Origin of the sequence: Shinella sp. WSC3-e, assembly GCF_945994535.1 — a bacterium.
Classification (GTDB): domain Bacteria; phylum Pseudomonadota; class Alphaproteobacteria; order Rhizobiales; family Rhizobiaceae; genus Shinella; species Shinella yambaruensis.
This window is the reverse complement of sequence record NZ_OZ000530.1, coordinates 3,995,933-4,105,243: the sequence shown is the minus strand read 5'-3', so window position 1 is coordinate 4,105,243 and position 109,311 is coordinate 3,995,933. Positions and strand designations below refer to the sequence as shown.

The 109,311-nt window shown below is 64.9% G+C and carries 114 protein-coding genes, 2 tRNA genes and 2 pseudogenes (2 of these 118 only partly in view); 46 read left to right on the top strand and 72 right to left on the bottom strand.

The genetic code is table 11. From position 1 onward, the window contains the following. Both AABF56_RS20110 and pyrC read left to right on the top strand, forming a co-directional pair. A protein-coding gene (locus AABF56_RS20110) for a nucleoside triphosphate hydrolase (RefSeq protein WP_272807293.1) crosses the window boundary here: on the top strand, positions 1-406 show its 3' portion. Its footprint begins 218 nt before the window's first position; 406 of the gene's 624 nt are visible here — the last part of the coding sequence; the start codon falls outside the window, past its left edge; its stop codon occupies positions 404-406. 124 nt (positions 407-530) lie between these two features. Next, positions 531-1,571 carry a dihydroorotase gene (gene pyrC / locus AABF56_RS20105; protein WP_272807292.1) on the top strand — a complete coding sequence of 347 codons (1,041 nt, stop codon included), beginning with the start codon at positions 531-533 and terminating at the stop codon, positions 1,569-1,571. A gap of 58 nt (positions 1,572-1,629) precedes the next feature. Here pyrC and AABF56_RS20100 read toward each other — a convergent pair whose 3' ends face one another. Next, positions 1,630-2,391, bottom strand: coding sequence for a Crp/Fnr family transcriptional regulator (locus tag AABF56_RS20100; protein ID WP_244770325.1), 762 nt, complete (start codon positions 2,389-2,391; stop codon positions 1,630-1,632). A gap of 188 nt (positions 2,392-2,579) precedes the next feature. Here AABF56_RS20100 and AABF56_RS20095 point away from each other — a divergent pair, with 188 nt between their 5' ends. Then, positions 2,580-2,978 carry a hypothetical protein gene (locus tag AABF56_RS20095; protein ID WP_272807291.1) on the top strand — a complete coding sequence of 133 codons (399 nt, stop codon included), beginning with the start codon at positions 2,580-2,582 and terminating at the stop codon, positions 2,976-2,978. Here the strand turns inward: AABF56_RS20095 and AABF56_RS20090 are convergent. Continuing rightward, a complete protein-coding gene (locus AABF56_RS20090) occupies positions 2,969-3,418 on the bottom strand; it encodes a DoxX family protein (protein WP_272807290.1) in 450 nt (149 codons plus the stop codon). The two genes, AABF56_RS20095 and AABF56_RS20090, sit on opposite strands and share 10 nt — an antisense overlap. Before the next feature lie 178 nt (positions 3,419-3,596). Here AABF56_RS20090 and AABF56_RS20085 point away from each other — a divergent pair, with 178 nt between their 5' ends. Further along, on the top strand, positions 3,597-3,899 hold the full coding sequence (locus tag AABF56_RS20085; protein WP_244770328.1) for a SelT/SelW/SelH family protein: 303 nt from the start codon (positions 3,597-3,599) through the stop codon (positions 3,897-3,899). A 40-nt stretch (positions 3,900-3,939) separates the two neighbouring features. Here AABF56_RS20085 and AABF56_RS20080 read toward each other — a convergent pair whose 3' ends face one another. Beyond that, the gene (locus AABF56_RS20080; RefSeq protein WP_244770329.1) at positions 3,940-4,317 is read right to left on the bottom strand and encodes a BA14K family protein; all 378 of its coding nucleotides are present in this window, start codon (positions 4,315-4,317) and stop codon (positions 3,940-3,942) included. Between the two features lie 126 nt (positions 4,318-4,443). On the opposite strand from AABF56_RS20080, the gene AABF56_RS20075 reads away from it, so the two are divergent. The 8 genes from AABF56_RS20075 to cas7c all read left to right on the top strand — a co-directional run bounded on the left by AABF56_RS20075 (position 4,444) and on the right by cas7c (position 12,772). Next, complete coding sequence (locus AABF56_RS20075; protein WP_272807289.1) at positions 4,444-5,874, top strand: phosphomannomutase; 1,431 nt, start codon at positions 4,444-4,446, stop codon at positions 5,872-5,874. A 136-nt stretch (positions 5,875-6,010) separates the two neighbouring features. Beyond that, positions 6,011-6,095 (top strand) — tRNA-Leu (locus AABF56_RS20070). A gap of 164 nt (positions 6,096-6,259) precedes the next feature. Further along, complete coding sequence (locus tag AABF56_RS20065; protein ID WP_272807288.1) at positions 6,260-6,847, top strand: tyrosine-type recombinase/integrase; 588 nt, start codon at positions 6,260-6,262, stop codon at positions 6,845-6,847. Between the two features lie 48 nt (positions 6,848-6,895). Beyond that, a complete protein-coding gene (locus tag AABF56_RS20060; RefSeq protein ID WP_272807287.1) occupies positions 6,896-7,060 on the top strand; it encodes a hypothetical protein in 165 nt (54 codons plus the stop codon). 36 nt (positions 7,061-7,096) lie between these two features. Beyond that, a complete protein-coding gene (gene cas3, locus AABF56_RS20055) occupies positions 7,097-9,337 on the top strand; it encodes a CRISPR-associated helicase Cas3' (protein ID WP_272807286.1) in 2,241 nt (746 codons plus the stop codon). A gap of 59 nt (positions 9,338-9,396) precedes the next feature. Then, positions 9,397-10,065, top strand: coding sequence for a type I-C CRISPR-associated protein Cas5c (gene cas5c / locus AABF56_RS20050; RefSeq protein ID WP_272807285.1), 669 nt, complete (start codon positions 9,397-9,399; stop codon positions 10,063-10,065). After that, the gene (gene cas8c, locus AABF56_RS20045; RefSeq protein ID WP_272807542.1) at positions 10,062-11,825 is read left to right on the top strand and encodes a type I-C CRISPR-associated protein Cas8c/Csd1; all 1,764 of its coding nucleotides are present in this window, start codon (positions 10,062-10,064) and stop codon (positions 11,823-11,825) included. Before cas5c ends, cas8c begins: the two co-directional genes overlap by 4 nt. Beyond that, complete coding sequence (gene cas7c / locus AABF56_RS20040; RefSeq protein ID WP_272807284.1) at positions 11,822-12,772, top strand: type I-C CRISPR-associated protein Cas7/Csd2; 951 nt, start codon at positions 11,822-11,824, stop codon at positions 12,770-12,772. The genes cas8c and cas7c overlap by 4 nt, the downstream gene beginning before the upstream one ends. Positions 12,773-13,075: 303 nt before the next feature. On the opposite strand, the gene AABF56_RS20035 is transcribed toward cas7c, so the two are convergent. Together AABF56_RS20035 and AABF56_RS20030 are read right to left on the bottom strand one after the other, a co-directional pair. Then, on the bottom strand, positions 13,076-14,113 hold the full coding sequence (locus AABF56_RS20035; RefSeq protein ID WP_272807283.1) for an aldo/keto reductase: 1,038 nt from the start codon (positions 14,111-14,113) through the stop codon (positions 13,076-13,078). Between the two features lie 11 nt (positions 14,114-14,124). Next, positions 14,125-14,396, bottom strand: a pseudogene (locus AABF56_RS20030) (MFS transporter); the annotation flags it as partial. Between the two features lie 103 nt (positions 14,397-14,499). Between AABF56_RS20030 and AABF56_RS20025 the strand changes: the two are divergent. Both AABF56_RS20025 and AABF56_RS20020 read left to right on the top strand, forming a co-directional pair. Further along, entirely contained in the window at positions 14,500-14,982 is a 483-nt protein-coding gene (locus tag AABF56_RS20025; protein WP_272807282.1) for a GNAT family N-acetyltransferase, read from the top strand. Between the two features lie 3 nt (positions 14,983-14,985). Continuing rightward, a complete protein-coding gene (locus AABF56_RS20020; protein ID WP_272807281.1) occupies positions 14,986-15,891 on the top strand; it encodes a LysR family transcriptional regulator in 906 nt (301 codons plus the stop codon). A gap of 9 nt (positions 15,892-15,900) precedes the next feature. Here the strand turns inward: AABF56_RS20020 and AABF56_RS20015 are convergent, their stop codons facing one another. From AABF56_RS20015 to AABF56_RS20005, 3 genes are all read right to left on the bottom strand, one after another. Further along, a complete protein-coding gene (locus tag AABF56_RS20015) occupies positions 15,901-16,374 on the bottom strand; it encodes a VOC family protein (RefSeq protein WP_272807541.1) in 474 nt (157 codons plus the stop codon). Positions 16,375-16,418: 44 nt separating this feature from the next. Further along, entirely contained in the window at positions 16,419-16,862 is a 444-nt protein-coding gene (locus AABF56_RS20010; RefSeq protein ID WP_272807280.1) for an SRPBCC family protein, read from the bottom strand. 163 nt (positions 16,863-17,025) lie between these two features. Further along, on the bottom strand, positions 17,026-18,177 hold the full coding sequence (locus tag AABF56_RS20005) for a DJ-1/PfpI family protein (protein ID WP_272807279.1): 1,152 nt from the start codon (positions 18,175-18,177) through the stop codon (positions 17,026-17,028). A 123-nt stretch (positions 18,178-18,300) separates the two neighbouring features. On the opposite strand from AABF56_RS20005, the gene AABF56_RS20000 reads away from it, so the two are divergent. From AABF56_RS20000 to gdhA, 3 genes are all read left to right on the top strand, one after another. Further along, a complete protein-coding gene (locus AABF56_RS20000) occupies positions 18,301-19,272 on the top strand; it encodes a GlxA family transcriptional regulator (RefSeq protein ID WP_272807278.1) in 972 nt (323 codons plus the stop codon). A gap of 402 nt (positions 19,273-19,674) precedes the next feature. Then, positions 19,675-20,826: an HPP family protein gene (locus AABF56_RS19995; protein ID WP_272807540.1), complete on the top strand. Its 1,152-nt coding sequence runs from the start codon at positions 19,675-19,677 to the stop codon at positions 20,824-20,826. A gap of 89 nt (positions 20,827-20,915) precedes the next feature. After that, positions 20,916-22,271 carry an NADP-specific glutamate dehydrogenase gene (gdhA, locus tag AABF56_RS19990; protein WP_272807277.1) on the top strand — a complete coding sequence of 452 codons (1,356 nt, stop codon included), beginning with the start codon at positions 20,916-20,918 and terminating at the stop codon, positions 22,269-22,271. 17 nt (positions 22,272-22,288) lie between these two features. On the opposite strand, the gene AABF56_RS19985 is transcribed toward gdhA, so the two are convergent. Together AABF56_RS19985 and rnk are read right to left on the bottom strand one after the other, a co-directional pair. After that, positions 22,289-22,819 (bottom strand): hypothetical protein, encoded by a 531-nt coding sequence (locus tag AABF56_RS19985; RefSeq protein WP_272807276.1) that lies wholly within the window; start codon positions 22,817-22,819, stop codon positions 22,289-22,291. A gap of 155 nt (positions 22,820-22,974) precedes the next feature. Beyond that, positions 22,975-23,400 (bottom strand): nucleoside diphosphate kinase regulator, encoded by a 426-nt coding sequence (gene rnk / locus AABF56_RS19980; protein ID WP_244770344.1) that lies wholly within the window; start codon positions 23,398-23,400, stop codon positions 22,975-22,977. 361 nt (positions 23,401-23,761) lie between these two features. Here rnk and AABF56_RS19975 point away from each other — a divergent pair, with 361 nt between their 5' ends. The 4 genes from AABF56_RS19975 (at position 23,762) to AABF56_RS19960 (ending at position 26,773) form a co-directional block, all read left to right on the top strand. Next, the gene (locus tag AABF56_RS19975) at positions 23,762-24,397 is read left to right on the top strand and encodes a carbonic anhydrase (protein WP_272807275.1); all 636 of its coding nucleotides are present in this window, start codon (positions 23,762-23,764) and stop codon (positions 24,395-24,397) included. Beyond that, positions 24,369-24,716 (top strand): DUF488 domain-containing protein, encoded by a 348-nt coding sequence (locus AABF56_RS19970; protein ID WP_272807274.1) that lies wholly within the window; start codon positions 24,369-24,371, stop codon positions 24,714-24,716. The genes AABF56_RS19975 and AABF56_RS19970 overlap by 29 nt, the downstream gene beginning before the upstream one ends. 119 nt (positions 24,717-24,835) lie before the next feature. Beyond that, the gene (gene metB / locus AABF56_RS19965; protein WP_272807273.1) at positions 24,836-26,002 is read left to right on the top strand and encodes a cystathionine gamma-synthase; all 1,167 of its coding nucleotides are present in this window, start codon (positions 24,836-24,838) and stop codon (positions 26,000-26,002) included. Between the two features lie 57 nt (positions 26,003-26,059). Further along, entirely contained in the window at positions 26,060-26,773 is a 714-nt protein-coding gene (locus tag AABF56_RS19960) for a 5-formyltetrahydrofolate cyclo-ligase (RefSeq protein ID WP_244770456.1), read from the top strand. On the opposite strand, the gene AABF56_RS19955 is transcribed toward AABF56_RS19960, so the two are convergent. The 3 genes from AABF56_RS19955 to AABF56_RS19945 all read right to left on the bottom strand — a co-directional run bounded on the left by AABF56_RS19955 (position 26,737) and on the right by AABF56_RS19945 (position 29,929). Continuing rightward, positions 26,737-28,014, bottom strand: a complete 1,278-nt coding sequence (locus AABF56_RS19955; protein WP_272807272.1) for a CynX/NimT family MFS transporter — start codon at positions 28,012-28,014, stop codon at positions 26,737-26,739. The genes AABF56_RS19960 and AABF56_RS19955 overlap by 37 nt on opposite strands. Continuing rightward, on the bottom strand, positions 28,011-28,688 hold the full coding sequence (locus tag AABF56_RS19950) for a FadR/GntR family transcriptional regulator (protein WP_272807271.1): 678 nt from the start codon (positions 28,686-28,688) through the stop codon (positions 28,011-28,013). The genes AABF56_RS19955 and AABF56_RS19950 overlap by 4 nt, the downstream gene beginning before the upstream one ends. Positions 28,689-28,897: 209 nt before the next feature. Then, entirely contained in the window at positions 28,898-29,929 is a 1,032-nt protein-coding gene (locus AABF56_RS19945) for a trans-3-hydroxy-L-proline dehydratase (RefSeq protein ID WP_272807270.1), read from the bottom strand. A 192-nt stretch (positions 29,930-30,121) separates the two neighbouring features. Here AABF56_RS19945 and AABF56_RS19940 point away from each other — a divergent pair, with 192 nt between their 5' ends. Beyond that, complete coding sequence (locus AABF56_RS19940) at positions 30,122-30,787, top strand: GntR family transcriptional regulator (protein ID WP_272807269.1); 666 nt, start codon at positions 30,122-30,124, stop codon at positions 30,785-30,787. Between the two features lie 107 nt (positions 30,788-30,894). On the opposite strand, the gene AABF56_RS19935 is transcribed toward AABF56_RS19940, so the two are convergent. Continuing rightward, positions 30,895-32,925, bottom strand: coding sequence for a HAMP domain-containing methyl-accepting chemotaxis protein (locus AABF56_RS19935; protein ID WP_272807268.1), 2,031 nt, complete (start codon positions 32,923-32,925; stop codon positions 30,895-30,897). Positions 32,926-33,080: 155 nt separating this feature from the next. Here AABF56_RS19935 and AABF56_RS19930 point away from each other — a divergent pair, with 155 nt between their 5' ends. Beyond that, positions 33,081-33,806 carry a sulfate transporter family protein gene (locus AABF56_RS19930; RefSeq protein WP_272807267.1) on the top strand — a complete coding sequence of 242 codons (726 nt, stop codon included), beginning with the start codon at positions 33,081-33,083 and terminating at the stop codon, positions 33,804-33,806. On the opposite strand, the gene AABF56_RS19925 is transcribed toward AABF56_RS19930, so the two are convergent. Continuing rightward, positions 33,789-34,214: a VOC family protein gene (locus AABF56_RS19925; RefSeq protein WP_272807266.1), complete on the bottom strand. Its 426-nt coding sequence runs from the start codon at positions 34,212-34,214 to the stop codon at positions 33,789-33,791. The genes AABF56_RS19930 and AABF56_RS19925 overlap by 18 nt on opposite strands. Before the next feature lie 138 nt (positions 34,215-34,352). On the opposite strand from AABF56_RS19925, the gene AABF56_RS19920 reads away from it, so the two are divergent. Further along, complete coding sequence (locus tag AABF56_RS19920; protein ID WP_272807265.1) at positions 34,353-34,928, top strand: TetR/AcrR family transcriptional regulator; 576 nt, start codon at positions 34,353-34,355, stop codon at positions 34,926-34,928. On the opposite strand, the gene nth is transcribed toward AABF56_RS19920, so the two are convergent. Beyond that, positions 34,918-35,673 carry an endonuclease III gene (gene nth, locus AABF56_RS19915; protein WP_244770355.1) on the bottom strand — a complete coding sequence of 252 codons (756 nt, stop codon included), beginning with the start codon at positions 35,671-35,673 and terminating at the stop codon, positions 34,918-34,920. The genes AABF56_RS19920 and nth overlap by 11 nt on opposite strands. A gap of 75 nt (positions 35,674-35,748) precedes the next feature. Between nth and AABF56_RS19910 the strand changes: the two genes are divergently transcribed. Both AABF56_RS19910 and AABF56_RS19905 read left to right on the top strand, forming a co-directional pair. Further along, entirely contained in the window at positions 35,749-36,249 is a 501-nt protein-coding gene (locus AABF56_RS19910; protein ID WP_272807264.1) for a DUF2244 domain-containing protein, read from the top strand. Positions 36,250-36,373: 124 nt separating this feature from the next. After that, positions 36,374-37,246: a bifunctional helix-turn-helix domain-containing protein/methylated-DNA--[protein]-cysteine S-methyltransferase gene (locus AABF56_RS19905; protein WP_272807263.1), complete on the top strand. Its 873-nt coding sequence runs from the start codon at positions 36,374-36,376 to the stop codon at positions 37,244-37,246. Between the two features lie 232 nt (positions 37,247-37,478). On the opposite strand, the gene AABF56_RS19900 is transcribed toward AABF56_RS19905, so the two are convergent. The 6 genes from AABF56_RS19900 to mepA form a co-directional block, all read right to left on the bottom strand. Continuing rightward, complete coding sequence (locus AABF56_RS19900; RefSeq protein ID WP_133035461.1) at positions 37,479-38,114, bottom strand: 2,3-bisphosphoglycerate-dependent phosphoglycerate mutase; 636 nt, start codon at positions 38,112-38,114, stop codon at positions 37,479-37,481. Positions 38,115-38,192: 78 nt separating this feature from the next. Then, entirely contained in the window at positions 38,193-39,011 is an 819-nt protein-coding gene (dapB, locus tag AABF56_RS19895; protein ID WP_272807262.1) for a 4-hydroxy-tetrahydrodipicolinate reductase, read from the bottom strand. A gap of 79 nt (positions 39,012-39,090) precedes the next feature. Continuing rightward, positions 39,091-40,887 carry an ABC transporter ATP-binding protein gene (locus tag AABF56_RS19890; protein WP_272807261.1) on the bottom strand — a complete coding sequence of 599 codons (1,797 nt, stop codon included), beginning with the start codon at positions 40,885-40,887 and terminating at the stop codon, positions 39,091-39,093. Positions 40,888-41,007: 120 nt separating this feature from the next. Beyond that, a complete protein-coding gene (locus tag AABF56_RS19885; protein WP_272807260.1) occupies positions 41,008-42,033 on the bottom strand; it encodes a glucokinase in 1,026 nt (341 codons plus the stop codon). Between the two features lie 50 nt (positions 42,034-42,083). Then, entirely contained in the window at positions 42,084-42,464 is a 381-nt protein-coding gene (locus AABF56_RS19880; RefSeq protein ID WP_244770361.1) for a methylglyoxal synthase, read from the bottom strand. Positions 42,465-42,720: 256 nt separating this feature from the next. Further along, complete coding sequence (mepA, locus tag AABF56_RS19875; RefSeq protein ID WP_288084558.1) at positions 42,721-43,776, bottom strand: penicillin-insensitive murein endopeptidase; 1,056 nt, start codon at positions 43,774-43,776, stop codon at positions 42,721-42,723. 197 nt (positions 43,777-43,973) lie between these two features. On the opposite strand from mepA, the gene AABF56_RS19870 reads away from it, so the two are divergent. The 5 genes from AABF56_RS19870 to AABF56_RS19850 all read left to right on the top strand — a co-directional run bounded on the left by AABF56_RS19870 (position 43,974) and on the right by AABF56_RS19850 (position 50,856). Next, positions 43,974-45,824 carry an extracellular solute-binding protein gene (locus tag AABF56_RS19870; protein WP_272807258.1) on the top strand — a complete coding sequence of 617 codons (1,851 nt, stop codon included), beginning with the start codon at positions 43,974-43,976 and terminating at the stop codon, positions 45,822-45,824. A 152-nt stretch (positions 45,825-45,976) separates the two neighbouring features. Continuing rightward, on the top strand, positions 45,977-47,056 hold the full coding sequence (locus AABF56_RS19865) for a microcin C ABC transporter permease YejB (RefSeq protein WP_133035466.1): 1,080 nt from the start codon (positions 45,977-45,979) through the stop codon (positions 47,054-47,056). Beyond that, positions 47,056-48,195, top strand: coding sequence for an ABC transporter permease (locus tag AABF56_RS19860; RefSeq protein WP_272807257.1), 1,140 nt, complete (start codon positions 47,056-47,058; stop codon positions 48,193-48,195). Before AABF56_RS19865 ends, AABF56_RS19860 begins: the two co-directional genes overlap by 1 nt. Beyond that, positions 48,192-49,826 carry an ABC transporter ATP-binding protein gene (locus AABF56_RS19855; RefSeq protein ID WP_272807256.1) on the top strand — a complete coding sequence of 545 codons (1,635 nt, stop codon included), beginning with the start codon at positions 48,192-48,194 and terminating at the stop codon, positions 49,824-49,826. Before AABF56_RS19860 ends, AABF56_RS19855 begins: the two co-directional genes overlap by 4 nt. A 70-nt stretch (positions 49,827-49,896) precedes the next feature. After that, entirely contained in the window at positions 49,897-50,856 is a 960-nt protein-coding gene (locus tag AABF56_RS19850; protein ID WP_272807255.1) for a 2-hydroxyacid dehydrogenase, read from the top strand. A 37-nt stretch (positions 50,857-50,893) separates the two neighbouring features. Here the strand turns inward: AABF56_RS19850 and AABF56_RS19845 are convergent, their stop codons facing one another. From AABF56_RS19845 to AABF56_RS19835, 3 genes are all read right to left on the bottom strand, one after another. Then, positions 50,894-51,760 (bottom strand): C40 family peptidase, encoded by an 867-nt coding sequence (locus AABF56_RS19845; RefSeq protein ID WP_272807254.1) that lies wholly within the window; start codon positions 51,758-51,760, stop codon positions 50,894-50,896. Between the two features lie 35 nt (positions 51,761-51,795). After that, a complete protein-coding gene (locus AABF56_RS19840; RefSeq protein ID WP_244770368.1) occupies positions 51,796-52,146 on the bottom strand; it encodes a MarR family transcriptional regulator in 351 nt (116 codons plus the stop codon). Between the two features lie 68 nt (positions 52,147-52,214). Next, positions 52,215-53,606, bottom strand: a complete 1,392-nt coding sequence (locus tag AABF56_RS19835) for a leucyl aminopeptidase family protein (RefSeq protein ID WP_272807253.1) — start codon at positions 53,604-53,606, stop codon at positions 52,215-52,217. Between the two features lie 213 nt (positions 53,607-53,819). Here AABF56_RS19835 and AABF56_RS19830 point away from each other — a divergent pair, with 213 nt between their 5' ends. Next, on the top strand, positions 53,820-54,557 hold the full coding sequence (locus tag AABF56_RS19830; RefSeq protein WP_272807539.1) for a tetratricopeptide repeat protein: 738 nt from the start codon (positions 53,820-53,822) through the stop codon (positions 54,555-54,557). 134 nt (positions 54,558-54,691) lie between these two features. On the opposite strand, the gene AABF56_RS19825 is transcribed toward AABF56_RS19830, so the two are convergent. The 9 genes from AABF56_RS19825 to AABF56_RS19785 all read right to left on the bottom strand — a co-directional run bounded on the left by AABF56_RS19825 (position 54,692) and on the right by AABF56_RS19785 (position 63,654). Beyond that, positions 54,692-55,675, bottom strand: coding sequence for a type II secretion system F family protein (locus AABF56_RS19825; protein WP_244770371.1), 984 nt, complete (start codon positions 55,673-55,675; stop codon positions 54,692-54,694). A gap of 11 nt (positions 55,676-55,686) precedes the next feature. Continuing rightward, entirely contained in the window at positions 55,687-56,697 is a 1,011-nt protein-coding gene (locus AABF56_RS19820; RefSeq protein ID WP_244770372.1) for a type II secretion system F family protein, read from the bottom strand. 9 nt (positions 56,698-56,706) lie between these two features. Beyond that, the gene (locus AABF56_RS19815; protein ID WP_272807252.1) at positions 56,707-58,185 is read right to left on the bottom strand and encodes a CpaF family protein; all 1,479 of its coding nucleotides are present in this window, start codon (positions 58,183-58,185) and stop codon (positions 56,707-56,709) included. Between the two features lie 36 nt (positions 58,186-58,221). Continuing rightward, a complete protein-coding gene (locus AABF56_RS19810; RefSeq protein ID WP_272807251.1) occupies positions 58,222-59,505 on the bottom strand; it encodes an AAA family ATPase in 1,284 nt (427 codons plus the stop codon). Positions 59,506-59,567: 62 nt separating this feature from the next. Beyond that, positions 59,568-60,236 (bottom strand): CpaD family pilus assembly protein, encoded by a 669-nt coding sequence (locus tag AABF56_RS19805; protein ID WP_272807250.1) that lies wholly within the window; start codon positions 60,234-60,236, stop codon positions 59,568-59,570. A 59-nt stretch (positions 60,237-60,295) separates the two neighbouring features. After that, on the bottom strand, positions 60,296-61,843 hold the full coding sequence (locus AABF56_RS19800) for a type II and III secretion system protein family protein (protein WP_272807249.1): 1,548 nt from the start codon (positions 61,841-61,843) through the stop codon (positions 60,296-60,298). 13 nt (positions 61,844-61,856) lie between these two features. After that, the gene (cpaB, locus tag AABF56_RS19795) at positions 61,857-62,663 is read right to left on the bottom strand and encodes a Flp pilus assembly protein CpaB (RefSeq protein WP_244770377.1); all 807 of its coding nucleotides are present in this window, start codon (positions 62,661-62,663) and stop codon (positions 61,857-61,859) included. A gap of 190 nt (positions 62,664-62,853) precedes the next feature. Continuing rightward, positions 62,854-63,357: an A24 family peptidase gene (locus AABF56_RS19790; protein WP_244770378.1), complete on the bottom strand. Its 504-nt coding sequence runs from the start codon at positions 63,355-63,357 to the stop codon at positions 62,854-62,856. A 117-nt stretch (positions 63,358-63,474) separates the two neighbouring features. Further along, a complete protein-coding gene (locus tag AABF56_RS19785) occupies positions 63,475-63,654 on the bottom strand; it encodes a Flp family type IVb pilin (protein WP_244770379.1) in 180 nt (59 codons plus the stop codon). 366 nt (positions 63,655-64,020) lie between these two features. Here AABF56_RS19785 and AABF56_RS19780 point away from each other — a divergent pair, with 366 nt between their 5' ends. From AABF56_RS19780 to AABF56_RS19750, 7 genes are all read left to right on the top strand, one after another. Next, positions 64,021-64,389, top strand: a complete 369-nt coding sequence (locus AABF56_RS19780; protein ID WP_317633324.1) for a pilus assembly protein N-terminal domain-containing protein — start codon at positions 64,021-64,023, stop codon at positions 64,387-64,389. A 124-nt stretch (positions 64,390-64,513) separates the two neighbouring features. Further along, positions 64,514-65,116: a TadE/TadG family type IV pilus assembly protein gene (locus AABF56_RS19775; protein ID WP_244770380.1), complete on the top strand. Its 603-nt coding sequence runs from the start codon at positions 64,514-64,516 to the stop codon at positions 65,114-65,116. Next, the gene (locus AABF56_RS19770) at positions 65,116-65,727 is read left to right on the top strand and encodes a TadE/TadG family type IV pilus assembly protein (protein WP_272807538.1); all 612 of its coding nucleotides are present in this window, start codon (positions 65,116-65,118) and stop codon (positions 65,725-65,727) included. The genes AABF56_RS19775 and AABF56_RS19770 overlap by 1 nt, the downstream gene beginning before the upstream one ends. Positions 65,728-65,825: 98 nt before the next feature. Further along, positions 65,826-67,055: a phosphopentomutase gene (locus AABF56_RS19765; RefSeq protein ID WP_272807248.1), complete on the top strand. Its 1,230-nt coding sequence runs from the start codon at positions 65,826-65,828 to the stop codon at positions 67,053-67,055. An 8-nt stretch (positions 67,056-67,063) separates the two neighbouring features. After that, on the top strand, positions 67,064-68,020 hold the full coding sequence (locus AABF56_RS19760; RefSeq protein WP_443021166.1) for an adenosine deaminase: 957 nt from the start codon (positions 67,064-67,066) through the stop codon (positions 68,018-68,020). A gap of 105 nt (positions 68,021-68,125) precedes the next feature. After that, on the top strand, positions 68,126-68,755 hold the full coding sequence (gene upp, locus AABF56_RS19755; protein WP_064332141.1) for a uracil phosphoribosyltransferase: 630 nt from the start codon (positions 68,126-68,128) through the stop codon (positions 68,753-68,755). Positions 68,756-69,005: 250 nt separating this feature from the next. Beyond that, positions 69,006-69,542, top strand: coding sequence for a TIGR02281 family clan AA aspartic protease (locus tag AABF56_RS19750; RefSeq protein ID WP_272807246.1), 537 nt, complete (start codon positions 69,006-69,008; stop codon positions 69,540-69,542). On the opposite strand, the gene deoA is transcribed toward AABF56_RS19750, so the two are convergent. The 7 genes from deoA to AABF56_RS19715 are packed head-to-tail and all read right to left on the bottom strand — an operon-like array spanning position 69,532 to position 76,459. Next, positions 69,532-70,845, bottom strand: a complete 1,314-nt coding sequence (deoA, locus tag AABF56_RS19745) for a thymidine phosphorylase (RefSeq protein ID WP_272807245.1) — start codon at positions 70,843-70,845, stop codon at positions 69,532-69,534. The genes AABF56_RS19750 and deoA overlap by 11 nt on opposite strands. A gap of 1 nt (position 70,846) precedes the next feature. After that, positions 70,847-71,620 (bottom strand): deoxyribose-phosphate aldolase, encoded by a 774-nt coding sequence (gene deoC / locus AABF56_RS19740; RefSeq protein ID WP_272807244.1) that lies wholly within the window; start codon positions 71,618-71,620, stop codon positions 70,847-70,849. After that, positions 71,613-72,425, bottom strand: a complete 813-nt coding sequence (locus AABF56_RS19735) for a purine-nucleoside phosphorylase (protein WP_272807243.1) — start codon at positions 72,423-72,425, stop codon at positions 71,613-71,615. Before AABF56_RS19735 ends, deoC begins: the two co-directional genes overlap by 8 nt. Then, complete coding sequence (locus tag AABF56_RS19730; protein WP_272807242.1) at positions 72,422-72,814, bottom strand: cytidine deaminase; 393 nt, start codon at positions 72,812-72,814, stop codon at positions 72,422-72,424. The genes AABF56_RS19735 and AABF56_RS19730 overlap by 4 nt, the downstream gene beginning before the upstream one ends. A 2-nt stretch (positions 72,815-72,816) precedes the next feature. After that, positions 72,817-73,788: an ABC transporter permease gene (locus tag AABF56_RS19725; RefSeq protein WP_244770390.1), complete on the bottom strand. Its 972-nt coding sequence runs from the start codon at positions 73,786-73,788 to the stop codon at positions 72,817-72,819. Between the two features lie 5 nt (positions 73,789-73,793). Continuing rightward, positions 73,794-74,927, bottom strand: a complete 1,134-nt coding sequence (locus tag AABF56_RS19720) for an ABC transporter permease (protein WP_064332134.1) — start codon at positions 74,925-74,927, stop codon at positions 73,794-73,796. Continuing rightward, positions 74,924-76,459, bottom strand: a complete 1,536-nt coding sequence (locus AABF56_RS19715) for an ABC transporter ATP-binding protein (RefSeq protein WP_272807241.1) — start codon at positions 76,457-76,459, stop codon at positions 74,924-74,926. The genes AABF56_RS19720 and AABF56_RS19715 overlap by 4 nt, the downstream gene beginning before the upstream one ends. 161 nt (positions 76,460-76,620) lie before the next feature. Between AABF56_RS19715 and AABF56_RS19710 the strand changes: the two genes are divergently transcribed. After that, positions 76,621-76,845: a SlyX family protein gene (locus tag AABF56_RS19710; RefSeq protein ID WP_244770457.1), complete on the top strand. Its 225-nt coding sequence runs from the start codon at positions 76,621-76,623 to the stop codon at positions 76,843-76,845. A gap of 105 nt (positions 76,846-76,950) precedes the next feature. On the opposite strand, the gene AABF56_RS19705 is transcribed toward AABF56_RS19710, so the two are convergent. The 3 genes from AABF56_RS19705 to AABF56_RS19695 form a co-directional block, all read right to left on the bottom strand. Next, a complete protein-coding gene (locus AABF56_RS19705; protein ID WP_244770393.1) occupies positions 76,951-77,943 on the bottom strand; it encodes a BMP family lipoprotein in 993 nt (330 codons plus the stop codon). 217 nt (positions 77,944-78,160) lie between these two features. Next, entirely contained in the window at positions 78,161-78,811 is a 651-nt protein-coding gene (gene msrA / locus AABF56_RS19700) for a peptide-methionine (S)-S-oxide reductase MsrA (protein WP_244770394.1), read from the bottom strand. A gap of 82 nt (positions 78,812-78,893) precedes the next feature. Next, entirely contained in the window at positions 78,894-79,214 is a 321-nt protein-coding gene (locus AABF56_RS19695; RefSeq protein WP_244770395.1) for a hypothetical protein, read from the bottom strand. Positions 79,215-79,448: 234 nt separating this feature from the next. Between AABF56_RS19695 and AABF56_RS19690 the strand changes: the two genes are divergently transcribed. Then, positions 79,449-79,538, top strand: a tRNA-Ser gene (locus tag AABF56_RS19690). Between the two features lie 342 nt (positions 79,539-79,880). On the opposite strand, the gene AABF56_RS19685 is transcribed toward AABF56_RS19690, so the two are convergent. Continuing rightward, positions 79,881-80,936: a hypothetical protein gene (locus tag AABF56_RS19685; RefSeq protein ID WP_272807240.1), complete on the bottom strand. Its 1,056-nt coding sequence runs from the start codon at positions 80,934-80,936 to the stop codon at positions 79,881-79,883. A 124-nt stretch (positions 80,937-81,060) separates the two neighbouring features. Between AABF56_RS19685 and AABF56_RS37790 the strand changes: the two genes are divergently transcribed. The 4 genes from AABF56_RS37790 (at position 81,061) to AABF56_RS19670 (ending at position 82,821) form a co-directional block, all read left to right on the top strand. Further along, on the top strand, positions 81,061-81,234 hold the full coding sequence (locus AABF56_RS37790) for a ribbon-helix-helix domain-containing protein (protein WP_443021138.1): 174 nt from the start codon (positions 81,061-81,063) through the stop codon (positions 81,232-81,234). Positions 81,235-81,478: 244 nt separating this feature from the next. Further along, positions 81,479-81,883 carry a hypothetical protein gene (locus tag AABF56_RS19680; protein ID WP_272807239.1) on the top strand — a complete coding sequence of 135 codons (405 nt, stop codon included), beginning with the start codon at positions 81,479-81,481 and terminating at the stop codon, positions 81,881-81,883. Between the two features lie 76 nt (positions 81,884-81,959). Further along, positions 81,960-82,145: a hypothetical protein gene (locus AABF56_RS19675; protein WP_272807238.1), complete on the top strand. Its 186-nt coding sequence runs from the start codon at positions 81,960-81,962 to the stop codon at positions 82,143-82,145. 58 nt (positions 82,146-82,203) lie between these two features. Continuing rightward, positions 82,204-82,821 carry a hypothetical protein gene (locus AABF56_RS19670; protein WP_272807237.1) on the top strand — a complete coding sequence of 206 codons (618 nt, stop codon included), beginning with the start codon at positions 82,204-82,206 and terminating at the stop codon, positions 82,819-82,821. Between the two features lie 45 nt (positions 82,822-82,866). Here the strand turns inward: AABF56_RS19670 and AABF56_RS19665 are convergent, their stop codons facing one another. The 22 genes from AABF56_RS19665 to AABF56_RS19560 all read right to left on the bottom strand — a co-directional run bounded on the left by AABF56_RS19665 (position 82,867) and on the right by AABF56_RS19560 (position 103,465). Continuing rightward, on the bottom strand, positions 82,867-83,307 hold the full coding sequence (locus AABF56_RS19665) for a hypothetical protein (protein ID WP_272807236.1): 441 nt from the start codon (positions 83,305-83,307) through the stop codon (positions 82,867-82,869). Positions 83,308-83,449: 142 nt separating this feature from the next. After that, positions 83,450-84,319: a baseplate hub protein gene (locus AABF56_RS19660; protein ID WP_272807235.1), complete on the bottom strand. Its 870-nt coding sequence runs from the start codon at positions 84,317-84,319 to the stop codon at positions 83,450-83,452. 32 nt (positions 84,320-84,351) lie between these two features. Next, positions 84,352-86,586 (bottom strand): hypothetical protein, encoded by a 2,235-nt coding sequence (locus tag AABF56_RS19655; protein WP_272807234.1) that lies wholly within the window; start codon positions 86,584-86,586, stop codon positions 84,352-84,354. A 17-nt stretch (positions 86,587-86,603) separates the two neighbouring features. Further along, the gene (locus AABF56_RS19650) at positions 86,604-87,656 is read right to left on the bottom strand and encodes a glycine-rich domain-containing protein (RefSeq protein WP_272807233.1); all 1,053 of its coding nucleotides are present in this window, start codon (positions 87,654-87,656) and stop codon (positions 86,604-86,606) included. A gap of 346 nt (positions 87,657-88,002) precedes the next feature. Then, entirely contained in the window at positions 88,003-88,701 is a 699-nt protein-coding gene (locus tag AABF56_RS19645) for a hypothetical protein (RefSeq protein WP_272807232.1), read from the bottom strand. Between the two features lie 87 nt (positions 88,702-88,788). Further along, positions 88,789-89,409 (bottom strand): hypothetical protein, encoded by a 621-nt coding sequence (locus AABF56_RS19640; RefSeq protein ID WP_272807231.1) that lies wholly within the window; start codon positions 89,407-89,409, stop codon positions 88,789-88,791. Between the two features lie 11 nt (positions 89,410-89,420). Then, entirely contained in the window at positions 89,421-90,917 is a 1,497-nt protein-coding gene (locus tag AABF56_RS19635; RefSeq protein WP_272807230.1) for a hypothetical protein, read from the bottom strand. Then, positions 90,914-91,201: a hypothetical protein gene (locus tag AABF56_RS19630; protein ID WP_272807229.1), complete on the bottom strand. Its 288-nt coding sequence runs from the start codon at positions 91,199-91,201 to the stop codon at positions 90,914-90,916. The genes AABF56_RS19635 and AABF56_RS19630 overlap by 4 nt, the downstream gene beginning before the upstream one ends. After that, positions 91,201-91,590 carry a hypothetical protein gene (locus AABF56_RS19625; protein WP_272807228.1) on the bottom strand — a complete coding sequence of 130 codons (390 nt, stop codon included), beginning with the start codon at positions 91,588-91,590 and terminating at the stop codon, positions 91,201-91,203. Before AABF56_RS19625 ends, AABF56_RS19630 begins: the two co-directional genes overlap by 1 nt. A 441-nt stretch (positions 91,591-92,031) precedes the next feature. Continuing rightward, positions 92,032-92,211, bottom strand: coding sequence for a hypothetical protein (locus AABF56_RS19620; protein ID WP_272807227.1), 180 nt, complete (start codon positions 92,209-92,211; stop codon positions 92,032-92,034). After that, the gene (locus AABF56_RS19615; RefSeq protein ID WP_272807226.1) at positions 92,208-92,957 is read right to left on the bottom strand and encodes a hypothetical protein; all 750 of its coding nucleotides are present in this window, start codon (positions 92,955-92,957) and stop codon (positions 92,208-92,210) included. The genes AABF56_RS19620 and AABF56_RS19615 overlap by 4 nt, the downstream gene beginning before the upstream one ends. Continuing rightward, entirely contained in the window at positions 92,954-93,157 is a 204-nt protein-coding gene (locus AABF56_RS19610) for a hypothetical protein (RefSeq protein ID WP_272807225.1), read from the bottom strand. The genes AABF56_RS19615 and AABF56_RS19610 overlap by 4 nt, the downstream gene beginning before the upstream one ends. After that, positions 93,154-93,363 carry a hypothetical protein gene (locus AABF56_RS19605; protein WP_272807224.1) on the bottom strand — a complete coding sequence of 70 codons (210 nt, stop codon included), beginning with the start codon at positions 93,361-93,363 and terminating at the stop codon, positions 93,154-93,156. Before AABF56_RS19605 ends, AABF56_RS19610 begins: the two co-directional genes overlap by 4 nt. Before the next feature lie 125 nt (positions 93,364-93,488). Further along, the gene (locus AABF56_RS19600) at positions 93,489-94,160 is read right to left on the bottom strand and encodes a hypothetical protein (RefSeq protein WP_272807223.1); all 672 of its coding nucleotides are present in this window, start codon (positions 94,158-94,160) and stop codon (positions 93,489-93,491) included. After that, the gene (locus AABF56_RS19595; RefSeq protein ID WP_272807222.1) at positions 94,160-95,428 is read right to left on the bottom strand and encodes a tyrosine-type recombinase/integrase; all 1,269 of its coding nucleotides are present in this window, start codon (positions 95,426-95,428) and stop codon (positions 94,160-94,162) included. The genes AABF56_RS19600 and AABF56_RS19595 overlap by 1 nt, the downstream gene beginning before the upstream one ends. A 276-nt stretch (positions 95,429-95,704) precedes the next feature. Beyond that, positions 95,705-97,387, bottom strand: coding sequence for a cis-3-hydroxy-L-proline dehydratase (gene lhpI / locus AABF56_RS19590; RefSeq protein WP_272807221.1), 1,683 nt, complete (start codon positions 97,385-97,387; stop codon positions 95,705-95,707). Between the two features lie 205 nt (positions 97,388-97,592). Beyond that, positions 97,593-98,843 (bottom strand): NAD(P)/FAD-dependent oxidoreductase, encoded by a 1,251-nt coding sequence (locus AABF56_RS19585; protein WP_272807220.1) that lies wholly within the window; start codon positions 98,841-98,843, stop codon positions 97,593-97,595. A 7-nt stretch (positions 98,844-98,850) separates the two neighbouring features. Next, positions 98,851-99,573, bottom strand: coding sequence for an amino acid ABC transporter ATP-binding protein (locus tag AABF56_RS19580; protein ID WP_272807219.1), 723 nt, complete (start codon positions 99,571-99,573; stop codon positions 98,851-98,853). After that, on the bottom strand, positions 99,566-100,216 hold the full coding sequence (locus AABF56_RS19575; RefSeq protein WP_272807218.1) for an amino acid ABC transporter permease: 651 nt from the start codon (positions 100,214-100,216) through the stop codon (positions 99,566-99,568). Before AABF56_RS19575 ends, AABF56_RS19580 begins: the two co-directional genes overlap by 8 nt. A 12-nt stretch (positions 100,217-100,228) precedes the next feature. Next, entirely contained in the window at positions 100,229-100,894 is a 666-nt protein-coding gene (locus tag AABF56_RS19570) for an amino acid ABC transporter permease (protein ID WP_272807217.1), read from the bottom strand. Positions 100,895-100,959: 65 nt separating this feature from the next. After that, positions 100,960-101,769: an ABC transporter substrate-binding protein gene (locus AABF56_RS19565; RefSeq protein ID WP_064332107.1), complete on the bottom strand. Its 810-nt coding sequence runs from the start codon at positions 101,767-101,769 to the stop codon at positions 100,960-100,962. Positions 101,770-101,947: 178 nt separating this feature from the next. Further along, entirely contained in the window at positions 101,948-103,465 is a 1,518-nt protein-coding gene (locus tag AABF56_RS19560; RefSeq protein WP_272807216.1) for an aldehyde dehydrogenase (NADP(+)), read from the bottom strand. Between the two features lie 149 nt (positions 103,466-103,614). On the opposite strand from AABF56_RS19560, the gene AABF56_RS19555 reads away from it, so the two are divergent. Further along, on the top strand, positions 103,615-104,652 hold the full coding sequence (locus tag AABF56_RS19555; RefSeq protein WP_272807215.1) for an Ldh family oxidoreductase: 1,038 nt from the start codon (positions 103,615-103,617) through the stop codon (positions 104,650-104,652). A 131-nt stretch (positions 104,653-104,783) separates the two neighbouring features. On the opposite strand, the pseudogene AABF56_RS19550 reads toward AABF56_RS19555, so the two are convergent. The 5 genes and pseudogenes from AABF56_RS19550 to epmA form a co-directional block, all read right to left on the bottom strand. Continuing rightward, positions 104,784-105,964: pseudogene (locus AABF56_RS19550) on the bottom strand (IS481 family transposase); the annotation flags it as partial. Between the two features lie 223 nt (positions 105,965-106,187). Beyond that, positions 106,188-107,150 carry a dihydrodipicolinate synthase family protein gene (locus tag AABF56_RS19545; protein ID WP_272807214.1) on the bottom strand — a complete coding sequence of 321 codons (963 nt, stop codon included), beginning with the start codon at positions 107,148-107,150 and terminating at the stop codon, positions 106,188-106,190. A 122-nt stretch (positions 107,151-107,272) separates the two neighbouring features. Continuing rightward, positions 107,273-107,977, bottom strand: coding sequence for a GntR family transcriptional regulator (locus tag AABF56_RS19540; protein ID WP_244770404.1), 705 nt, complete (start codon positions 107,975-107,977; stop codon positions 107,273-107,275). 229 nt (positions 107,978-108,206) lie between these two features. Further along, positions 108,207-109,268 (bottom strand): lysine-2,3-aminomutase-like protein, encoded by a 1,062-nt coding sequence (locus tag AABF56_RS19535; RefSeq protein WP_272807213.1) that lies wholly within the window; start codon positions 109,266-109,268, stop codon positions 108,207-108,209. Further along, on the bottom strand, positions 109,265-109,311 hold the end of the coding sequence (epmA, locus tag AABF56_RS19530) for an EF-P lysine aminoacylase EpmA (protein ID WP_272807212.1). 1,009 nt of this gene lie beyond the right edge of the window; the window shows 47 of its 1,056 coding nt (coding positions 1,010-1,056); the start codon falls outside the window, past its right edge — the gene reads right to left on this strand; it ends in the stop codon at positions 109,265-109,267. Before epmA ends, AABF56_RS19535 begins: the two co-directional genes overlap by 4 nt.

Below are 109,311 nucleotides of genomic sequence, written 5' to 3'. Positions count from 1 at the left end.
GCGCAAGGGGGCGCCGGAATCCTTAGACGGCCGCGGTTTCATCGATATCGTCACGGCGCTGAAACGCGCCGAGGGCGAAGTCCTCGTGCCGGTCTTCGACCGGTCGCGCGAGCTGGCGATTAACGCCGCCCGCGCGATCCCCGGGGAAACCCGTTTCATCCTCGCCGAAGGCAATTACCTGCTCTTCAAGGATGCGCCGTGGGACAGGCTGGACGGCCTCTTCGACTTCACCATCTTCGTCGGCCCACCCTACAAGGTCCTGGAAGAGCGGCTTCGCCAGCGCTGGATGCGCTACGCGCTGCCGGAGGACCAGATCCACTGGAAGCTCTACGGCAACGACCTGCCGAACGGAAGGCGCATCCTGGAGAACTCCCGCCCCGCCGACCTCTCCATCGACATGTTCTGAAACGATTGTCGTTCCGCCCCGCGGATGCTATCGCAGCCGCCAGAGCAATTTTCGCAAGGATGCCTGAACGTCTTGCGTGCGGGATTGCCGCATTGCCGCAAAGCCAAGGGCGGGAGCGACACCGATGACCACAGAACTCACCATCCGCCGGCCGGACGACTGGCACCTGCACCTGCGCGACGGCGCCATGCTCGAAGGCGTGATCGGCGATACCAGCCGGCATTTCGCCCGCGCGATCATCATGCCGAACCTCGTGCCGCCGGTCGTGACCACCGCGGACGCTGCCGCCTACCGCGACCGCATCCTCGCCGCCCTGCCGGAGGGCGACCGGTTCGAGCCGCTGATGACACTCTACCTCACCGAGCATACCGACCCCGACGATGTCGAAGCCGGCTACGAAAGCGGCCTGATCCGCGCCGTCAAACTCTATCCGGCCGGCGCGACGACCAATTCCCACGGCGGCGTGCGCGACATGGACAAGGCGATGCCCGTGCTGGAACGCATGGCGAAGATCGGCCTGACGCTCTGCGTGCATGGCGAGGTGACGACGTCCGACGTCGATATCTTCGACCGCGAGGCCGTGTTCATCGAGACGGTGCTCGATCCGCTGCGCGCGCGCCTGCCGGAGCTGCGCGTCACCATGGAGCATGTGACGACGAAGAACGGCGTCGACTACATCAAGTCCGCCAAGGCGAACCTTGCCGGCTCGATCACCACGCATCACCTGATCATCAACCGCAACGCCATCCTGGTCGGCGGCATCAAGCCGCACTACTATTGCCTGCCCGTCGCCAAGCGCGAGGAGCACCGGCTGGCGCTGCGCGCCGCCGCAACCTCGGGCGACGGGCGTTTCTTCCTCGGCACCGATTCGGCGCCGCATGTCGATCCGCTGAAGGAATGCGCCTGCGGCTGTGCCGGCATCTACACCTCGATCAACACGATGAGCTGCCTTGCCCATGTCTTCGAGGAGGAGCGCGCGCTGGACAAGCTCGAGGCCTTCGCCTCGCTGAACGGCCCCGCCTGGTATGGCCTGCCGGCCAACGCGGAGACGATCCGTCTCGTCAGGCGCGCGCAACCCGTCGCCTTCCCGGCAAAGATCGAGACGGGCGCAGGGCCGGTGACAGTGTTCGACCCGATGTTCCCGCTGCACTGGGACGTCGCCTGAGCCATTCCAGCGGAACCGCACGCCGGTTTGCGTGCCGGGAACTGCGTTGGCGAAAGGGTCAGATGAAGGGGCGGGGCTGCTTCTTCAGCCCCTCCCAGCCGGCCAGCGCCAGAAGTCCGTCGCCGTCGAGGATCTCGCACCCCTTGTCCTGCCAGCGCATCAGCTTGCGGTCGGCCAGCTTGCGCAACGTCTTGTTCGTGTGCACGAGCGAGAGGCCGAGCGTATCGGCGACATGCTGCTGGGTGATCGGGATGACCCGCCGCCCGCCATCGACGCCCGCCGAACGGGCACGCTGGTGGATGAAGGAGAGCAGGTAGGCCGTGCGCTCCAGCGCCGAGCGCCGGCCGACGCTGAGCAGGTGCTCATCGAGGATGCGCTCCTCGTGCGCGGCGATCCAGGTGAGGTCGTAGGCGAGCGAGGCATGGCGCTCGAACAGCCGCTCCAGCTTCGAACGCTCGAAGACGCAGAGCGTGACGGGCGTCAGCGCCTCGATGGAATGGTCCATTTCACCCAGCAGGCTGCCCTGCAGGCCGATGAGATCGCCCGGCAGCACGTAGTTCATGATCTGCCGGCGCCCGTCCGGCAGCAGCTTGTAGCGGAAGGCCCAGCCGGAAAGCACCGTGAAGAGATGGGCGCTGTGCATGCCCTCGACGAGGATCGTCGCGCCCCGTTCGCTGGAAAGCTCGCCGCTCTTGAACTGCGAGACGAAGTCGAGCTCCTTGGCCGAAAAATCCCGGAAGGTCGAAAGGTTGCGCAGGGGACATTGCTGACAGGGCGTGCGCCATCTGGATTGCTGGTTGACCGCCGTACTGCCCGCCATTGCGCCCCCGCCTGTTCCGATCCCGCGCAGCCCCATGAGCTGGCCCGGAAAACGCGCAGCATGCGCGGTTGTTCCATCGCATGGGCGCTATGTCTTTTTTAAATGACACCCCCGGCAGGCAAGCCCAAAGTCCGCCTCCCGAACCGCCGCTTCTCCGGCGGTTGCACATGGACGAGGAGTGCGGCGCCATGAACCATTCACTTCCGCACATATTGATCGCCGAACGCGAATTCCTGATCGCGCTCGACGCGGAATACCTGATCAAGGCGGCGCTGGATTGCCGCACCACCCTGCTGCGGCCCGAACAGCTCGACCAGTGGGGCGCGGCCGCGCTGGCCGATATCGACCTCTGCCTGCTCGACGTGCCGCTCGATGCCACGCAGATCACGGCGCGCATCGAACGGCTGGTGGCAGAAGGCGTGCCGCTTCTCTTCACGACCGTCGGCGACATCCATCGCGACGGCGTCAAGGGCTTCGAGGCCATTCCCGTCGTCATGAAGCCCCATGACGCCGAGACGCTTGCCGCAGGGGTCAAGCGGCGGCTGCGGCAGAGGCCGCCACCGCCGGAAGAGGCCGATCAGAACTGACGGCCGAGCCTGGCGTCGACCGAATGGCTGTTGGCGCCCCGGATCACGAAATAGAACATGATCAGCGTCCACAGGATTGACTTCTCCGCGCCCATCAGGCCCTCGGCCTGCACGATGCCGTGGAAGTAGACGGTGACGGCGAGCACGATCATCGCCGCGAAGGCGGCCGGGCGCGTGAAGAGGCCGATGGCGATCAGGATGCCGCCGAAGAATTCCGTCGCGGCGAGCAGCGGCGACCAGAAGACGCCCGGATAGAAGCCGAGGCTCTCGACCATGCCGCTGGCGCCGAAGGGATTGAGGATCTTGCCATAGCCGTGCGTGACGAGCAGCAGGCCGGCGGCAACGCGCAGGATCGTTTCCGCGCTCTCGCCGAGCGCTGCGTAAATGCTGCCGAGCGAGGGGATGATGAGGCGCGGGCGATTGGTGGCAAGCTCTGACATGGGATCTCCTGTGGGATGTTGCAGTGCACCACGTCTCCTCCAGGAATCGGGCTGCGACAAGATGTCCGCCAACAAAACATGATGAATTGAGTTGACAATTCTGTGAGAGGCGCGCGAGCCGGCGCGTGCCAAGACGCCCCCGCTGCTATATGCTTTCGTCATCGATCAGGAGGTGACCATGTCCGGGGAAAAGCCGCGCGTTTCCATTCTCTACTGCACCCAGTGCAACTGGCTGCTGCGCGCCGGCTGGATGGCGCAGGAGCTGCTTTCGACCTTCTCCGACGGGCTCGGCGAAGTGGCGCTCATTCCCGGCACCGGCGGCAGTTTCGAGATCCGCGTCGGCGAGGCGCTCGTCTGGGAGCGCAAGCGCGACGGCGGCTTTCCGGGACCGAAGGAACTGAAGCAGCGTGTGCGCGACGTCATCGAACCGGGCCGGGACCTCGGCCACACGGACCGCGTCACCGACGCCGGTCAGGGCTGAAACCAAAACGGCGGGCCGAAGCCCGCCGTTTCCGCCGTGCTTATCGATAGGGCGAATAGCACAGGCGATACACCCCGCCGCCGGCATGGTAGCGGTTGGTGTAGGGGTCGTAGGTGCGGTAGCGGTTGGCGCACCAGTTCACATGCGCCCGGCGTCCGCCGTAATAGCGCGGCCGCTCGTAGCGCGGGCGATAGTAGCGACGCTCATAGCCGTAGTTCGGGCGATAGTGGCGACGATAGTAACGGCGGTCGCAGCCGTAACCATAGCAGAACTGCACCTGCGCCTGGGTGACGTCACTTTTCGTCTGTACCTTCATGTCCGGCACGGCGAGCGGAACGGCCTGGGCCGCACCCATGGGCGCGATCGCGGAGGCAATCCCCATCGCGCAACCGAAAACGAGATTTCGAATCTTCGACATGTGATCCTCACTGTTCTGGCGGGATTTTTCCCTGTCACGTCCCTGCTTTGCATTACGTTCACGCATTTTGTTTTATTCATGTCGCGCCCTTTACCGGGCCGGACCGCGAGCGACAGGAGGTGCTGCATGAGCCTGAAATTCGGAACCAGCGGCCTGCGCGGCCTTTCGGTGGATCTAGAAGGGCCGGCCACCGCGCTCTATGCCACCGCCTTTGCCCGTCATCTCCTCACCGCCGGCATCGCCCGGCCGGGCGACGAGGTTCTGATCGGCCGTGATTTCCGCGACTCCAGCCCGGCCATCGCGGCCATCGCGATCGCGGCCCTCGGCAGGGCGGGCCTTTGCCCGCGCGATTGCGGCACGCTGCCGACACCGGCGCTGGCGCTGCTCGGCCTTGCCCGCAAGGCCGCCTGCCTGATGGTGACGGGCTCGCACATTCCCGCCGACCGCAACGGCATCAAGTTCTACCGGCCGGACGGCGAGATCGACAAGGCGGACGAGGCCGCCATCACCGCCGCCGCCGCGGCACTTCGCAGCGAAGGCGCGGACCTTCCCGCCACGCCGGAGGCCGCCGACGACCTCCATGACGCCGCCATGGCGCTCTACACCGCCCGCAACCACACGCTATTGCCCGAGCGGGCGTTGGCCGGCCTCCGCGTCGGCGTCTACCAGCACTCGACCGTGGCGCGCGACCTTCTCGTTTCCGTGCTCGCCCACTACGGCGCGGACGTCGTCGCGCTCGGCCGCTCGGAACGCTTCATCCCCGTCGACACGGAGGCCGTCTCCGCCGAGACGATCGCCCTTCTAGAGGGCTGGGCCGTGCAGCATGGGCTGGCCGCCATCGTCTCCGCCGACGGCGACGGCGACCGGCCGCTCGTTACCGACGAGACCGGAACGCCCCTGCGCGGCGACCTCGTCGGCCTCATCGCCAGCCGCTTCCTCGGCGCCACCGTGATCGCAACGCCGGTCACCTCGAATTCCGGCATCGAGGCCGCCGTTTCCGGCAGGGTGCTGCGCACCCGGGTCGGCTCGCCCTTCGTGATCGCCGCGATGAACGAGGCGGTCGCCGCCGGCGAGACGGCCGTCGCCGGCTTCGAGGCCAATGGCGGCACGCTGACGGCGACGCCCTTTGCCGTGAACGGCCTCACGCTCGCCGCGCTCCCCACCCGCGACAGCCTGATGCCGGTGCTCGCCGTCCTGGCGCTCGCGGCGGCAGAAGACCGGCCGCTTTCCGCCATCGCCGCCGGCTTCGCCCTGCCGGCGGCGGCCAGCGACCGCCTGGAGAACATGCCGGTGGAGACCAGCGCCGCCCTGATGGCGGAGCTGCGCTCGGGCGCCGGGCCCCTTGCCGCCTTCCTCGCGCCGATCGGCGTGCCGGCCAAGGTGAGCGACCTGGACGGCCTGCGCGTCACGCTGGAGGACGGCAGCGTCATCCATTTCCGCCCCTCCGGCAATGCGCCGGAAATGCGCTGCTATGTCGAGGCGAAGAGCGAGACCGCCGCCGCGGACCTGCTTGCGGCCGGGCTGGAGCGTGTTCGCGCCTGGGCCACGAGCCGCTGAGCCTTTTCCGGCGGCCCGGTTTCCCCGCAAAACCGCCACGCCCTTTTGCGGAAAAGGCATTTTTTGCCAAGCTGTTGCGAAAACTTCAAAAAGCCTGTTGACACCGGCGAGCGCTCCTTCTACATGCCTCTCCGTCGCCCAGATGGCGGAATTGGTAGACGCGCAGGTTTCAGGTACCTGTGCCGCGAGGCGTGGAGGTTCGAGTCCTCTTCTGGGCACCATTTCCTAGTTTTTCAACGTCCAAGGACGTCTGAGAAACCCCGAAATTCTCAAGGGATTTCGGGAGCATACGTCCAAGGACGTTTGCTAGTGTCTTTTGGCATCCACAAAATTTGCTGGTATGATTGCTGGTATCGGAATCACGGTACCAACGACGCACCAGCACATGGCGACGGACAGACCCAGTGATGCGGCGCTCCGATCCATCAAGCCGCGCGACAAACAATTCAAGCTGTCGGACGGTGGCGGCCTGTTTCTGCTCGTAACCCCGAACGGCAGTCGGTTGTGGCGACTTGCTTATCGTTTTGGAAGTCCCCAGAAGCAGCTCGCTCTCGGTTCATATCCGGCAACGCTGCTTGTCGACGCGCGGGAAGCACGCCGCAGGGCGAAAGGGCTGCTTGAGGCCGGTATCGATCCGGGCGAGGAAAAGAAAGAGCGCAAGGTCGCCGTAAAGGCTGCCAAAGAGGCTGCGGAGAACACCTTTGCCGCTGTCGCAGAAAAATATCTTACCAAGGCGGAGAGAGAAGGTCGAGCGGCCATCACGATGAGCACGGCTCGATGGCTGCTGATCGACCTGGCAAAGGGTTTCGCGGACAAGCCGGTGCACGAGATCGCACCGAAGGACGTTCTCGCCGTGCTTCGCCCTGTCGAAGCCAAGGGGAACCACGAAACGGCTCGGCGCTTGCGATCGACGATTGGCCGCGTCCTGCGGTTCGCTGTCGCCAACGGCTGGGCGGAACGATGCGACGGCTGATCTCAGGGGCGCGCTGACAGCCCCAATGTCCGGCATCGTGCTGCAATCGTGAAGCCGGAACCGCTCGGTACGCTGATGCGTGCCGTCTATTCGTGGGAAAGCGGCCAACCGACCACCATCGCGGCGCTGAAGTTTATGGCGCTTCTCGCCCTTCGGCTTGGCGAAGTCGATTTCCTCACCAAGATACAACCATTCAGTGCATTGCCTGCCTGATCTGCGCCATGCATTCTTCAAGCGCGGGGGGAATGCATGGAATTTTATGCACATTCTGGTCGTGATCCGGGCAAATCCGACTGGCAGCCCTTGAAGGAGCATCTGTTTGCCGTTGCACGGCTGGCGGGAGAGAAGGCTCGTCCGTTCGGACTTGAGCGAGCAGCGTTTATCGCAGGGCTTTTTCACGATCTCGGCAAATACAACCCGGCTTTTCAACGGCGCCTGGACGGCGCGATGGAGCCTGTCGATCATTCCACGGCCGGCGCGCAGGTTTTGCGCGATCTTGCCAGGGGGAGCGATGCAGCCATGGCGCAGGTCATCGGCTACGGCATCCTCGGGCACTATGCGGGCCTGCCCGACAGGCTGGACGCACCCGGCACCTTCGATCATCGCATGAAGCAGCCGCAGGCAATCGATCCGGTCTGGATGGAAGAGCTGCATGTCGAGATTTCCGGCCTCGTGCCCGACATGATTCAACGCTTTCCCACCGACCGGGCTGGCCATGCCTTCTCCTGGGCCTTCATGGGACGCATGCTGTTCTCGACGCTGGTGGATGCGGATTTTTCGGACACCGAGCGCTACTATGTGACGCTCGGCGAGAAGAAGGCGGACCGCGACTGGCCGGCGCTGGCCGCGCTGATCGATGATTTCATCGCGCGTTTCGATGTGTACACGACCGCGCTCTCGGGACGGGAGGGGGCGTTGAATTCCTTGCGCCGTGAGGTGCTGGCCCATGTGCGTAGAGGGGCCGAACGGGAGCCGGGCCTGTTCACTCTCACCGTGCCGACCGGCGGGGGCAAGACGCTGTCCTCCCTCGGCTTCGCGCTGGATCATGCCCGTCGGTACGGGCACCGCCGGATCATCTATGTCGTTCCCTTCACCAGCATCATCGACCAGACGGCGGCAATCTTTCGCTCCGTGCTCGGAGAGGGCAATGTCCTCGAACACCATTCCTCCATCGAGGAGGAATCGTTCGACGCGAAGCAGCGCAAGCGCAAGGATAAATTGAAGCTGGCGATGGAGGATTGGGCAGCTCCGGTCATCGTGACGACGACCGTGCAGCTTTTCGAAAGCCTGTTCACGGCCCGCCCGTCACGGGCGCGCAAGCTGCACAATATCGCCGGTTCCATCCTGGTTCTGGACGAGGCGCAGACCCTGCCGAAGGCCTTGCTGATGCCGATCATGCGGGCGCTGGAGGAACTGGCGCGCAACTACGGCTGCACGATCGTCCTGTGCACGGCGACACAGCCGGCGCTCGGCAAGCGTCCGGAATTGCCAGGCGGCTTGCCGCTGGAAGGCCGGGAACTGGCGCCGGACCCGCCGGGTCTGGCAACGAGACTTGCACGCACGCATATCGTCCATGCCGGTGATATGGACGACGGCGCACTGCTGGATGCCCTTGCCGGTCATGAACAGGCGCTGGTCATCGTCAACAGCCGGCGCCATGCGCTGGAACTCTACCGGAAGGCGTCCGAGGCCGGGCTGGAGGGAATCGTCCACCTGACGACACGGCAATATGCGGCGCATCGCCGTCGGATTCTGGCGGATGTGCGGGACCGCCTGAAAGACGGTCGATCTTGTCGCCTGATCGCCACCAGCCTGATCGAGGCCGGAGTCGATGTCGATTTTCCCGTTGCCTGGCGGGCCGAGGCAGGCCTGGACCAGATCATACAGGCTGCCGGCAGGGTCAATCGGGAAGGCAGGCGCGACCGTGAAAGCAGCATCGTTACGGTCTTCAATCCACACGCCCACCGGCCTCCTGCCGAAATCCGCGGCCTGATCGGCGATATGAAGCGGATCATCGACAAGCACGCCGATCTCACCTCGCTCGCCGCCGTTGAGGATTATTTCGGCGAGGTCTACTGGCGTATGGGCGAGGGCATGGACGGCAAGAATATCCTCGACCGATTTGCGCTGAGCGGCCGTACGGGCTGCCATTTCGATTATCGCACGGTCGGCCGGGATTTCCGCATGATTGAAAGCGGTCTGGCGCCGGTGATCGTGGCACTGGACGAGGGAGCAAAAGAAGCCGTTGATCAACTGGGAGTGGAGGCGATTTCGTCTGGATCGTTGGCGCGGAAGCTGCAATCCTCGGTAGTGTCGATGCCTCCGAAAGCGAGGGACCTGCTGATCAGGAACGGCCATGTCGCGTTCGCTGCGCCGCAATGGAGGGGAGACCAGTTTGCTGTTCTGCAGACAGCCAGCCTGTACGTTCAGGAGGTAGGTCTGCTTTGGGAGGATGCGGGCTATCTCGGCGTGGAAGACATGATTTTCTAGCTGAATCCGCTCTGCAGCGGTGTTCTCATGCGTTTTCGAATGTTTTTGGGAGGGCATCAATGACCTACGGAATTCGCCTGAAAGTCTGGGGTGATTATGCTTGTTTCACGCGCCCGGAGATGAAGGTCGAGCGTGTCTCCTACGATGTGATGACGCCTTCCGCGGCGCGCGGCCTGCTGGAGGCGATCCATTGGAAGCCGGCGATCCGCTGGGTGATCGATGCGATCCATGTGCTGGAGCCCATCCGCTTCCAGTCGATCCGGCGCAACGAAGTCGGCCACAAGGCGCCGGCGGGCAAGATCAGGTCGGCGATGAAACGCGGCGATCTGGAGGGGTTGAACCTGCTGGTGGACGAGGATCGCCAGCAGCGTGCCGCCACCGTGCTGGTGAAGCCGGCCTATGTGATCGAGGCGCATTTCGAGCTGACGAAGAAGGCCGGTCCCGATGACAACGAGGGCAAGCATCTCGATATTTTCAACCGTCGTGCGGCGCGGGGTCAGTGTTTCCATCAGCCTTGCCTCGGCACGCGGGAATTCGCGGCGCATTTCGAGCTTCTCCCGCCCGATGCGCCGCTGCCGCAGGCCATCGGCGAGAGCCGCGATCTCGGCTTCATGCTGTTCGACATCGATCACGCGACGGACGGGCGGCCGTCGCTGTTCTTTCGCGCCGCACTGGAGAATGGCGTGGTGAAGGTTCCGTCGCCGAGTTCCCCGGAGGTTCGGCGATGACGATCCTTTCCGCGCTTGCAAGGGCCTATGATCGCCTGCCGAACGCGCCGCCGTTCGGGTATTCTTCGGAAAAGATTGGCGTCGTTATCGGCTTGAACGATGACGGGTCGGTCGTCAGCGTCACCGACTGGCGCGAGGGCGAGGGCAGGAAGGCGCGGCCTCGGCCGATGCCGGTGCCACAGCCCGTGAAGCGCACGGCAGGCATCGCGCCGAACTTTCTCTGGGACAAGACCTCTTATGTCCTGGGGGTGACTGCTGGCGAGGGGCGACGCACCGCAGACGAGCACCGGGCTTTCGTGGAACGACATCTGGGGGACTTGGGGGAAAATGACGATCCCGGTCTACGCGCTTTCCTGTCGTTCTTGACGACGTGGTCGCCGGAACAGTTCACGGCTTCGCCCTGGCAGGACGACATGAAGGACCAGAACGTGGTTTTTGCGCTGGAAAGCGACCGGCGCGCGAACATCTTCCTGCATGATCGTCCCGCGGCCAAGGCCGTGTGGGAGCGCCTGTCGAGCCGGGGAAGCGGCAGGGAGGAAATCTGCCTCGTTCGCGGAGAGCCCGGGGCGGTTGCGCGCCTTCATCCATCGATCAAGGGTGTCTGGGGCGCGCAATCTTCCGGCGCGGCGCTTGTCTCCTTCAATCTCGACGCCTTCACCTCCTACGGCCACGAACAAGGTGACAATGCCCCCGTCTCCGAGGCCGCGGCCTTCGCCTATACGACGGCGCTCAACCGGTTTCTGGAAAGGGACAGCGGACACCGCATCCAGATCGGCGATGCCTCCACGGTATTCTGGGCGGATGCGTCCGAGGCGGGTGCGGCGGAGGAGGTGGAGATGCTGTTTCCCGTCTTCTTCGATACCGTCGATCAAGAGCAGGAAGCAGAAGAGAAGATCGGGGCGAAACATATCCGCGAGCGGCTGGAGCAGATCCGCAAGGGGGTGCCGCTGGAGGAAGTGGAGCCGAACCTCGGCAAGGTGCAATTCTACGTGCTCGGACTTGCGCCCAATGCCGCCCGGCTCTCCATCCGTTTCTTCCATTCCGGCAATTTCGGCGAGTTGACCCGGCATTACCAGCAGTTCGTCTCCGGCATGCGGATCGAGCCGCCGCCGCGCGAGCCTTTCCCGCCGCTCTGGCGCTATCTTTGCGAAACCGCCGTCCTCGGCAAGAGTGAGAATGTCACGCCGAACCTGGCCGGGGAGTGGATGCGTTCGATCCTGTCGGGCACGCATTATCCGCTGACGCTCCTGTCGTCGGTCCTGACCCGCATCCGCGCCGATGGCGAGATCAATGCCCTGCGCGCCGGCATTCTCAAGGCTTTGCTCATCCGTAATTTCAAAAGCAAGGAGGCATCCGTGGCGCTCGATCCGGCAAATACGAACAAGGGCTATCTGCTGGGGCGGCTGTTTGCCGTTTATGAGCACATCCAGGCTGCGGCGCTCGGTCCGAAGGTCAACGCCACGATCAAGGACAAGTTCTATGGTTCGGCGTCCGCGCAGCCGCGCAAGGTGTTCCACCTGCTCGAAAGCGGCTCGGCCAATCATCTGTCCAAGGTCGGCAAGCAGAAGCCCGGTTACAAGGTCATGCTGGAGAAGCAGGTCGGCGCCATCATGGAACTGATGAGTCCCGGCGTGGACCCTTTCCCGGCTTCGCTTTCTGCCGAGGACCAGGCGCTTTTCGGCCTCGGCTACTATCATCAACGCAACGAGTTTTTCAGAAAGCCGGCTGAAGCCGCTGTTTCGAGGGAGACTGACGCATGACCGCGATTGCCAACCGCTACGATTTCGCGCTGATCTTCGAGGTCGTCAACGGCAATCCCAACGGCGATCCGGATGCCGGCAACCTGCCGCGACTCGACCCGGAGACGAACAGGGGGCTGGTGACGGATGTCAGCCTCAAGCGCAAGATTCGCAACTACGTCGATCTCGCCCGCCATGGCGAAGACGGTTTCCACATCTATGTCGAGGAAGGCGCAATCCTCAACCACAAGCACCGGCAGGCCTATCGGGCAATCCGCGAGGATGACCCGAAGGTCGAGAAGGACGCCAAGCTGAACCCGAAGGACGATGCGGAGGCGAAGGCCATTACCGCCTTCATGTGCCGCAACTTCTTCGATGTGCGCACCTTCGGCGCCGTCATGTCCACCGGCGTCAATGCCGGCCAGGTGAAGGGGCCGGTGCAAATGACCTTCGCGCGCTCCGTCGAGCCGATCCTGCCGCTCGAGATCTCGATCACCCGCATGGCAGCCACCAACGAGGCTGAAAAGAAGCAGAAGGCCGAGGGCGACGATTCCAGCGAGCGCACCGACAACCGCACCATGGGACGCAAGCATATCGTTCCCTACGGTCTTTATGTCGCGCACGGCTTCATTTCCGCCAAGTTCGCGGAGCGCTCGGGCTTTTCGGAAAGCGACCTTTCCCTGCTGTTCGAGGCGCTCGCGGCCATGTTCGAGCACGACCGTTCCGCCGCGCGTGGCGAAATGGCGACGCGCAGGCTGGTGGCGTTCAAGCATGACAACGCGCTCGGCAACGCGCCGGCGCATGCCCTGTTCGAGCGCATCCGTATCGGCCGCAATGTAGAGGGCGAATTTCGTGTCATCGACCAGCGGCTGGACAATCTGCCGCCGGCGAGAGCCTTTTCGGATTATATCGTGACGATCGATCGTGACGGCCTGCCCGAAGGTGTCGAGATTCTGGAATTGCTTTGAACCATGGCCATCGATGACGGTGACGAAGGGCAGGATGCAGGAGAGCCCATTCCGTTCTCTGCCCTTCAGCATGCCATCCATTTGTCTGCGCCAGGCGGCCGCTGATCCATGTCGAGAGGTTTAGGCCCGAAAATCGCTTCACGGCGGAAGGCAACGTGCTGCATGCCGTGGCCGATAGGGGCGGATCGCGACGGGTGGGAGGGCTTCGGTGCGTCATGTCGTTGCCCGTCGCATCGCGTCGCCTCATCAGGCGCAAGCCGAACTGCATGAGATCATCGTGGGGATAGTCGCCAGGAGCCACCGTTAGCCGGCTATCGGCGGGCTCAGCCGCGCAAAGCCCTCTTGCCGGCGATAGGGGAAATGGGGATAGGGCGCAGTGACGGCGCTGGCTTCATCCAGCTTTGCCACCTGCTCCGGCGTCAGGCTCCAGCCGACCGCGCCGAGGTTCTGGCGAAGCTGTTCCTCGTTGCGCGCGCCGACGATGACGGAGGAAACGGTCGGGCGTTGCAGCAGCCAGTTCAGCGCGACCTGCGGGACTGACTTGCCCGTTTCCTCGGCAATGGCATCGAGCGCATCGACGACGCGATAGAGGTTTTCGTCGTCCACCGGCGGGCCGAAACTTGCGGTCTCATGCAGGCGGCTGCCTTCGGGCAGCGGCGTGCCGCGCCGGATTTTTCCCGTGAGCCGACCCCAGCCGAGCGGACTCCAGACCATCGCGCCGAGGCCCTGATCCGCACCCAGCGGCATCAGATCCCATTCGTAGTCGCGCCCGACCAGAGAGTAATAGACCTGATTGGCGACATAACGCGGCCAGCCATAACGATCGGCGACGGCCAGCGATTTCATGATCTGCCAGCCGGAGAAGTTGGAGACGCCGACATAGCGGACCTTGCCGGCGCGCACGAGCGTATCGAGCGTCGAAAGCACTTCCTCGACCGGCGTGCCGGCGTCGAAGGCGTGCAGTTGCAAGAGGTCGATATAGTCGGTCTGGAGGCGGCGCAGCGCATCCTCGACCGCCCGGATCAGCCGGAAGCGGGAGGAGCCTGCGTCGTTCGGCCCGTCGCCCATCGGTAGGCCGGTCTTGGTCGAGATCAGCACCGCATCGCGCCGACCCTTGATCGCCTCGCCAAGCACTTCCTCGGAAGCACCGTTGGAATAGACGTCGGCCGTGTCGAACAGGTTGACGCCGGCCTCCAGGCAGATGTCGACAAGGCGGCGGGCTTCCGCAGCGTCCGAATTGCCCCAATTGCCGAAGAGCGGGCCGGAGCCGCCGAAGGTTCCGGCGCCGAAGCTGAGGACCGGCACCTTGAGGCCGGATTTTCCGAGGGGTCGATAGTCCATGGGAATGCTCCTTAGTGAACGGGATTGCAGGAAGGTGAGAGGGCCACGCCCTTGCTCACCCAGACGGCAATCAACGCGGTGGCGATGGCGAATAGCGGAAACAGCGCAGCCGTGATCGGCACCACGGCGAGGCCCGGCCCTTTGTCGATGACCACGCCGCCGGCCATGCGCCGGTGGCGTTGCCGAGATTGAAGGCTCCGATGTTGAAGTTGGATGCAAGGCTCCGGCCCGCGCCTTCGGCCTTGGACAGCACCCACATCTGCAAGGGCGCGACGGGCATGAATGGTATCCGCTGATGTTTCCTTGCCTGGAAGATAGACGCTGCCTGTTGGCTGAAGTAGCCTACGTTCAGGAATATCATTCATGAATTGAATTCAAAGGATGCCATGGAACTCACGCTTGAAAAATTCGGTCCGCGAGACTTCGCCGACTATTTCCGGCTGGTAAGCGACCCCGAGGTCATGGTCATGATCACGGAGCGGGCCATTCCCGCCGAAGAGGCGCGGCGCGACTACGAAGAGCTTCTGGCCGACAATGCCCTCCATCCGGAGCTCGGCCACTTCCGCGTCCTCGATGAGCGAGGAACGTTCATCGGTCTGGGCAAGCTGGCGGTGAAAGCAGCGGCGGCGGATCAGGCCGAGCTGGGCTACATGCTCGTCCCGGAATATTGGGGCAAGGGAATAGCCAGTCGGATCGCCAGGCTTTTGGTGGCGCGGGCCGAGCGGCAATCCGCATTGCGAAGCCTCTTCGCCATCATCGATCCGGCCAATGTTCCGTCGAGGAAAATCCTGATCAACAATGGTTTCGTCTCAAGGGAATTCAAGGATTTCGACGGCCTGCCGGGCGAAGTGCTGGAAAGGACCTGGTAGGACATGGGAAGCCTGCATCACAACCGGTCCGGGGAGATGGAAGTGTTCGTGCGCGTGGTCGAGCTCGGCGGGTTCTCGCCTGCCGCGCGCGCCGAGCGCATGACGCCTTCGGCGGTCAGCAAGCTGATCGCGCGGCTGGAATCCCGGCTCGGCGCGCGGCTGCTCAACCGTTCGACACGCCAGCTCCAGCTCACGCCGGAGGGCTGCGCCTTCTATGAGCGGGCGACGCGCATCCTTGCCGATCTGGAGGATGCGGAACGGGTGGCCGGCGCCGGCGAACAGGCGGTGGGGCGCGTCCGCATCAATACCAGCGCCTCCTATTTCAACCATGTCCTCACGCCCGCACTGCCGGCTTTTCTGGCGCGTCATCCGGGCGTCACGCTCGATATCGTTCAAACCGATGCGGTGGTCGATCTCCTGGCGGAGCGCACCGATGTCGCGATCCGCGCCGGGCCGCTGAAAAGCTCCAGCCTGATCGCGCGCAAGCTCGGCGAGACGGCACTGACCATCGTTGCCGCGCCGTCCTATCTGGAACGTTGCGGCGAGCCGCGCTTCATCGCCGATCTCGAACGGCACAATCGCCTCGGTTTCGGCTATGCCCGCGCGGTCGATGGCTGGCCGCTTCGGGAAGACGGCGAAACCGTCGTCGTACCGGCGACGGGCCGCGTGCAGGCGAGCGACGGCGAGGGCCTGCGCCATCTGGCGCTGGCCGGCGTCGGCCTCGCCCGCCTTGCCGCCTTCACCGTGCGGGAAGACATCGCCGCCGGACGGCTGGTGCCGGTCCTCCGCCATCTCGATGCCGGCGAGAAGGAGGCTTTCCATGCCGTCCATGTCGGCCAGGGCGGACCGCTGCCCTCACGCGTGCGGGCGCTGCTCGACTTTCTCACGGAGCACGGCAAGGTGTCCTGATCCGGCGCGTCAGCCGCGCCGGGCCGCCTCGATCGCGGCGACGTCGATCTTCTTCATCTCCATCATCGCCTCGAAGGCGCGTTTTGCCTCGGCGCCGCCGGCGGCCATTGCCTCGGTCAGCGTGCGCGGGGTGATCTGCCAGGAGATGCCCCATTTGTCCTTGCACCAGCCGCACACGCTCTCCTGGCCGCCATTGCCGACGATGGCGTTCCAGTAGCGGTCCGTCTCCTCCTGATCGTCCGTGGCGATCTGGAACGAGAAGGCTTCGCTGTGCTTGAATGTCGTGCCGCCGTTGAGGCCGATGCAGGGAATGCCGGCGACGGTGAAGTCGACCGTCAGCACGTCGCCGGCCTTGCCGGACGGGAAGTCGCTGGGCGCGCGGTGGACCGCGCTCACGAAGCTGTCGGGAAACGTCTCGGCGTAGAAGTTGGCCGCAGCCTCGGCATCTCCGTTGTACCAGAGGCATATGGTGTTCTTGGCGATCGTCATTTGCTTTTCCTTTCGTTTTCCGGTCGTAAGCGCCGAGCCTACTGGTTGATCTCGGGCACGACGAGCTTCGCGAGCTTGTCCAGCGAGTCCTGCCAGCCGAGATAGCAGGCCTCGGCGGGGATGATATCCGGCACGCCCTGCTGCTCGATGTTCATTTCCGTGCCGACCGACACGGCCTTGAGAGTCACCGTGACCGTCATCTCGCCCGGCAGGTTGGGGTCGTCGAAACTGTCGGTGTAGACGAGGCGCTCGCCCGGAACGAGCTCCAGATAGGTGCCGCCGAAAGAGTGGCTCTCGCCCGTCGTGAAGTTGCGGAACGACATCCGGTGACGGCCGCCGACCTTCGCGTCGAGTTCGTGGACGGAGCAGAGGAACCCGTAGGGCGGAAGCCAGCTTGCGACCGCGTCCGGTTCGAGGAATGCGCGATAGAGTTTTTCCGGTTTGACGGCGATGACGCGGTGCAGACGGATCGTGCTGGGCATGATGCTCTCCTGTGGTTCGGTTTCATCGTGTGTTCGGTCGGGTGCCCGCCTCCTCTGTCGGGGCACCTTGCGGGCAGCCAGTCGTTGCCCGATGCAGTTAAGACGAACGAAGCAGAATGAGTCCGACATGACATCGGAATAAATCTGACGTCGGCCGATTCCTTCACCGGCTCGCGATATGCCGCGGATATTCGAGCTGCATGGCGACCACGTTGGCGGTGCCGGTGCCATGGCGCGCGGCGATCGTGTCAAGCGTGAGGTCGAGCGTATCGGCCGGCTTGCGGTCGGGAAAGGTCGATACGCGCCGGCTTTCCGGCCAGTTCGTGCCCGCCCGGTCGGGCACGATGCGAATGCCGTTCATGGTCACTACCGTGTCCGGAGAGCCGGCATAGCTCGTCGCATTTGACCGGTAGGTTCGCGACCATGCGTCGGCAACCAGCGCCAGCGACACCTCGTCCATGCCCGGCTCCAGCCGGATGCCGAACTCGTCCCGGTTCCAGACGGCCATTCTGTTGGCAAGCACCGTCGTCGCGAACGGGCGGGTGAGCCGGAACACAGCGCTCGCATGCCGCGCATCCCATTGTTCCAAGCCGAGATCGTGGGCGACCGCTTCCGCCTTCACCCGTCCGGCGATCGCCTCGACCAGCGTCAGCATCATCGGCAAGGAGGCGGAGATGCCGGTGGTCGTCGCCACACCCGCGTCCGCGACCATCCGCCTGTCCGCGACATATCGGATCGTCGGGCTGCGCTTCAGCATCTCGGCCAGATAATACCAGTGTGTCGTCGCACGCTTGCCGTCGAGCAGGCCCGCCGCTCCCACGACCTTCGCGCCGGCGCAGATGCCGATGACCGTCGCGCCTTTCTCCGCCTGGTCCCGGAGCCAGGCGATTGCCGCGGGATCGTCGTCGCGGCTCATGGCAGGCACGATGACGAAGTCGGCACCCTCGGGATGCGCGGCGTCGAACTCAGCGATCGTCGCATCCGGTTCGACCGCGAGCGCCGGATAGAGCTGCACCGGGCCGGCATCGGTCGCCAGCATCGCCACGTCGGCCACGTCGGCGCGTCGCAGGATGCCGGTGGGCACGAGATAGTCGGTCGTCTCGGTGGCGTCGTTGATGCCGATCACCGCGACCAGCGGACGTTCACGCTTCGCCGGCCGGAGCGAAGCGAGCATGGCGTCCGCCTCTTCCTGCGGGACCAGCGGCGCGACCGCCGCCGTCGTTGTTGCCGGCAGGCTGAGCAGCCAGCCCCCGAAACCTGCCATCGACAGGATGATCAAGCCGATACCGCACCAGATCAGACAGGCTTTCGACATGGGTATACCTCCCGGACAGGAGCGGAAACGCCTCCGAGCTGTCCGTCCTTCCGCCGCGTCTGGTTTGAATCCTAGCAGCGGGAGCATTTGGCAGGAATGACAAAGACATGGTAATTTCCGCCAATGCACCACGTTGTCTTCATCGTCTATCCGGGTTTCGAGCTGCTCGACGTTTCGGGGCCGGCCTCGGTCTTCAACGGCGCCAATCGCGCCCTGGGCCAGCGCGGGAAACCTGCGTTCTACAGGGTCGTGCTCGCATCCGCTCACGGCGGCGCCGTCGAGAGCAGCAGCGGCCTTGCGATGGAGACCCGGCCGGTTGCCGAACTTCGATCGGCGGAGATCCAGACCGTGCTGGTCGTCGGGGCCGAGCGTGAACCCCTCCTGCAGGCGATGGCGGATCCGGCTCTGCGAAAGGCCCTGCCGCAACTGACCGCGACGGCGGATCGGTTCGGCGCGGTCTGCACCGGCGGCTTCGTGCTGGCCGCGCTCGGATTGCTCGACGGGCATCGCATCGCGACGCATTGGGATTCCTGCGAGCCCTTCACCAAGGCCTTTCCCAAGGTCACTGTCGATCCCGACTCGCTCTATGTCATCGACGGCAGGCTTTGGACATCGGCGGGCGTGACCACCGGCATCGACATGGCGCTGGCGATGGTCGCGCAGGATCTCGACGCGGCGATTGCCGGCGAGGTCGCCAAGCGGCTGGTGCTCTATGCGCGTCGGCCCGGCTACCAGTCGCAGTTCAGCCCGGTTCTCAAGGCGCAGGTGAAGGGCGACAGCCCGTTTGCCGACCTGATCGGCTGGATTCAGTCGAACCTCGACTTGGCCCTGGACGTGCCCTCGCTCGCCGCGCGCGCGGGCCTCAGCGAACGCACCTTCCATCGCAGGTTCGCGGCGGCGACCGGCGAGACGCCGGCCCGCTTCGTCGAGACCGCCCGGCTCGACACCGCGCGCATGCTTCTTTCACGCGGGCTGTCGCTGAAATCGGTCGCGGCACAAGTCGGCCTCTTCCCGCCTGCGCGCCTCGCCGAAGCCTTCGAGCGCCGCTTCGGCGTCACCCCGCGCCTCTTCCGCGACATGCACGCCGCGCTCTGAGCGCTGAAATGCGGCTTTGGAGATGCGCTGACCGATAGTTCAGGGGCCGGAAGGAAACTGACCGCTTCGGGAAGGCCAGACAAGGACAGCAGGCTTACGCTTGTGTTCGATCATACAGTTGCAGTTCGAATCCCGTTCGGCATGCCATGCGGGATCCCGCGCCTGTCCCTGCCAGCACGCGTCCTTCGAGGCGATTCTCGATAGGCGGCAGTCCCTCGCGCCAATTCCCGCTCCGGTTTTCCGAAACGTCAAGAAAGCCCGGGCCTGCCGAGTTTTGTCGTCCGTGCGCAAAGCCCTCCCCTTCCTTTCCGGCAAAACAGAATCTTCCCCTTGCGCCCTTGCGTGATGGGCGCGATAGGCACATAAGCCTGCAAAATAATCATTTGCCTTTTTACGGTCAGGATCATCGTGGCCCCGCCTCAACACGATGCCCATAAAACGGGCACTGCGTCCAAATTTCAGCTGTTCGCGCCGATTCTTGCCGGCGCCACGCTCAAGGAGCGGCTGATCGGCTGCCTCGGGGCCCTGATCGGCATCTGCCTCACCGGGCTCGTCTGCGGCTTCGTCATGGGGCAGGATCCGCATCTGCCGCTGATCGTCGCGCCCATCGGCGCCTCCGCGGTTCTGCTCTTCGCCGTGCCCGCCAGCCCCCTCGCCCAGCCCTGGTCGATCGTCGGCGGCAACACGATCTCCGCCTTTGTCGGCGTCACCGTCACCACGCTGGTGAAGGATCCGGCCATCGCCATCGGCCTTGCCGTGGCGCTGGCGATCCTCGTCATGTCGCTGACCCGCTCGCTGCATCCCCCCGGCGGGGCGGCCGCGCTCACCGCCGTCATCGGCGGGGCGGCGGTCAGCCGGGCGGGCTTCTGGTTTCCGCTCGTGCCGATCGCCATCAACTCGCTGATCCTCGTGGCGCTCGGCATGATCTTCCACCGGCTGGCCGGGCGGCAGTATCCGCACCGCCAGACGATCACGCCCGTCAACACGCACAAGACCGCCGATCCGCCGGCCGCCTTCCGCGTCGGTTTCAACACCGAGGACATCGACGCCGCCATCGCCAGCCTCAACGAGACGCTGGACATCAGCCGCGCCGACCTCGATACGCTGCTGCGCCAGGTCGAACAGCAGGCCCTGCTGCGCCAGCGCGGCGACCTGACCTCGGCCGACATCATGTCGCGCGACGTGGTGACGGTGGCGCGCGATGCGACGGCCGACGAGGCCCGCAGCCTCCTGCTCGATCACGACATCCGCACGCTGCCCGTGCTCGACGCCGACCGGCGCCTTCTCGGCACCGTGGGGCTGCGGGAACTGGCCGCCATGGCGCCGAACGCCCATCTGCCCGTCTCCGAGGCGGCGACCGCCCGCCCCTCGGACCCGGCCATCGGCCTCCTGCCGCGGCTGACGGACGGTTCCATCCATGCCGTCGTCGTCGTGGACGAGGAGCGCCGTGTGGTGGGCATCATTTCCCAGACCGATCTTCTGGCCACGCTCGCGAAAAGCCTCTCCCAGACCGGCCCGACGGGCCTGATGGGCGGCCACGGGCAGGGCATCTGACCATGCCCGGACGATGTCACCCGGGCCTGCCGGCGCCAGACCGGCGGCCTTCCCAAGAGATGTGAGACCGAGACGAAAGGAGTGTCGCCATGGCGACCGTCGACGAGAAGCTTGAACCGATCCTTGCCCAGGTGCTGCAGCGCAATCCTGCCGAGCCGGAATTCCACCAGGCCGTGCGCGAGGTCCTGGAAAGCCTCGGGCTCGTCGTCTCCAAACATCCCGACTACCTGACGGACGCGCTGATCGAGCGCATCTGCGAGCCGGAGCGCCAGATCATCTTCCGCGTGCCGTGGATCGACGACAGGGGCCAGGTGCAGATCAACCGCGGCTTCCGCGTGCAGTTCAACTCGGCGCTGGGGCCGTACAAGGGGGGCCTGCGCTTCCACCCCTCCGTCAATCTCGGCATCATCAAGTTCCTCGGCTTCGAGCAGATCTTCAAGAACGCGCTGACGGGCCTGCCGATCGGCGGCGGCAAGGGCGGCTCGGATTTCGACCCGAAAGGCCGCTCGGACGGCGAGATCATGCGCTTCTGCCAGTCCTTCATGACGGAGCTCCACCGCCATCTCGGCGAGCACACCGACGTGCCGGCCGGCGACATCGGCGTCAGCGGCCGCGAGATCGGCTGGATGTTCGGCCAGTACAAGCGCCTGACCAACCGCTTCGAGGCCGGCGTCTTCACCGGCAAGGGGCTGAGCTATGGCGGCTCGCTGGTGCGCAAGGAAGCGACCGGCTACGGCGCGGTCTATTTCACCCGGGCCATGCTCTCCACCAGGGGCACCGATTTCGAGGGCAAGCGGGTCACCGTCTCGGGCTCGGGCAATGTGGCGATCTACGCCATGGAGCAGGCCATCAAGTACGGCGCCAGGGTCGTCGCCTGCTCGGACAGCAGCGGCTACATCCATGATGAAGAGGGCATCGACCTTTTGCTCGTCAAGGAGATCAAGGAAGTGCGCCGCGAGCGCATGTCGGAATATGCCCGCGCCAAGACGGCCGGCGTGCATTTCATCCCGGCCGGCAAGGGTTCGATCTGGGACGTGCCCTGCGACGTGGCGCTGCCCTGCGCCACGCAGAACGAGCTGTCCGGCAAGGATGCCAAGACGCTGGTCAAGAACGGCGTCATCGCCGTCGCCGAAGGCGCCAACATGCCCTCGACGCCGGAAGCCGTGCGGACCTTCCAGGAATCGGGCGTGCTCTTCGGCCCCGGCAAGGCGGCGAATGCCGGGGGCGTCGCCACCTCGGCGCTGGAAATGCAGCAGAATGCCAGCCGCGACAGCTGGAGCTTCGAGACGGCCCGCGAACGGCTCGGCCAGATCATGCAGGGCATCCACGACCGCTGCGCCGAGACGGCGGAGGAATATGGCGCCAAGGGCAACTACGTGCTCGGCGCCAACATTGCCGGCTTCACGCGCGTCGCCGAAGCCATGCGCGCGCAGGGCGTGATCTGATCGCCCTACGCCGATCCTCAGGCAGCCGACGGCCCCGGACCCTGTCCGGGGCCGTTTTCATTGGCCGCCGTGAAGGCGCGCTCAGTGAGGCCGCCGGCGATGACCCGGAAGGGCGCGCGGGCCGCTTCTGCCGGCGCTTCCGGCACGGGGCCGCCGGCTGCCGGCTGGAACAGCACCTTTTCCAGGACGATCCAGTCGCGCCGGCCTTCCGGCCGGTCGAAGGTCATCGCCTGGCCTTCGCGCAGGCCGAGCAGGGCAAGGCCGTAGAAGGTCGTGACCGGCAGGAAGGCGCTGCCCGGCGCATAGGTGCGCGGCAGGCAAAGCGTGCGGGTATCGCTGAGTCCGCTTTCGCAGCGGAACGTCACGCGCGCATCGATCATCGCGAGGTCGGCGGGGACGCGCGCCCCGGCCGGCAGGCGGCCGCCCGACAGCTTGCGCTTCAGCAGCGCCAGCCATTCCTCCGTCAGCGGCGGCCAGTCGCGCAGCATCTTTTCCAGCACATATCCATCTCTTGCCGTGAGCATAGCGGGATCGCGTCCCATAGCCATTCTCCATCCTGCCCGCGCGCAAGCGCGGCCTGAAAACCCGTGGTGGAGACGCCCCCTGGCCGCACCTGCGGCACAGGGGGTCACGATCCTGCGACGAGGCAGCCTCCGATGCGCCCGGACTGGAAGAAGGACAGGAATTTCACGGCAGACGACCCTCAGGAGGCCTCGGCCGCATCCGGCACCGCCGCATGCACGGCAATGACGCTGAGCCGCCGCACCTTGCCGTCGCGCGCGGCCCATTCGATCGACTGGCCGGCCGAAAGGCCGAGCAGGGCGGCGCCGACCGGCGTCAGCACGGAGATGCGCTGGCGGGAAATGTCGGCATCCTTCGGGAAGACGAGTTCGGCGGTCTGCGGCGGCTCGTCGTCGATGCGGAACTCGGCGACCGAGCCCATACGCATGATGCCGGGCGCCATGCGGGCGTCGTCGACGACCTTGGCGCGGTCGAGCTCGACGGCGAGCTGCTCGGCGGCGTGCGGGTCGCGCTCGGCCAGCATGTCGGCAAGGTTCGACAGGCGCGCGTGTTCGGAGCGGGCGATGGTGATGGCGGGCGGCCGGATGGCCTTGGTCTTCGCGGTCATGGGAACCTCACGGCGCGGGGTCTTCGCGGCCCGGCGGGCACGCGGAAAATCAAGGATTGGGGGGAATGTCGCGCTTTTCCGGAGCGGCTTTCGTGCTGAAACGAAACCGCCATTGCCCCACGGCCGGGGCGCGACGCGACCAAGCCGAGGGGCTAGTGTCCTGCGAGAGGAAACAACCGTTTCAAGAACCGGGCAATGGATTGCGTCGTGGTCATGCTGCCATGATGGCTTGAGGGCACGGGCAAAGTCAAGCCGAGACGCCGCGGCGCGGCCGAACGCCGCCCCTGCGACGGTCTGGCGATTTGACAGAAGCCAGGTTGGCACGGAGAACGCCTCATCCCCCAAGCGCCGGAGCCACGCCATGATCGAAGACCTTTTCGCCCGGAACAAAACCTGGTCCGCCGAGCGCAAGGCCGAGAAGGCCGACTATTTCGACCGCCTCGCCAATCTGCAGCAGCCGGACTATCTGTGGATCGGCTGTTCCGACAGCCGCGTGCCGGCCAATGTGATCGCCGGGCTGGAGCCGGGCGAGGTCTTCGTGCACCGCAACGTCGCCAACCTCATCCATCCGGCGGACCTCAACATGCTGTCCGTGGTCGAATATGCCGTGCACCAGCTCGGGGTGAAGCACATCATCATCTGCGGGCACTATGGCTGCGGCGGCATCCGCGCCGCCGTCAGCGGCGAGCGCCTCGGCCTCATCGACCATTGGCTTCAGCCGGTCCGCGACGTGGCGGACCGGCGCTTCGCATGCCGGGAATGCACGCCCTGGAGCGATGCCGACCTCGACCGGCTCTGCGAAGCCTCGATCACCGCGCAGGTGGAGCGGCTCGCCCGCACGCCGACCCTCCAGGCGGCCTGGCAGGCCGGCCGCGACGTTTCCATCCACGGCTGGGTCTACGGCTTGAAGGACGGGCTGCTTTCTGATCTCAAATGCACGGTGAGCGGCAGAAAGGGAGGGCAAGCCCATGCCGGTGGCGATCAAGCGCATCTATGACGAAGCCGATCCGGCGAACGGGACACGCATCCTCGTCGACCGGCTCTGGCCGCGCGGCCTCTCGAAGCAAAAGGCCGGCTTCGACCTCTGGATGAAGGATGTGGCGCCCTCTTCCGCGCTGCGCAAATGGTTCAACCACCAGCCGGAGCGCTGGCCGGAATTCCAGGCGCGCTACCGGGAGGAGCTGCAGGGCAATCCGGCGCTGGAGGACCTGCGCGAGCGCGCCGAGGCCGGCACGGTCACGCTGCTCTACGGCGCGCGCAACCGGGAATTCAACCATGCGGCCGTGCTGGCCGACGTCCTCAAGGAGGGAACCTGAAGCCCCCGCGCGGTCCGGCAATGACTGCAAAATTCTTGCTGGCTGGCTGCAAGAGAATTCATTTGTCAGGGACCGGCAAGCCGGCCATTTTCTCCTCGTAACATGAGGAGCAGGCATCGATGTCCGAGCGAACGGCGATCGAAGTTCACCCGGAAACCGTTGCCGTGGCGCATGGCGTGGCGAGCGACACCGCCTTCGGCGCGGTGGCCCCGCCCCTCTACCTTTCCACCACCTATGAATTCGCGGATTTCGACACGCCGCGCGCCTATGACTATGGCCGCGTCGGCAATCCGACGCGCGATCTCCTGGCGGATGCCATCAGCACGCTGGAAGGCGGGGCCGGCGCGGTGATGACGCCGAGCGGCATGGCGGCCGTTGATCTCTTGGTCGGGCGGCTTGCGGCCGGCAGCCTGGTCCTGGCGCCGCACGACTGTTACGGCGGCACGATGCGCCTGCTGAAAGCGCGCGCCGCGCTCGGCCAGCTCTCGCTCCGGCTGGTGGACCAGTCGGATATCGGGGCCGTCAAGGCATCGCTCCTCGACCGTCCGGCGCTCATGCTGGTCGAGACCCCGAGCAACCCGCTGATGCGCGTGGTGGACATTGCCACCCTCGCCGGCCTTGCCAGGGCGGCAGGCGCGCGCGTCGCCGTCGACAACACCTTCCTCTCGCCCGCCTTGCAGAAACCGCTGTCGCTCGGCGCCGACTATGTGCTGCATTCGACGACGAAATTCCTCAACGGCCATTCGGACGTCATCGCCGGCGCGGTGATCGCGGCCGATGCGGAGGAAGCCCGCGGCCTGAAGCACTGGGCCAACGTCACCGGCGCGACGGCCGCGCCCTTCGATTCCTGGCTGACGCTGCGCGGGCTCAGGACCCTGTTTGCCCGCATGGCCGCGCAGGAGCGCAATGCCATGGCGATCGCCGAGCGGCTTTGCGCGCATCCCGCCGTTTCCCGCGTGCACTATCCCGGCCTTGCCGACCATCCGGACCACGCGCTCGCCGCGCGCCAGCAGCGGGGTTTCGGCGCGATGATGAGCTTCGAGCTTGCCGGCGGCGTTCCGGCAGTGCGGCATTTCGTGAAGGGGGTGCGTTGCTTCACCTTCGCCGAATCGCTCGGCGGCGTCGAAAGCCTTGTCGCGCATCCCGCCACCATGACCCATGTCGACATGGGGGCGGAAGCGCGCGGCAGGGCCGGTATCGGCGACGGGCTGCTCAGGCTTTCCGTCGGGCTCGAGCATGCCGACGACCTGCTCGCCGGGCTCGAAGCCGGTCTTTCAGGCTGTTGACGTGTTTTCATTCGCACTTGCCCGCAGACGCCCTGCACTGTCGAAAGGGAGGACATGATGGAGGCCGATGACGACATTCCCGCCACCTTCGCCTCGCCAGCCTGCTTCATGCACGAGGTCGACCCCCGCTACACGGGCCTGCCCGGCCCGCTCGACCGGCAGGCCTGGACGGATGTCGACCGCTGGCGCAGAAACGAACGCGAACGCCTGATCGCCGCGCGCCTCGCCGTGCCGGCCGAGATGCGGGCGCGCCAAGGCGAGGCGATCGCCGCCGGCATCCTGGCCGAGATCGGCGATGTCGAGGGACGCGTCGTCAGCGCCTACTGGCCCTTCCGCGGCGAGCCGGACCTGCGACCGCTGCTTGCCGAGGTCGCGAGGCGAGGCGGGCGCACGGCGCTGCCGGTCGTCGTCGAGAAGGGAAGGCCGCTGGAATTCCATCTCTGGCAGGCGGGCGATCCGCTTTCCCGCGGTGTCTGGAACATCCCGATACCGGCCGAGCGCAACCGTGTCCTGCCCGATATCGTGCTTTCGCCGGTCGTCGGCTACGATCCCGCCTGCTACCGGCTCGGCTATGGCGGCGGTTTCTTCGACCGGACGCTGGCGGCCATGCCGGCCCGGCCGCGCGTCATCGGCCTCGGCTACAGCGCGGCGCGTCTTCAGACGATCTATCCGCAGCTGCACGACATTCCGATGGACCTGATCGTGACGGAAACCGGCACCGTGCGCCCCGCGCCTCAGGCGGACGTTTCCACCGTGCGCGCCTTGACGTAGAGCGCCCGGCCGGCAAACCAGCCGTTGACCGCCGCGCCGAGGCCGAGCAGCACGAAGAGCACGGCGCTCCAGGCGAAACTGCCGGTCCAGCCGCGGATGAGCCCGACGATCAGCGGGCCGATGGCGGCGAGCAGGTAGCCGACGCATTGCGCCATGCCGGACAGATGCGCCGCCACATGCGGATCGCGCGTGCGCAGCACGATGACGGTGAGCGCCACCGCGATCAGCCCGCCCTGCCCGATGCCCTGCAGCACCGCCCAGATCCAGACCGTGGAGAGCGGCGCGAAGAGCAGGCCGAGAAGGGCGACGACGGCCAGGCCGCAGAGCACGACATTGATCAGCCGCTGGTCCCTGCCGCGCACGGCGATATGCGGCGCGACGAGGCAGGACGCGGCCTGCACCATGACGGAGACGGACACGATGGCCCCGGCGGTGACGCCGTCGAGACCGCGCTCGCACAGGATCGGCACCAGCCAGCCGAAGACGCAATAGGCGAGCGCCGATTGCAGGCCCATGAAGAGCGTGACCTGCCACGCCAGCCTGTCGCGCCACAGCCCCTCGACCCGGAAGCCGGTGCGCGTGGCCTGCCTGCGCGTCGCCAGCACCTGCGGCAGCCACAGGAAGCCGACGACGAGCGCCGGCAGCGCCCAGATGGCGAGCGCGCCATCGAGCGAACCGCCCAGCGCATGCTCGATCGGCAGCGTCAGGCCGGCCGCGCTCGCCGCGCCTGCGCAGAGCGCCATCGTGTACCAGCCGGTCATCAGCGCTGCCTTGTCGGGGAAATCGCGCTTGACGAGGCCGGGCAGCAGCACGTTGCCGACCGCGATGCAGGCGCCGGCGAGCGCCGTGCCGAGGAAAAGCAGCGGAACGGAGGAAAGGCCGCGCAGCGCCGTGCCGAGCGCTAGGAGGAAGACGACGAGGAGCAGCGTGCGCTCCGTGCCGATGCGCTGGGCAAGGCGCGGCGCCAGCGGCGAGAACAGGCCGAGGCAGACGACGGGCAGCGTCGTCAGGACGCTGGCGCCGGTGGCCGAAAGGCCGAGCGTGTCGCGGATCTCCGGCAGCAGCGCCGAGGCGCTGGAAAAGACCGGCCGCAGGTTGAAGGCGATGAGCACGAGGCTGGCGCCGAGCAGGAAACGCGCGGCGGCGGCCTTCGGCCGGTGCGGAGCGGGCGCCGGCACGCTGTCGGCTTCGGCGTCGATCAGGTCGATCGCGCCGGGATCGTTTTCGGCAAGATGGGTCATGACATCAGCAACCGGTCGAGGGCGGACAGGACCGGCGCCATGAAGCGTCGGACGGCGGCATCGGCGGCATCCGGATCGCCGCTCTCGATGGCATCGACGATGGCGACATGGGCAGCCATGTCGGGTTCCGGCAGGTCCTGGCCGAGGGTCGCCTCGATGGTTTCGGCAATGAGCGTGGAGAAGAAATCGTACATGCCGATCAGCACCGCATTCCGCGAGGCGGCGATGACGGCCTGGTGGAAGGCGAAATCGCGGGCGATGAAATCCGCCTTGTCGTTTTCCGCGTATGGGCCGCGTGCGGCAAGCAGGGCCCGAAGGCCGGCGATGACGGCCGGCGTCTGGCGCAGCGCCGCAAGCCGCGCGGCCTCCACATCGAGCGCCAGGCGCGCCTCGAACTGGTCCCGCAGGCCCGCGCGCCGGGCCATGCCGAGCGGACGCACGGTATCCGCCGTCGAGACCACATAGGTGCCGGAGCCCTGCCGCGTCTCGAGATAGCCCTGCGAGACGAGGACGCGCACGGCCTCGCGTACCGTGCCGCGGCTGACGGAGAGCATGGCCGAGAGCGCCGCCTCGTTCGGCAGCTTGGCGCCCACCGCCCAGCGGCGCCCGAGGATTTCGGTGCGGATCGCCTCCACGGCCGTGTCGGCGAGATTGATCTTGCTCAGAGAGTGCATGGCGTCAGTCATAAAGTCATCAGATGACTTTATGACTAGCCCGCTTCCGGACGACGGTCAAATGAATTCGGACACCTTTTTATCAGGCCCGATCGCATTCGGCTGGCCCCCTCCCACGAGGCGGAAGGGTTTTAACGCCCGCCCCGCCCCAAACGCAAAGAGTGAAAAAACTCCTGCTCCGTGGGAGAGATGCCGACAGGCAGAGGGGATTACTGCTTGCGCGGCCAGGTATCGGCCAGGCGATAGCCCGCCGGCCACGGATCGTCCGGGTCGAGCATGACCTGGCTGGTGCCGGTGATCCAGGCGCGGCCGGAGATTTCCGGCACGATGGCCGGACGACCGCCGACCGTGGTCTCGCCGACGATGCGGCAGTCGAAACGCGAATCGATGATCGAATAGCCGGAGAAGCTCTGGCCGAGCCTGATCTGGCCGCGCGCATGCAGCACGGCCATGCGGGCCGAGCAACCGGTGCCGGTCGGCGAGCGGTCGAGCTTGGCCGGCTGGATGACGACGGTGTTGCGGCCGTGCAGCGCGCCGTCGCGCTCCTCCACCGGCAGCGTCAGCTGGCAGAAGGAGATGTGGTTCCATTCCGGGTTTTCCGGATGGGTGAAGCCGAGCTGCTCGTTGGCCGCCCTGGTGATGCGGATGCCGGTCTCGGCAAGCTCCCGCGCCTCGTCCGGCGTCACGGCGAAGCCGAGCGCGCGGGCATCGGCGAAGACGAAGCTGTCGCCGCCATAGGCGGTATCGACGGTGAGCGTGCCGAGGCCCTCCACCTCCAGCTTCGCATCCAGCTTGTCGGCAAAGGAGGGCACGTTGGTGACGGTGATGCGCTCGGCCTTGCCGTTGCGGCAGGCGGCCACGACATTCACCAGCCCGCCCGGCGCCTCCAGCACCATGCGGGTCTCCGGCTCGACCATGGGCACGATGCCGCTGTCGAGCAGCACGGTGGAGACGCAGATCGAGTTGGAGCCGGACATCGGCGGCGTGTCCTCCGGCTCCATGATGATGAAGCCCATGGTGGCGCGCGGATCCTTCGGCGGCACGAGCAGGTTGATGTGGCGGAACACGCCGCCGCGCGGCTCGTTCAGCACGAAATTGCGCAGGGTCTTGTCCGCGGCGATGAAATTGCGCTGCTCCCACAGCGTCTTGCCGGGCGGCGGGGCGACGCCCCCGACGATGACGTCGCCCACCTCGCCTTCGGCGTGGCAGGAGACGATGTGGATGACCTTGCTGCTGCGCATGGTTCTTCTCCGGTTTTCCAGGCTGTTTCGGCGCGTTGCAGGCTTGAATTGCCGACGCGATCCCGCTTTCATAGAAAAATTGGATCCAATATACAATCGCGTTCTTCACGGCGTCGCCGCGGCAGGGCTCTGTTGCCCCGCTCCCGGTTTCGACCTATGACCGATCGCTTCATTCCACCGGGGTTCGACGTGATGAAATTTGCTGCCGTCGATGTCAGGCAGGCCGCTTCGGCGGCCGATATCGTCTACGAGGCCCTGCGCAAGGCGATCATCGAGGGCGACCTTGCCGAGGGCGAGAACCTTCGGCAGGACCAGATCGCGCAGATGTTCAATATCAGCCGCATCCCCGTGCGCGAGGCCCTGTCACGGCTGGAACAGCACGGCCTCATCACCACCCAGCGCTACAAGGGCGCCGTGGTGGCCGGCCTGTCGGTCGAGGAGATCGAGGAGATCTTCGAGTTCCGCGCGCTGATCGAGGCGGAGGTCATCCGCCTTGCCGTGCCCAATCTCGACCGGGAAACGCTGGAAAAGGCGCGGCGCTACTGCGATGCCTTCGACCGGGAGACCGACCCGCACCGCTGGGGCGAGATCAACCGCAACTTCCATTACAGCCTCTACGAGGCCTCGCGCCGGCCGTATTATCTGCAGAGCGTGCGCTCCTCGCTCGACCGCATCGACCGGTATCTTCGCGCCCAGCTGACCTTCACCAACGGCGTGCCGCGCGCCGGGCGCGAGCACGAGGCGATCCTTGCCGCCTGCGAACAGGGCGATGCGGAACTCGCCTCGCGGCTGACGCGCGACCACATCCTCGATGCCGGCCGATCGCTGATGACGTTCCTGCGGGAGCAGCGCGGCTGAGCGGAAGGCTCCCCGGCCATTCGTTTGTCAGCAGCGCCTGCCTTGGACTACCCTATCGGCCGGAAGACCGACGCGGCGCGAGCGGGAACCGCCGGCACCGCCTTTCGTCAAAACTCTTCCCAGTCCCCGTCGTTTCCCTTGTCCTGCCGCACGCCGAGGGCGCCTGCCAGCTTTTCGCCGAGCGCCAGGGCCGGCGAGGTGACGGGACGCGAGCCGCCGGTGGCCGGCTTGACGTTCCACTGGCCGGGCGACTTGCGAGCCGGCGCCGGGGCGGGCGCAACGGGCGGCGGGGTGGCGGCGGACGACACGACATGCAGGTGCGGCGCGTGCACGGTACGGCCGGCAGCCGCGCTGCCGCCGACATTGAAGCGGCCGATCAGGGCGTTGAGCGCCTGGACCTCGGAGGCAAGGCCGTGGCTTGCGGCGGTCGTCTCCTCCACCATGGCGGCGTTCTTCTGCGTGCCCTGGTCCATCGCGTTGACGGCGGTGTTGATCTCCTGGAGGCCGGTCGACTGCTCACGCGCCGCCTCGACGATCGCCTGGACGTGGCCGTTGATCTCCTGCACCTCGGTGACGATCGCCTGCAGTGCGCAGCCCGTATCGTCGACGAGGGAGACGCCGGAGCGCACCTGCTCGCCCGAGGTGGTGATCAGCGCCTTGATCTCCTTGGCGGCCTTGGCCGAGCGCTGGGCGAGCTCGCGCACCTCCTGCGCCACGACGGCAAAGCCCTTGCCGGCCTCGCCCGCCCGGGCCGCTTCCACGCCCGCATTGAGGGCGAGGAGGTTGGTCTGGAAGGCGATCTCATCGATGACGCCGATGATGCTGGTGATCTCGCTGGAGGACTTTTCGATCTCCTGCATGGCCGAAACGGCGCGGCGCACGATCTCGCCGGATTTTTCCGCACCCGAGCGGGTGCGTGCGACGAGCTGGCCCGCCTCCTCCGCCCGCCGGGTGGAATCCCTGACAGTGGTGGTGATCTGTTCCAGCGCGGCGGCGGTCTCCTCGACGGAGGCGGCCTGCTGCTCGGTGCGGCGCGAAAGATCGTCGGCCGCGGCGCGGATCTGGCTGGCGCCGGCATCGATCGCACGGGCATTCTCGCCGACCTCGCGCAGCGCATCGCTGAGGCGCGAGACGGAGGCGTTGAAATCCTCGCGCAGCCGGTCGAGGTCGCCGTCGAAGGGTTTTTCGATGCGGCAGGTCATGTCGCCGCTCGCAAGCCTGCCGAGCGCATCGGCAAGGCTGGCGACGGCCTCCTGCACGCGGCCGCTGTCGCGGGTGCGCTCGGCCTCGCGCGCCTGGCGTTCGCCCTCGGCCCGGCGGCGGTCTTCGTCGCTCTGGCGCTCCAGGCGCTGGCGCTCGGCGGCATTGTCGCGGAAGACGGCGACGGTGCCGGCCATCTCGCCGATCTCGTCGCTGCGGTCGGCATGGGGAATGGCGAGCGCCGTATCGCCGTCCGCCAGCTTCTTCATCGCGCCGGCAAGGCCGGTGAGCGGCCTGACGACGCGGCGGTTGACGAGGAAGATCGCGGCGATCGCCAGGCCCATGGAGATGGCAAGCGATGCCCAGGTCAGCGCAAAGGCCGAGCCTTCCTCGCTGCGCGCCGAAAGGATCGTCTCGTCGGTGACCTTCTGGGTGCTGGCGACAAGGTCGCCCAGCGAGGCGCTGATCGCGTCGGCGCTCGCCTGCATCGGCCCCTTGTAGACCTCCAGCGCCGGCCCCTTGGCGGCGATGGCGGAGAACTGGATGAGCTTTGCGGCGTCGTCGAGATAGGTCTTCAGCGCCGCCTTGATGCCGTCGACTTCCGTGGCCGTGGCGGCGTTGCCGCTGTTGGCCGCGCCATAGCTGTCGACCATGCCGGCAAAGGCATCGGCGCGCTCCTTGATCCGCCCCTCGATACGGCCGATCTCGTCGGGATCCATCGAGAGCAGGTGTTCGGAATAGATCGCATTGAGCTCGGCGAAGGCGTGGCTGAGCTGCAGGATGCGGCTCATCTCGGGCATGCGCTCCGCCCCGATGCGCTCGATATGGCCAGTCATCGCCGAGAGGGAGCGGAAGGCGACGGCGCCTTGCAGGGCGCCCAGCACGACCATGAGGACGAAGAGGGCGGGCAGGAGCCTGCTGATCCGGACATTACGCATGACAGTTCCCTGATTGTCTTCGGCGGCACGGCTTCGTGCGGATGCGCAGAAGTTTAGGAGCGGTCGTTTAACGCCGGCTTAATGAACAGTCCCGACCTCCTGCCTTGCCGGCCGCTTTTCCACACCCTACATGCGCAAGCGAACAGGAGTTTTCGATGATCCTCAACGCCGCCCGCCTTTCGCTCGCCAATCTCTTCGCCCCCGAGACGCGGGGCGTGTTCTGGAAGGTCATCGGCCTCACCCTTCTCGCGCTCATCGTCCTGTGGTTCGGCCTTCGGGAAACCTTCATCGCCTTCGCCTGGCCCTTTCTGCAGGGCATGATGATGCCCGACCTGCCGGAATGGGCAGGCTGGCTCACCTTCGTCTTCGGCATCCTCGCCAGCATCGGCCTCGCGCTCGGGCTCGCCCTCCTGCTCGCGCCGGTGACGGCGATCATCGCCGGCTTCTTCCTCGACGACGTCGCCGAGGTCATCGAGAAACGCGACTATCCCGCGCAGGCGCCCGGACGGGCACTGCCGATGGGCCAGGCGATCGCCGGCTCGGTCAAGTTCCTCGGCATCGTCATCCTCGGCAACCTTCTCGCGCTCTTCCTGCTGTTCATCCCCGGCATCAACCTCGTCGCCTTCTTCCTGGTCAACGGCTACCTGCTCGGCCGGGAGTTCTTCGAGTTCGCGGCGATGCGCCACCGCCCGCCGGCGGAGGCGCGCCTGTTTAGGGCCAAGCACGCCGCGACGGTGCTGATGGCCGGCCTGCTCATTGCCGCCTTCCTGGCGATCCCGATCGTCAACCTGCTGACGCCGCTCTTTGCCGCCGGCCTCATGGTGCATCTCCACAAGGCGCTGAGCGGCAAGGACCCCGGCTTTTCACTGCGGCAGAACTGACGCGTCGTACATGGCCGCATAGTCGGCGTTCGGCGGGATCGGCTTGATCACGTCGATCATCACGCCGTTCGGATCGGCGGTGATGAAGTGGCGCTGGCCGAAGTCCTCGTCGCGGATGTCGCGCAGGATCGGCAGGCCGGCGGCGCGCACCGCCTCATAGACCGCATCGACGTCCTCCACCTCGAAGTTCAGCAGCAGGCCGGAAACCTTGCCGCGGCCGACGGCCGGGATCGTCTCGTGGCTGCCGTCGAGCACGGCGAGCGTCACCTTCTCGTCCTCGCTGGACTGGAGATGGATGTACCAGTCGCTGGTGAAGAGGGCCTCGAAGCGGAAATGCTTCTCGTAGAAGGCGGCGGTGCCCGCCACGTCGTCGGTCATGATCACCGGATAATAGCTGGTCGTCTTCATCGGGTTGCTCCTTTTCCGTTTTCCACATGTCGGACGGCAAACCACGTACGGTTTCGCTGGATTTGCCGGCGCTTTAAACATACAATCTGTATGTTTCTATCAATTAACATACATTCTGTTTGTATGTAAAGGGGAAAAATGGCACGCAGCAACAAGGAGCGCACGGAAGCGACCCGCCTCGCGCTGATCGAGGCGGCCCGGCGGCTTTTCGTGGACAGGGGATATGCGGACACGGCAACGCCCGACATCGTGGCGGAGGCCGGGGTGACGCGCGGCGCGCTCTATCACCATTTCGAGGACAAGAAGGCGCTGTTCCGCGCCACGCTGGAGCGCGAAGCGGAGGCCGTCGCCGCCCATATCGACACGGTCTCGCTGCCCGCCGGCTCGCCACGCGAGGCGCTGCTGCTCGGCGCCGCCGCCTATTTCGATGCCATGGCGGTGCCCGGCCGCACGCGCCTGCTGCTGCTCGAGGCGCCCGCCGTGCTCGGTTTCGAAAGCGCCGGCGCGATCGACCGGGACAATGCCGAGGGCACGCTGAAGGCAGGGCTTTCCGACCTCATCGGCAAGGGCGTGGACGCAGCAAGGCTGCAGGCCCTGACGGACCTCATCTCCGCCGCCTTCGACCGCGCGGCGATCGCCATCGAGACGGGCGCGGACCGCAAGGCCTATGAGGACGCGGTCGCCAGCCTGCTGGACGGGCTCGTCAGGGCGTAGGGCCGAAAAGCTGCGGCGGCAGCTCCACGAGCGGCGCCGGCACGTCGCAGGTCTTTTCCGGCGACTTGCACAGATCGGCGATGATACAGTGCTCGCATTCCGGCCGGCGCGCCTTGCAACAGTACCGCCCGTGCAGGATCAGCCAGTGATGCGCGTGGTAGAGATATTCGTCCGGGATGATGCGGATCAGCCGGTCCTCCACCTCGTCCGGCGTCTTGCCGGGCGCGAGGCGGAGGCGATTGGCGATGCGGAAGATATGCGTATCGACCGCCAGTGTCGCCTCGCCGAAGGCCATGGACAGCACCACATTCGCCGTCTTGCGCCCGACGCCGGGCAGCATGATCAGCTCCTCGCGGGTGCGCGGCACCTCGCCGCCGAAGCGGTCGACGAGCATCCGGCTGAGCGCGATGACGTTCTTGGCCTTGTTGCGGTAAAGACCGATCGTCTTGATATAGTCGCGGACCTTTTCCTCGCCGAGCGCCAGCATCTTTTCCGGCGTGTCGGCGACTTTGAAGAGCGCGCGGGTCGCCTTGTTGACGCCGGCATCCGTCGCCTGGGCGGACAGCGCCACGGCGACGACGAGCGTGAAGGGATTGACGTGCTCCAGCTCGCCCTTCGGCTCCGGCCGCTGGATGGAGAAGCGCCGGAAGATCTCCTTCAGCTCGTCCTGCGAATAGAGGCTCTTCGGCCGTGCCGGCGCCTTGCGCCGGGGCGCCGCTTTCTTCTTGATCGTTCCGTTTTCCATGGTGCTTCCGCAGGACGCATGTCATCGCGCAAAACCGCTACACAGTTTTGCGCGACTTGCTTATAGTCATGCCCCATGACGCAAGGCAACGCCGACATCACGATGAACGACCTGCCGGTCTTTTCCGCCGAACTGCACCCCTACCGGTCGCTCGGGCGGAGCGGCCACCGCATCTTCTTCCTCATCGCGGGCGTGCTCAGCTTCGCCCACATGGCCGTTTTCATGATCTCCGGCGCCTGGCCGGTCGTCCTGTTCTTCGGTCTCGATTTCCTCGTGCTCTTCGGCGCCTTCTGGCTGAACAACCGGGCGGCGAAGGCCCGCGAGGTGGTCTTACTCTCGCGCACCAACATCTCGATCCGCAAGATCAGCCCGTCGGGCCGCGAGACCGAACATATCTTCAACCCGTTCTGGGCGCGCTTCCTCGTCTCGCGCAAGGCGAAGATCGGCATCACCGCCATGCATGTGCGCGGCAACGGCCGCCAGACGGATGTCGGCACCTTCCTGCCGCTCGACGACCGCGAGCGCTTCGCCTCGGCCTTTTCCGGCGCGCTGGCGCGGGTCAAGCGCGGCTACTGAGCCGTCGTTCTCACCCGGTTCCGGACGCGGGCCGCCGCAAGTCCTCGCTCGATTGGCCCGGCAGCAGGAATCGGGTGGCGGGGACGCCGGAGGCATGCTTTTCTGGCGGCACAGGAGAAGAACGATGAACATTGCCGCAACCCTGAAGACCGACATCACGCCCGAGGGCGACGACTACGCGACCGTCCGCCGGGTCATCGAGCTGATCACCGAGGACTATCGCGAACAGCCGGGCCTCGACGAAATCGCCGGCCGGCTCGACCAGTCGCCGACGCAGCTGCAGAAGACCTTCACCCGCTGGGCCGGCCTTTCGCCGAAGGCCTTCCTGCAGGCGGTGACGCTCGACCATGCCAAGCGGCTGCTGCGCCAGGAGGAACTGCCGCTGCTCGAGACGAGCTTCGAGGTCGGCCTTTCCGGCCCGGGCCGGCTGCACGACCTCTTCGTCACGCACGAGGCGATGTCGCCCGGCGAATGGAAGGCGCGCGGCGCAGGCCTGACGATCCGCTACGGCCTACACCCCTCGCCCTTCGGCGGGGCGCTCGTCATGATCACCGACCGCGGCCTTGCCGGCCTTGCCTTCACCGACGAGGCCGACGGCATGGACGCTTTCGAGGACATGTCATCGCGCTGGCCGAACGCGCATTATGTGGAAGACCGAGAGGCGACCGCCGCCTATGCGGAACGCATCTTCGACCCGAAGCGCTGGGATCCCAAGGCGCCGCTGCGCGTCGTGCTGATCGGCTCGGATTTCCAGGTCCGCGTCTGGGAGGCGCTCTTGCGCATTCCGATGGGCTGCGCGGTCACCTATTCGTCGATCGCCGAAAAGCTCGGCCAGCCGACCGCCTCGCGCGCCGTCGGCGCCGCCGTCGGCCGCAACCCCATCTCCTTCGTCGTGCCCTGCCACCGGGCGCTCGGCAAGAGCGGGGCGCTGACGGGCTACCACTGGGGCCTGACGCGCAAGCGCGCGATGCTGGGCTGGGAATCGGGCAAGGCCTGAAAACGGAAAGGCCGGCGGAAACGCCGGCCTTGTCCTTGAATGCACGTCCACTTCCTCCGTCATCCTCGGGCTTGACCCGAGGATCCAGGCGGCGCCTGCGGCGTGGATGGTCGGGTCAAGCCCGACCATGACGAAGGAGAGGGCAGCGGGCTGGAGATGCCGGCAAGAGCGGTGGCGATGGGACGCCAGCGGAGCAGATTGCCGCCGCGCGCCCCTGCTTGCGCACCGTTGCTCAGTGCGCGCCCGACATGTCCCCGAGCACGTCCTTCGACTTCACCGTCGAATCCGCGTTCAGCACGTAGACCATCGGCACGCCGGTGGCGAGGTTGAGCTTCAGGATCTCTTCCTTGGAAAGCTTGTCGAGCACCATCACCAGCGAACGCAGCGAATTGCCGTGGGCGGCGACGAGCACCTTCTCGCCGCGCAGCACGCGGGGCAGGATCTCCGTGAGATAGTAGGGCCAGACGCGGGCGCCGGTGTCGCGCAGGCTCTCGCCGCCCGGCGGCGGCACGTCGTAGGAGCGACGCCAGATATGCACCTGCTCCTCGCCCCACTTGGCACGGGCATCGTCCTTGTTGAGGCCCGAGAGGTCGCCGTAGTCGCGCTCGTTCAGCGCCTGGTCGCGGATCGTTTCCAGGCCGGGCTGGCCGATCTCGTCGAGGATGAGCGACAGCGTCTTCTGCGCGCGGGAAAGATCGGAGGTAAACGCGACATCGAACTTGATTCCGGTCTCGGCGATCGCCTTGCCGCCGGTCTTGGCCTCCTCGACGCCGAGCGCCGTCAGGTCCGGATCGCGCCAGCCGGTGAAGAGGTTTTTCAGGTTCCATTCGCTCTGGCCGTGCCGAACGAGGACGAGGGTTCCGCTCATAGATTGTCTCCTGATGGTTGGCATCGTTCCGACACGTGGATACCGGTTTTTGGAACGATGCGAAAACGAAAGAAAGGATCAGTTGAGCCCGAGCACGTCGAGCATGGAATAAAGGCCGGGCTTCCTGTCGCGCGCCCACAGCGCCGCCTGCACGGCACCGCGGGCGAAGATCGAGCGGTCCGTCGCGCTGTGCGACAGGGTCACGATCTCGCCCTCGCCGGCCAGCATCACCGAATGGTCGCCGATGACGGAGCCGCCGCGCAGCGTGGCAAAGCCGATCGAGCCCGCGGGGCGCGGCCCGGTATGGCCGTCGCGCACGCGCACCGAATGGTCGGCAAGCGAAATGCCGCGACCCTTCGCGGCCGCATTGCCGAGCAGCAGCGCGGTACCCGAGGGCGCATCGACCTTGTGCTTGTGGTGCATTTCCAGCACCTCGATGTCCCAGTTGCCGGGGCCGAGCGCGCGGGCGGCGGTCTCGGTGAGGACGCCGAGCAGGTTGACGCCAAGGCTCATATTGCCGGACTTGACGATGCGGGCGTGGCGGGCGGCGGCCTTGATCTTCTCGTCATCGGCCGGCGAGCAGCCGGTGGTGCCGATGACATGCACGATGCGCGCCTGCGCGGCGAGGCCGGCAAATTCGATCGTTGCGGCGGGCGCCGTGAAATCCAGGACGCCCTCCGCCGCGACGAAGGCTTCGAGCGGCTTGTCGGTGACGGGAACGCCGATCGGCCCGAGGCCGGCAAGCTCTCCCGCATCGCGGCCGATGAAGGGCGAGCCTTCGCGCTCGACCGCCGCGAAGACCGCCGCGCCCTCGATCGCGTGGATCGTGCGGATCAGCGTCTGGCCCATTCGGCCCGCCGCCCCCACGACGACCAGCTTCATTGCGTTGCCGCTCATGTCCCGTTCCATCCCTTCTGCGGAGCGCCGGCGCGCTCCCGTTCCTGTCTTTCCGCAAGGCTGCCCGTTTTGGAGCGGCCTATTTGCCCGCGCTGCCGGCGGCGGGTGCCTGGAGGCTGTTGAGGCGAGCGTAGAGGCCGTTCTCCCGGCTCGCAAGCGCCTCGTGCGTGCCCTCTTCGGCGACCGTTCCGCCCTGCATGACGATGATCTTGTCGGCCCGCACGATGGTGGAGAGCCGGTGCGCGATGACGACCACGGTGCGCCCGCTCATCGCCTCGTCGAGCGCCTTCTGCACCGCCTGCTCGGATTCCGTGTCGAGCGCCGAGGTCGCCTCGTCGAGCAGGAGGATCGGCGCACCCCGCACCAGCGCACGGGCGATCGACAGCCGCTGGCGCTGGCCGCCGGAAAGCGTTACGCCGTTCTCGCCGACGGGCGTGTCGTAGCCGAGCGGCTGGGCGAGGATGAAATCATGCGCATAGGCATGGCGTGCCGCCTCCTCGATCTCCGCGTCCGTCGCATCGGGGCGGCCGTAGCGGATATTGTCGCGGATCGTGCCCTCGAAGAGATAGGGCTGCTGGGAGACATAGGCGATGGCGTTGCGCAGCGACTGTTTCGTCACATGGGCGATGTCCTGCCCGTCGATGAGGATCTCGCCCTCTTCCGGATCGTAGAAGCGCGGGATGAGGTTGATGACCGTCGACTTGCCGGCGCCGGACGGTCCGACGAGCGCCGTCGTGCGGCCGCCCTCGGCGGTGAAGCTCACGCCCTTGAGGATCGCCTCGTTTTCCGAATAGCCGAAGCGCACGCCCCGGAAGGTGATCGTGGCATCGGAAACGACGAGCGGCCTTGCATCCGGCCGGTCGGCCTGGCGCGGCTTCAGGTCGAGGACCTCGTAGATCATGCGGGCATTGACGACCGCGCGTTCCAGCGAGACCTGCAGGCGGGCAAGGCGCTTTGCCGGGTCGTAGGCCATCAGCAGCGCCGCGACGAAGGAGAAGAAGGCGCCCGGCAGCACGCCGCCATAGATCGAGCGGTAGGCGGCATAGGCGAGCACGCCGGCGATGGCCGCGCCGGCGAAGGTCTCGGTCATGGGCGCGGTGCGCTCGGTCAACCGCGCGATGCGGTTGGAGCGGCTTTCGGCCCGGTCGATGATGCCCTCGACCTTGGCCTTCAGCTGCGCCTCCATGGTGAAGGCCTTGACGATGGCGATGCCCTGGATCGTCTCCTGCATGGCGCCGAGCACATGGCTGTTGAGCTCGACGGATTCGCGCGTGGCGCTGCGCAGGCGCCTGGAGACGTAGCGCAGGCCGATCAGGAGCGGCGGGGCGACGACGAAGACGATCAGCGTCAGCAGCCAGTCCTTGGAGATCATCACGCCGATGAGGGCGACGAGCGTCAGGAAGTCACGCGCGACCGACGTCACCGTCATGTTCAGGACATCGCGGATGCCGGTGACGTTCTGGCTGATCTGCGCGGCGAGATAGGCCGAGCGCGATTCGTTGAAATAGCCGACGCTGAGCGCCATCAGGTGCGAATAGAGCCGGCGCTGGTAGCGCGCGACGATGTTGTTGCCGATCTTCGACAGGATGACGGCCTGGTAATAGGTGGCAAAGCCGCGCAGCACGAAGGCGATGAAGATCGAGCCGCAGATGAGGGCGACGAGGTCGGCACGCTTGTTGGCGAAGGCCTCGTTGACCACCGATTCCATGATCCAGGCGGTAAAACCCGTCGTGCCGGCGACGACGGCGAGGCAGAGGATGGCCAGAACATAGCCACGGACGTGCTCGCGGCCGTTTTCGGCGATGATGCGCTTGAGCACGGTGGCGACGGTGTCGGAGCTGACGTGTGGGCGCTCGGTTCGACTCTTATCGGCCAATAAACTGACTTTCCTGCACGGTCCTGCGGCACCGGGAGGATGTGCCGCGCTGGACCCGCTCTATAGGGGCTCGGCCCCTCTTTGGCGAGTCCGCGGCGCGGCGAAGCGCCTGCGGAGGCTTCACCTTTTCCAGTGGCGTCCCTCGGTTGCAACACCAAAGCGGTCCGGCATGCGCGCGAAGGCGGCAAGACCGGCAAGGGCTGCGACCGGATGGGTGACCACATAGGTCGGGATCGTCTTCAAAAGCGCGCTGTGCGGCGCCTTGTCCTCGAAGGCGGCGCGGAATTCCGGCCCGCGCAGGGCGGGGAGGATCTTCTGCGAGATGCCGCCGGCCAGGAACACGCCGCCCTTGGCCATGAAGATCATCGCCATGTCCCCGGCGACGCGGCCGAGATAGGTGGAAAACAGCGAGACGGTCTCGATCGCCGCGCGATCCTCCTGGGCCAAGGCCTTGGAGGTGACGTCCGCCGGGGTCTCGAGCGGGGCATCGACACCGTCGGCGGCCGAAACGGCATGGTAGATGTTCATGATGCCGCGGCCGCACAGCAGTTGCTCGGCGGAAATGCGGCCTTCGATCGGCTCGAGGAAGGGCCATATCTGATGGTCGCGCTCGCTGCGCGGGCCGACATCCACATGCCCGCCCTCCCCCGGAACCGGGATCCAGCTGTGGCGCGCATAGACGAGGCCGGCGACGCCGAGCCCCGTGCCGGGGCCGAGCACCGTGCGCGAGGCGGCGTGCCGCTCGGTGCCGGGGCCGATCTTCTCGCGGTCCCCCTCGCCGAGCGAGGCGATGGCGAGCGCCTGCGCCTCGAAATCGTTGACGAGCAGCACGTCGTCGAAGCCGAGATTGGCGATCATGTCGCGCGGGCGCACGACCCAGGGGCAGTTGGTCAGCGGCACCTCGTCGCCCTCGATGGGGCCGGCGAGCGCGAGAATGGCCGAACGCGGCTGCACCGAGGTCGTGTCGAGGATGCATTGCTGGAGCGCGTCATCGATATTCTTGAAATCGGCCGTCTGGACGATCGGGAACTGCTTCGGCTCGGCGAAGGCATCGACCAGCAGCGCAAAGCGCGCATTGGTGCCGCCGATATCGCCGATCAGGATGGGAAAGGGGAAGTTCGTTTCGCTGTCGTTCGGCCGTACCATCAGGCTGTCCCGTTCATTTCGCGTGGAGGTGGTTTCCGGTGAACGTGCCGTCAAACGGCGGCAAAGTCGAGCAGATGTTCGGCGGTCGCGCGGTTCAGCGCCATCGGAATGTCGTAGACGATGGCGAGCCGCATCAGCGCCTTGACGTCGACGTCGTGCGGCATGGGGGTCAGCGGGTCGACGAAGAAGATGAGGAGATCGACCTCGCCCGTCGCGATCAGCGCGCCGATCTGCTGGTCGCCGCCGAGCGGGCCGCTCTTGAGGCGGGTGACGTCGAGGCCCGGGCAGGCCTCCAGCACCCGGCCGCCCGTCGTGCCGGTCGCGACGATCTTCGCCTGCGCCAGCACCTTCTCGTTCTTAAGCGCGAAGGCGGCCATGTCGTCCTTCTTCTCGTCATGCGCGATGAGCGCGATGCATTTCTGGCGCGACATGGGCGTTCCCCGCGATTTTAAATCGATTTGATCGCCTTATACAAAAGCAGCGGGGTCTTGAAAAGCCCCGGCCCTGCACGCCCCTCATCCGCCTGCCGGCACCTTCTCCCCGCAGGCGGGGCGAAGAGATATGCGGAAAGGCATTCCTTCCCATCCAATGCTGATTACTTAGGAAAAGGGTGCCTCCTTCCCTTCGCCCCGCTTGCGGGAAGACGGTGGCGGCAGCCGGATGAGGGGCGTGCAGGGCTATGCAGCGCTACTGGAACGGCCGCGGGATCGGGATCGGCACGATGGCCGGCAGCAGAGTGTCGGCGGCGATCACCGATTCGATGGAGGCCGCCGGGCTCTGGCCGCCGCCGGAGAAGGCGAGCGCGGTGGAGGAAACACCGCCATTGCCCTGATAGGTCACTTCCTGCTCGGAGGCGGGCGAAGCACTGGCAAGCACCGTGCTGCAGGCGTTCGGCAGGTCGGAGAGCTTGACGTAGCGCGGCTTGACGGGCTTGGCGTCCTTCTTCGGCGTGGGCTTTGCCCACGGCTCCTTGGTGAACCACCAGGCGAGCGACTGGTCGCAGCCGTCGCCGGCCGGCACGCGGGCCTGCGGCTTGCAGCCGGCCGCGCCTTCCGGGCACTTGATGCGGATATGGAAATGCTCGTCATGGCCGTAGATCGGCCGCACCTTGCCGAGCAGCGCGCGGTCGCCCTGCCAGGTCTCGCACAGCTTCTTCTTGATGGCCGGGTTGACGAAGACGCGCTCGACCTGCGGGTAGCTCGCCGCCTTCATGACCAGCCGGGCATGCGTAGACGTCCAGCGGCGCGAATCGACCGTCAGGAACTTGCTCTTGTCGAGCATGGAGGTGAAGGGCAGCTTTTCGCGCTCCTCGGCCGAAAGCCGGCGGTCGGGCATGGGCGTGAACCAGATGTCGGCGTCGAGCCCGACCTGGTGCGAGGCATGGCCCGACAGCATCGGCCCGCCGCGCGGCTGGGAAATATCGCCGAGTAGCAGTCCCGGCCAGCCGAGCTTCTGCGCATCCTGCGAGAACCGCTCGATGAGCGCGATCATGTCGGGATGCCCCCAGCGCCGGTTGCGCGACAGGCGCATGGCCTGCCAGGACGGGCCGTCCGTCGGGATCGCCACCGCGCCGGCAATGCAGCCCTTGGCATAGGAACCATAGGGGCTCGCCGCCATCCTGGCCGGCAGGCGCTTGGCGCCGAACAGTTCCTTGGCCGGCCGCTCCTCGGCGGCAAGCGGCCCGACAAGCGCGGCCAGCGCAAGTCCGGCGGCAAGAAGGCAGGTGGTCAATCGGGAAAGCATGGAATGCACGGGCGTCGTCCGGTCTCAAAATCGCAATCGCTGACGAAAGGTTAAGGGATCATCCTTTCGCGGAAGTGAATCGTCGCCCGGAATAGGCACGCCAAAAACCGCCCCTTTCATGGCAGGCCTGTCATTTGCCCGGATTTTGCCTATTCTCTGGTTCACGCTTCGGCAAACGAAACGAAAGGGATTTCGGCATGCAGGCAGCCTCCGGGAAAATCGTGTTCACCATCGCCCTCGCCCTGTCGCTGGCGGCCGCGAGCGGTGCAAGGGCCCAGGAGGCGAAGGAGCCCGTCTGGCGCACCGGCATCTCGACCATCGGCGAATTGAAGCGCCCGGGCGGCTTTGATCGCTTCGACTATGTCAATCCGGACGCGCCGAAGGGCGGCGAATTGAAACTGTCCGAGACCGGCACATTCGACACCTTCAATCCCATTCTCTCGAAGGGCGAGGCCGCGACCGGCGTCACGTCCCTCGTCTTCGACACGCTGCTGAAATCCGCCGACGACGAGATCACCGCCTCCTACGGCCTGCTCGCCGAAGCCGTCTCCTATCCCGACGACATCGCCTACGCCACCTTCCGCCTGCGCCCGGAGGCGAAGTGGGCCGACGGCCAGCCGGTGACGCCCGAGGACGTGATCTTCTCCTTCGACAAGTCGAAGGAGCACAATCCGCTTCTTGCCAACTACTACCGCCACGTGATTTCCGCGGAGAAGACCGGCGAGCGCGACGTCACCTTCCGCTTCGACGAGAAGAACAACCAGGAGCTCCCCAACATTCTCGGCCAGTTCCCGATCGTGCCCAAGCACTGGTGGGAAGGAACGGACGCCAAGGGCAACAAGCGCGACATCGGCCGCACGACGCTGGAGCCGGTCATGGGCTCCGGGCCTTACAGGATCGCCTCCTTCCAGGCGGGCGGCTCGATCCGCTTCGAGCGGCGCGACGACTATTGGGCCAAGGACCTCAACGTGAATGTCGGCCAGAACAATTTCGGCGTGATCAGCTACACGTTCTTCGGCGACCGGAACGTGGAGTTCGAGGCCTTCCGCGCCGGCAATGTCGACTTCTACCGCGACAACAGCTCCAGCCACTGGATGACGGCCTATGATTTTCCGGCCGTGAAGCACGGCCGCATCGTGCGCGAGGAGATCGAAAACCCGCTGCGCGCCGTCGGCATCATGCAGGCCTTCGTGCCGAACCTGCGCCGCGAACGGTTCAAGGACCAGCGGGTGCGCGAGGCACTGAACTACGCCTACGACTTCGAAAGCCTCAACAAGAACCTCGCCTATGGCAGGCTCAACCGCATCGACAGCTATTTCTGGGGCACCGAGCTGGCCTCCTCCGGCCTGCCGGAAGGGCGCGAAAAGGAAATCCTCGAGGAGCTGAAGGACAAGGTCCCGCCCGCCGTCTTCACCACGCCCTACACCAATCCCGTCGCCGGCGACCCGCAGAAGACACGCGAGAACCTGCGCAAGGCCATGATGCTCTTCAAGGAGGCGGGCTACGAGCTCAAGAACCGGAAGATGACGAACGTCAAGACGGGCGAGCCCTTCGGCATCGAAATCCTGCTCTCCAATCCTTCGCAGGAACGCACCGTCCTGCCCTATGTCAAGAGCCTCAACGACATCGGCATCGACGCCCGCATCCGCACGGTGGACGCCTCGCAATATACCAACCGCGTGCGCGCCTTCGACTATGACATGATCTACGGCATCTGGGCGCAGACGCTGGTGCCGGGCAACGAGCAGAGCGATTACTGGGGTTCGGCCTCCGTCGACCAGCAGGGCTCGAAGAACTATGCCGGCATCGCCGATCCCGCGATCGACGAACTGATCCGCCGCATCGTCTTTGCGCCGAACCGTGCCGAGCTCGTGGCGACGACCCATGCGCTCGACCGCGTCCTGCTCGCCCATCACTATCTGGTGCCGATGTTCTATTCCAAATCCCAGCAGGTCGCCTATTGGAACCACCTCGCCCGCCCGGCGGAGCTGCCCTATTACAGCCTCGGGTTCCCCGATGTCTGGTGGTCGAAGAATGCCGCGAAATGAGCCGGGGCTTGCGCCGTGCGGCGTCCTCGGCTCCATATAGCGATGACGAATCACCGTCGCGCGAAGCGGCGGCAGAAGGAAGGTTTGGGCTTGACCGACGGGACTGCGCCAAGACGAGAAGACCGGCAACCGGCTGCAGCGGGTAATCGCTGATGGGCGCCTATATCCTGCGACGCATCCTGCTGATGATCCCGACGATCTTCGGCATCATGGCGATTTCCTTCGCGATCGTGCAGTTCGCCCCCGGCGGCCCGGTCGAGCAGGTGATTTCCGACCTCACCAGCCAGAGTTCCGGCGACCGCCTCTCCGGCGGTGGCGGCGACGTTTTGCAGGATGTCGGGCAGGACAGCGCCTATCGCGGCGCGCGCGGCCTCGATCCGGAATTCATCGCCAAGCTGGAAAAGCAGTTCGGCTTCGACAAGCCGCCGCTCGAACGCTTCTTCACCATGATGTGGGATTATCTGCGCTTCGATTTCGGCGAGAGCTTCTTCCGCAACACCTCCGTGGTCGACCTGATCGCCCAGAAGATGCCGGTCTCCATCTCGCTCGGCGTGTGGATCCTCGTCTTCTCCTACGCCATCTCCATCCCGCTCGGCATCCGCAAGGCGGTGAAGGACGGCTCGGCCTTCGACGTGTGGACCTCGGGCATCATCATCATCGGCTACGCCGTGCCGAGCTTCCTCTTCGGCATCCTCCTCATCGTGCTCTTCGCCGGCGGCTCCTTCCTCGACTGGTTCCCGCTGCGCGGCATCGTCTCGGACAATTTCGACAGCCTCGCCTGGTGGCAGAAGCCGCTCGACTACATGTGGCACATGACGCTGCCGTTGATCACGCTGCTCTTGTCCGCCTTCGCCACGACCACGCTCCTGACGAAGAACTCCTTCATCGACGAGATCAAGAAGCAGTATGTCACCACCGCCCGCGCCAAGGGCCTCACCGAGCGGCAGGTGCTCTACGGCCACGTCTTCCGCAATGCCATGCTGATCATCATCGCCGGCTTCCCCGGCGCCTTCATATCGGCCTTCTTCACCGGCTCGCTGCTCATCGAATATATCTTCTCGCTCGATGGCCTCGGCCGCCTCGGCTATGATTCCATCGTGCGGCGCGACTATCCGATCGTCTTCGCGACGCTGTTCATCTTCTCGCTGATGGGCCTCGTCGTCAGCCTCATCTCCGACCTCATCTACACCTGGGTCGACCCGCGCATCGATTTCGAGCGGAGGGACGTGTGATGAGCGCCGTCACGGAGACAACGCCGATCGCCCCGCCGAGAAAGGGCCTGCTCAACCCCACGAACCTGCGCCGCTGGGAGAATTTCAAGGCGAACCGTCGCGGCTACTGGTCGCTGTGGATCTTCCTCGTCATCTTCATCCTCAGCCTGTTCGCCGAGTTCATCGCCAACGACCGGCCGATCCTCGCTTCCTACAAGGGCGAGATCCTCGTTCCCGTCCTTGTCGACTATCCGGAGGAGAAATTCGGCGGCTTCCTGGCCGAGACGGACTATCGCTCGGACTTCATCACGGAAGAGATCGAGGCCAATGGCTGGATGATCTGGCCGCCGATCCGCTATTCCTACAACACGACGAATTCCAACATCCCGCATTCCGCGCCGACGAAACCCTTCTGGCTGATGGCCGGGGACGAGCGCTGCGCCGGCTATCCGGGCGGCGCGGCGGACCCGAACTGCACGCTCGCCAACCTCAACTGGCTCGGCACCGACGACCAGGCGCGCGACGTGCTCGCCCGCGTCATCTACGGCTTCCGCATCTCCGTGCTGTTCGGTCTCGTGCTCACCATCGCCTCGGCGATCGTCGGCGTGACGGCCGGCGCCGTGCAGGGCTATTTCGGCGGCTGGACGGACCTCCTGATGCAGCGCTTCATCGAGATCTGGTCCTCGATGCCGGTGCTCTACATCCTGCTGATCATCGCCGCCATCCTGCCGCCCGGCTTCTGGATCCTGCTCGGCATCATGCTGCTCTTCTCCTGGGTCGGCTTCGTCGGCGTGGTGCGCGCCGAATTCTTGCGCGCGCGGAATTTCGAATATGTGCGGGCGGCACGCGCGCTCGGCGTCGGCAATGCCACGATCATGTACCGGCACCTCCTGCCGAACGCCATGGTGGCGACGCTGACCTTCCTGCCCTTCATCCTGTCGGGCTCGATCACCACGCTCACCTCGCTCGACTTCCTCGGCTTCGGTATGCCGCCGGGCTCGCCCTCGCTCGGGGAGCTGGTCGCGCAGGGCAAGAACAATCTCCAGGCGCCGTGGCTCGGCCTCACCGCCTTCGTCGTCATGTCCGTCATGCTGTCGCTGCTGATCTTCGTCGGCGAAGCGACGCGCGACGCCTTCGATCCGAGGAAGACCTTCCGGTGAGCGATCCCCAAACCATCCTGTCCGTCCGCGACCTCTCCGTCGCCTTCCACCAGGGCGGCAACACCACGCTCGCCGTCGACCGCGTCTCCTTCGACATCCGGCGCGGCGAGGTCGTGGCGCTTGTCGGCGAATCCGGCTCCGGCAAGTCCGTGACGGCGAATTCGATCCTCAAGCTGCTGCCCTACCCGGCCGCGAGCCACCCCTCCGGCGAGGTCCATTTCAACGGCAAGGACCTCTTGAAGGCCTCCGATACGACGCTGCGGAACGTGCGCGGCAACGACATCACGATGATCTTCCAGGAGCCGATGACCTCGCTCAATCCGCTGCACTCCATCGAGCGGCAGATCGGCGAGATCCTGAAGCTGCACCAGGACATCGAAGGCCCGGCCGCGCGCGCCAAAATTCTCGAACTGCTCAACCAGGTCGGCATCCGCGAGCCGGAAAAGCGCCTCGCCGCCTATCCGCACGAGCTGTCCGGCGGCCAGCGCCAGCGCGTGATGATCGCCATGGCGCTCGCCAACCGCCCGGAGCTATTGATCGCCGACGAGCCGACCACCGCGCTCGACGTCACCGTGCAGGCGCAGATCCTGGAGCTCCTGAAGTCGCTGAAGGAAGAGCACGGCATGTCCATGCTCTTCATCACCCACGACCTCGGCATCGTCCGCAAGTTCGCCGACCGGGTCTGCGTGATGACCAAGGGCAGGATCGTCGAGACCGGCCCGGTGGAGGAGATCTTCTCCAGCCCGCAGCACGCCTATACCCGCCACCTGCTCGCCGCCGAGCCCAAGGGCGAGCCGCGCCCGGGCGACGACAGCCAGCCCGTCGTCATCGAGGCGGAGGACGTCAAGGTCTGGTTCCCGATCAAGGCCGGGTTTCTCCGCCGCGTCGTCGATCACGTGAAGGCCGTCGACGGCATCGACCTGAAACTGCGCGCCGGCCACACGCTCGGCGTGGTGGGCGAATCCGGCTCCGGCAAGACGACGCTCGGCCTCGCGCTGACGCGGCTCATCGCCTCGAAGGGCCGCATCGCCTTCGTCGGGCAGGATATTGCCGGCCATTCCTTCAGCGAGATGCGGCCCTTGCGCCGGCGCATGCAGATCGTCTTCCAGGATCCCTTCGGCTCGCTCTCGCCGCGCATGTCGGTCGCCGATATCGTCGCGGAGGGCCTGAAGGTCCATGAGCCGTCGCTCTCCGAGGCAGAGCGCGACCGCCGCGTCGCCGCCGCGCTGGAGGAGACCGGCCTCGATCCCACGACACGCTGGCGCTATCCGCACGAATTCTCCGGCGGCCAGCGCCAGCGCATCGCGATCGCCCGCGCCATGGTGCTGAAACCCGAATTCGTCATGCTCGACGAGCCGACCTCGGCGCTCGACATGAGCGTGCAGGCGCAGGTGGTGGAGCTCCTGCGCGACCTGCAGGCCAAGCACAATCTTGCCTATCTCTTCATCAGCCATGACCTCAAGGTCGTGCGCGCGCTCGCCAACGACATCATCGTCATGCGCGGCGGTCAGGTGGTGGAGAAGGGGCCGGCCAGGGACATCATCGAACGGCCGCACGAGGCCTATACCAGGGCGCTGATGGCCGCCGCCTTCAATCTCGAAGCGGTCCGCAGCGAGAGCATCCGCCAGTAAGGCATTTTTTATACATTATCCGACGCCGAAGCGATTTCGCTTCGGCTGAAATGCTTCAGCAGGAACCAGCATGCAGACGAAAAGCCCTGTCATCATCGATCTGAAATTCGACCAGGAGCAGGTCGCCGCCGCGCTGAAGGGCGCCTTTGCGGACCGCGAGGTGATCAATCTCTCGCATCCGGCAAACCGCAACCGTGACCTCTCGGGCATCGACTATGCCGTTGTCTGGAAGCCGGGCGCCGATCTCTTCTCGCGGGCGAAGGACCTGAAGGTGGTGTTTTCCGGCGGCGCGGGCGTCGACCATGTGCTGACGCTGCCGGGCCTGCCCGACGTGCCGCTCGTGCGCTTCGTCGACGAGACGCTGACGACGCGCATGAGCGAGTGGGTGGTCATGCAATGCCTGCTGCACCTGCGCCAGCACCAGGCCTACGAGACGCAGCGGGCAGCGCGCGTCTGGCGCGAGCTCGCCCAGCCCGAAGCGAAGGACCTAACCGTCGGCATCATGGGTTTCGGCGTGCTCGGACAGGATTCGGCCAGGAAGCTGAAGACGCTCGGCTTCGACGTCATCGGCTGGTCGAAGAGCGGCCGCAAGGTGGAGGACTTCGAGACCTTCGACGAGGCCGGCCTCGACGCCTTCCTCGGCAGGACCGACATCCTCGTCGGCCTCCTGCCGCTGACGCCGGAGACGAAGGGCATCTACAATACCGGCCTCTTCACCCGCCTCAGCCGCAAGGGCCCGTTCGGCGCGCCGGTCTTCATCAATGCCGGCCGCGGCGGCAGCCAGGTGGAGGCCGATATCGTCGCCTCCCTCAACGACGGCACGCTGCACGGCGCCTCGCTCGACGTCTTCGAGCAGGAGCCGCTGCCGCTCGAAAGCCCGTTCTGGTCGATGGACAAGGTGTTCATGACGCCGCATGCCTCGGCGGCATCCGATGTCGCCGCGCTTTTCCGCCACGTCGCCGTGCAGATCGAACGGCTCGAAAGCGGCAAGCCGCTGGAGCATCTGGTCGACCGCAGCGCAGGATATTGAGACCCCGCTTGCGCCGGCCGGCGCAGCCCGGCGCGCGTCAGGGCCGGCGATAGCCGGTCGGCTGCGCGTAAAGCCAGCCGATGCGCTCGATGGCCGCATCCAGCCCCTCGCGCGCCACGCTCATCGTATGGCCGTTGGCGTGGATGATGGTCGCCTCGTCTTCCATGATCGCCACATGGCCCTTCCAGAAGACGAGGTCGCCGCGGCGAAGCGCGCCGCGCTCGATCGGCGTGCCGAGGCCGGCGGCCTGCATGTCGCTGTCGCGCGGCGCGGTGCGGCCCGTCATCATCATCGAAAGCTGCACCAGGGCCGAGCAGTCGAGGCCGAAGCCCGAGCGGCCACCCCACAGATAGGGCGTCTCCAGGAACCGGGCGGCGATGGCGACATAGTCGTCCCCTGCCCTCTCCCCGATCGCAAGGCAGTGACCGGCAACGACCGACTGGCCGCCGGCAAGCGTCAGGTAGCGGGTGCCGCGCGTCTCGCTCTCGCCTATAACCGGTATCCGGCTACCGATCGACAGGGCGAAGGCGGCGGGCGTGCGCAGGTCCGGGCCGGAATAGGCGAAGGTGCGCGGCACGGCGACGACATGGGTCGCTGCAGGGGTCGCCGCAGGGCCGGCCGCATCGAGCGCCGCCTCCGGCAGGTAGCCGACATAGCCGTCAAAATCGGATTTCACCCAGGCCCAGCCCTCCGCCCGGTCGAGCACGCGCACGCCTTCGCCGAACAGGAGCTCGGTATCGATGCCGGCGGCGGCATCCGGCCGGGGGCGCAGCGCGGCAACGGGCTGCGCCACGACGGCCGGCGTGCCCGTGACATAGTGCGCGGCCGCAACGGTGCCGCGCAGGGCCTCCTCGGCGAGATCCGGTCGGAAGGCGTTGAGGCGGCGGTCTGGAAGGGCGTTCATGGATCTGGTCTCACGGGGCCGTTCAGGGGGTCGGTTCAGGGGTTTTGCGCACGGCCCCGGGCGATGATGAGATCGCCGAGGCGTTCGAGATAGAGCGCGCCGTCCACGGTGCGCTTGATGATGACGTTGCGGCGATCGCGGTCGTCGCGCATGCGGGTGACGAGGCCCTGCTCGCCCATCGTGTCGAGCGCGCGGGTGATCACCGGCTTGGTCACGCCCAGCTTCGCCGCCAGCCCCCGCACCGTGTGCGGCGGGGGCACGAGGTAGATCTCCAGCAGGATCGCCATCTGGCGCAAGGTCAGGTCGCGCCCATCCTCGTGGACCTGCTGCAGCGTCACCGCGTGCCAGAGGCCGAGCGCCTGCGATGGGGTCAGATCTAGCGGCACGGCGTCTCCGGGCAGGACGGCATTTTCGTTACGATACCGTATCGTTTACCGGAAGAAAAGCCGCCGCCTCAGGCCGTCGCCTTGCGCAGGTGATGGTAGAGCGCGCGGATGGCCTGCGCCTCACCGCCGACGGGCGAATGCGGCCGCTCGGCCTGCGCCCAGCCGTAGATATCGAAATGCGCCCAGCGCTTGTTGCGGGTGACGAAGCGCTTGAGGAACAGCGCCGCGGTGATCGAGCCCGCCATGCCGCCCGCGGGCGCGTTGGTGAGGTCGGCGATGCGGGCGGAGACGTCCTTGTCGTAGCCCATGTGGAGCGGCATGCGCCACATCGGGTCATCGACCGTCAGGCTCGCCTCGGTGAGGTCGTGGGCAAGGTCCTCGTCGTCGGTGAAGAAGGGCGGCAGGTCGGGGCCGAGCGCGACGCGCGCGGCGCCCGTCAGCGTCGCCATGTCGATGACGAGGTCGGCCTCCGCCTCGTCCGCATAGGCGAGCGCATCGGCAAGGATCAGGCGACCCTCGGCGTCGGTGTTGTCGATCTGCACGGTGAGGCCCTTGCGGCTCCTGTAGATGTCGCCGGGGCGGAAGGCGTTGGCGGAGATCGCGTTCTCCACCACCGGCAGGAGCACGCGCAGGTCCACCTTCAGCTTGGCATCCATGATCATCAGCGCGAGGCCCATGACATTGGCCGCCCCGCCCATGTCCTTCTTCATCAGGAGCATGGAGGAGGCCGGCTTGATGTCGAGGCCGCCGGTATCGAAGCAGACACCCTTGCCGACGAGCGTCACGCGCTTGTGGCCCTTCTTGCCCCAAGTGAGTTCGAGCAGGCGCGGCGCCTGCGCGGCGGCGCGGCCGACCGTGTGGATGAGCGGGAAATTCTCCTTGAGGAGATCATCGCCCATGATGACGGAGACCTTCGCCTTGTAATGTTCGCCGAGCGCGCGAAAGGCGTCCTCCAGCGCGTCCGGGCCCATGTCGTTGGTCGGCGTGTTGATGAGGTCGCGGGCAAGGAAGACGCCGGCGATCTGGCGCTTGATGTCGGTGGCGTCCGCATCGCTGGGGATGAGCAGGGTCGGGGCTTCGGCGGCGGAGGCCTTGTAGCGCTCGAAGCGGTAGCTGCCGAGGCCGTAGCCGAGCGCGAGGCGGTTGGCCGTCAGCGGCGCGGTCTCGATATGCCAGTCGCCGGCCGGCAGCGCGCGGGCGAGCCTGCCCGTCAGGAACGGCGCGTCGGACGGGTTCTTGCCGAGGCCGAAGAGCGCGCCGCCGAGATGGCCGTCCGCCGTCGGCACCATCAGCAGCGCCCCGGATTCCGCCTTGAAGCCGGCCTTCCTTGCCCAGTCGAGCGCGATCGGGTCGATCGTGCCGGTCTCGATATGGGCCGGCGTGATCGCGAAGATCGGCAGCGTCCTGCCGTTCTTCGTGTTGAAGGGAGAGGGCCGGTCGATGAACTGGAAGGGGGCCATGGCGGAACCTTTGGGCAGGGCTTGAGAATCAGGCGATTAACACTCTGTTAGGGTTAACAGATTATTGCTGGAGTGGAGATTGCGGCGTGATTCCTTGACCGCCGCGACATGCGGGAATCGCTTCGGGGACAGATCATGGCCGCTTCCGTCACGCTTACGTCACTTCGCGCTGGATTTTTGAGAGGCGCAGCATGTCTTGCCATCGCGGTGGCAATGGCGGGCTGCGCGGGCAAGAGCAACATCACGACCGGCTCCATTCCGAAAATGTCGAAGCCGGTGTCCGAGATGAATGCGACGGAACTGCGGGGCGCCGCCGATACGATCGGCCGGGCCTATGCGAAGAACCCCAAGGACCGCACCGTCGGCATGAACTATGCCAATGTGCTGCGCATGAACGGGCGCAACGACCAGGCGCTCGCCGTCATGCAGCAGGTCGCCATCAACAATCCGAGCGACCGCGAGGTGCTGGCGGCCTATGGCAAGGCGCAGGCCGCCGCCGGCCAGCTCGAGCAGGCGCTGAACACGATCCTGCGCGCGCAGACGCCGGACCGGCCGGACTGGCGGCTGAAATCGGCCGAAGGCGCGATCCTCGACCAGCTCGGCCGCGCCGGAGAGGCCCGCGCGCGCTATCGCGAGGCGCTCGACATCAATCCGAACGAGCCGTCGGTGCTCTCCAATCTCGGCATGTCCTATCTCCTGGCGAAGGACCTGAAGACGGCCGAGACCTATCTGCGCTCCGCCGCCTCCCAGCCCGGCGCCGACAGCGGCGTGCGCCAGAACCTCGCGCTCGCCGTCGGCCTCCAGGGCCGTTTCCAGGAGGCGGAGACCATCGCCCGCCGCGAACTGGCCTCCGAGCAGGCCGAGGCGAACGTCACCTATCTGCGCTCGATGATGACCCAGCAGAACGCCTGGAAGAAGCTCGCAGCCGACGACAGCGGCAACACCAACTGATCCGTTTCTCCGATGCGCGGACGTAAAACCGCCTTACAGTTCTGCTGGAACTGCTCGTAACTCGCTCCCAAGCACGACCTCGCCCCGGCCGATATCTCGACCGGGGCGCTTTTTTGATCGACCCGCGGCCTCTTTTAGAAGCGGTCGGAGACCTGGATGCCGGCGGGGCCGAGGATCACGGCGACCAGCACCGGCAGGAAGAACAGGATCATCGGCACGGTCAGCTTCGGCGGCAGGGCGGCGGCCTTCTTCTCCGCCTCGTTCATGCGCTGGTCGCGGCATTCCTGGGCGAGAACGCGCAGCGCCTGGGCGAGCGGCGTGCCGTAGCGCTCCGCCTGGATGAGGGCCTGCGTCACGGCTTTCACCGTATCAAGGCCGACGCGCGTGCCGAGGTTCTCGTAGGCCGCGCGGCGCTCCTGGAGGAAGGAGAGTTCCGCGGTGGTCAGCACCAGCTCCTCTGCCAGCTCCGGCGAGGCCATGGCGATCTCGCCGGCCACGCGCTTGAAGGCGACCTCGATGGAAATGCCGGACTCGACGCAGATCAGCATCAGGTCGAGCGCATCAGGCCAGGCGCGCTTGATCGAAAGCTGGCGCTTCGACACCCGGTTGGAGATGTAGAGGTTCGGCGCGTAGAAGCCGATATAGGCGATGACGACCGTCGCCAGGATGCGCATCGCCAACGGCTTGTCGCCGAGATAGCCGAGGAAGAAGATGTAGAAGGCGCCGATGGCGGCGAAGACGAAGGGCAGCACGAAGCGCGCGAAGAGGAAGATGTTGAGCGCGTTCTGAGAGCGGTAGCCGGCCTGGCGCAGCCGGTTCATCGTATGGGCGTCGACCAGCGCCTCGCGCAGGTTCAGCCGCTCGACGACCTGTCGCACGGAGGTGTTGTGCTGGGCACGCAGCGAGGCCTTGCTCTGGGAGGCTTCGGCGTTCATGCGGGCGCGTTCGCGCGCGCGCATCTGCTCGCGCTCCAGCGCCACGGACTTCATGCGCTTGTCGAGATCGCCGCGGTCGAGATAGGGGGCGGCGAGCGTGTAGAAGGTCGCGAGCACCGCGATCATCACGAAGGCCGGCAGCAGCACGGCCGGATCGGTAAGGGTGGTAACGAGTCCCGACATGCCCCTGCCCCTCAGATGTCGAAGTTGATCATGTTGCGCATCACCAGGATGCCGATGGACATCCAGACGGCGGAGATGCCGAGGATGAGATGGCCGCGCGGATCCTGGAACAGGATCACGATATAGTCGGGCGAGGTCAGGTAGACGAGGAAGGCGACGATGAACGGCAGGGCGCCGATGATGGCGGCCGAGGCCTTCGCCTCCATCGACAGCGCGCTCACCTTGGCCTTCATCTTGCGCCGCTCGCGCAGGACGCGGGAGAGGTTGCCAAGCGCCTCGGACAGGTTGCCGCCGGCCTGGCTCTGGATCGCGATGACGATGGAGAAGAAGTTGACCTCCTGCAGCGGGATGTTGGTGAACATGCGCGCGCAGGCTTCCGGAACGCTGAGGCCGACCTGCTGCGCCTCGACGAGCCGGCGGAACTCGGTGCGCACCGGTTCCTGGCCTTCGGCGGCGATCAGGCGCAGCGCGTCGGTCAGCGGCAGGCCGGACTTGATCGAGCGCGTCATCACGTCGAGCGAGTTGGGGAACTCCTCGAGGAACTTGTTCATCCGCCGCTTGACGAGGTAGCCGACGACCCAGCGCGGCAGGCCGGCACCGGCGATGAAGGCCGCGCCGAGGCTGACGAGCAGGCCCGAGCCGGCAAGAAGGGCCAGAAGGAAGACGAAGATGCCGGCGGCGGCGCTGAGAAGGTAGAACTGCGGGATGCTGATCGAGAGCCCGGCCTGGACCAGCTTCGCCTTCAGGGTGGTGGCGGCGCGCTTGGTCTGTTCCTGCTGCTTCTTTTCAAGGTCCTTCAGCGAATCCTGCACCGACTTGCGCCGCTTGGACAATTCCTGCATGCGGTCGCGCGCGGCCTTGGCCTTGCCCTGGTCGGTCTCGGCGGCCTGGACGCGGCGCATGCGGCTTTCCGTCTTCTTCGCCGCCTCGATGCGCGAGAAGAGCAGGCCATAGGCAAGGCCCGCGGTCGAAAGGGCCGCCAGGGCGAAGATCGCGACGATGGTGATATCCAGTCCGAACATCGCGGCCCCTTACGGCTTTTCCATCGCGTCGAGCGTTGCCGCCAGGCGCTTGTCCTCGTTGAAGTAGCGGGCGCGCTCCCAGAAATGCGGCTTGCCGATGCCGGTGCCCGTGTGCTTGCCGATGAGGCGCCCGTTGGCGTCCTCGCCCTGGATGTCGAAGCGCATCAGGTCCTGCGTGACGATGACGTCGCCTTCCATGCCGACCACCTCGGTGATGTGAGTGATGCGGCGCGACCCGTCGCGCAGGCGCGAGGCCTGGATGATGATGTCGATGGAGCCGGAGATGATCTCGCGCACCGTCTTGGCCGGCAGGGTATAGCCGCCCATGGCGATCATCGATTCCATGCGCGACAGGCATTCGCGCGGCGTGTTGGCGTGGATCGTGCCCATCGAGCCGTCATGGCCGGTGTTCATCGCCTGGAGGAGGTCGAACACCTCCGGGCCGCGCACTTCGCCGACGATGATGCGCTCGGGCCGCATGCGCAGGCAGTTCTTGATGAGATCGCGCATGGTGATCTCGCCCTCGCCCTCGATGTTCGGCGGGCGGGTTTCGAGGCGCACCACATGGGGCTGCTGGAGCTGGAGTTCGGCCGAGTCCTCGCAGGTGATGACGCGCTCGTCACGGTCGATATAGTTCGTCAGGCAGTTGAGCAGCGTCGTCTTGCCCGAGCCGGTGCCGCCGGAGATGACGAGGTTGCAGCGCACCCGGCCGATGATCTGGAGCAGCGTCGCGCCTTCCGGCGTGATCGAACCGAACTTGACCAGCTGGTCGAGCGTCAGCTTGTCCTTCTTGAACTTGCGGATGGTGAGCGCCGTGCCGTCGATGGCGAGCGGCGGGGCGATGACGTTGACGCGCGAGCCGTCGGGCAGGCGCGCGTCGCAGATCGGGCTCGATTCGTCGACGCGGCGGCCGACCTGGCTGACGATGCGCTGGCAGATCGACAGGAGCTGGGCATTGTCGCGGAAGCGGATCTCCGATTCCTGCACCTTGCCGGCCACTTCGATATAGGTCTTGCCCGCGCCGTTCACCATGATGTCGGCGATGTCGTCGCGCGCCAGCAGCGGCTCCAGCGGGCCGTAGCCGAGCACGTCGTTGCAGATATCGTCGAGCAGTTCCTCCTGCTCGGAGATCGACATCGCGAAATTCTTGATCGTGATGATGTCGTTGACGATGTCGCGGATTTCCTCGCGCGCGCTCTCGGTATCGAGCTTGGCGAGCTGCGACAGGTCGATCGTGTCGATGAGCGCGGAGAAGACCTGGCTCTTCGTGTCGTAATAGTCTTCCGTGCGCGGCGCACGGCGGCGGGCGGTCGCGGCCGGTGCCGGAGCCGGAGCCGGAGCGGCGGCCGGCTCGAAGACGGGCTGCGGCGGCGCGGCCACGACCGGGCGCTCCGCCGTCACGGTCGTGACGGAAGCCGGCGTGGCCTGGCCCGCCTGGCCCGCCGAACCGCTCTTGCCGAAACCTTCATTGCCGCGTTTGCCGAACATGCCACTTCATCCAGTCTGTTGCGCCGCCCGTCGGGCCTATTTCTTGCCGATGAGGCCGAGCAGATTGCCGAGGCCGGTCTTCCTGGGTTTCTTGATCGTCGCGCGCCCCGTCACGAGATGGGCGATCTGCGAGAAGGTCTCCGCCGTCGGCGACTTTCGATCCATCTCGGCGATCATGCGGCCGCTGTTGGCGGCGGTGCCGAAGAGCTGCGCGTCGAAGGGGATAACCGCGATCGGCTGGATGCCGAGCGGTTCGCAGAAGTCGTCCGCCGCGATCTCCGGCCGTTTCGGCAGGCCGACCTGGTTGAGGATCAGGTGCGGCGGCTTGTCGTTCGGGCGAAGCTTCTTCAAGGCATCGAGCATGTTCTTCGTGTTGCGCAGGTTCGCAAGGTCCGGCACCGCGGTGATGACCAGCTCGTCGACCTCCGACAGCAGCGTGCGCGTCCACTCCGACCAGGCATGCGGCACGTCGAGCACGGTCACCGGCGCGCTGCGCTGCAGCACCTCGACGATCGGCTGGAAGGAGCCGCGCTCGAGATCGTAGGCACGATCGAGCATGGAGGGGGCCGCGAGCAGCGACAGGCGCTCAGAGCACTTCGTCAGCAGGCGATCGAGAAACACCTCGTCCAGCCGGTCCGGCGCGTAGATCGCCTCGGAAATGCCCTGCGGCGGATCCTGGTCGAAGTCGATATTGGCCGTGCCATAGGGCAGGTCGAGGTCGGCGAGGATCACCTCCGTCTGGAAGAGGCTCGAAATGTCGAAGGCGCAATTATGCGCGATCGTCGAGGACCCCACCCCGCCCTTGGCGCCGATGAAGGCGATGGTGCGGCCGAGCGGCTCGGCATCGGGATCGACGAAGATCGTCGACATGGCGTTGAGGATGTCGGCCATGCCGACGGGGCCGACCATGTATTCGGAGATGCCGTTGCGGAGGAGGTCGCGGTAGAGCGGGATGTCGTTGTAGCTGCCGACGATGATGACCTTGGTGCTCGGATCGCAGACCTCGGCGAGCGGGGCGAGCTCGTCCATGATGCCGCGCGGTTCCGTCGAGGTCTCCAGGATCAAAAGGTTCGGCGTCGGGGCCGAGGCGAACATGTTGGCCGCCGCCGCGATGCTGGCGCTGGAGACCCGGAGGCTCACCTTGGCCATGCGGCGGTCCTGGCCGCAGCGCTCCATGGTGCGCAGCATGGCCTCGCTTTCGCAGAAGGCGTGGACCGAGATGCGCGGCAGCGGACGCACGCCCTCCAGTTCGGCGGACCGGATCGCCTCGTCCGCCTCAGCTGCGCCCGCGCGCTCGATGGTGTAATCTACTGTGCTCATCGTCATGCCCGTTCCTGGTGTCCGGCGGACCGGATGGATATGTGCCTGGCCCTAGCCGGCGATTACAGCGGCGGCTGGCCAAACTCGCGGTAGTCCTGAATCACCACATTGCGCTGCTCAGCATCGATCGGGGTCATGCCGCGCGGCTGCACGAGATCCATCGGATTTGCGATCTGGGCGGCAAGGTTCGCCTGCGATGCGCAGCCGAAATTCTGATAGTTCTTGTTTTCCATTGTGTTGACGACGAGGTCTTCCGGCCATTCGCCGCAGGGTCCCGCCTGCGCGGTGATGGCGAAGAAGGCAAGCCGGATCGGCGCATTGGCGCCGTAGCCGCTCGCATCGTAGCTCGTCTCGATCAGCTGGTCGCGCTTGATGCCCGCCGCCGTCAGCGTCGTGCGGATGTCCTTGCGCAGATGGTTGGCCGTCGCGGCATTGGCCGAGCTGCGCGGCAGCATGATCTGCACAGCGCTGCGCGATTTCGCGGCGTGGTCGGCGGCAAAGCCGCGGATGTTGTCGCGCATGGCCGCCGTCAGCGCCCGGTCGCCGATGGCGATCGGAATGTCCATCGTCTGCGCGGTTTCGGACAGCACGATCGGGTGGCGCGTACGGTAGTCGTCCGGGATCGAGGCCGTCGTGGACCGGTCCGGCCGCGCGCCGCAAGCGGCGAGTAGCGTGGCGGACAGGATAAGGGTCGCCGCGAGCGCTGCGCGCATCGGCAGGGGCCTGTGCATGGTGCGGTTCCTTGCGGGGAGCCAAGTCTTGCTGGTCGTGTCGCGCATGTCCCGTCCCGTCACTTGTAGATGAAACCGATGGAGCCGTGGTAGTTGCCCGCCGGCATGGCGTCTTCCTTGCGGCCGTAGATCTTGTTCACCTTGCCGAGGAAGAAGCTCGCCGCATCGTTGGTCGCGTTGAAATTGTCGTCCGGACGCTGGAGCGCGGTGCGCGCGACGGGCCGCACGAGATAGGGCGTGGCGATGATGACCATTTCCGTCTCGTTGCGCACGAAGTCCTTGGAGCGGAACAGCGTGCCGAAGATCGGGATCTTCGAAAGGCCCGGCAGGCCGGAGACGGCCTGGCGGATATCGTCCTTGACGAGGCCGGCGATGACGATCGAGCCGCCCGACGGCAGCTCGACGCTCGTCGTGGCCTCGCGGCGCCGGATGCCGAGCACCGTCATGCCGGGAATGGCCTGGGTGCCGCCATAGGTCGCCGACCCTTCGAAAGTCGGCTCGGAGACCTCCGTCTCGACACGCAGGCTGATGCGGCCGGGCGACAGCACGACCGGGCGGAAATTCAGCCGGATGCCGTATTCGACCTCGGTGATCGTGCGGGTGATGGTCGGGGATTTGCCGGCCTCGCCGCTTTCGATCGTCTGCTCGCTCGGGAGGCGGAAATCGCCGCCGACATAGAAGCGGGCCTCCTCGCCGGAGATCGCCGTCAGGCTCGGTTCGGCAAGGGTCCGCATCACGCCGGCCTGCTCCATGGCGCTCATGCTGCTGGAAAGGGCCAGGCCCCCGACCGTGCCGGAAAGGGCGCCATTGGAGACCCAGTCGGCCGCGCCGCCGAGATTGGTCGGGTTGCGGAAGGAGATGCCGCCACTCGATCCCTGGGCGGAGCCGTTGAAGCCGAGCTGCTTGAGCACCTGGCGGCTGACCTCCGCCACGGTGATCTTCAGCGTCACCTGGTCCTCGCCGTCGATCTTGAGCATGTTGACGACCTGGGAGCGCTGGCGCACTTCGCCGAAGATCGCCGCATCGCCGTTGTTGCCCTGGGCCGTGATGTTGCGGGTCGTCGCCTCGCCGCCTCTCAGGAAGATTTCGGCAAGTCGCGTCGCCTGGGCGGCATCCTGCGGGGTCCGTACCGTGCCATTCAGCACGATGTTGTCCGAAATGATCTCGACCTGGATGTCGGAGTCGGGAATGAAGCGGCGCAGGTTCGCCTGCAGGCCGTCGATGTCGCGCTCGACGGTGAGGTCGATGCTGACGATCTCCTCGCCGCCCGGCCCGAAGATGAAGATGTTGGTCTGGCCGACTTCCTTGCCGAACAGGTAGATGCGGCGCGAGGTGCGGGTGACCGCGTCCGCCTTGCCCGGATCGGCGACGAGGATGTCGTGCGCGTCGGTCGGCAGATCAACAACGATCGCCTTGTTGAGGCCGAGCTTCACCGCCTTGCGGGCACCGGGGCCGCTGTCGTTGATGCGGATGACGGAAGCGGTCGCCGCTTCGGCGGTGAGCGCCGGCGTGCCGCTGAACACGGTCTCCGCCAGGCCGGAAAGGGCGAGGCAGAAGCTCAGCCCGCCGGCGACAGAAGCCCGAAATGTCCTTGTGATTCCAAACACGGTCAGCTCCTGATCACTTCTGGGCCGCGGGCTCGCCGCCGTTTACGATTTCACCGGTCTTGATCACCTGGATGATCGGCATGCCGTCGCCGCCGCTGAGCAGGTAGTCGGCCGCGCCGGTATCGGCTTCCTGTGCATCGGCGATGCTGCGCAGCGCCAGCGACAGGCGTTCGGCCATCTGCTGGGCGACGGCGATCACCTTGGTCTGGTCGGGCGTGAGCTCCAGCGTCGCGGTGGTGCCGATGGCGGATTTCGAGCCGTCCTCGTTTTCCTGGATCTGCTGGTCGATGGCGAGCACGCGCACGTTCGACAGCACGGTCTCGGTGATGTAGGAGCCTTCCGGGCTCTTGCGCACCATGATGACGTCGACGCGGTCGTTCGGCAGGATGAAGCCGCCGGCGCCGGTAGCGACCGAGATCTCCGTCGCTACCGCCCGTTTGCCGGAAGGCAGCAGCGACGACATGATGCGGTTGCTCGAATCGGCGATCTTCTCCTGGCGGATCGGTTCGCCATTGAAGATCGGCATGCGGGCTATGGCGCCGTTGAGGCTCTCCATCGCATCCGGCCGGTTCTTGTCGGTGATGAAGCCCTCGACGATCGAGCCTTCCGGCCAGGCCGTCCAGGCGATCGTTTCCGGATTGAGCCGCGCGCCGACCGGCAGGCTTTCCTTAGCGACCAGCACGTTGACGGTCGCCTCGCGCTCGACGACGGCTTCGGTCTGCACGGGCGCGCCTCCGCCGGCGACCCGCAGGGCCAGAAGGCCCGCGACGCCCGCCGAAACGACGGCCACTGCCAGAATGATGATTCGCGCCGGTCTCATGTGGTTTCCCTGGGCTGCGGACTTTTCTATCCACCCACGCTAACCGGCAATGGTGTAATTATGGTTAATAACCGCCTTACGCGCATGGTTAACGCAAGACTAACGAAACCAGGCGCGGGACATGCATCGGCCCCGGCGCTTCAACCGGGGCTGGCAAGCAGGCATCGTGATGAAATGGCGGCCGGCCGCCTCAGCCGAGCGCCGCGACCATCAGCGGCGAGGACGGATAGGCGAGGAAGGCGCCGATCCCGATCGCGATGCCATAGGGCACCTTCTTGGCCTTGAGCAGGTGATCGGGAACCGGCAGGCCCGATGCGAGGATCAGGTTCGTCTTGGCGCGCAGGGAGAGGATTGCAATGGTGAGCAATCCGCCGAAGACGGAAACATAGACCAGGTATTCGACGAGGGAGAGGCTCATGCCGAACCAGACGGCACTGGCCGTCAGGAGCTTGGCGTCGCCGCCGCCCATGACATTGAGGGCGAAGAGCGCGAAACAGACGGAGAAGACGAGAAGGCCGGCCGCAAGATGCATGGCGATCTCCGTCAGGCCGAGGCCCGCCAGCGGCGCCACGACGACGAAGGCGACAAGGAGGATCGCCGAGACCCGGTTGGGGATGAGCATCGTCAGAAAATCGGAGCAGGCCGCGACCGCGAGGCAAAGCGGGAATACCACGAAGATGATTGCCTGGGCCATGATGCTCTCCTTTCGGCGCATGATGCGCCTCGTCCGTTTCGGAAAGGATAACTGAAAGCAAAAAGCCGCCTTTGCGGGGCGGCTTTCCGATATAGGGGCTACGCCTCCGGTCGCCGATTACTTCGGCACTTCGGCTTCCATCTTCGAGCCGAGCGTGCTGAACGTGTTGTTCAGCGAGTCGCCGAGCGCGCCGGCACCGGCGATCAGGGCAACGGAAACCAGTGCGGCGATCAGGCCGTATTCGATGGCGGTGGCGCCCGATTCGTCTTTCATAAGGCGAGCGAAAATCTTGGTCATGGTATTCTCCTAGCTCCACGATGTTGGTTCAGCACGTCCGCCAACTGTTTCCGTTGTTCGGATGGTTGCAACCTACAGGCAAGCCATTTCCATCGACTTAAGGAAACCGGTTAACAAAGCCTTGCCATGCGGTGGCCGGATTTATGGTGATCATTCGGTTAATCCCCTTACGCGCGCGTATTTTCCTTTGTTTGGCGCGGCTCGACGGGGCAGGCGGGCCAAACGGGCGGCAGATAAATCTACAAGGTTAGCGAGTGGCTTAAGTCTTCGTTCACCATTCGCAGCGATGCTGTTGGTGTTTTATCGCCGGGATGACTGTTTATGGGACGCGACTTGATCTTCGCTACGGGTGCCGCAAAGCTGGTGATGGCGGGCTTCGTCGTTGTGGCGACAGCCGCTTCCGCCCTTGCCGACGAACCGCTGATGCGCGTCTACATGGACCACGCCCGCGTGCTCAAGCTCGATCGCCCCGTCAGCAAGGTGATCATCGGCAATGCGGAGGTCGCCGATGCGACCGTGGCCGATTCCCAGACGATCGTCCTGACCGGCCGCAATTTCGGAACCACCAACCTGGTCCTGCTCGATGCGGACGGCAACGCCATCATCGACGAACGCATCCTCGTCTCGATCGACGAGGGCAACACGGTGCGGGTCTTCCGGCAGACGGACCGGTCGGTGCTCTCCTGCACGCCCAATTGCGAAGAGCACGTTGCCCGGAACAGGAGCGGTGGCTGACGCCCCGTCCCGCTTCGGGCGTCCGAATGCGGGAAACCGTTCAATTCTTCCCCTTTCCGCATACGAAATATAAACGGTCTGCGGCCTATCCTCGCCCGTGTCCAGCATTTGGGAACGGATCGCGATGTCGCTCGATCATGATGCACCTGTCCGCCGAAGGCCGAAGAAGGGCCTGTTCGGCCGCTTCCTTGCCCGGCGTGACGGCGCGACGTCCATCGAGATCGCGCTTCTCAGCCTGCCCTTCTTCATGATCGTCTTCGCCTCGCTCGAGACCTTCGTCGCCTTTTCCGCCGAACAGCTTCTCGCCAACGCCACCGAAACCATGGCGCGCAAGATCAGGACGGGCGAAATCCGCTCCTCGGGCAACGCCACCGTGGATACGGAGACGTTCCGCAAGGCCTTCTGCGACGAGATCGCCATCCTGATGCCCTGCTCGCCCCAGGAGATAAAAACGGCGGACAAGCTGTTTCTCGACGTCAGGAGCTTCGCGAAGTTCTCGGACATCCCGAAGACCACACCGCTCGTCGGCGCGGACCTCGACACGTCGTCCTTCAAGATCGCACCCGGCGGCAAGCGGACCATCAACATCGTGCGTGCCTACTATCGCTGGGACATCGTGACGGACCTCATCCGCCCCTATGTCTCCAACATCCGCGCGGCCGACGGCTCCCGGCAGAACTACCTGATGATCGCGACGGCCGTCGTCCAGAACGAGGACTATCCGTGATGCGCAAGGTCCTTTCCCCACCGGATGTCGTCAAGGGCTGGCAGGGTGCCGGGCGCGGCATGCTGCTGCGGCTGCGCCGCTTCGTCGAGGATCGCCGCGGCATCGGCGCCATCGAATTCGCCATCGTCGCCCCACTGCTGATGATGGCCTATGTGGGCGCCTTCGAGATCACCGTCGCCATCACCTCCCTGCGCAAGGTCAGCAGGGCCTCCGCGACCGTTTCCGACCTCCTGACGCAGAGCAGTTCGACCAACAAGGCGACACTCGACACGATGAAGGACGTCGTCGCCAAGGTCGTGGCGCCGTTCCCCACCAAAAGCGCCTATACGCTGAAGATCACCGGCATCGCCGTTGCGGCCGACGGCAAGGCAAAGGTCGCCTGGTCGCGCGACCAGGCGGCGAGCACCCCCTATGCCAAGGGAAGCGCGGTGACGCTGCCGAGCCACATGGAAGTCAAGGACACGTTCATCGTGCGCACGGAACTGTCGGTGCCCTATTCCATCCTGCTTCTGGCGCCGAATCTCGATTCGCGGCTCAACAAGATCAACCTTTCCCGCACGAGCTATTTCCGCCAGCGCGTCGGCAAGACTATCGACTGCTCCGACTGCTGATCCCGATCCCGTTCGCCTCGCGATTTCGCTTGAACCCGTTGCAAGGCCCGTGTCATGTCTCGCAGTTCATCCGGACGCGGACAGACGGCAGGTGATCCATGGCGCGAGCCTTTCTCTTCGTTCTTGATTCCTTCGGCATCGGCGGCGGTCCGGATGCGGCCGCCTTCGGCGATCTCGGCGCCGACACGCTCGGCCACATCGCCGAGTTCTGCGCGGCGGGCGTTGCCGACCGGCCGGGTCTGCGCCAGGGGCACCTGAAGCTCCCCAACATGTCGGCGCTCGGCCTGCTGCACGCCGCCCGCGCCGCCACGGGCCGTTTTCCGCAGGGCATGGACGTGCCGCAGCGCGTCTTCGGCTATCACGGCGCCGCCAGCGAGGTCTCCAACGGCAAGGACACGCCCTCCGGCCACTGGGAGATCGCCGGCACGCCCGTCAGCTTCGACTGGGGCTACTTTCCGGCGGAAGGCGGCGCCTTCGAGCCGGAGCTGGTGGAAGCCATAACGGCGGCCGGCAAGGTGCCGGGCATCCTCGGCAATTGCCATGCCTCCGGCACCGACATCATCGCCCGCCACGGCCTCGACCATATGCGCAGCGGCAAACCGATCTGCTACACCTCCTCCGATTCCGTCTTCCAGGTCGCCGCGCACGAGCGCGCCTTCGGCCTCGACCGGCTGCTCGCCTTCTGCGAAACGGTGCGAAAGATCCTCGACGAGCGGCCGGGCGGGCGCATCGGCCGGGTCATCGCGCGGCCCTTCGTCGGCGAGACGCCGGAGACCTTCGAGCGCACCGGCAACCGCCGCGACTATTCCGTGCTGCCGCCGGAACCGACCCTGCTCGACCGGCTGACGGAGGCCGGACGCACCGTGCATGCCGTCGGCAAGATCGGCGACATCTTCGCCCACCAGGGCATCGGCCGGCTCACCAAGGCGAACGGCAACATGGCGCTGTTCGACGCGACGCTCCGCATCATGGACGAAGCGGCGGACGGCGATCTCGTCTTCACCAACTTCGTCGATTTCGACATGCTCTACGGCCACCGCCGCGATGTCGCGGGCTACGCCGCCGCGCTCGAGGCCTTCGACCGGCGCCTGCCGGAGGTGGACCGCAAGCTGAAACCCGGCGATATCGTCATCCTCACCGCCGACCACGGCTGCGACCCGACCTGGCGCGGCACGGACCACACGCGCGAGCGCGTGCCGATCATGAGCTTCGGCCCGGGCCTGCGCTCGCGCCTGCTCGAAACCCGCACCACCTTCGCCGACATCGGCGAAAGCGTCGCACGCCATCTCGGCATTGCGCCGGGCCCGCATGGAAGGAGCTTTCTGTGACGAAACCCATGCCCAAGGCGGAGCTGCACTGCCATATCGAAGGCGCGGCCCCGCCGGCCCTCGCCCTTTCCCAGGCGCAGCGCTACGGTATCGACACCTCCGCCTTCATCCGCGACGGCGAATATGCCTGGGAGGATTTCACCAGCTTCGTCGCAAGCTACGACGCAACGGCAAACCTCTTCCGCACGGAGGAGGACTATGCCCTGCTCGCCGAGACCTACCTCACCGGGATCGCCGAAGCCGGCGCCGTCTATAGCGAGCTGATCGTCTCGCCCGACCAGGGGGACGCCGTCGGCATCGGCGCCGATGCCTATATAAGCGGCCTTGCCGAGGGCGCCGAGCAGGCCCGGGCGAGAACCGGCATCGAGACGCGCCTCCTCATCGTCGGCATCCGCCATTTCGGCCCGGAACGGGTGATGAAGGCGGCGGAATATGCCGCCCGCCGGCCGCATCCGCTGATTTCGGGCTTCAACCTTGCCGGCGAGGAGCGCATGCACCGCGTCGCCGATTTCGCGCGCGCCTTCGACATCGCCCGCGATGCCGGCCTCGGCATCACCATCCATGCGGGCGAGCTTTCGGGCGCCTTCAGCGTGCGCGATGCGCTCGACCATGTCCGCCCCACGCGCATCAGCCACGGCGTGCGCGCCATCGAGGACGGCGACCTTGTAAGACGGCTGGCCGACGAGGGCGTGGTGCTGGAAGTCTGCCCAGGCTCGAATATCGCGCTGAAGGTCTTCCCGGACTTCGAGCATCACCCGCTGCGCGCCCTTCACGACGCGGGCGTCCGCGTCACGCTCAATTCCGACGACCCGCCGTTCTTCCACACCTCGCTCGCCCGGGAATACGAGATCGCCTCCTCCGTCATGGGCTTCAGCGACGAGGCGCTGCTCGGCATGACGCGGACCGCGATCGAGGCCGCCTTCGTCGACGAACCGACGCGCCAGAGGCTGCTTTCGCGGCTTTGACGGGCAAGCCGGCTGGGGATGTTGCCGGCCGGGCGCGCTCCACTCTTGCGGCCTTGCGCCGTTCCGTGGAAAAAGAGGCGTTTACTCGTTTTCGGAAGGTTGGCCATGGACGGCGTCACAGTCATCGATCACCCGCTCGTGCAGCACAAGCTGACCATCATGCGCAAGAAGGAGACCTCGACAGGAAGTTTCCGCCGGCTCCTGCGCGAGATCTCCACCCTGCTCTGCTACGAGGTCACGCGCGACCTGGAGCTGACCACCGCGCGCATCGAGACGCCGCTGGAAGAGATCGACGCGCCCGTCCTCGAAGGCAAGAAGCTGGTCTTCGCCTCGATCCTGCGCGCCGGCAACGGATTGCTCGAAGGCATGCTGGAACTGGTGCCGTCCGCCCGCGTCTCCCATATCGGCGTTTATCGCGACCACGAGACGCTGGAGGCGGTCGAATATTTCTTCAAGGCGCCCGACAGCATCGACGAGCGTCTCGTCATCGTCGTCGATCCGATGCTCGCGACGGGCAACTCCGCTATCGCTGCCATCGACACGCTGAAGAGCCGCGGGGCGACGAATATCCGCTTCCTCTGCCTGCTCGCAGCACCGGAAGGCATCAGGAGCTTCCGCGCGCACCACCCGGACGTGCCGGTCTATACCGCGTCCATCGATCGCCAGCTCAACGAGAAGGGCTATATCGTGCCCGGCCTCGGCGATGCCGGCGACCGCATGTACGGCACGAAGTGAGCGGCTGACCGGACAGGGCCTCTGCCCTCTCCTCCGTCATGGTCGGGCTTGACCCGACCATCCACGCCACACCCCCCTCAAGTCACCCTCGGGTCAAGCCCGAGGATGACTTGAGGGGGGGAGCGAGGGTGCACGCGCCATTTACCAAACCGATCGAAGATCGTGGAGAGGGGCGCCGCCGAGCGCCCCTTTTGCCGTCCGTTAGCCGGATGCGTGCTATTTCGGGACAGATCCTCCCGGAGACTGTCCCATGTTCGTTCGCAGCCTTGTCTTTCTCATCGGTTCCGTCGTCGCGGCCGCGGCCTTCGTGCCCGGCGTTGCGACCCGCTATCTCGATGCGACCGCCAAGGCGCCCGAGGCGACGGTGGAGAAGGCGGCCGTGGAGACGGGCAGGAACGCGGCACGCTATACCGGCAACCGCAGCGCCGTCATCAGCGCCGATCCGAGCGGTCATTTCACCGGCCTCTTCGCCATCAACGGCCGCAAGGAGGAGGGCCTGGTCGATACCGGCGCCAGCATGATCGCCATCAACATCTCGACGGCGCAGCGCCTCGGCATCGCCAAGACGGACCTCGATTTCCGCTATGCCGTCGATACGGCGAACGGCAAGGCGCGCGCCGCCTATATCCGCCTCGACCGCGTCGAGATCGGCCCGGTGCGCATGGAGAATGTCGGCGCCATGGTGCTCGACGACAAGGCGCTGTCGGGCACGCTGATCGGCATGAGCTTCCTGAAGGGGCTGTCGTCCTACCGCGTCGAGGGCGGCAAGCTGCACCTCACCCGCTGATGCGCGTCAGGATGTCCGGCGAGGGCACGGGGGCCTCCGGCGCGATCCGGTAGAGCCCGGCAAGCCGCGCCGCGCCCTGCGCCGCGCTCTCCGCATCCGCCGCATGCGCGCGGCCGATCTCCTCGCCCTTCTCCACCGTCGTGCCGAGCGGCAGCAGCCGGTCGAAACCGACACGGTGGTCGATCCCGTCGTCCGGGCGGCTGCGCCCGCCGCCGAGTTCGATGACGGCAAGGCCGAGCCCACGCGTGTCGCAGGCGGCAAGATAGCCGGAATGCGGCGCGATGACCGGCCGGATGACAGGGGCGGGCGCAAGATAGGCCTCCGGTCGCTCCATGAGGTCGGCCGGGCCGCCGAGCGCCTGCACCATGCACCCGAACGTCTCGGCCGCCGCGCCGCTGGCAAGGGCCGTGGCGGCCCGGCCTTCGGCGGCGGCGATATCCCGCTCCAGCCCTGAGAGCACGAGCATTTCCGCCGCGAAGGCAAGCACGATGCGCTCAAGCCGCGTCCCGGCCTTTTCGCCCTTCAGGAAGGCGATGCAGTTGGCGATCTCGACGGCATTGCCGGCGGCATCCGCGAGCGGCTGGTTCATGTCGGTGATGAGGGCGGCGGTCGTGACCCCGGCCCCGTTCGCGACCGCGACCAGCGAGCGGGCCAGCGTCTCCGCCTCGCCGGTCTCCGCCATGAAGGCGCCGTTGCCGACCTTCACGTCGAGCACCAGCGACCGGAGGCCGGCGGCAAGCTTCTTGGAGAGGATGGAGGCGGTGATCAGCGGCACCGAATCGACCGTCGCGGTGACGTCGCGGATGGCATAGAGGCGCTTGTCGGCCGGCGCGAGATCCGCCGTCTGGCCGATGATGGCGCAGCCGACCTCCCGGACCGTGCGGCGGAAGCGCTCGGCGGAGGGCATGATCGTGTAGCCGGGGATCGATTCCAGCTTGTCGAGCGTACCGCCGGTATGGCCGAGGCCGCGGCCGGAGATCATCGGCACGGCAAGCCCGCAGGCCGCCGCGATCGGCGCCAGCATGAGGGAGACATTGTCGCCCACCCCGCCGGTCGAATGCTTGTCGGCGATCGGCCGGTCGATATCCGACCAGTCGAGCACGTCGCCCGAATCGCGCATGGCGAGCGTCAGCGCCACGGTCTCCTCGCGCGCCATCCCATTGAACCAGACCGCCATGGCGAAGGCCGCCACCTGCCCTTCCGAGACGCTGCCATCCGTGAGGCCGGTGACGAAGCGGGCGATCTCCCCGGCGGTGAGGGGCTCGCCGTTCCGCTTGCGGCGGATCGTCTCCTGCGGGAGCATGCTAGTAGCTCGCGGGCGGCGGCGGCGCGGACTGGCCGCCGAGCACGGAGAGGATGTCGCCGAGAAGGCCGGAGGCGCCGAAGCGGAAGGTTTGCGGCGTCGCCCAGCCTTCACCGAGGATCGAAGCGGCGAGCGCGAGGTATTCGCCTGCGTCCGTCACGGTGCGCACGCCGCCGGCCGGCTTGAAGCCGACCGGCTTGCCGCTGTCCCTGATCGCCGTCAGCATGATCTCGGCGGCCGGCAGGGTCGCATTGACGGACACTTTTCCGGTCGAGGTCTTGATGAAGTCGCTGCCGGCGGCAATGGCGAGGTTCGACGCCTTGCGGATGAGCGCCGCATCCTTGATCTCGCCGGTTTCCAGGATGGTCTTGAGACGCACCGGCGGCGTGCAGGCGGCCTTGACCGCCGCCACCATCTCGCTCACCGCCGTCGCGTTGCCGGCGAGGAAGGCACGATAGGGGATGACGAGGTCGATCTCGTCAGTGCCGTCGGCGATCGCCTGCTGCGTCTCCGCCAGCACGTCCTCGACCGCAAGGCCGCCGGAGGGGAAGTTGACGACGGTCGCGATCTTCACCGCGTGGCCCGCGCCGAGGATGCCCCGCGCCTGCGCCACGAAGCGCGGCCAGATGCAGATGGCGGCCGTGTTTCCGAAACGCGTCTGCGCCTGGGCGCAGAGCGTGTCGATGGCGGCGGCATCGCAGGTGTCGGTGAGGTCCGTCAGGTCGAGCAGCGAGAGCGCCTTCTGCGCGGTGGCCTTGATGCTGTCCTCATGCATGGTCTTCGTCTCCGCCCGCAATCATTTCGGCAAGGATCGCGGCAAGCCGCTTCCCGCCGATCGGGGCCATGTCCTTGGTTTCGTGATGGCTGAGTTCGCCGCCCGTCATGCCGGCACCGAAATTGGTGATGACCGAGGCGGCGGCGACCTTCAGGCCGAGATGGCGGGCGATCAGCACTTCCGGCACGGTCGACATGCCGACGGCATCGGCGCCGAGGACGCGCGCCATGCGGATCTCCGCCGGCGTTTCGAAGTTCGGTCCCGAGAACCACATATAGACGCCGGAGGACAGCGGGATGGCCAGTTTTGCGGCTGCCCTGTCCATGCGCGCGGCAAGGTCCGCGTCATAGGCATTGGTCATGCCGACGAAGCGGTCGTCGCTGTCGATGCCGATCAGCGGATTGGCGCCTGAAAAATTGATGTGGTCGGAAATGCGCATGACCGAGCCGGGCGGCATGTCCTCGCGCAGCGAGCCTGCCGAATTGGTGAGGATGAGCGACGTGATGCCGAGCCCCTTCAGCACCTCGATGGGCGGACGCATGGCATTGGCGTCGCCGCGCTCGTAATAGTGCACGCGGCCGGACAGCACGATGACCGGCACCGCGCCGAGCGTGCCGATGACCATTTCGCCGGCGTGTCCCGAGACGGAACTGACGGGAAAGCTCGGCAGGTCCGAATAGGGTATGCACAGCGGGTTCTCGACGGCCTCGACAAGCGAACCGAGGCCGGAGCCGAGCACGATGCCGTAGCGCGGCAGGACGCCGCCGAGGCGGGCGCGAAGGAGTTCTGTCGTTTCCGCACTCATCCGATCACATCCGTTGCAAAGCCGTGCGGCAGCAATTCTTCCATGGTCATGGTCTTCTTCACCCCGGTCTCGTCGCACAGGTAGATCGGCGTCCTGGCGGTGGCGAATTCCGCGATCTTCTGCCGGCAGCCGCCGCAGGGCGGGCAGAGCGGCAGCTTCTCGGCGATGACGGCCATTTCGACGATTTTTTTGTTGCCGGCCATGATCATGTGACTGATGGCGGTCGGCTCGGCGCACCAGCCCTGCGGGAAGGACAAGTTCTCGATATTGGCGCCGGTATAGATATTGCCGTCCTCGGCGCGGATCGCCGCGCCGACGGGGAATTTCGAATAGGGCGCGTGCGCGAAGGCCATCGCGGCGCGCGCCGCCTCGAAGAGGTCGTGGGACATTTTCAGCGCTCCTTGACGTAGGGCACGCCGCCGGCCTTCGGCGGAATGGCCTTGCCGATGAAGCCTGCAAGCAGGATCACCGTCAGGATATAGGGCAGCGCCTGCATGAACTGTACCGGCACCCTGCCGATCAGCGGGAAGGCGTAGCCCTGGTAGCGGATGGCGAAGGCATCGAGGAAGCCGAAGAGCAGGCAGGCGAAGAGGATGTTCTTCGGCCGCCACTTGGCGAAGATGAGGGCCGCGAGCGCGATATAGCCCTTGCCCGCCGTCATGCCCTTGGTGAAGCCGGCATTGGCGGCAAGCGAAAGGTAGGCGCCGGCAATGCCGCACAGGATGCCGCAGCAGATGACGGCGCGGTAGCGCAGCCAGATCACAGAGATGCCGGCCGTATCGACCGCACCCGGATTCTCGCCGACGGCGCGAAGGCGAAGGCCGAAGCGCGTGCGGTAGAGGATCCACCAGCTCGCCGGCACCATCAGGAAGGCGAGATAGGTCAGCGGCGAATGGCCGGAGAGCAGTCCCGAATAGAGCGGACCGAGGATCGGCACCTCGCGCACCGCATCGGCAAACGGCAGCGTGATCCGCCCGAAGCGGCCGTCCTCCGTCAGCGCCGGCGTGCGCCCGCCCTGGCGGAACCAGGCCTCGCCGAGGATGACCGTGGAACCGGCGACGACGAAGTTGATGGCGACGCCCGAGACGATCTGGCTGCCGCGCTGGGTGATCGAGGCATAGCCGTGCACCAGCGAGAGCAGCACCGAGACGAGCACGGCGGCGAAAAGCCCCATCATCACGGATTGGCTGATATAGGCGACGCAGCCGGCCGCGAAGGCCGCGCCCAGCATCTTGCCTTCGAGCCCGATGTCGAAGACGCCGGCCCGTTCGGTGAAGAGGCCGGCAAGCGCGGCAAGGATCAGCGGCGTCGAGAGGCGGACGGTCGACTGGGCCAGCTCGATGAAGACCTGAAAGAAATCCATTGATATCAGGCTCCCTTGGTGGCGGCGACGTCGCGCGTCTTCGGCGACAGCCCGAGGACGAGGCGCGTGATGGCCGGGCGGAACATGTGCTCGAGCGCGCCGGCAAACAGGATGACGAGACCCTGGATGATGACGATCATGTCACGCGAGATGGATGGCATCTCGAAGGAGATTTCGGCCCCACCCTGGTAGAGCATGCCGAAGAGCAGCGCCGCGGGAATGATGCCCGCCGGATGCGAGCGGCCCATCAGCGCCACGGCGATGCCGACGAAGCCCGCGCCCTGCACGAAGTCGAGCTGCATGCGGAACTGCTCGCCCATGATCGGGTTCAGCGCCATCATGCCGGCCAGCCCGCCCGAGATCATCATGGTGATGACGATGATCTTCGCCTCCTTGATGCCGGCATAACGCGCGGCGGCGGGGCTGTGGCCCATGGTGCGCATCTCGTAGCCGAGCCGCGTGCGCCAGATCAGCACCCAGACGCCGAAGGCGGCAAGAAGCGCCAGCAGGAAGGAGATGTTGAACGGCGCCGTGCCGACGGAAAGGCCGAAGATCGACATCAGCCAGTCGAGCTTGGGCAGCTGGCCGCCGGCATCGAAGGTGCGGGTTTCCAGCGACATGGAGCCGAGCGGCTTGAACACCTTGTTGAGCAGATAGTTCATCAGGCTGGCGGCGATGAAGTTGAACATGATCGTCGTGATGACGATATGGCTGCCGCGCCTGGCCAGCAGCCAGCCGGGGATGAGCGCCCAGAGCGCGCCGAAGAAGGCGGCGCCGAGGATCGCGATCGGGAAGACGAGATACCAGGGCAGCGTATGGTCGAAGGACAGGCAGGCGAGCGCCACGCCGATGCCGCCGATATAGGCCTGCCCCTCGCCGCCGATGTTGAACAGGCCGCAATGGAAGGCGACGGCCACGGCAAGGCCGGTGAAGATGAAGGTGGTCGTATAGTAGAGCGTGAAGCCGATATATTCGCCGCGGCCGAAAGCCCCGTTGATCATGTGGTAGGCGGCTTCCAGCGGGCTTTCGCCGACGATGAGCACGACGAGGCCGGAAATCAGGAAGGCGACGGCGAGGTTGACGAGCGGGATCAGGCCGTATTCGGCCCAGCCGGGCAGTTTCGCGTGCGGGACACTCATTCCGCGGCCTCCTTCCGGCCTTCCACCCCGGCCATCAGGAGGCCGAGTTCTCCTTCGGTGGCATCGGGCGTGCGCTCGCCGACGACGCGGCCGGCGAACATGACCAGGATGCGGTCGGACAGCGCGCGGATCTCGTCCAATTCGACCGAGACGAGCAGCACCGCCTTGCCCTGGTCGCGCATCTCGATGATGCGCCTGTGAATGAACTCGATGGCGCCGACATCGACGCCGCGCGTCGGCTGGCCGATGACCAGCACGTCCGGGTCGCGCTCCATCTCGCGCGCCAGCACGATCTTCTGCTGGTTGCCGCCGGAGAAATTGGCGGTCTTCAGCCGCGGGTTCGGCGGGCGGATGTCATAGGCGGCGATCTTCTCCTCCGCATCGGCGCGGATGGCGTCGATGTCGAGCAGCATGCCCTTGCGGTACTTCGGATCGTCGTGGTAGCCGAGGATGGCGTTCTCGCTTTCCTCGAATTTCAGCACGAGGCCGACATGGTGCCGGTCCTCCGGCACATGGGCGAGGCCGCGCTTGCGCAGCTCGGCCGGGTCGGCATGGCCTGTGACGTCGATGGGCTTGCCGTTCAGCAGTACGGTGCCGGATTTCGCGCGGCGGATGCCGGAGATCGCCTCCAGCAGCTCCGACTGGCCGTTGCCGGCAACGCCGGCAATGCCGACGATCTCGCCGGCGCGGATGTCGAAGGAGACGTCGTCGACCATGGTCACGCCGCGGCTGTCGCGCACGGTGAGGTTCTTCACCGAGAGCTTGACGTCGGCAGGCTTCGCCTCGCCCTTTTCGACGCGCAGCAGAACGCGGCGGCCGACCATCAGCTCGGCCAGCTCCTCCACCGAGGTTTCCTTCGTCGTGCGCGTCGCCACCATCTCGCCGCGGCGCATGACGGAGACCTCGTCGGTGATCGCCATGATCTCGCGCAGCTTGTGGGTGATGAGGAGGACGGTCTTGCCCTCGGCCTTCAGCTGCTCGAGGATGCGGAAGAGGTGGTCGGCCTCGGCCGGCGTCAGGACGCCCGTCGGCTCGTCGAGGATGAGGATATCGGCCCTGCGGTAGAGCGCCTTCAGGATTTCCACGCGCTGCTGGATACCGACCGGCAGTTCCTCGATGACGGCGTCCGGATCGACCTCCAGCGCATATTCCTTCTCCAGCCGCTTCAGCTCGGCGCGCGCCTTGGTGATGCCGGCATTGAGGATCTGGCTCTCTTCCGCGCCGAGCATGATGTTCTCCAGCACGGTGAAATTCTCCACCAGCATGAAATGCTGGTGCACCATGCCGATGCCGGCGGCGATCGCCGCGTTCGGATCGCGGATATCGGCCTTCCGGCCGTCGACGAGGATGTCGCCATGGTCGGCCTGGTAGAAGCCGTAGAGGATCGACATGAGGGTGGATTTGCCGGCGCCGTTTTCGCCGATGATGCCGTGAATGGTACCCTTGCGGACCTTCAGGTTGATGTTCCGGTTGGCGTGGACGAGGCCGAAGCTCTTGTCGATGCCCTGCAGTTCGATTGCCAATTCGCTCATGACGATCCACTCTTACGGGGATTTGAGGCCGACGGGCCTTTCGGCCGACCGGTCTTAGTCTTGTTGCTTCCGCCGCCCTTGTCCAGTCCGATTGCGGGCCCGGGCCTCTACCGCTATAGCTCCTGTCGCCCGGCATTCGGCCGAGGAGGAAAGCCATGACCATGCCCGACCGCCCCGACGAGACCGGGGCCGACCGCCTCGCCCGCCTGGAGGAACACGTCGCCCATCAGGCCAACACGATCGAGGAGCTTTCCGACCAGCTCGCCGAGCAATGGCGCGTGGTCGAGCAACTGCGGTCGAAGCTCGACCGGCTGACGGAACGGTTCCTCGCGCTGGAAGAGGGCTCTCTCGACGCCCCGGCCATCACCCGCCCGCCGCATTACTGAAGCACGTCCAGCAGGCGCGCACCGGTTTGCCTGCGCAAGGCAAGCCGGGATCCGGGAAGACGGAATCGGCCCGTCTGCGCGATGCAAACGGGCCGTCGCTGCCGCTTAGTAGGGGCAGGTCTCGTCCGACATGTAGTCGTGCACCTTCACCGTGCCGGCGATGATGTCGGCGCGGGCCTTGTCGACCGCGGCCTTCATTTCCGGGGTGATGAGCGGCGCGTTGTTCTCGTCCATGGCGACGTCGACGCCGTTCTCCTTGAGGCCGAGCACGTTGACGCCGGGCTGGAACGTATCGTTCTTGGCGGTGATGAACGCATCGTAGACGGCGACGTCGACGCGCTTGACCATCGAGGTCAGCACCTTGCCCGGATGCAGGCCGTTCTGGTTGGAATCGACGCCGATGCCGAGCTTGCCCGCATCGACGGCCGCCTGGAGGACGCCCACGCCCGTGCCGCCGGCCGCGTGATAGACCACGTCGGAGCCCTGGTCGAACTGCGACTTGGCGATCTCGCCGCCCTTGACCGGGTCGTTCCAGGCATCCGGCGTCGTGCCCGTATAGGCTTCGAGCACGTTCATGTCGGAGCCGAGCGACTTGACGCCGCCGATATAGCCGCAGGCGAACTTGTGGATCAGCGGGATATCCATGCCGCCGACGAACGAGACGGTCTTCGTCTTGGACGCCATGCCGGCGAGGATGCCGGCGAGCCAGCCGCCCTCTTCTTCCTTGAAGACGACCGAACGGACATTCGGCTTGTCGACGACCATATCGATGATGGCGAACTTGGTGTCCGGATATTCGGCCGCGACCTTCTCGAGCTGGGCCGCCCAGGAGAAGCCGGCCATCACGATCGGGTTGTTGCCGTCGCTGGCGAAGCGCCGGAGCGCCTGCTCGCGCTGGGCGTCATTGGCGATTTCGAAGTCGCGATATTCGATACCGGTCTCGGCCTTGAACTTCTCCGCGCCGTTATAGGCTGCCTCGTTGAACGACTTGTCGAACTTGCCGCCGAGGTCATAGATGATCGCCGGCTTGATGTCCGCGGCAAACGCGCTTGCCGACATGGCGGCCGTGGCAAGAAGGGTGAGAAGGGTTTTTTTCATTGTGCAGCCCTGTTCGCTATTGGTTTTATAGGGACCTTCCGCGTGGGCGCCCGAAAGGCGCGCAACGGAGCCACCGACCCGTTCCCTTGGGTCAGGCTGGCGGCATCCTTGCACGGCTCCGGGAAAAATTCACCAGAAATTTTTCAACTGGTAAAAAATAGAAGCCGCCGCGAAAGCCCTTCGCGGCGGCGCGCATCCTTCTGAAAATCCTGCGAAATCAGCCGATGGCGCAGGAAACGCCCGTGCCCCGCAGGCCGCAATAGCCGCCCGGGTTCTTGGCAAGATATTGCTGGTGCACATCCTCGGCGAAGTAGAACGGCCCGGCCTCGGCGATCTCGGTGGTGATCCTGTCGGTGCGTCCCGCCGCCGTCAGCGCGGCCTGGTAGGCGTCGCGCACGCGGCGCGCGGTCGCAAGGTCCGCCGCGTCGTCGAGATAGATCGCCGAGCGGTAGGTGGTGCCGATATCGTTGCCCTGGCGCATGCCCTGGGTCGGGTCGTGCGCCTCGAAGAACGCCTTCAGCAGCGTCTCCAGGCTCACCTCGGCGGGATCGTAGACGACGCGCACGACCTCGGCATGGCCGGTCAGGCCCGTCGTCGTCTCGTGATAGGTCGGGTTGGGCGTGAAGCCGCCGGAATAGCCGGCCGCCGTCACATGGACGCCCGGGATCTTCCAGAGCAGCCGCTCGGCGCCCCAGAAACAGCCCATGCCGAGCAGCACGGTCTTGAAACCGTCCGGATAGGGGCCTTCCAGCGGCCGGCCGTTGACGAAGTGGGTCTTGGACGTCGGGATGGGTTCGGCGCGGCCTGGCAGGGCTGCGCCGGGCGCGGGCATGACGGTCTTCTTGTTGAACATGTCGATCAGGAACATTTCTGGCCTCCTGGCCGGTTGGGCAATTCCAGCGAAGGTGCAAAGCGTCTGGCTTGGCGGCACCTGCGCGAAAAGGCGTGTTTCAGGCGGTGAAGCGGCCCGCGACGGGCGGGCGCCGGTAGGCGATCACCCAGAAGAACAGCGAGACGGCGAGCAGGACGACAAAGGCCGGCTGCGAGAGCACCCACATGGCCGCCGGATCCCAGGCATAGGGATGGAGGTTGCGCATGATGCCGTCGGCGACGAGCGCGATCGTGTCCGGGCTGGCCGTGCTCCAGGCGACGGCCAGCGGCGTCAGCACCGGCTCGGAGGCCGAAACCGACTGGATCGCATCGATCGTGCCCGCCATGACGGCGACGACAAGAGCAACGAGGCTGATGGCCTTCAGGATGAACCGTATCATCGCGCACTCTCCAGATATCGCCCGCGCAAGCCCAAATCCGCTCCGCTTCATTCCTGCCTATAGATAGGAAGACGTCCAGCCCTGCGCAATCCTTCGCCCGAACCCGAACATCCTTCAAAAATCTGTCAGAAAGCGGTTGATCCCGCCGCAAACCTCGGTATATATCGCGCCGTCCCGCCGGAATGGAAACAGGAAAGCGGTCCGCGCCGGATTGACCGTCGGCTGCGAGCGGACGGACAGGTGGCCGAGTGGTTGAAGGCGCACGCCTGGAACGCGTGTATAGGGGAAACTCTATCGAGGGTTCGAATCCCTCTCTGTCCGCCATTAACCATTGATTTTCCTGCATATTTTTAGATTTGTTCCGGCCTTTGCCATGCCTGTACCCATGTTTATTTTTTGATGAAAATTCTACTTTTGGGCAAAGAAAAACCCGCCCTTTCAGGCGGGTCTCTGCGTCAACAGGAAACACCACCTATTTGAAATCGCGGGCGATGCAGACAAAGCAGGAATCGTGATTGATGCTGACCCGCCACTGCCCGCCATGGAGGCCCTGCATAAGCTCTGCGAGGTAGTTGGCGACGGATGTCACTTCATCGGCCGCAAGTGAGCTAGTGAGCAACTGTGAGGCAAGGGATGCCGGTATAGCCGGCCGGGGAGAAATCGCCTTCATGCCGTTGCCTCGTCGAGATAATGCAGGGCGGAGCGCAGCGCGTTCTTGGCTACCGGATCTATCTGGTCGCCATCATCAATCGCAAACCGGATCGCCGCTTTGACGCCCTCGATGCTGGTTGTCGGGATGACATTTCTCAGGAGCTTTTGCTCAACCGCCCCGTACGTTTCAGCAACGTAACGCTCCTCATTCTGTCGAAAATCGTCGTCCTCGGGGATGGCGCAAAACGCTTTCGTTGCCTCCCTGTATTCGTTGAGTGCTGCAAGAAGCGGATCAACCGGGGGCAGATCATCAGCGTCGGGCAAGCGCAGTTGCGAGTAGACGCCTCGGCAGTCAATGGTGACCCGCTCCACGCTCATCTCTGGATCGTCGCGCAGAGTTTGAGCAATCCTGCGGCCAAGCCGGCTGATCGTCTGCATGGGGAATTCCCCGAGACGGGGACTGTCTTCCTGGAGCATCCCGAAGCCTACGGCGTATTCGTAGCCGGCAGGGAGGATGTATCCGAATTCGGCGTCTCCGGTATCGGCAAGAGCCTGAGACAGTTCCTTACCGAGGCGACGAGCCTTCGTCCAAGGATGCTCTGGCACAGCAGGTTCCAGTGCCGCGAGATAACTCCCGACAACCGTGTACTTGTTTACAGTGTTGAGGAAGCCTACGAGATGGCCTTTGGTCGCATGGTTCGCGACCATGTCGGAAACGATCATGTTGAGAAGAGTGCTATTTCCTAACGTCGGGTACTTGCCTAAAAAGGTGATGAACTCCTCGCCACATTTCTTGCCGAAATCGGCGTCGTCGCGGTAGCTTCCGCGACCTTCGATGTCAGCCCAATAGTCATAACCGCCTCCTTTCTTCCGCTTTTTGATGAAACTCAGCGTGCTGACGGCTGGCGTCTGAATGCGCGGCGTGTCGTCAGAATCTTGCGAGAACTGGCGCTCTGCCGTCTCCGCCGCCTCCGCAGTGGCGGAAAGCATTGTCGCAATGCTCTGCTCCACACGGATATCGTCCTGAGAGAGACGTTCAGGCGTCTTCGTGCTATTGGATCTAGTAGCCATGATCGAAATCCTACTTTCGGTTAGGGTTAGGGCCGAACAGGAGCGCCAACTCTTGCTCGGCTCGCATATTTCGTATATGCGGTATATTCAAAATCGTCAATAACGCATATGTGAAATATTAACTATGGGTAGACCGCCGGAATTTCCGACCAAAAAGCTTGTTGGCTTTGACCAAGAAATGCTCGACGCGCTGGATGAGTATCGTGCGAGACAAAAGCCAATTCCTAATCAGTCAGAAGCCATCCGATCTATCTTGCGGCAGTGGCTGAAGGACAATGGCTTCCTTAAATCGTCGTAACGTCCGAGTTTATTTCCACAGGGTGGTGTCTCAGACTGGTTGAGGTTGCACCGTGTACCGTCATACTCGGCAAATCCGTGCAACATGGAGACCACCGTTTTACGGAGCGGGTCTGACTGGGACATTGTCACCGCACTAAAGGATATGGGGAATTGAGAGTTTTCCACGCCTCACCTCGCCGCTGGCTCGCAGTCGGCGTCCTGCTCGCTGCCATGTTGCTGATCGGACTGACGCTGGGCCTGCCATGAGGAAGCAATTAACTCTGAAGGCGACCATCGCCATTCCCTACATCTTGATGGCCCCCCATGCTGGTGCGCAGGATTACAGGCCAGTTCACTTCTCCGCCCCTAATGAGCAGGAAGTGTACGACCTTCTGATGCACGCAAACGTGGCTTACTTCGGCTACCGGTGCAAAGTTTCAGAGGGCAGCTATGGCGACGACCTGCTTTCCCATGCACTGAAGCTCTCGAACGAAACCGGTGTGGATGCACGCGTTTTCAGCGCCATTCAAAGCCTAAGCGAGTGGCAGTTTACGGCGGCCTATCCGGAATTTGACGATGACACACCGGGAAGTGCGGCATGCTCATCACTTCATTCAACGCCGGCATTCCACGAAATGACATTGATGCATGACAAGGTGGCAGGCTGAGTTGCGGCTTGCGCGCTACCGGCGCCTCTGCCAGCATGGGGCGATGGCCCAACGATCTATCCTACGCCAAAAAGACATGGAACGCCTGATCAAGGCGGCCGAGAACACCGGGGCAGTTGTCCAGGTGGACATGAAGACAATGATCGCGACCATTTATCCCGCGGTCAAAGAATCGAAGAAAGCTCCTCAGACCATTATACCCGCTCACCTGCTTTCCGGCGTTCGGCTTGCCCGAGACGGCAAGGAGAATTGGGACGATTGATCCCTTGACTCAAGCGTGCATCGTGCCAGTCTACACGTCTGAGGCGTGGGAGTGCGGCATGAGGGCGAACTTGGTTTTGGCGATGTTGCTGGCCTTGGGAACGGGCGACACAAAGGCAGAAGAAATGTTCTCCGCGAACAAAAAGCCCATCTCCAATTTACATGAGTTTTGGGAACTGTCCGTCACTGCGAAAACCGATGTCTTGGATATTAGATCGTTCTCGGTTAATCGAGGCTGCCATACCGAAGTGCCTAGATTCCCCTTGGTTTTGAAATTAGGCCAAACCGCACAGCTAGGCGTCATACCTTGTGACCCAATTGAGCTGACGATTGAAACGCAGCAAGGTGGCTACAACGTTTCTTGGGATACTGGCGATTATTCGGATCGTGATTTCATCGCAAGAAAGGCTCAGGTGACGACTTTCCAGAATGGTTTCGTGTCTTCCTATTGGGTGCTGTATGCCACAAACATCGGAGAGCAAGCCGAGTTGCGCTCGTTTGTGGTGAATAAAGGACAATGCTCTACAAAAGCGAGAATTATGTTGAAGGAAACCCCAAACTCGGAATTTAAGCTGGATTTTGGAGACCGGTATGGGGTGGCTCTATTCAACTGCAATCCCTTGTCTTTAACAATCAATTCAACCCGTGGCACAAGTACGTTTACTTGGGATCAGTAGCGAGGCGTTTTCGCACATAATCACTGTTAATGATCATTATCACCTTCACGCTGCCGCTAGCTCCCTTGCCATCCTCATAAACCTCTGCGCCTGGCGATAGGTAATCCCGCTCTTCTCCTCCACCCAAACACGGAAATGGCCGTGCGGTAGCTTGGCCTTGACCGCGAGGAGTTCGGCGCCCATCGCTGCCATCTTCTCGTCCGATACGCGCTCATAGCGCTGGGGGAGCCGTACAGCGGCTTTCTGGGGTTTCGGCGGTGAGAATGCCGCCGGGCTGTAAAGGCGATTGTGGGCCTCTCTGGCAGCGTTCTGGTGGGGAGTGGATAGACCGTGGAACTGCCGTACCGTCATCCCGAGACCAAAGGCCAGTTCAGCATCCGCTCGTCTCTGCCGGTTCGGCATCTTACGGATCGCCCTGATCTGCCAGTTGTTGAGATGGCGCATCACGCCAACGCCTTCAACTTCCACCTCGGTCAAAGCAGGCATTCAATTCTCCCGATATGGAAAAAGGCCGAGCCCTGAAAACTCAGGGCTGGCCTCTATTGTTGAGCCAGTACATCCGTGGTCTCGCGTAACTATGTAACAGTTTGGCCGGAGATTTCAAACCATGACAAGTGTGATGGCCGGATCATCCGCCGGCAACCGTGCTGCCAGCAATGGTGCCGACGATATCCATGTGCCATTTTCCTTGCGGCATTTCGGCCTCAAGCTCGTAGTTCAGGGCGTTCACGATCCATTTGCCGTTTGCCGGTTCAATGTCGCTCTTGACCTCGATTTCGCCCTGAAATTTGACCGCAGGATTGAAAGCGGACTTCAAGATGATCTGCTGTTGATTGAACAACGGATAGCCAATCAATCCGGTCTGCGGCGAGATGAGCACGGTCTCGCCTTCCCGCTTGTCACCCGGATTGTTGATCGCGAGGACGTTCCGCTCCATGACCCAGACGATGCCGGCGTCACGCGCAATCGCCGTGGCCTGCTGCACGAGAGAGCCTGCATAATAGGGATTAGCGAGCTTTGCGGTGACTCCGTTGTTCTCGAACGACATTCCGAGCTGCCCTGCGATCTGAGACATCATCCCGGCGACATCTGCCGAGCCGCGGATGCTGAGCGGCGTAGCTGGCTTCACCTGATGAAAATAGCCGGTCTTTGCCTCAACCAAGAAAGCGACCTGCGGCATCGCCGTGGCGTCGACCATCGCATGGTAGATGTTTCCTTCAAAGACCACATGCATGCCCGAAACATCATCGCCGGCAGTGACCGTAACGCGATTATCGAGGGTTTGTTGAAAGCGGGGCCCGACATTGGACAACTGGTTCATCACGTCGAGCGGCAGGCCGAAGATGGCCATCCGGAAGTTGTTGATCTGCTGACCGCCAACCACCGTGCCGCTGCACGAGGTGCGTAGTCCTGCGGCGGAATAGGAATTGCCGCCGCCTTCAAAGCTGCCGGTCGCTAGAGTGAAGGTGACCTCAATGCGTTTCTGTGAGAAAGCCATCGTCAATCCTATAGTTCGGGAAAGCGCCTGTTCTAACCCTGTACGTCCGCCGTGAAGCTGCTGCTGAGCGTGATTGAATCGCCGGGACTGGTCACTAGGCCAGTAAGCTTGAGGTACTGGGTGTCTGCACCGCTCATATCGACAGTTGCGTTGCCGAAAGCAACACCACCGCTTACCCCATTGAGCCGCGTTTCAAGCTCGACACGTTGTGATGCCGCACCACGCGCATACATGTAAAACTCAGCGATCCATTGCCCGGTAAACGAACCCGGAATCGTGATGGAAGCTACGCTTGTCCCTGAGGCATCCAAATTCGTTGTGCCGATCCTGAATCTGAGAAACTTATCCGCCCCGGTTCCGCTCACGCTTCCAGCGGCCCGGATAAAGACGGCCTTCCCGACGTAGTTGGACGAAGGTGGACCTTTCCATTCGCCCGCATTGAGCGTGAACGACGCAAGGAACGTCTCGACACCGCTCGAATTGGCAACTGTTCCCGGAACAATGGACCTATCCGCAGTGATGGTGGAAATCGCCTTTGCGTAGCGAGGGCTGGCCGTGGATGACTCCCGCCGCACGATGTTGCGGGTATTCGCGTCTGCCGTCCCGTCGTTGTAGTTGATGCCGGGATCGTCCTGAAGGTCGCCGCCGGGAGCCTCCCAAATGGCGGTTTCATTATTCGAGAATATGGCCGTCGAATCTACATGCGCGCGGGCATTGGCCCCGATCTCAAGCCCGATGAAGAAATCATCGATGTCGGCATTCACATGACCTGTGCAACCTTCCCGCACGGTGATGCCGCGACCGGTTCCACTGCCCCGCAGGATCGGCATATCGCCAGCAATCGGGTTTCCATTGGTCTCATCCATCCCGTAACCGATTGCGTGATAGACGTTGAACAGCTCCTGAATGCACGCATTGGAGCCTGCGCCCGCCCCCATGTCGAAGATGCCGCCCGAAACATAGAGGCTGCAACGCCGCTGAGCATCGATGCCGTTTGCGCCGGCAAAATCGAAATGCACGTTGTCGGTCACAAGGATCGTGTCCTCAACAGCCGCAAGCTGCGTTCGCGTCCAGTTGACAAAGGCAACGTCCTTCACCTTGAATTTCGCGCCAGAAACGCCGCGAATTCCGATGGTTGTTGCTGCCGTGCCGTCGAAAATCGCAGTTGGCACGTTCGGATGGCCACCAACGTCCGGCCCTTTGATTTCAATGAGCAATTCGCTTGAAAGACCGAAGGGGATAGTAGCGACAACAGCCGACGCATCCGTATAGGTGCCATCGGCTGACTGAACGATCCATTTGCCTCGCAGCACTGGCCCGTAGAAGGCGATATCGTTAAGGGCGCTTTGGAGCGTGGCCTTCGGCTCTCCGTCTCCAAGTCCATCATTCGTATTATCGCCCGCCGGGTCCAGGTAGATGACGTTCGTGTCTGCGCGCTCGTTCGTGACGTGCCAAACGTTGCTGCCACGAAGGACGCGGCCGGGACCGCTATGCTTGACGCTATGGAAATTCGCAATGGATTCGGTCGTGAGAAAGTCAGCGTCGGGCCATGCTACCTCACCGCCGGTCACGTCCGCCCATGTGACGACCTTTTGAACGGCAACTGTGTCGTCCTCCGACCCATCTCCGATGGCCCCCTGCATATAAGGCGTGACGGCCAATTCATCCACGGCCCACCAACGTCCATCGTTCTGGAACTTCAGATCATAGGAAGGCTCTGTATCGACGACCTTGTAAAAGGCACCTCCAATCAATGTGGAGAGATCGCCGGGGGTCGGGTCGTATGCCTCGACATAAACGCGATCGACTTCCGCAGGGATCACCGCAAGATCGGCTTCACGGAACGACGGAATGCGATAGACGCCCGTCGTGATTGTCATCACGTCATCGACAGCCAGCCCCGAATCCGCGATGCCCCGACCATTCGTAGTAGAGAAGACGGCTATGTTGTCCACGACAGAAGAACTAGGACCAATCACCGTCCCGGTGGAGATCGGGCCAATCGTTGTGCCGTTAACGCGCGCAAAGATGCCGGTAGAAGTGAACCAGATATCCCCGTCTTGCGGGTTGTTTGGCGCGACACCGACGCTGATCGCAAATCCTGCACCAGCCGCCGTGGAAGCAGTCGTGATGAGAGGACCCGACATTGTGTCGCCGGCACGGTTTACCGGCGTGAAGCCAAGCTCGTCCTGCTTGGACGAAAAGGCAAAGTTCCACTGTGCGGGCGTCGGTACGTAGGCGTACGACCAACCTGGAGAAGTGCCCATGGCTGCTACCTATCTAATCAAAACAGAGGAGTAACGATGACGCCGCCGGGGGCTCCGTTGCCACCGTTACGATTTGGTCCGGCATCGAGATTGTTGGCCGATCCGCCGCCACCAGCGCCGAAGCCGCTGCCCCACGCGGCGCTCGTGTTAGACGAGCCATTGCCACCAGCACCATAAGGACCGCTTGCACCGAGCCCACCATGGCCGATGACGACAGAATTAATGCCCGCAGTGCCTGGACCGCCCGACATGCCTTCGATATTCAAATCGCCGTCAACTCCGGTGCCACCTGTTGCATAGGTCGTGAAGGCATAGCCGTTGGACAGGACGACAGCGCCACCATCCCCGCCGGTCGCAGAGCACACGCTGCCGAAGCTTGACGTCCCGCCGTTGGGGCCTGCCCCCGTGCCACCTACACCTCCAGCGCCAATGGTGACTGCATAACTGGCGCTCGGCCCGACGATCAGCTTTCTGGCAATCCCGCCCGCGCCGCCGCCCCCGCCGATACGGATTTCACCGACACCAGGCGTTGCGCCGCCACCACCAGCGCCGCCGGCCCCAACAACGATCACGTCAAGCGCTCGGCATCCGGTAGGCGTCGAATAGGTCTGGTTGGCCGTGATGTAGACGGGAGCGCCAAGGACGTATTGCGACGAGGTTTGCAAGACCAGCGGCACCCAGTTCGCGCCGCCGCTGTTCGGATTCGTGGTGTTGTCGTCCACGGTGTTGAGGTAGAGGGTGTTCCCCGAGTTGGCGATGACGATTGCGCCCTGCGGATAGCCACCGATGGCGGTCGAGAAGTCGCTATCGTACGGCACAGCGCCGCCCGCACCTTGCCAGCGCGACCACTGCGTAATCTGGCGAAGGATGCCGTTGAAGTCTTGGCCGAACGGGGGAACGCCGCCAGCGCCGACAGGCAGGAAGGTCATAGGCGGGAAGCCAGTGGTGAGCGAAGCCGCACCGTCTTGAATGCCGATCTGGGAGGCTTCGGGGATGGTTCGGATGTACGAGCCGCTTGCGCTGTTGCCAAACGGGATCGGGAACCGAGCCGGAAGGTCGGAGATTTTCATGGATTATGCTCCACAGTTGGGGAAAGGAACCGCGAAGCGGCATGGACAAAAAGGGTGCCGGCCCGGCTTCCAGTTGTCGTGAAAGGCTGTCCGGCTGCCGCTGTTGTCGCGCACACCTGCGGCTGGTGCGCCCGTGCAAAGGATAACACGGGGAAACTCGCGAGGAATTTGAGCACCACCCCGCCGCCCCAGGAAGCGGTGGCGGCGGGGTGGTTGTGACGCTGGCCCTGCTCCCACCTTACGATGGAGACAGCGAGAGACTGTCCAGCTGCGGCGGTTCTCTCGGACACCGTCCGCTGGTCCGCCCATACGCGAAAGCGATGAAAGCGCACGGGGACTACCATGATCACACCTCCGGCAGCGGCGCGTCTGCGTCCGCTGTCAGGGCGTGGAATGCCTTCTTCCAAGGGTCGATGATGTGGGCGACCTCTGGCGAATTGATCGATTGTCCCGCTCCGGGGATCACATCAAGCGGATTGTTCAGAAGGCGTTCGCGACGGCGCTTCTCTTCCGATGGGGGCCATGAGGTGTCGCGACTGTTGAGAAACACGAGGACAGCGAGGTCCGGCCCAAGCTTTTCCAGCGCGTCACGAACGCGGGACTCGATCTCAGCCGCTTTCGTCACCATCAACGCCGACGCGGCGTTTTCAACCCGGGTGACGGCCGATTCCAGAACACGTTCTGCGTTCTCGACCGACGTTTCCAGGCTAAGACGGGCCTGCTGGGCTGCTGCCATGATTTCTTCGGCGTCAGCAAGACGCTGCTGGGCTGCCTTCAGATCAGTATCAAGCAGATCAGCGCCGTCGATGGCCCTCTGAGCGGCACGCTGCGCGCGATTGTCGATAAGCTCGGAGACTTTCGCCGTGGCTTGGTCTATCTCGTGGTTGAGATCCCAAGTGCGCCTCTCGGCACGCTCATGAGCCGCTGTGACGCGATCACGCTCGGCCTTTGCCTGGACATGGGCATCAATAGCGCGGCGCAGCTCGACGCGAAGCGGGTCGTCTTGTGCCGGCGCGGTTCTTGCGATCTTGAGAATGCTCCTCATTTCGCGGCGCCTCCGACCGATGCCGCGCCGATCGGTGAAGCGCCGATCACGAACGGCTTTGCGGCTGGCTTGGGTTTACGTGCCATCTCAGCGCCCCTTTGCCCCGATCCGCGCAGCATCCGGCCAGCGCTCGGCAAAGCTCTTGGCGCTGGCGGCCGAAATGGGCTGGCGCGTTTTCGGTTTGACGAGCGGCGCATCGCTTTTGATGCTGGCCATCTCAGGCCAGCGCTGAGCGAAACTCGAAGGGCCCTGAATGGCACGGTCAGCCGCCCGAACCTCTTCCTTGCCGTTGCCGGCAATCATGTCAGGATCAAGCGGGGTGTCCTTGGCCGGTGCGCGCTCGTCCTCGTCCTCTTCGCTGTCTTCAGCATCGGCTTCAACGCATGCTTTACGGATCGCTGCCCAACCTTCCTCAGAAAGCGACGTAGCGAGCTTCCGGAGCGCTCCTATATCGAGAGCCGGCTTTCGGGCCTCCCGCTCCCCCTCATCGAAGGTGAAGCCGTATCGCGAAGCATCGAACTTGCCGCCCTTCGAGAAATCCGACACCGGCACCCGCAAGGGCTTGCCGGGTACGCGACGCATGTTCTTCGGCACGCCGTCAAAAGCGCCTTCGGGAGCGGGATGGGTGAGATGCGGGTTCGCCTTCAGGAAAACTGCGAAGTTATGCAGTTCCAAGTCGGAGAGCAGTTTATCGGGATGGCCGTTCATCGCGGTTCCTTTCAGTGACGAATGAGCTGTTGGCTGTAGGACCCGCCGCCCATCGGAAAGGCACGCGGATTGGCGGGAGAGGCAGAGGCGGCAAGAGCTTCGGCGCTGATCTTCATAGGGCCGCGCTTGGTAAGCAGCGGGGCAACAGCGCCAGCAATGGCGTTGGCAACGTCGTCATGGCCGCCGGGGGCATGGTCGATGAGGGCACGCCCAGAAGAACCGTTGCGGCGCTCCAGCCCCACCAACTGGTCAATGCACCGGGCGTTGTCGAGAAGGACTAGGTGCCCGCTGTTGATGTGCGGGACCATGGCGCTGTAAAGCGCACTCTTCGGCTGGTCGCAACGCTCATAGATGACACCGTTCTGCGAAAACGGCTCTTTGCACCATTCCCCACCGAAGTTGTCACCCGTGACGGTTGTAATACCGTAACGCTTCAGGTCGTCGCAGAACTCCAGCGTCACAACAGACGGCTTGAAGGGCGGTTTCTTCTCCCGCACTAAATCGATGACAGCATTGCCGGTCCGGTCACGATGCGCGATGCAAAGCGTCATGGAATCCGTGCCAGAGCCGCCGGCAGGGTCCACAAAACCGACATACTTCACACCCGGTTCACGGGCGCGCTCGGTTATGCCAGCATCAACCAGTGCCTCCACGACTTCGCGCACCAGAAGCGTTTCCACGTCGGTACGGAACAAGCCGCCATATTCAGCGCTGGCAGCGCCTGGGTCACGCTGATAGGCCTTGTCCACCGTCGATTGCTTGAGCGTGCTGTTGAACGTCTTGGACGGCCCATTGGCTACCAGAATGCCCTTGTCGCCGTTGGGGCCGAAGTCTGACTTGAACGTGCGGAAAAGCTCGCCCTTGCGCGCATACGGGCTGCTGATAACCATCATGGGCGCCGACGTGGTAGCCAGCGCAGGCCGAAGGGCGCGAAGGATTTCCGTGTCAGGGTTCTTGCTGCCTTCGACGGACCAAAACGCGGTTTCGTCGCAAATTGCGCCTATGGCCGTGATGGATCGAACGGTTCGGAAGTTTGCAACCGAGATGATGATATCGGTCGAGTTGTCTAGGGATATCTTGTCCGCTGTTGGCTCGCCTTCGAGCCTGCCGTTCAACACTGGCGAGTGAGTCAGAATGCCCTTGACGTGCTCGAAAGCCTTGCCGGCCTGGTACGAGGCAGCAGCGAGGATAGGCAGCGCACCACGCTCACCCGGGGCAAGGTATTCACTCCAATCGCAGAGCGCAGCCAGATAGGCCGCTAGCGTGCCCGCTGAGCGCGTCTTGCCCGCGCGCCTACCACAGATGCCCCAAAGCTCATCAACGCGCTCTAGGGGCTCCCTGTCGCGCCCTGTGACGGAATGGAAAAGAACACGCTCGTCGTCAGTCAGCGCCTCACCCATGGCAGCGATGAGTAAGACACGCCAAAGCGCCCAGCTGTCCCCGGGGATGGCCCCGCCCAAGAGCTGTGGGTCTTCAAGCGCTTCGCGCATCGTAACCAGGGGCTTCATGCACGCTCCTGCAAAGCGATCCAAGCGCGGGCAAGGTGATCGTCAATTCGGGTGAGGAGATCGTCCCAACGGACGGGTGTCATGTCGGTGAACGGCACTGACCATTTGGCCGGCATGTCCATTGCCGCCATAGCCACACCAGAGCGCAGGTGCAACAGTTCCGCCCGCAGGGCCATCAGACTAGCGGACACGTCTGCAACGCCGTCCTTGGCCTCCTGCGGGGGTACTGTGCCAAACCCGAAGATATCGAAGAGGAAACCGTCATGCGGTGCGGGCGCGCTCATCAGGCAGCCGCCTTGTTGCGCAGGTACTCGGCAATATCGGGCTTACGGGTCTTGAGGCGCCTATCCAGCCCTAGGGCGCGCTCTGCCAAGCTGGCGGCACGGGTAGCGCGGACAACATCGGAATGGGTCACGCCAGTTTCACCCCGCAGGAGGCTTGCACGGGCGCTTTCAGCGATGACGGCAAGCTCGGCAGCGGTAGCAATCCGATCGCTCATGAGGGGGGCATCAGCATCAACGCCAAGGGCCACACGATAGCCCTCGATGACTTCCGCCCGACGCTTGGCCTCACGGGTCCGCTTGTCCATGGTGACGCCGGCAATCGTTCGAACCGAAGCGGTTGCTTCGGCATCGTTTCCGCGGGCTATGTCATGGGTATTCGATAGGGACATTTGAAGCTCTCCGAACATGGGTACGGAGGCGGATAGTCCCGAATAAAATGGATTTTTGCAAATGATTTCATAGCGTAGCGAAGGATGAAACGTCCTTCATACTCGTCAGCAACCGCAGACACACTTGCACCACGTCTAAATTATTTTGTGGATTGAAGTGCCAGAGCCTGCGAAAAACAGTTCCTCGGATTAGCGCAATCGGAAAATCGCCTGCCGGCAATCAACTGCTTCGCGCTCGCTTTCGCACAAAAATTCTACAAATTTGCCGTTGTATCCGATGGGTTTTCCAGCCCCCTCACCCTTCGGAATGTTCAAGAACGATGACGATGAAAGCGAGACCGAAGCCGAATAGGGCAAGGACGGTCGAGGCATGCGCAGGAACGCCTATGGCTTCCACTGTGCCTAGGAGCATTGTGACGAGTAATCCGATAGCTCCCCCGTTCATGCGGCTTTCCCCTTGCGCCACTCTGTGGCGTCTATGATCTTGCCTCGGTCCTTTGGTGTGGGGATACGATAGATAAGCTCCAGCGCTGCTTTGCGGCACAATGCTGGCATGATGTTGATGACCTGGGCGCTTGGTCGATTGTCGGCCCATGTGAAGAGGCTGAGTTGTTCCGTCATGCGCAATCCCTCGCTTCGCGTTTCCATTCCCTGATGTCACATGGATAGAGGCATTCCCGCATCAGGCGTTGCAGGGCTTCCTCTATGTAGCGATCGGGCAAGCCCTGTCGGAGTAGGAATGCTTTGCCCTCTTGGAGATTTGCGGGCGCCTCGAATGGAAACTCTTGCTCGTCGTTTTCGGTCTCGCGCGTATACGTATCCTCTTTACCTCCAGAGCCGAATTTTCCTGTTTCTGGTCCTAGTTCCTTGTCCTGTTCCTTTTCCTTGCTTCGAAGGGGCTCGGAAGGGGCTTGGTTAGCCCCTTGGAAGGCCCTTTCAAATTCCTCTAGACAAAGCTGGTCTCTGAGGTGGAAAAGGTCCCTGTAATGGGCGTAAAAATCCAATGTTATCTTACAGATAGGAAAGTTTGCTAATTGTTTTGCTACGCTGGAAACCCTGTTGTCCTTCGGGCTGAGACGCGGGGCGACCTGTGTTGCAGCCATTTCGTGGACCCACACGATTTCCGACTCCTCGTCATAGGTAGCCAAACCGGCTTCGCAGACCCTTTGAAGCCCCTTCGAAGCCCCTTCCAAGGGGCTTCCGATCTCATACGAGAGATACATCATCGGAAGATGATAAATGCCGATCATGGTAGAGTGCGGGCTGGTCGTGAGGTGATAGTGAACGGCGATCGCCTCCACATTGCCGCGAAGCTTTTTAATATCCGTCTGCCAGATCGAGGGGGGAATGGTTGCAAACTTCCTCAAGCCAGTTCCCTCCGCAGCTCATGGCTTTCAGTGATCGCCAGACAGGCCTCCAGAGAGTTCAGACCGAACATTTCCTTGAGCGCGGGCACAAGTGGCTTAGGGCGGTTTGTAGGCGGGACGGTAGCCAGGAAGCGAGCCGCCTCGGTAATGGCGTGGCTATGCTCGTGCTCGGCAACATTGATTGAGACGTGGGCCATCATGCGGCCCTCGACTTGGCGAACTTGGCGTCGGGCAGCGAGGCCAGATGATCTTTCACGCTGGTGAAGATGATAAGGGTGCGCCGGCCGCTTTTCTTGGCTTGGTAGACCCCGCGGCGAAGCTTGTCCTTTACCGTCCATTCGGATTCGGCCGTGTAAACCGCAGTATCCGCGATAGAGAGGAATTGAGGTTCAAGAACATTGCTCACTTAAATCTCCGTTGCTGACGTTTGTGGACGTTTGTTGCAAGGAGATGATTAGCTAAGCTTGCTACGCATAAAGAGACCCCTGCCGATTATTTCGCACGGTAGGGGTTCCTAACTTAATCAGCGATTTAGGAAGAGGTCCATTTCTGGATTTGCGCCTCGGTTATTTCCTCCCCGTCTGGAAGGTCCAAGCCAACGGTTAAGAGCTTTGCGACCGTGCCGTACATTTTCGCGCCGAATATACTCTGATTGTTGACGGCAAGCGCTCGCGCTCGTCCGCGCATCAGGTTAGCCGCACCAGGGTCGTCATTCTCGGAGCGCTGCTTGCTGGTCTGTGGGAGCCTGTAGGGCGATTCCTTTATCAGGTCCTCATACCAAGATGCATGCTTTTCGAAATAGCGCGCAGAGGCCTCCAGAGCGTTTCTAGTGGCATCGTCCATCGAAGGGTCAGGCATATCCCCCGCAAGCGCCCTTCTGCACTGGTCGGCAACGTCGCGCCATTGAGCGACATGGGTCTTCATGACCGAATCCGTGATGACGCCTCGGTTGCTTGATAGCTCTGTCACTGCGTAGGCAAACACGGCTCCTGCTGCCAGGTCGCTTAGGGAGAAGGCCACACCGTCTTGATAGGTCTCTGCCAACTGCCAGCCCTTCACGCTATCGAGTGATATTACAGGCTGGCTGGAAAGATATTTCCAAGTTGGGCGCAACCTAATGTCAGACATGAGGCGCTGCGCAATTGGATCGTTTGCGAAACAATTGTCTTTTAGGATCTGAATGGCGCGTGCGACGTTTGACATTAGGCGCTCTTACGCATCGGGGTGACGTTGGATCCGGCGGGAACCGGCTTGGTGCAATAGTTCGACCATGCATCCATGATCGCGATACGCTTTTTAAAGGCGTCACCACGGGCATAGGCGCGTTCTACCTTGTCCCCTACGGTATGCCCCAACGAAAGCTCTGCAAGCTCCCACGGGAAGTTTGTGGCCTCTTGCGCCCATGTTCTGAACGTGGCGCGGCAGCCATGCGATGTCATCGCCCCTTTGCGCTCCATTCGATCCAGAAGCGCCAACAGCGCATTGCTGGATAGGGCAGCGCCTGAGACATCGTTAGGGAACGCAAACTCACTGTTTGCCACTTCTCCACCGATTTCTGCAGCCATAGCCCGAGCGCTGTCAAAAGCCTCCAGCGCAGCGGCAGAAAGCGGAACCTTGTGAGGCTTCCCGGTCTTTGTGAGCGCCGGAATAGTCCAGATCGCCGCAGCACGGTCGATATCGGCCACCTTAGCGTGGCGCACGTCCGCCGTTCGAACGCATGTCGTGATGAGGAAGCGCAGGGCAAGGGAAGCCATGCCAGTCCGCTCTTGAAGCGCCGCGAAGAACTGCGGCATTTCCTGCCATGGCAGCGCCGGCTGATTCTTGGTCGGCTTGATCTTCTCTTTCGGCGCCAAGAGATTGTCTATGTGCCCGCGCCAGCGTGCGGGGTTCTCGCCCGAGCGGAAACCGCTAACCGTGGCCCATCCAAGGATTGACTCAATCCGCCCGCGAACGCGGCTGGCGGTTTCGGTTTTCGTGGCCCAAAGAGGCTCGATGACTTTCATGACATGCGCCGTCGTGATGTCGGCTACAGACATCTTGCCAAGAACTGGGTTCGCGTAAGTGGCGATCGTGCTCGTCCACTGCTTGGCATGAATGGGGTTTTTCCAGCCGGGGCGGTGCTGCCGTATGTAGGCCTCAGCTGCCTCGGCAAATGTCAGTCCCTTTTTCAAGGTGGCGAGGTTATGCGCGACCTTGGCCTTACGTTCTTCGATCGGGTCTCGACCCTCTTTGACAAGGTTGCGATACTGGCGAGCAACCTCCCGTGCTTCCGAGAGTGACACGTCATTGACCGATCCGAGCCCCATGTCCCGCGGTTTCATGCCGGGAAGCTGGAACCGAAAGACCCATGACTGGCGCCGCAGGCCATCCTTGTTCTCGGAAACCTGGAGATAGAGGTTGCCGCCGTCCGCATGCATGCCGGGTTTCTTGCTCTTGAAGCTGGCCGGCAGTCTGTGAATTGCTCTACTCATCCGCATTCATCCCAACTTCGTACCCATGTTCATGATACAACGCCTACCACCTTCCACCACCTATGACAACTATATGGAACGAATAAAATCCTTTCAAAACAACGCCAGCAACCTCAAGCAACCGTTAGCAACAGTTGGTAGGACAGCCTCTCTGTCCGCCATATCCCCCTCAAGGTTCCCCCCTGATTTTCCGCAGGAAATCCACGCCAAGGCGTATGCCTTGGCGTTCCCTGAACGCCCGCCCGGCAAGCCCCGGCGGGCATTGTCGTCCTGCGGTCAGGAAAGCCAGGCGGGCAGGCGCGGGGGGACGCGGCCGGTCAGGGCGGCTTCGATGCAGTCGGAGAGATTGCCGAAGCGGACGGTGCGGCCGGAAAGGCCCGGGCCATAGTGGGCATATTTGCCGGAATTGGTGAGGAGCGTGCGGGTCTTGGGCGGGAAGACCGGTTCGGAGATCGAGCACCAGCAGAGGTCGTGCAGGACCTGAACGCCGCCTTCCCTCAGCCGGGCAACGGTATCCCCGGCTTCCGCCATCACGTCGCGGCCGGCGGTGACGATCACGGCGACGCCCGCGTGGCACCTGCGACCGGCGAGGGCATCGGCGAGGGTCGCGCATTCCGAGAGCGAGGCATGCGGGCTGCCGATGGCGACGAGCTCGACCTCGGCCGGGCCTTCGTTGAACATCGTCCAGACCTCGACCATGTCGGCGTGGGTGATCGTCACCCGGTCGGCCGCGGGCAAGGCCGCGCCGTCCGCCTCGGGCGTCACGCCCTCGATGTGCAGCATGGGCGCGGCGGAGGTGGTGCCGAAGGCGGCGCAGAGGGCCTTGAGGTCGTCCCGCGTCGGCCTTGCCGCGGCAACGCCGCGCAGCAGCGGGATGCGGTCGGGCGCGGCACGGCCGGCAAGGTAGCCGATGAGCGGCCAGAAGGCATCGTCGAGCCCCTCCGGCAGATCGACGTCGATGACGCGGCGCGCCTTGCGGTGCTCGTCGAGATAGACGCCGGACAGCGGCGCACGGCCGGTGAGCGCGATGCACAGGTCGAGGAAATCGGGGTGCTTCGCCGTGCGGGCGCCGAGCACGGTGTTGGCGAAGATCACGGCATTGGATTCGGCCCAGGCGATGGCCTCGCCGGTCTTCGGCGCGCTGTCCAGCAGATAGGGCGAACAGGTGAAGGTCGGGCGGCAGCCCATGCGGACATAGGCATCGGCGAGGCGGGCGGCGGGATCGCCGAAGGACGGCGGCACGCCCTGCGCCTGCCAGTTGGCACGGTCGACGGAGATGGCGTTCATCGTGGTCGGCACGCGGACCTTTGCGCCCATCTCCGCCATCGTTTCCGCGAAGGTGAGGTTGGCGGGGCTGGCATAGATGCAGCCGTCGATATGGCCCTGCACGACGTCGACGAGTTCGCGGGCGCCCTGCTGGGCCGCCATGGCCGTGGTGATGCGCATGGCGAGCGCAACGGCGATGCCGTCGCGGCCGTCCAGCATGGCGCGGTCGTCTTCCGTCAGATCGAGCGCGGCGGTGGCGGGCGGGGTGACGGGGATCGTGAGGCCGTCAGCCTCGATGGCGGTTTCGCCGATCCGTGCGGTCCCGGCGCGACAGAGGGCATCGAAGGCCGCCTGCGACAGGCGCAGGACCGGCAGGGATTTTCCGAACATCTCGGCGGCGATCAGGGCGCCGAGGGTCAGGACGTCCTCCGCCTCGCTGAAGACGAGGGCGCCGGGGGCGCGGCCGGTGAGGGCAAGGTCGAGCAGGACGCCGGAGCCGGTGCAGGAGCCGCGGCTCGACGGCATCATCAGGATGCCGCCGGTGATCGTGACGCCATGCAGCGGGTGGTGCACGTCGATGACCCGGCCGGTGGCGGGATCGACGCCGCCCCAGAAGCTCAGCGCCTCGCCCGTCGCGATGACCGGGCCGGCGGCGGTGCCGGAAAGGAGGCTGCGGGCGGAGAGGTCGGCCATGGGACGGGTCCTGTGCTGCTGGGTGGTTCCATCAAGGATAGGCGGCGCGCGCTTGCCGGAAACGCGCGAAAACCAAGGTATGGGCGCCCGCGATCCCCGAGGGACCCGGGCACGGCCTGGAGCAGGTCCGGTGACATCCGGCGCGCCGGATTGCTCCAGGATAGTGTTTTCCCGCGCCGAAGCGATACCGCTCCGGCGCAGCCGCCTAGAAACGCTGCGGCGAGAAGGGCGCGATGTCGATCGCCGCCGGCCGGCCGGTCACGAGGTCGGCGACGAGCCGCGCCGTGCCGGCGGACTGGGTGAGGCCGAGATGGCCGTGGCCGAAGGCATAGACGACATCGGGCGTGGCGCGGGCGCGGCCGATGGCGGGCAGGCTGTCGGGCAGCGAGGGGCGGAACCCCATCCACTGCACGCCGCCCGCCGGCTTCAGGCCGGGCAGGAAGGCTTTCGCCTTTTCCAGCATGGCCTCGGACCTGCGGAAGTTCGGCGGCAGCTTCAGCCCGCCGAGTTCCACCGCGCCGCCGACGCGGATGCCGGTCGACAGCCGGGTCACGACGAAGCCGTGGCCGCCGAAGGTGACCTGCGTCCTGAGGTCGAAGGCGCCGGGCGGCAGGGTCGTGTTGTAGCCGCGCTCGGTCTCGAGCGGGATGCTCTCGCCCAGCGTGCGGGCGACCTGGTGCGAGAAGGCGCCGGCCGCGAGCACGACCTTTTCCACGCGCCGCGTCCCGCCATCCGCCGTCGCGATCTCGACGCCGCCCTCGACGGGCCTGAGGCCGGCGACCTCGGCGCGCTCGATCCTGCCGCCCTTCGCGCGAAAATGATCGGCGAGCGCCAGCGTGTAGAGCTTCGGATCCGCGATGGAATACCAGCCGGGCGTGAAGGTGCCGTGCGTGAAGCGCGGGGCGAGGCCGGGCTGGATCGCGGCCATTTCGGCGGCATCCATGTGGCGGAATTCGATGCCGTGCGCTTCGCGGGCCCTCCAGCCCGGCAGCGCGGCGTTCAGCTCGGCCCGGCTTTCATAGACCTGGAGATTGCCCTCCCTGCGCAGCATGGCGAGCGTGCCGGTCGCGCCGAGGAAGGGTTCCAGCTCGGCCTTGGAAAGGTCCATCAGCGCGGTCTGCGCGGCGGTGGAATGGGTGACGCGGCGTGCCGAGCAGGCGCGCCAGAAGCGGAACATCCAGGGGGCGATCTGCAGCGCATAGGACGGCGGCACGGAAAGCGGCCCGAGCGGGTCGAGCAGCCATTTCGGCGCCTTCCTGAGGATGCCGGGCGAGGCGAGCGGCAGGATGTCGGTGAAGGCGAAGGCGCCGGCATTGCCGGCGGAAGCGCCGGCGGCGGGGGCTTCGCGCTCGAGCACGGTGACGGCGAGGCCGCGGGCCTGGGCGGCAATGGCCGCGGAAAGGCCGACCACGCCGGCGCCGATGACGACGACGCCGGGTTCGATTCCAGTCTTCATCATCGCCTCAGTGCGTCGCAGCGAGGAAGGTTTTCAGGTCGGCATCCTTCGGCGCGCCGAACAGCGCTTCCGGCGGGGCGATCTCGGCCATCACGCCCTTGTGGAAGAAGGCGACGCGGTCGGAGACCTCGCGGGCGAACTTCATTTCATGCGTGACGCAGATCATCGTCATGCCCTCGGAGGCGAGCATGCGCAGCGTGTCGAGCACTTCGCCGACGAGTTGCGGATCGAGCGCCGAGGTCACCTCGTCGAACAGCATGTAGGCCGGCGACATGGCAAGCGCCCGGGCGATCGCCATGCGTTGCTGCTGGCCGCCGGACATGCGGCTCGGATAGACCTTTAGCTTGTCGCCGAGGCCGACATGGGTGAGCTGCCTGACGGCCATCGCCTCGGCCTCGGCCTTCGACTGGCCCAGGACCTTGACGGGGGCCAGCATGACGTTTTCGAGCACGGTCAGGTGCGGGAAAGCGTTGAACTGCTGGAAGACGATGCCGAGCTTGCGGCGCAGCTTGTTGAGGTCCGTGCCCTTGGCATGCACGTCGGTGCCGTCGACGACGATGCGTCCGCTGTCGATAGTCTCCAGCCCGTTGATGCAGGTGAGCAGCGTCGACTTGCCCGAGCCCGAGCCGCCGATGATGGTCAGCACCTCGCCCTTCTCTACGGTGAGGTTGATTCCCTTCAGGACTTCGAGCTGGCCGAAGGATTTGCGGACGTTTTCGATCTCAATCATTGGACCACCGTCTTTCGAGATAACCGCCGAGCCGGGCGATGGGGAAGCTGATGATGAAGTAGATGGCGCCGCAGATGAGCAGGATGAACAGCGGCTCCTGCAGGCGCGTGACGAGGATCTGCGAGGCGCGCAGGAGCTCGATGAGGCCGAGCCAGAGCACGAGCGCCGAATCCTTCATGACGCCGAGCGTCAGGCCGATCCAGGCGGGCAGCGAGACCCGCGTGGCGAGCGGGGCCACGATGTAGCGCATGTCCTGCCACCAGGTCATGCCCAGCGATCTGGCCGCGCGGCGCGTGGTGGCCGGCACGGAGGAAATGCCGCCGCGCACGATCTCGGTGCAATAGGCCGCCGTATAGAGCGACAGCACCACGCAGGAGGTGGTGAACGGCGCCCAGCCGAGCTTCATGATCGACTGCAGCGCATTGCCGAGCACAAGCTGGATGAGCAGCGGCACGGAGCGGAAGATGTCGAGCAGGAAGGTGAGCGGCATCGACCAGTAGGGGCCGGCCTGGTTGCGGATGACGCCGAAGAGGATGCCGAGCACGGTGCCCGCGAGGACGGAGACGGCGGTGACGGCGAGCGTCATGGCCGCGCCCTTGGCGAGGAAGCCGAGATCGGCAAGGGTGAGAGCGGTATCGAACATGGCTTACCCCTCTCAGTAGCGGAACATGCGCGCCGCGAGCACGCGGGCTGCAAGCGTCACGGCCTTGGCGATCAGGTAGTAGATGACCGCCGCAATCGCGAAGAATTCGAAGGTGCGGAACGAGCGGGCGTTCAGCTCCTGGGTGATGCCGGCAAGATCGGTGTTCATGCCGACGGTGACGCCGAGCGACGTCATCAGGATCGCCCAGACCATCTGGTTGGTGGCGGGCAGGAAGGCGACGCGCAGCATCTGCGGCATGACGATATAGCGGAAGGCCTGCAGCGAGGTCATGCCGAGCGAGCGGCCGGCGCGGGTCTGCGTCTCGGGGATCGCCTTCAGCGCGCCGCGGAAGTTTTCCGCGAGATAGCCGGCATTGTTGAAGGCGATGCCGGCCAGGAGCGCCGCATAGGGGCTGAGGTGGATGCCGAAACTGCCGAGGCCGAAATGAGCCATGTAGATCTGGAAGAGGGCCGGCGTGTTGCGCGCGATCTCGACCCAGGCGGTGGCGAAGCCGCCGAGGATGCGGTTGCCAGACAGCCGGAAGAGCGTCAGCGCCAGGGCGACGGCAAGGCCGACGGCCATGGAGAGCAGTGCTATCTGGAGCGTGACCAGCGCGCCGTCCAGCATCTGGGGCAACGCCTTCAGCGCCTGGTTCCAATGGAAAGTGTAACTGAACATTGCCGTCTCACCCTTCGGAAACGATGGACGGCGCGGGATGTCCCGCGCCGCCTTGGAAACGGCTCCTAGCGGTAGACGCCGCCGACCGAGAGGTCCGGCACGTCGCCGCCGACCCACTTCTCGTAGAGTTCCTTGTAGCGGCCGGTGCGAACCTGCTGGTTGACGAAGAGGTTCAGGTAGTTGATCAGGCCGTATTCTTCGCGGTTGGTGAAGAGCGCGACATAGTCGATGTCATAGGGCGCCTTGCCGACGACGGAGATGCCGGCGAACTTGCCGCTCTTGACGTTGGACTGGGCGACCGTCGAGGTGGAGACCGTGGCGTCGATCTGGCCCTGGCTCAGCGCGAGGAAGACGTCGGCCTGGGTCTGGTACGGACGGAACTCGCCGGCGCCCCATTCCTTGACCGAGTTTTCGAGCGCGATGGCCTCGAACGTGCCGGCGGTGGCGCCGACCGTCTTGCCCTTCATGTCCTCGAAGGACTTGATGCCCGACTTGTCGTTGGCCGTCACGGCCATCTCGAAGGCGAAGTAGGGGATCGACATGCCGACGGTCTTGGCACGCTCCAGCGTGTCGGAGGTCGAGGCGACGCCGACATCGACGCGGCCGGACATCAGCGCCGGGATGCGCTCCGGGAAGGGCGTTTCGACGATCTCGGCGGTGACGCCGAGGGCCTTGGCCAGGTCGTTGCAGTAATCGACGTCGAAACCGATCGGGTTGTTGTTCTCGTCGCGCGCGCCCATCGGCGGGAAGTCGAGAACGACGGCGCAGCGCAGCGTGCCGGACGAGATGATGTCGTCCAGCTTGTCGGCCTTGGCCGGGCTGGTCAGAGCGGTGGCGGCCACGAGGCCGAAGGCGAGGACCGAGGTCTTCTTCATAAACTCTCTCCCTGGATTGGTCTGTCGATTCACGCGGCGGAGGTCCGTCCTGCGCCGAGACTGTAAACCGCCACTAAAATACAACTAATATACAAAAAGTATATACCCGGAAGGAGAAAATATGACGGCCGGGCTTCCTCACGGGAAGCCCGGCCGTCAGGAGCGCTAGAATATTGAATCAGTTCAGGAAATCTTCCGGCAGCAGGCCTTCCGGCATGTTCTGGTAGGAGACCGGGCGCAGGAAGCGACGGATCGCCATGGTGCCGACACTGGTGGCGCCGAAGTTCGTGGAGGCCGGATAGGGGCCGCCATGCACCATGGAATCCACCACCTCGACGCCGGTCGGGAAGCCGTTGACGAGCACGCGGCCGGCCTTGCGCTCGAGGACCGGGCGCAGGCGCTTCGCATCGGCAACGTCGCCTTCATCCATGTGGATGGTCGCCGTCAGCTGGCCTTCGAAATTGCGGGCAAGCCTCTCCATCTCATCGACCGAGGAAACGCGCACGACGAGGCCGAGCGGACCGAAGACCTCTTCCGAAAGCGCGTGATCGGCGAGGAACTGCTCGCCGGAGATCTCGAAGAGGTTCGGCAGCGCGTTACGGCCGGCGGATTCCGTCGTCAGCAGCGGCTTGACGGTGTTGCGGCTTGCAAAGCGCGCCTGGCCGTCCTGGTAGGCCTTGGCGATGCCGTCGGTCAGCATGGTCTGCGGGCCGACCTTGCCGAGCGCTTCCACGGCAGCGGCGGTGAAACGGTCGGCATCCGCGCCGTCCTCAACGATTGCGATGCCCGGATTGGTGCAGAACTGGCCGGCGCCCATGGTGAGCGAGCCCGCCCAGCCCTGGCCGAGGCCTTCCGCGCGCGCCTTCATGGCCTGCGGCAGCAGGAAGATCGGGTTGACCGAGCCGAGCTCGCCGAAGAACGGGATCGGCTCCGGACGGGCGGCGCACAGGTTGAAGAGGGCGCGGCCGCCGGCGAGCGAGCCGGTGAAGCCGACGGCCTTGATCAGCGGATGCTGCACCAGCGCCTCACCGACCTGGCGGTTGCCGCCCTGGATGAGCGAGAAGACGCCGGGATGCACGCCGGTCTTCCTGATGGCAGCCTCGATGGCCTCGGCGATGATCTCGCCCGTGCCCGGATGGGCCGAGTGGCCCTTGACGACGACGGGGCAACCGGCGGCAAGCGCGGCGGCCGTATCACCGCCGGCAGTGGAGAAGGCGAGCGGGAAGTTGGAGGCGCCGAAGACGGCGACCGGGCCGATCGGCCGCTGGATCAGGCGGATTTCGGGCCGCGGCGCCGGCTGGCGGTCGGGAAGGGCCGCGTCGAAGCGGCGGTCGAGATAGTCGCCCTTCTCGATATGATCGGCGAAGAGGCGGAGCTGGCCGGTGGTGCGGCCGCGCTCGCCCTGCAGGCGCGCGACCGGCAGGCCGGTCTCCTGCGTGCCGATCTCGGTGATGGCCTCCGCCCGGGCCTCGATCTCGTCCGCGATGGCGCGCAGGAACGCGGCGCGTGTCGCGCGGGAGGAATAGCCGTAGCTGAGGAAGGCGTCTTCGGCGGCTTCCGCGGCCTTGTTCGCCAGCTCGACCGTGCCGACGGCAAAGTCGTGCGCCGGGCCATGGGCGGGCGAGGAGGTGAAGGTGCCGTTTCCATCAAGCCATTCGCCTGCGACGAGATGTTTACCGTTGGGAGTGAAAGCCATTAGACGTACCTTTCTCACGGGAAGAGGGATTCGCCCCTGACATAGACTCTTGCAGGGCGAATTGCACTTGACGAAATCTTGTATACTCTATGTATGCAAATGATCAATCGCCAACCTGCCCCGGTCGGCAAAAGCGGAAGAGACCAAAGATGACGCAGACCTCCACCCTGACGATTGCCGCCCTTCACGAACGGGTGGAAGCGATCTTCCGCAAGGCCGGCCTCAATGCCGTGCAGGCCGGCGCGCTCGCCCGCGTCATCGTCGCCGGGGAGCGCGACGCCTGCAAGTCGCACGGCATCTACCGTATCGAGGGTGCGCTGCGCACCGTCAAGGCCGGAAAGGTCAAGCCGGACGCCGTGCCGGTGCTGGATGCCAACGAGGGCTCGGCCATCGTCAAGGTCAATGCCGGCGGCGGCTTTGCCAACCCGGCCTTCGAACTCGGCGTGCCGGTTCTTACCGCCCGCGCCCGCACGCTCGGCCTTGCCGCGCTCGTCATCAACGACTGCACGCATTTCTCCGCCCTCTGGCCGGAAGTGGAGGCCGTGACCAAAGAAGGCCTTGCCGGCCTCGTCATGTGCCCGAGCTACGCCACCGTCGCGCCCACCGGCGGCAACAGGCCGCTGCTCGGCACCAATCCCTTCGCCTTCGGCTGGCCGCGCAAGGGCGATGCGCCCTATGTCTTCGACTTCGCCACCTCGGTCGCCGCCCGCGGCGAGATCGAACTGCACCGCCGCGCCGGCAAACAGCTGCCCGAGGGCTGGGCGATCGACGCCGAGGGCAACCCGACCACCGACCCGGAAGCCGCGCTCGCCGGCGCCATGCTGCCCTTCGGCGGCCACAAGGGCTCGGCCATCGGCACGATGATCGAACTGCTCGCCGGCATCATGATCGGCGACCTGACGAGCCCGGAAGTGCTCGACTATCTCGGCACCACGACGCTTGCGCCCTTCCATGGCGAGCTGATCATCGCAATGTCGCCGGAGGCCTTCTCCGCCGGCCGGCCCGGCGATCCCTTCGCCCGCGCCGAAGTGCTGTTCGAGGCCATCGTCGGCCAGGGCGCCCGCCTGCCCTCGCAGCGCCGCTTCGTGGCGCGCAGGAAATCCGAGGCGGACGGTGTCACGCTCACCGTCGCCGAGATCGAGCAGCTCGACCGCCTGCTGGAGAAGGGGCTGGATGCGATCGGCTGATCGCGTCGCTCTTTTCATTAGCCGGCGAATGAGTCGCGAGCATCCCCACGAACGTCATCCTCGGGCTTGACCCGAGGATCCAACCCTCGGTACGCCTCGCTTGTCGCATGGATGCTCGGGTCAAGTGTAAAGCCCGGAGAGATGCGTGACAGGTGTTCGCAGACATGGCTGACAGTCAAGCGTTGGATGTGAGGTCGATTTTGGCGACCTGGGTTGCGCCGAAGAAGACGCCGTAGAGACCGTCCTGGTCGAGGGGCCGGATGGCGAGGCGTTCGTTTCTGAAGGCGTCGGGCACGCGCCATGATATGCCTTTGAAGCTGATATAGCCTTTGGTCGTGCCGACACGCCGGACGATCTCGCCGCTGTCGTAGTCCGGCTCTGGCAGCGGATCGGGAAAGGGCCGCGGCGAAGGCCGGTAGCGGCTGGCCGGCACCGCCATGCCGATCCCCTGGTGTGGACGGTGATGATTGTAGATGTTGCGCCAGCGATCGAAGGCGCGTTGCGCCTGTGCCTGGCCGGCCGGCGCGGCAAAGGCGAGCACCTCGGCTTTCAGGCTGCGGTGGAAGCGTTCATTCTTGCCACGGCCCTGCGGGTGGTAGGGTCGTGCATGGATGAGGCCGATGCCGAGCTTGAGCAGCCAGACGCGCAATCGTGTCCACTGGCCCGGCACACCCGTCCCCCAGGGATTGCCATTGTCGGTATAGATCGCCATCGGCAGACCGTAGCGCCGCAGGATGGGCTCCAGCCGGTCGCGCACGGTCTGCGTCGTCTCGTCGGTGCAGGCCTCGATGGCGATGGCGATGGCGATGGCGAAACGGGAATGGTCGTCGAGGACAGTCAAGGGATGGCACCAGCGGCCACAGGCAAGCTGCGTGCGTCCCTTGAAGTCCATCTGCCAGAGCAGGTTGGGGGCCTCGCGCTCGAAGCGGCCGGGCGCCGTGCCGTCCCTTGCGCCCGGATCGATCCTCTCGTGACGCTGCAGGATCGCATGCACGGTGGAGGTCGAAGGCGGTGCGATGCCAAGGTCCTGCAGGCGCCTGGCGATCTTGCGGGCGCCCCAGGCCGGATGGTCATCACGCAGATCGAGCACCGATCGTTCCAGATCGGCCGGCGTCCGGCGCGGGCTTGTATGCGGGCGGCGGGAGCGATCCGTCATCGGTTCGCCCGCCTTCGATCGGCCCAGCCACACATAGCCCGTCTGCCGACTGATCCCGAAACGCGCGCACAGCCGCGAGACGTTCGCCCCTTCAAGCCCTGCCAGCCGGCAGAATTCCAATCGCTCGTCCACAACAGACCTCGCCCGCCAAACCATCCAAACCTCCCGGAAACAATCCGAAAAGTGTCAGGTATGTCTGCAAACACCTGTCAGGTATGTATCAGGGCCGTACATCAAGCCCGACCATGACGGAGGAGGGAGGGTCCTTGGCATGAAATGCCGCAGGGGCGTATCGCTCGCCGCAGCCAGACACAGACGATCGTCACCAAAACAAAAGGCCCTCCTTGCGGAGGGCCTTTCGCTTTAGAGGCATACAACCCTACGCCTTGTAGGTCTGCACGGCGCCCGGCAGCTTGCTCCACTCGGCATACCAGGTGTCGAACAGCTTCAGCTGGGTCTCGACATAGCCGCGCTGGCTGTCGGAGAGCGCGTCGGTCTCGTTGAAGTGCAGCGTGTATTCCTTGTCGCCCTTCAGCACCATCATGTGCTTGAAGTAGAGGACGAGGTCCGGGCCTTCGTCGAAGGAGGAGAGCACGGCGAGCGCCGATTCCAGCTCCAGTGCGCGGGCGCGGGCATCCGGGTCGCCCTTGGCGGCGGCCTGGGCGAGGTTGCACATGTGGAGCACTTCCTTCGGCAGCACGCAGCCGATGCCGGTGATCGCGCCGACGGCGCCGCAATCGACGAAGCCGGTGAAGACGCAGGTATCGACGCCGATCATCAGCGAGACGTCATCGTCGCGGCTGGTGATGTTCTCGGCCGCATAGCGCATGTCGGCCGCGCCGCCGAACTCCTTGAAGCCGACGAGGTTCTTGTGGTCCTCGCGCAGCGCGAAGAACAGGTCGGCCCGGGTGGCGAAGCCGTAATAGGGGCTGTTGTAGATGACGGCCGGCAGGTCCGGGGCGGCCGAGAGGATCGCCTTAAAATGGTTCTTCTGCGCGGCGACGACGGAACCGCGGGAGAGCACGCGCGGGATGACCATGAGGCCCTGCGCGCCGACCTTCTGGGCATGCGCGGCATGGGCGACGGCCGAGGCGGTGTTGACGGCACCGGTGCCGACGATGACCGGGATGCCCGCCTTGACGAGGCGCTCGACGCCTTCCATGCGCTGTTCGTCGGTCAAAAGCGGCCAGTCACCCATCGAGCCGCAATAGACGACGGCCGACATGCCCTTTTCGATGAGTTCCCTGCCCTTGCGCACCAGCTGGTCGAAATCCGGCCTGCGGTCGTCCTTGCAGGGGGTCATCAGGGCGGGAATGACACCGGAAAAAATCTTGGCCTTCATGTCGGTCTCCTTTGGCGGTTCGTCGGATGGGCGGCCGGCACATGGCATGGGGCCTCTCCCCTCTCTGATGATGGGTATAGCATCTTGTATTTTATTTGTCGACAAGAAAAATACAAATTCCGTCAGAGCGTGATGTCGAGCCTGTCGTTGCGGCTGAACAGCTTCTGCACCTGGGCGACGATCGCCTCGGCATGGGCCTTGCCGAGGCGGTCCGCTTCCTCGATGTCGCGCGCCGCAATGGCGGCGATGATCGCGGCATGCTCGTCCACGAAGCGCCGGGGGAACTGTTCGTCGTAGGACTGATAGTAGAGCTGCAGGATGCGCCGTCCCTCGTCGAGCAGCCGGCGGAACAGGCTGGTGAAATAGGGGTTGCGCCCCGCCTCGGCGATGGCGGCATGGAAGGCGGCATTGGTGGCGATCATCTTCAGGGCGTCGCGCGCCTCGAGCGCCGCCGCATAGTCCTCGTGGAAGCCCCTGATGACGGCGAGGTCCTCGGGACGGTGCGCCTGCGCCGCAAGCCGCGTCGTCACGCGGTACATCAGCACCAGCGCGTCGAAGAAGGTGTGCAGGTTGAGGAAGTCGATGTTCGAGACCATGGTCGAGCGGTTCGGCAGGGTCTCGATCAGCCCCTCGCCGGCCAGCCGCACCAGGGCCTCGCGGATCGGCGTGCGCGACATCTTGAACCGCTCGGCAAGCTGCACCTCGTCGATCGGGCTGCCGGGGGCGAGCTTCAGGTCGAGGATCTCGTCGCGCAGGAGGTCATAGACCATCTTCACGCCGGAGCCGCGCTTGCGTTCGGGCAGGGAACTGGAATCGGTATCGGTCATCGAAAATCCTCTTGTCGACAAAAGAAATACAATTGTCCGGCAGCGCTATCAATCGTTTAAAGTGGGCATTTTGACGAAACTGTCGTCAAGTCTCCAAGGGCCGGGATTCCGCGAAATCCGGCGCCTGCCGCGCACAAAGATGAAAAAACGCGTGTGAAAGCCCCACCCGACAAGCCGCTCCTTTGTCCTGACGGGCGCTTCCGTCCCGTGCAGGCCGCTCGCGCCGGCGCTACGTCTCGTCCTGCCGCGGCGGATAGAGATGCGTTTCCCCGCGGAAATCGCGAAGGCGGAAACAGCCGTCGTCGGCCTCTTTGACCGCCGCCGAATCCGCCCGCACCTTGCCGTGCCCGCCGGGGATGTCGAGGATATAGGCCGGCTGGCAGAGGCCTGAGACGCGGCCGCGCAGGCTTTCGACCAGCGCCCTGCCCTCGGCGAGCGTCAGGCGGAAATGCGCGGTGCCGGGCGCCAGGTCGGGATGGTGCAGGTAATAGGGCTTGACCCGGTTCTCGACGAAGGTGCGCATCAGGTCGGCCAGCACCGCCGCATCGTCGTTGACGCCCCTGAGGAGCACCGTCTGGCTGATCATCACCAGGCCGGCATCGACGATGCGGGCGATGGCGGCGCGGGCCTCGGCCGTGAATTCGCGCGGATGGTTGGCATGCAGCGCCACATAGGTCGTCTTGCCGGAAGCCTTCAGCGCCGCGATCAGCGCGGTATCCACCCGCGCCGGATCAACGACGGGCACGCGGCTGTGGAACCGCACGATCTTCACATGGGGGATGGCGGCAAGCCGGTCGAGGATGGCCTGCAGCCGACGCGGCGAGAGCACGAGCGGGTCGCCGCCGGTCAGGATCACCTCCCAGATCGCCGGCCGGGCCGCGATATAGGCGATCGCCGCATCGAGCGCCTGGGCGGAGAGGGTGCCGAGCCCTTCCGGCCCGACCATCTCGCGGCGGAAGCAAAAGCGGCAATAGACCGGGCAGACATGCACGGCCTTCAGGAGGACGCGATCGGGATATCGGTGCACGATGCCCTCGACGGGGCTGTGCGCGAGGTCGCCGATCGGGTCGGCGCGCTCCTCCGGCAGGGTCACGAGCTCCGCGGCATCGGGCACGAACTGGCGGGCGACCGGATCGTTCGGATCGGCCGGATCGATCAGCGCGACGAGCGACGGCGTGACGGCGACGGCATAGCGCGCGGCGACCGCCGCCGCGCCCGCCCGTCGCGCCTCGGGAACGAGGCCGGCCTCGACCAGCTCGGCCACCGTCGTCAGGCTGCGCGCCGCCGTCATGGCGCGGTCTCCGCGACCGGCGCCCAGATCACCTGGTCGATGC

Excerpts from the sequence above, each read along its gene's own strand:
- AABF56_RS20100 (WP_244770325.1), bottom strand. The coding sequence starts at position 2,391 with ATGGCGGGCAGTACGGCGGTCAACCAGCAATCCAGATGGCGCACGCCC.
- AABF56_RS19565 (WP_064332107.1), bottom strand. The coding sequence starts at position 101,769 with ATGAAGAAGACCTCGGTCCTCGCCTTCGGCCTCGTGGCCGCCACCGCT.
- cas8c (WP_272807542.1), top strand. The coding sequence starts at position 10,062 with ATGACGATCCTTTCCGCGCTTGCAAGGGCCTATGATCGCCTGCCGAAC.
- AABF56_RS20085 (WP_244770328.1), top strand. The coding sequence starts at position 3,597 with ATGTCCGGGGAAAAGCCGCGCGTTTCCATTCTCTACTGCACCCAGTGC.
- AABF56_RS19545 (WP_272807214.1), bottom strand. The coding sequence starts at position 107,150 with ATGAAGGCCAAGATTTTTTCCGGTGTCATTCCCGCCCTGATGACCCCC.
- AABF56_RS19780 (WP_317633324.1), top strand. The coding sequence starts at position 64,021 with ATGGCGGGCTTCGTCGTTGTGGCGACAGCCGCTTCCGCCCTTGCCGAC.
- gdhA (WP_272807277.1), top strand. The coding sequence starts at position 20,916 with ATGGCGACCGTCGACGAGAAGCTTGAACCGATCCTTGCCCAGGTGCTG.
- deoC (WP_272807244.1), bottom strand. The coding sequence starts at position 71,620 with ATGCATGAGGACAGCATCAAGGCCACCGCGCAGAAGGCGCTCTCGCTG.
- AABF56_RS19905 (WP_272807263.1), top strand. The coding sequence starts at position 36,374 with ATGAACATTGCCGCAACCCTGAAGACCGACATCACGCCCGAGGGCGAC.
- AABF56_RS19765 (WP_272807248.1), top strand. The coding sequence starts at position 65,826 with ATGGCGCGAGCCTTTCTCTTCGTTCTTGATTCCTTCGGCATCGGCGGC.
- AABF56_RS19860 (WP_272807257.1), top strand. The coding sequence starts at position 47,056 with ATGAGCGCCGTCACGGAGACAACGCCGATCGCCCCGCCGAGAAAGGGC.
- AABF56_RS20080 (WP_244770329.1), bottom strand. The coding sequence starts at position 4,317 with ATGTCGAAGATTCGAAATCTCGTTTTCGGTTGCGCGATGGGGATTGCC.
- nth (WP_244770355.1), bottom strand. The coding sequence starts at position 35,673 with ATGGAAAACGGAACGATCAAGAAGAAAGCGGCGCCCCGGCGCAAGGCG.
- AABF56_RS19955 (WP_272807272.1), bottom strand. The coding sequence starts at position 28,014 with ATGACCCATCTTGCCGAAAACGATCCCGGCGCGATCGACCTGATCGAC.
- AABF56_RS19775 (WP_244770380.1), top strand. The coding sequence starts at position 64,514 with ATGTCGCTCGATCATGATGCACCTGTCCGCCGAAGGCCGAAGAAGGGC.
- AABF56_RS19625 (WP_272807228.1), bottom strand. The coding sequence starts at position 91,590 with ATGTCCCTATCGAATACCCATGACATAGCCCGCGGAAACGATGCCGAA.
- AABF56_RS19975 (WP_272807275.1), top strand. The coding sequence starts at position 23,762 with ATGATCGAAGACCTTTTCGCCCGGAACAAAACCTGGTCCGCCGAGCGC.
- AABF56_RS19560 (WP_272807216.1), bottom strand. The coding sequence starts at position 103,465 with ATGGCTTTCACTCCCAACGGTAAACATCTCGTCGCAGGCGAATGGCTT.
- AABF56_RS20005 (WP_272807279.1), bottom strand. The coding sequence starts at position 18,177 with ATGTCGAAAGCCTGTCTGATCTGGTGCGGTATCGGCTTGATCATCCTG.
- AABF56_RS19770 (WP_272807538.1), top strand. The coding sequence starts at position 65,116 with ATGCGCAAGGTCCTTTCCCCACCGGATGTCGTCAAGGGCTGGCAGGGT.
- AABF56_RS19620 (WP_272807227.1), bottom strand. The coding sequence starts at position 92,211 with ATGACGGAACAACTCAGCCTCTTCACATGGGCCGACAATCGACCAAGC.
- AABF56_RS19985 (WP_272807276.1), bottom strand. The coding sequence starts at position 22,819 with ATGGCTATGGGACGCGATCCCGCTATGCTCACGGCAAGAGATGGATAT.
- AABF56_RS19880 (WP_244770361.1), bottom strand. The coding sequence starts at position 42,464 with ATGTCGCGCCAGAAATGCATCGCGCTCATCGCGCATGACGAGAAGAAG.
- AABF56_RS19610 (WP_272807225.1), bottom strand. The coding sequence starts at position 93,157 with ATGATGGCCCACGTCTCAATCAATGTTGCCGAGCACGAGCATAGCCAC.
- AABF56_RS19705 (WP_244770393.1), bottom strand. The coding sequence starts at position 77,943 with ATGAAAAAAACCCTTCTCACCCTTCTTGCCACGGCCGCCATGTCGGCA.
- AABF56_RS19945 (WP_272807270.1), bottom strand. The coding sequence starts at position 29,929 with ATGCGCAGCAGCAAGGTCATCCACATCGTCTCCTGCCACGCCGAAGGC.
- AABF56_RS37790 (WP_443021138.1), top strand. The coding sequence starts at position 81,061 with ATGGGTAGACCGCCGGAATTTCCGACCAAAAAGCTTGTTGGCTTTGAC.
- AABF56_RS19715 (WP_272807241.1), bottom strand. The coding sequence starts at position 76,459 with ATGAGCGAATTGGCAATCGAACTGCAGGGCATCGACAAGAGCTTCGGC.
- AABF56_RS19710 (WP_244770457.1), top strand. The coding sequence starts at position 76,621 with ATGCCCGACCGCCCCGACGAGACCGGGGCCGACCGCCTCGCCCGCCTG.
- AABF56_RS19735 (WP_272807243.1), bottom strand. The coding sequence starts at position 72,425 with ATGAGTGCGGAAACGACAGAACTCCTTCGCGCCCGCCTCGGCGGCGTC.
- AABF56_RS19595 (WP_272807222.1), bottom strand. The coding sequence starts at position 95,428 with ATGAGTAGAGCAATTCACAGACTGCCGGCCAGCTTCAAGAGCAAGAAA.
- AABF56_RS19970 (WP_272807274.1), top strand. The coding sequence starts at position 24,369 with ATGCCGGTGGCGATCAAGCGCATCTATGACGAAGCCGATCCGGCGAAC.
- AABF56_RS19650 (WP_272807233.1), bottom strand. The coding sequence starts at position 87,656 with ATGAAAATCTCCGACCTTCCGGCTCGGTTCCCGATCCCGTTTGGCAAC.
- AABF56_RS19635 (WP_272807230.1), bottom strand. The coding sequence starts at position 90,917 with ATGAAGCCCCTGGTTACGATGCGCGAAGCGCTTGAAGACCCACAGCTC.
- msrA (WP_244770394.1), bottom strand. The coding sequence starts at position 78,811 with ATGTTCCTGATCGACATGTTCAACAAGAAGACCGTCATGCCCGCGCCC.
- AABF56_RS19660 (WP_272807235.1), bottom strand. The coding sequence starts at position 84,319 with ATGGCTTTCTCACAGAAACGCATTGAGGTCACCTTCACTCTAGCGACC.
- AABF56_RS19655 (WP_272807234.1), bottom strand. The coding sequence starts at position 86,586 with ATGGGCACTTCTCCAGGTTGGTCGTACGCCTACGTACCGACGCCCGCA.
- AABF56_RS19630 (WP_272807229.1), bottom strand. The coding sequence starts at position 91,201 with ATGAGCGCGCCCGCACCGCATGACGGTTTCCTCTTCGATATCTTCGGG.
- AABF56_RS20000 (WP_272807278.1), top strand. The coding sequence starts at position 18,301 with ATGCACCACGTTGTCTTCATCGTCTATCCGGGTTTCGAGCTGCTCGAC.
- AABF56_RS19760 (WP_443021166.1), top strand. The coding sequence starts at position 67,064 with ATGCCCAAGGCGGAGCTGCACTGCCATATCGAAGGCGCGGCCCCGCCG.
- cas3 (WP_272807286.1), top strand. The coding sequence starts at position 7,097 with ATGGAATTTTATGCACATTCTGGTCGTGATCCGGGCAAATCCGACTGG.
- AABF56_RS20075 (WP_272807289.1), top strand. The coding sequence starts at position 4,444 with ATGAGCCTGAAATTCGGAACCAGCGGCCTGCGCGGCCTTTCGGTGGAT.
- AABF56_RS19575 (WP_272807218.1), bottom strand. The coding sequence starts at position 100,216 with ATGTTCGATACCGCTCTCACCCTTGCCGATCTCGGCTTCCTCGCCAAG.
- AABF56_RS19555 (WP_272807215.1), top strand. The coding sequence starts at position 103,615 with ATGACGCAGACCTCCACCCTGACGATTGCCGCCCTTCACGAACGGGTG.
- AABF56_RS19850 (WP_272807255.1), top strand. The coding sequence starts at position 49,897 with ATGCAGACGAAAAGCCCTGTCATCATCGATCTGAAATTCGACCAGGAG.
- AABF56_RS19940 (WP_272807269.1), top strand. The coding sequence starts at position 30,122 with ATGAAATTTGCTGCCGTCGATGTCAGGCAGGCCGCTTCGGCGGCCGAT.
- AABF56_RS19535 (WP_272807213.1), bottom strand. The coding sequence starts at position 109,268 with ATGACGGCGGCGCGCAGCCTGACGACGGTGGCCGAGCTGGTCGAGGCC.
- AABF56_RS19835 (WP_272807253.1), bottom strand. The coding sequence starts at position 53,606 with ATGGCCCCCTTCCAGTTCATCGACCGGCCCTCTCCCTTCAACACGAAG.
- AABF56_RS19540 (WP_244770404.1), bottom strand. The coding sequence starts at position 107,977 with ATGACCGATACCGATTCCAGTTCCCTGCCCGAACGCAAGCGCGGCTCC.
- AABF56_RS19640 (WP_272807231.1), bottom strand. The coding sequence starts at position 89,409 with ATGAACGGCCATCCCGATAAACTGCTCTCCGACTTGGAACTGCATAAC.
- AABF56_RS19935 (WP_272807268.1), bottom strand. The coding sequence starts at position 32,925 with ATGCGTAATGTCCGGATCAGCAGGCTCCTGCCCGCCCTCTTCGTCCTC.
- AABF56_RS19665 (WP_272807236.1), bottom strand. The coding sequence starts at position 83,307 with ATGCCTGCTTTGACCGAGGTGGAAGTTGAAGGCGTTGGCGTGATGCGC.
- cas5c (WP_272807285.1), top strand. The coding sequence starts at position 9,397 with ATGACCTACGGAATTCGCCTGAAAGTCTGGGGTGATTATGCTTGTTTC.
- AABF56_RS19930 (WP_272807267.1), top strand. The coding sequence starts at position 33,081 with ATGATCCTCAACGCCGCCCGCCTTTCGCTCGCCAATCTCTTCGCCCCC.
- upp (WP_064332141.1), top strand. The coding sequence starts at position 68,126 with ATGGACGGCGTCACAGTCATCGATCACCCGCTCGTGCAGCACAAGCTG.
- AABF56_RS19725 (WP_244770390.1), bottom strand. The coding sequence starts at position 73,788 with ATGGATTTCTTTCAGGTCTTCATCGAGCTGGCCCAGTCGACCGTCCGC.
- AABF56_RS20095 (WP_272807291.1), top strand. The coding sequence starts at position 2,580 with ATGAACCATTCACTTCCGCACATATTGATCGCCGAACGCGAATTCCTG.
- AABF56_RS20065 (WP_272807288.1), top strand. The coding sequence starts at position 6,260 with ATGGCGACGGACAGACCCAGTGATGCGGCGCTCCGATCCATCAAGCCG.
- AABF56_RS19820 (WP_244770372.1), bottom strand. The coding sequence starts at position 56,697 with ATGTTCGGACTGGATATCACCATCGTCGCGATCTTCGCCCTGGCGGCC.
- AABF56_RS19680 (WP_272807239.1), top strand. The coding sequence starts at position 81,479 with ATGAGGAAGCAATTAACTCTGAAGGCGACCATCGCCATTCCCTACATC.
- dapB (WP_272807262.1), bottom strand. The coding sequence starts at position 39,011 with ATGAGCGGCAACGCAATGAAGCTGGTCGTCGTGGGGGCGGCGGGCCGA.
- AABF56_RS19720 (WP_064332134.1), bottom strand. The coding sequence starts at position 74,927 with ATGAGTGTCCCGCACGCGAAACTGCCCGGCTGGGCCGAATACGGCCTG.
- AABF56_RS19695 (WP_244770395.1), bottom strand. The coding sequence starts at position 79,214 with ATGATACGGTTCATCCTGAAGGCCATCAGCCTCGTTGCTCTTGTCGTC.
- AABF56_RS19585 (WP_272807220.1), bottom strand. The coding sequence starts at position 98,843 with ATGAAGACTGGAATCGAACCCGGCGTCGTCGTCATCGGCGCCGGCGTG.
- pyrC (WP_272807292.1), top strand. The coding sequence starts at position 531 with ATGACCACAGAACTCACCATCCGCCGGCCGGACGACTGGCACCTGCAC.
- AABF56_RS19825 (WP_244770371.1), bottom strand. The coding sequence starts at position 55,675 with ATGTCGGGACTCGTTACCACCCTTACCGATCCGGCCGTGCTGCTGCCG.
- AABF56_RS20035 (WP_272807283.1), bottom strand. The coding sequence starts at position 14,113 with ATGGACTATCGACCCCTCGGAAAATCCGGCCTCAAGGTGCCGGTCCTC.
- AABF56_RS20020 (WP_272807281.1), top strand. The coding sequence starts at position 14,986 with ATGGGAAGCCTGCATCACAACCGGTCCGGGGAGATGGAAGTGTTCGTG.
- AABF56_RS19670 (WP_272807237.1), top strand. The coding sequence starts at position 82,204 with ATGAGGGCGAACTTGGTTTTGGCGATGTTGCTGGCCTTGGGAACGGGC.
- AABF56_RS19920 (WP_272807265.1), top strand. The coding sequence starts at position 34,353 with ATGGCACGCAGCAACAAGGAGCGCACGGAAGCGACCCGCCTCGCGCTG.
- rnk (WP_244770344.1), bottom strand. The coding sequence starts at position 23,400 with ATGACCGCGAAGACCAAGGCCATCCGGCCGCCCGCCATCACCATCGCC.
- AABF56_RS20010 (WP_272807280.1), bottom strand. The coding sequence starts at position 16,862 with ATGCCCAGCACGATCCGTCTGCACCGCGTCATCGCCGTCAAACCGGAA.
- AABF56_RS19900 (WP_133035461.1), bottom strand. The coding sequence starts at position 38,114 with ATGAGCGGAACCCTCGTCCTCGTTCGGCACGGCCAGAGCGAATGGAAC.
- AABF56_RS19675 (WP_272807238.1), top strand. The coding sequence starts at position 81,960 with ATGGAACGCCTGATCAAGGCGGCCGAGAACACCGGGGCAGTTGTCCAG.
- metB (WP_272807273.1), top strand. The coding sequence starts at position 24,836 with ATGTCCGAGCGAACGGCGATCGAAGTTCACCCGGAAACCGTTGCCGTG.
- AABF56_RS19570 (WP_272807217.1), bottom strand. The coding sequence starts at position 100,894 with ATGTTCAGTTACACTTTCCATTGGAACCAGGCGCTGAAGGCGTTGCCC.
- AABF56_RS19870 (WP_272807258.1), top strand. The coding sequence starts at position 43,974 with ATGCAGGCAGCCTCCGGGAAAATCGTGTTCACCATCGCCCTCGCCCTG.
- AABF56_RS19645 (WP_272807232.1), bottom strand. The coding sequence starts at position 88,701 with ATGAGGAGCATTCTCAAGATCGCAAGAACCGCGCCGGCACAAGACGAC.
- AABF56_RS19885 (WP_272807260.1), bottom strand. The coding sequence starts at position 42,033 with ATGGTACGGCCGAACGACAGCGAAACGAACTTCCCCTTTCCCATCCTG.
- cpaB (WP_244770377.1), bottom strand. The coding sequence starts at position 62,663 with ATGAGACCGGCGCGAATCATCATTCTGGCAGTGGCCGTCGTTTCGGCG.
- cas7c (WP_272807284.1), top strand. The coding sequence starts at position 11,822 with ATGACCGCGATTGCCAACCGCTACGATTTCGCGCTGATCTTCGAGGTC.
- AABF56_RS19600 (WP_272807223.1), bottom strand. The coding sequence starts at position 94,160 with ATGTCAAACGTCGCACGCGCCATTCAGATCCTAAAAGACAATTGTTTC.
- AABF56_RS19685 (WP_272807240.1), bottom strand. The coding sequence starts at position 80,936 with ATGGCTACTAGATCCAATAGCACGAAGACGCCTGAACGTCTCTCTCAG.
- AABF56_RS19865 (WP_133035466.1), top strand. The coding sequence starts at position 45,977 with ATGGGCGCCTATATCCTGCGACGCATCCTGCTGATGATCCCGACGATC.
- AABF56_RS19785 (WP_244770379.1), bottom strand. The coding sequence starts at position 63,654 with ATGACCAAGATTTTCGCTCGCCTTATGAAAGACGAATCGGGCGCCACC.
- AABF56_RS19580 (WP_272807219.1), bottom strand. The coding sequence starts at position 99,573 with ATGATTGAGATCGAAAACGTCCGCAAATCCTTCGGCCAGCTCGAAGTC.
- AABF56_RS20025 (WP_272807282.1), top strand. The coding sequence starts at position 14,500 with ATGGAACTCACGCTTGAAAAATTCGGTCCGCGAGACTTCGCCGACTAT.
- AABF56_RS19790 (WP_244770378.1), bottom strand. The coding sequence starts at position 63,357 with ATGGCCCAGGCAATCATCTTCGTGGTATTCCCGCTTTGCCTCGCGGTC.
- AABF56_RS20090 (WP_272807290.1), bottom strand. The coding sequence starts at position 3,418 with ATGTCAGAGCTTGCCACCAATCGCCCGCGCCTCATCATCCCCTCGCTC.
- AABF56_RS19730 (WP_272807242.1), bottom strand. The coding sequence starts at position 72,814 with ATGTCCCACGACCTCTTCGAGGCGGCGCGCGCCGCGATGGCCTTCGCG.
- AABF56_RS19750 (WP_272807246.1), top strand. The coding sequence starts at position 69,006 with ATGTTCGTTCGCAGCCTTGTCTTTCTCATCGGTTCCGTCGTCGCGGCC.
- mepA (WP_288084558.1), bottom strand. The coding sequence starts at position 43,776 with ATGCTTTCCCGATTGACCACCTGCCTTCTTGCCGCCGGACTTGCGCTG.
- lhpI (WP_272807221.1), bottom strand. The coding sequence starts at position 97,387 with ATGGCCGACCTCTCCGCCCGCAGCCTCCTTTCCGGCACCGCCGCCGGC.
- AABF56_RS19830 (WP_272807539.1), top strand. The coding sequence starts at position 53,820 with ATGGCGGGCTGCGCGGGCAAGAGCAACATCACGACCGGCTCCATTCCG.
- AABF56_RS19925 (WP_272807266.1), bottom strand. The coding sequence starts at position 34,214 with ATGAAGACGACCAGCTATTATCCGGTGATCATGACCGACGACGTGGCG.
- AABF56_RS19845 (WP_272807254.1), bottom strand. The coding sequence starts at position 51,760 with ATGAACGCCCTTCCAGACCGCCGCCTCAACGCCTTCCGACCGGATCTC.
- AABF56_RS19815 (WP_272807252.1), bottom strand. The coding sequence starts at position 58,185 with ATGTTCGGCAAACGCGGCAATGAAGGTTTCGGCAAGAGCGGTTCGGCG.
- AABF56_RS19950 (WP_272807271.1), bottom strand. The coding sequence starts at position 28,688 with ATGCACTCTCTGAGCAAGATCAATCTCGCCGACACGGCCGTGGAGGCG.
- AABF56_RS19960 (WP_244770456.1), top strand. The coding sequence starts at position 26,060 with ATGGAGGCCGATGACGACATTCCCGCCACCTTCGCCTCGCCAGCCTGC.
- AABF56_RS19805 (WP_272807250.1), bottom strand. The coding sequence starts at position 60,236 with ATGCACAGGCCCCTGCCGATGCGCGCAGCGCTCGCGGCGACCCTTATC.
- AABF56_RS19910 (WP_272807264.1), top strand. The coding sequence starts at position 35,749 with ATGACGCAAGGCAACGCCGACATCACGATGAACGACCTGCCGGTCTTT.
- AABF56_RS19810 (WP_272807251.1), bottom strand. The coding sequence starts at position 59,505 with ATGAGCACAGTAGATTACACCATCGAGCGCGCGGGCGCAGCTGAGGCG.
- deoA (WP_272807245.1), bottom strand. The coding sequence starts at position 70,845 with ATGCTCCCGCAGGAGACGATCCGCCGCAAGCGGAACGGCGAGCCCCTC.